The sequence below is a fragment of the Pseudomonas sp. RIT288 genome (assembly GCF_000631985.1).
In the GTDB taxonomy this organism is placed as follows: domain Bacteria; phylum Pseudomonadota; class Gammaproteobacteria; order Pseudomonadales; family Pseudomonadaceae; genus Aquipseudomonas.
Genome location: NZ_JFYN01000008.1, coordinates 55604 through 170946 on the forward strand (window position 1 = coordinate 55604; position 115343 = coordinate 170946).

A 115343-nucleotide genomic window follows, 5' to 3' on the forward strand; every position below is an offset into this window, starting at 1 on the left:
CGACAGCTTCCAGATCGGCGCCGGTATCGCGTTTGCGCTGAACGAAAAGATGAGTATGTCGTTTTCGGTGTCTGACCTGGTGCAACGCAAGAGCAAGCTGAAACAGGACGGCGGCGATTGGGAGTCGGTGGTGTCCAGTGACGCCAACGCCGGTTATTTCAACGTCGGCATGACCATTGCCGCCACGGATAACCTGACCATCGTGCCCAACCTGTCGATCGGCATGACCGACGATGCCCCGGACTTCTCCTTCAGCCTGAAATTCCCGTACTACTTCTAAAGCCCAAGATCGCAGCCTGCGGCAGCTCCTACAGAGGTAATCCCTGTAGAAGCTGCCGCAGACTGCGATCTTTTGAGCGTTGTTCTCTAGCGAATCTGATGTTTATGCAGCAGGCGATAAAACGTCGGCCGCGACACGCCCAGCACTTTCGCCGCCACACTGAGGTTGTCGCTGTGACGGTTCAACACATCGCACAGCGCCTGGCGTTCGGCGCGCGTCTTGTAGTCTTCCAGCGTACCCATCGGCGTAGAAATCGAGTGCTGGCTGATCAGCCCCAGATCCCGTGCCTCGATCTGGCGCCCTTCCGCCAGAACCAGGCCCCGTCGCACGCGGTTGGCCAGCTCCCGCACGTTGCCCGGCCAGTCATGCTTGCCCATGGCGATCAACGCATCCTCACTGAAGCTGCGCGGACGGCGGCCGGTTTCGTGGCTATAGAAGTGGGAGAAATGGTTGGCCAGCATCGACAGATCACCATGGCGCTCGCGCAATGGCGCGGTCACCACTTGCAGCACATTGAGGCGGTAATACAGGTCTTCGCGAAAACGCTTTTTCTCGATCGCCGCCTCGAGGTCGACGTGGGTGGCCGCCAGCACGCGAACATCAACCGGAATCGGCTGACTGCCACCGACGCGCTCGATGTGTTTCTCCTGCAGAAAACGCAGCAGATTGGCCTGCAATTCCAACGGCAGATCGCCGATTTCATCGAGAAACAGCGTGCCACCATTCGCGGCCTCGATGCGCCCGACCTTGCGCTGATGCGCACCGGTAAAGGCGCCTTTCTCGTGGCCGAACAGTTCGGACTGAATCAAGTGTTCGGGAATCGCCCCGCAATTGATCGCCACAAACGGCTTGCTGTGGCGCTGGGACTGGCGGTGCAGCGTGCGCGCCACCAGTTCTTTACCGGTGCCACTTTCACCGCGGATCAGCACCGGGGATTCGGTCGGCGCCAGTTTGCTCAATAACTTGCGCAGCTCGCGGATCGGTTTGCTGTCGCCGAGCAACTCATGTTCCGGCTGGTGGACATGAATCGTGCCTTGCCCGCGCAGACGCGCCATGCCGAATGCGCGCCCCAGGGTCACCTGGACGCGCGAGACATCGAACGGCAAGGTGTGGAAATCGAAAAACCATTCGCAGACGAAGTCACCGACGTTCTGCAACCGCAGGACTTCCTGGTTCAACACCGCGATCCACTCGGTGCCGCTGCGGCTGATCAGTTCCTTGACCGCTTCGGGACGTTCAAGGTGAAAAGGTTGCAGTCGCAGCAGCCCGACATCGCATGTCCGATCGGCGGCATTTTCCAGGGTACAACTGTCGACATCCCAGCCCACCGAGCGCAATCCGGGTAACAGGCGATGGCAGTCGTCACAAGGGTCGACTACCAATAAACGTCGTAACGCTGGCGCTTCGATCATGACTGTTCCTTGGCGCCAAATTTAAGGAAATTATTGTAAAAACAGTCATTTGGCAGACCCGACTGTAACATTAGCAAGAAATTGACAGGGCCTTGTATCGATTGCTTATAGGTGTACAAGCTAACGAGTTATAAGAAGCAAGTTTATTAGTCAGCTATCGAGTTGCTATCTTTCGCCAGGCTTTCAAAAACGTTCGGAATGTTGAGCCTGAGTAATTAAGTTGAAATTTCTTTGTTTCGTGTGTGACCTGCCACGGGGTTGCGTGCATCAGTACAAGTAACCAGCCGAACGGTAAGCCCAACCGACGGCACATCACTTGATTGGGCACGACAGAGAGAAGACCCCAATGACCGCCCCGCTCCGTATCAACGAAGCTCTTTTGATTGCCAACCACGCGTTCAAACCCTTTCAGTGCGTGGCCTGGGCCCCACAAGACGGCAATGGCGAACTGAACCTGACCGTCATCGATCGCACCAACTCGCACATTGGTCGCCAGCAGATTCCGAGCAGCGCCTACTCCGACCCGGCGCAACTGGAACTGCTGTTGCAACAGGCCCGCGCCGAATTGAGCAAAGAAGGTTACCTGCTGCAATCGTGGTCGATGCCACATTGATCAGAGAGTCGTGCGGATGACGTCCAAGTCATCCGCCCACTGTTCTGTTAGTTATTTTCAGCAGTTCATCTCGAGTACGTCTGTACAACTTCCTTTAAAGCATCAGGCGCCACTGCTTGGCATGCTTTCATTTGAGTCAAAAAGACACTGTTATGGCACAGTGCGACCCTCCGCCTGTTAGTTCTGTCAGTTGAACTTGCGTGTATTCAGGGATTGAATGTTCCGCTCATGCAGTTACCCGTCCGATTCGGGCCTGGTCAACTTGCAAGGAGAAGCATGCATGTCCTCCGAGAACGCCTTTGCGCGACCGGCACTACTCAATCGCTGCGGACAACTGGACAGACAATTCGCCAAGACTGGCGTTGCTCTGGTCTATTTCGCTGGCAGTGTTTCCAGCATGACCCAGGGTGTTGCGCTGGATCGAGAGGGGCGCGTGTTGGTCGCCGCCAAGATCGGTACCGCTCAGGGCAGCCGGTTTGGTCTGGCGCGAATACTCGCTGACGGTTCGGCCGACCTCGCTTTCGGCCAGCAAGGCAGCGTCATCGGCGAATTTGAACCCGGTTTCGAAGCCACCGCCGGCAAAATCCAGGTGTTACCCGACGGACGAATCCTGCTGGCCGGTCTGCATTATCAAACCGCCCACCGCACCCTGCCGGCCCTGGCGCTGTTCAGCGCTGACGGAATCCCCGACCCCGGCTTTGGTGATAACGGGCGCAAAGTGGTGCGCCTGCCCGGCGACCTGTCCATCGGCTCCCGCGATCCCTGGCTGCCGCCCGGCGTACCGGGTGCTGAAGCCTGTGACATTGCCGTGCAGGACGACGGGCACATTCTGCTGATCGCCAACCACCACTTCGAACTCGCCGACCATGCCGGAATACTGATTCGCCTGATGCCGGACGGCGAACTCGACGCAAGCTTCAATGGCCGCGGCTTCGTGATGATCCGCCATCTGCTGCTCAACACCTGGCTCAGCAGCCTTTTATTGCAGCAGGACGGGCGGATACTCGTCGCCGGCTCCATCGACTTCCCCCAAGAGGGGCTGGTGGCGCGCTATCTGCCTGACGGGCGTCTGGATGACCGTTTCGCGGTGGATGGCTTCCTCGCTTTCAAGGCCCACGGCCAAAGTGCCCTGGTCAGTCAGGTCATCGAGTCGCAGGAGCATCTGCACTGCTTTGGCAGTAGTCGCGACCCAATCCGCTGTCTGGCACTGAGCCTGCACAACAATGGCCGACCGGAATTGCGCAACAATGCCGGGCATCCGCATCTGCTGGAAATCGGCCCCAGCGGATGCCAATGGAGTGCGGCCCACTGCATGGCCGATGGACGAATCATTGCGGTGGGTGCGACGATTGGCGGGATCGAAGCGGACTTCATCGTCGCGCGCTACCTGCCCGACGGACGACTCGACGCGCAGTTCGGCAGTGGCCACGGCTGGCTCCGCACGCGCTTGGGACACAGCCTGGACACCGCCAACTCCCTCGCCGTGCAGGCAGACGGACGAATCCTGGTTGGCGGCTATTCACTCGACGGCAACTACCGCGCCATGGTCGCGCGCTATCTGAATCAATAATTCCCCCCAGACTTGAACTTGCCAGGCACTTGCGGCAACTTGCGCGCTTCTTAATACAAGGAGCAACTGATGTCCGGTTCACTGGCCCAGGCGTTCGCGCACAATTTTCTCGGGCATTCGCCCCGCTGGTACAAGGCGTGCATCGTCGGGTTCCTGATCCTCAATGCCGCGGTGCTGTTCACTGTCGGCCCGGTCGCCGCCGGCTGGCTGCTGGTGATCGAATTCATTTTCACGCTGGCCATGGCCCTCAAGTGCTATCCGTTGATGCCCGGCGGCTTGCTGCTCATCGAGGCTTTACTGCTGAAGATGACCACGCCGCAAGCGCTGTACGACGAACTGGTGCACAACTTCCCGGTGATCCTGCTGCTGATGTTCATGGTCGCAGGCATCTACTTCATGAAGGATCTGCTGCTGTTTCTGTTCTCACGGTTGCTGCTGGGCGTGCGCTCCAAGGCGCTGCTGGCGCTGATGTTCTGCTTTCTCTCGGCTTTTCTGTCGGCGTTTCTCGATGCCTTGACCGTCACTGCGGTGATCATCAGCGCGGCGGTCGGCTTCTATTCCGTCTACCACCGTGTGGCCTCGGGCAATGATCCGCGTCAGGACAGCGAATTCAGCGACGACCGCCACCTGCCGGCCCTGCACCATGAAGACCTGGAGCAATTTCGCGCATTCCTGCGCAGCTTGCTGATGCACGGCGCGGTCGGTACTGCACTCGGCGGGGTCTGCACCCTGGTGGGCGAGCCGCAGAACCTGCTGATCGGTCATGAAATGGGCTGGCATTTCGCGGAGTTTTTCCAGAAAGTCGCGCCGGTCTCGCTGCCGGTACTGGTGGCCGGCCTGGTGACCTGCGTGCTGCTGGAAAAACTGCGCTGGTTTGGCTATGGCACCCTGCTGCCGGACAACGTCCGCGCCGTGCTGGCCAATTACGCCGCCGAAGACAACGCCGAACGCACCCCGCGCCAGCGTGCTGCCCTGCTGGTGCAAGGCACTGCCGCGTTGATCCTGATTGGTTGCCTGGCATTTCACGTTGCCGAAGTCGGCTTGATCGGTTTGATGGTGATCGTGTTGATCACCGCGTTCACCGGCATCACCGACGAACATCGTCTGGGCAGCGCGTTCAAGGACGCCATGCCGTTCACCGCGTTGCTGGTGGTGTTCTTTGCCGTGGTCGCGGTGATTCACGATCAACAACTGTTCGCCCCGCTGATCCAGTGGGTGCTGGCGCTGCCGGCGGAGCAACAGCCGGGCATGCTGTTCATCGCCAACGGCCTGCTCTCGGCGATCAGCGACAACGTGTTCGTCGCCACGATCTACATCACCGAAGTGAAACAGGCCTTCCTGTCCGGGCACATGAGTCGCGAGCATTTCGAGACACTGGCGATCGCGATCAACACCGGTACCAATCTGCCAAGCGTGGCGACACCTAATGGCCAGGCGGCGTTCCTGTTCCTGCTGACCTCGGCGATTGCGCCACTGGTGCGCCTGTCGTACGGGCGGATGGTGTGGATGGCGTTGCCGTACACCTTCGTGATGGGCCTGCTGGGCTGGTACGCCGTCAGCTACTGGCTCTGACAACAACCTCATGTAGGAGCTGCCGAAGGCTGCGATCGTTTGATCTTGCTGCATAAAAACAAGATCAAAAGATCGCAGCCTGCGGCAGCTCCTACAGGTGTTACTGGAGGATGTACTTCTCGATCGCCTGCGCCACGCCGTCGTCGGTGTTCGGCGCAGTCACCACATCGGCCTGGCGCTTCACCGCCTCTTCCGCCTGCCCCATGGCAATCGACAATCCCGCGCAATGGAACATCGCCGGGTCGTTGCCGCCATCGCCAATCGCTGCGGTCTGCGCCAGCGGGATATCAAGGTGCGCGGCAATCGTCGCCAGTGCGGTGCCCTTGTTGGCCTCCAGCGCTGTCACGTCCAGATACACCGGTTGCGAACGAGAAACCTGAGCCATGCCGCTGACCTTGGCCAACAGGCGCGCCTCAAGCTCGATCAGCAGATCGGTGTTGTTACTGGTGGCGACGATCTTGTCGATGCGCTCCAGGTACGGCTCGAAACTCTCGACCACCACCGGCGGATAACCGAGGCCGTGTTGTTCGCGCGGCACCATCGGCCCGTGCGGATCCTTGAGCAACCAGTCGCCACCGCTGAACACCCAGATCTCCACATCCGGCTGGTCAGCGAACAACGCCAGGGCAATCAGTGCGGTCGGCACCGGCAGGTAATGCGCCACCAACAGGCTGCCATCCGGATTGACGATGGTGCCGCCATTGAAGGCGGCGGTCGGCAGATCGACGCCCAAGGCTTCGATCTGCTGCAACATGGCTTTGGGTGGGCGCCCGGTGGCCAGGCTGAACAACACGCCGGCCTCACGCAGCGAACGAACGGCATCGATGGTGCGCTGGCTCAGGCTGTGATCGGGCAGCAACAGCGTGCCGTCCATGTCACTCAGTAAAAAGCGGATCGAGTCACTCATCCCAGACCATGCCAGACGCGACCATCGCGAGTCAGCAGATCATTGGCGGCTTGCGGGCCGTCTTCCCCGGCAGCGTAAGTCTGCACACTCGCATCCTGTTGCCAGGCATCGAGGAACGGTTGCACCGCGCGCCAGCCGTTCTCGATGTTGTCGGCGCGCTGGAACAGCGTCTGGTCGCCGGTCAGGCAGTCGTAGATCAGCGTTTCGTAGCCGGTGGACGGCTGCATCTCGAAGAAGTCCTTGTAGGCAAACCCCAGCTCGATGTTGGCCATGTTCAACGCCGGCCCCGGCCGCTTGGCCAGCAGGTCGAACCACATGCCTTCGTTGGGCTGGATCTGGATGCGCAGATAGGTCGGCTGCAACTCGTCGACTTCGGTATCCCGGAACTGCGCGTACGGCGCCGGTTTGAAGCAGATGACGATCTCGGTGTCGCGCACGCTCATACGCTTGCCGGTGCGCAAGTAGAACGGCACCCCGACCCAGCGCCAGTTGTCGATCATCACCTTCAGCGCGACGTAGGTTTCAGTGTTGCTGTCAGGCGCTACGTTGGCTTCCTGCCGATAGCCATTCAACGCTTTGCCATCGACCTCGCCGGCGCGGTACTGACCACGTACCGAATTGGCTCGTGCCTCTTCAACGCTCCATGGGCGGATCGCGCCAACCACCTTGGCCTTCTCGCCGCGCACGGCGTCAGCGCCGAACGCGGCCGGCGGCTCCATGGCGACCATCGCCAGCAACTGGAACAGGTGATTGGGCACCATGTCACGCAGCGCACCGGTGTGCTCGTAAAAACTGCCACGGGTTTCGACGCCGACGGTTTCGGCGGCAGTGATTTGCACGTGGTCGATGTAATGGTTGTTCCAGAATGCTTCGAACAGGCTGTTGGAGAACCGGCTGACCAGAATGTTCTGCACGGTTTCCTTGCCCAGATAATGGTCGATCCGATAGATCTGTTTCTCGGACATCACCTTGAGCAGACAGGCGTTCAACGCTTCGGCGGTTTGCAGGTCGGAGCCGAACGGCTTCTCGATCACCACCCTTCTGAATGCTTCGGGGGTTTCCTCCAGCAACTTGGCCGCGCCGAGACGGCGTACCACTTCACTGAAGAAACGTGGCGCGGTGGCCAGGTAGAACACCGCATTGCCAGTGCCGCTGTCGGCAATTTTTGCCGCCAGCGCGGAATAAGTGCTGTCGTCCAGGAAGTCGCCCTGGACGTAGCTGATACCTTTGGCAAGCTTGGCCCACAAGGCCGGATCAAGCATCTGATCGCCCTTGCCGACTTTCGCCGCCACTTCGGTACGGATGAAGTCTTCGAGTTTTTGCGCGAAGGCCTCATCGGTAATGGCGTTGTGATCAACGCCGACGATCCGCAGATTCTCGTCAAGCAAGCCGTCGCGACTGAGGTTGTACAGCGCCGGCATCAGCAAGCGCTTGACCAGGTCGCCGTGGGCACCGAACAAAAACAGCGTGGTCGGTGGTGCGGGTTCTGCCTTGGATTTTCTGCGGATCGTATGGGTCATTTCTTCGGTGTCTCCACGTGGCCGCCGAAGCCGAAGCGCTGGGCCGAGAGAATCTTGTCGCCAAAAGTGCCTTGACCGCGCGAGCGGTAGCGCGAGAACAGCGAGTTGGACAGCACCGGAACCGGCACCGCCTGCTCCATGGCCGCTTCGATGGTCCATTGACCTTCGCCGCTGTCAGCCACCGAACCGGAGAAGCCGTCGAGTTTCGGGTCGCTGGCCAGTGCGTCGGCGGTCAGGTCGAGCAGCCATGAGGACACCACGCTGCCACGGCGCCAGACTTCGGCGATGTCGGCAACGTTCAGGTCGAAACGCTGATCTTCCGGCAGACGCTCGCTGGACTTGGTCTTGAGGATGTCGAAGCCTTCGGCGAACGCGGCCATCATGCCGTACTCGATGCCGTTGTGAATCATCTTCACGAAGTGCCCGGCACCGGCAGGACCGGCGTGAATGTAGCCGTGCTCGGCACGGGAATCCTCGGACTTGCGATCCTTGGTGCGCGGAATGTTGCCCATGCCCGGTGCCAGCGCAGCGAACAGCGGGTCCAGACGGTTCACGGTCTCGGCGTCACCGCCGATCATCATGCAGTAGCCGCGCTCCAGGCCCCAGACGCCGCCGGAGGTGCCGACGTCGATGTAGTGCAGGCCCTTCTCCGACAGAGTCTTGGCGCGGCGGATGTCATCCTTATAGTTGGTGTTGCCGCCGTCGATGATGGTGTCACCGGCTTCCAGCAAGTCGCTCAGAGTGTTGATGGTGTCTTCGGTCGGCGCGCCGGCCGGCAGCATGACCCATACGGCACGTGGCTTGGCCAGGCCTGCCACCAGAGCGGGCAGGTCAGCAACGCCGGTGGAGCCCTCGGCGACCAGGTTATCGATGAAAGCGGTATTGCGGTCGTAAACAACGGTGGTATGACCGTTGAGCATCAGACGTCGCGCAATATTGCCGCCCATGCGGCCCAGTCCAATAATCCCGAGTTGCATGTGCTGATGCTCCTTACTACAAATAAATGTGTGTCATTGGTTATAGCCCAACGCGACTGATGGAGGTTAGTCCAGAGCGTTGCGATGAAGTTTCCGGGCATTGTGCCCGATCCAGAGTGATAACGCCCCGAATCCTGCCGAAGACACACCGACCATGAAAAATAAAAAAGTTCCATTCATGGGCAAAAGAAATCAAAATTGGCGCCGATAGCAAGTCAGTAGCCCCGACGCGGGGACGATTTGCAGTTGAGACACGCCATTTGCGAGGTGAGCAATGGGCACAGTACACACAGCAATGCCGCCACAAACCCTGTACGTCACGATCCGTCGCGATGAATTGCGCCAGTTGAAAGACGAGCGCGACCAGTTGAAGCAGGAGCTGGCGCAGCTGCGCTCGCTGACTCAGGGCGCTCAGCCCAAACCTCTGCCGGTTGTCCAGCGCAATCCGCACGCCTGACCTGCCCCGCCTGCTTCGGGAACGGCGCCTGTCGTTCCCGACATGATGCTTCCCTGCCCCTGATCAGCAACTAACGAAGTTTTCACATTGCCTTGGTGATACTCCGGCCCATTCTGGCCGTGCGTTTGCGCGCGGCTTCCGTTCGTCGGTTTCATGTAGTGTTCCGGCGGTGGTTAGTGACGATGAGCTGGAGTGCTGAATGGCATTGTTCAAACGCAGCAAAACGACTGCGACAGGTTTCGACTGGGCCGGGGTTCTCTGGCTGTTCGCTTTCTTCTGGTATTTCTCGGGCATCACCCAACTGTTGATTCAGCTGACCGGCACTTCCGGTTTCAGCGGTTTCCGTCAGGCCTTCGTGATGAGTGCGCTGTGGCTCGCCCCGATGCTGGCGTTCCCCAAGCGCACCAAACTGCTGGCCGCGCTGATCGGCGTAGTCCTGTGGGCTTGCTCGATGGCCAGCCTGGGCTATTTCTTCATCTATCAGCAGGAATTCTCGCAAAGCGTCATCTTCATCATGTTCGAGTCGAACATCTCTGAAGCCGGCGAATACATGACGCAGTACTTCGCCTGGTGGATGGTTCCGGCATTCCTCGCTCACACCGCTTTCGCCTACTTCCTGTGGACACGCCTGCGCCCGGTGTACATGCCCCGAGGCCGCGCATTCGTGGCCGCTCTGGCGATTCTGGTTGCCGTGGTCGGCTACCCGCTGATCAAGCAGACCCAACGCACCGGCAGTTTCGCCGGCGGTTTCGAGAAGTTCGAAGACCGTATCGAGCCAGCCGTGCCTTGGCAGATGGCGGTGGCCTACCACCGTTACCTCGACACCCTGGCCGGCATGCAAGACATGCTGCACAGCGCGAGCAAGGTTCCGCCGCTGCATAACCTGAAAGTTGCCGACGCCGATAAACCGTCGACCCTGGTGCTGGTGATCGGCGAGTCGACCAACCGTCAGCGCATGAGCCTGTACGGCTATGGACGCAAGACCACACCTGAGCTGGACAAGCTCAAGGATCAGCTCGCGGTGTTCGACAACGTCATCACCCCGCGCCCTTACACCATTGAAGCGCTGCAGCAGGTCCTGACCTTCGCCGACGAAGAAAACCCTGATCTGTACCTGTCCACGCCGTCGCTGGTCAGCATGATGAAACAGGCCGGTTACAAGACCTTCTGGATCACCAACCAGCAGACCATGACCAAGCGCAACACCATGCTCACGACCTTCTCCGAACAGGCCGACGAGCAGGTGTACCTGAACAACAACCGCAACCAGAACGCCGCGCAGTACGACGGCGACGTGATCGAGCCGTTCAACAAGGCGCTGACCGACCCGGCGCAGCGCAAGCTGATCGTCGTGCACCTGCTCGGTACTCACATGAGCTACCAGTACCGCTATCCGCCGACCTTCGACAAGTTCCAGGACCGTACCGGAGTGCCGGCCGGTGTGCGTGACGATCAGGTGCCGACCTACAACAGCTACGACAACGCCGTGCTGTACAACGATTTCGTGGTGTCGAGCCTGATCAAGGACTACGCCAAGTCCGATCCGAACGGTTTCCTGCTGTACCTCTCCGACCACGGTGAAGACGTGTTCGACTCCGCCGGCCACAACACTTTGGGCCGTAACGAGAACAAACCGACCGCGCCGATGTACACCATTCCGTTCATGGCCTGGGCTTCGCCGAAATGGCGCGAGAACCATGACTGGAACTTCGCCGCCGACCTGGGCCGGCCGTACAGCAGCTCACACCTGATCCACACCTGGGCGGACATGGCCGGTTTGAGTTTCGATGAACTGGACCGCAGCAAGAGCCTGGTCAGCGACAGCTTCAAACCGCGCCCGCTGATGATCGGCAACCCGTACGAACGCGACCAGCGCGCCTTGATCGACTTCAGCCTGATGAAGCCGAAAAAGGTCGACCCCACCGCTGCGAATGTCGTGCAACAGTAACCACTTGGAAGACGCCGGCTTCGAGAGATTGCAACCGGTGTAACGCCTGAAGAAAAAGCTCCGTATCGCAAGATGCGGAGCTTTTTTCGTTCTGGGCGGACAGGTTGCCCGCTTTTAAGGGGCTCTGCTGTGCCGCCTGCGGGAAATCGGAGCGGCCAGCATGCTCGCACGCCCCCTCCTCCTTGAAAAAGCAGCCAGCGCGCTCAGAGCGCGTCAGCGAATCGCGCCGCCGGGCTCAAGGATTTTTCCAGCACAAAAACAAACGCCCCGAACAAGTCGGGGCGTTTGTGGGGGCATTCGCTTGGGTGCTTTCACACCCTTCACGTTGCAGAACCGGCGTTATCAGTAAGCCTTGCCGGTCTTGTAGAAGTTCTCGAAGCAGAAGTTGGTCGCTTCGATGTAGCCTTCAGCGCCACCGCAGTCAAAACGCTTGCCCTTGAACTTGTAGGCCATGACGCAGCCGTTCTGGGCCTGCTTCATCAGGGCGTCGGTGATCTGGATTTCACCGCCCTTGCCTGGTTCGGTCTGTTCGATCAGGTCGAAGATGTCCGGAGTCAGAATGTAACGACCGATGATCGCCAGGTTCGACGGCGCGTCTTCCGGCTTTGGCTTCTCGACCATGCTGTGTACGCGGTAGATGTCGTCGCGGATCATCTCGCCGGCGATCACGCCGTACTTGCTGGTTTCCTGCGGATCGACTTCCTGAATGGCGATGATCGAGCAGCGGAACTGCTTGTACAGCTTGACCATCTGGGTCAGTACGCCGTCGCCTTCGAGGTTGACGCACAGGTCGTCCGCCAGCACCACGGCGAACGGCTCGTCACCGATCAGCGGGCGACCGGTGAGAATCGCGTGGCCCAGGCCTTTCATTTCGGTCTGACGGGTGTAGGAGAACGAGCACTCGTCCAGCAGCTTGCGGATGCCGACCAGGTATTTCTCCTTGTCGGTGCCTTTGATCTGGTTTTCCAGCTCGTAGCTGATGTCGAAGTGGTCTTCCAGAGCGCGCTTGCCACGACCGGTCACGATCGAGATTTCAGTCAGGCCAGCGTCCAGAGCTTCTTCAACGCCGTACTGGATCAGTGGCTTGTTTACCACCGGCAGCATTTCTTTGGGCATGGCTTTAGTCGCTGGCAGGAAGCGAGTACCGTAACCGGCTGCTGGGAACAAGCATTTCTTGATCATATAAGTCCTTGAAAGGGCTGTGTGTACGAGTTTCGGCGCAGTCTAATCAGGCGGCGTGCACCTTACAATGCCCCGCACTGGCTAACCGATGCCAACATAGAGAAATATTCTCGCCGATAGTTCCGTTGGCGACTTCGACCCGCGAAAACAGAGTAGCTCAAACACGCAAATGCGCTGCATCACCATACGCTCATCATCCCCCAATGTGAGGATTTGTCGGTATCATGGCGCCTTTGAACCAGCGAACGAGACAGATAGATGGCCGCGGTAAAAATCATCAACGGGTATGTGATCGACAAGAAAGACGGCAAGTGGAACCTGACCACGACCAATGGCGAACACATCGCCGGTCCGTTCGACAGCGAGCAGCTGGCGACTGATGTAGCGTCGGTGTTCACTGACACCCCTGCGTCGTCCAAACGCCGTGGCAAAGATCAGGACTGATCGGTTGCGACACACGCCGAGCCCTGCCCTTGTGCAGGGCTTTTTTGTCGCCGCTCGCAGCCCGATGAAAACAAGTGGCCAATCGCTATAACCATTTCATGCTGGCGCTGTCAGAGCGTTTAGCCCCTCCCTCGCTGAAGACGACACACTTATGAACATGAACAGAATGCTGCCGCTGATCGCGGTATTGGCCCTTGGTGGCTGTGCCACCTCGGAAACCACCTACCTGAACAACGGCGAACAGGGCTTGAGCATCGACTGCTCCGGGGAAGCCAACTCCTGGGCCACTTGCTACGAAAAGGCTGACGCCTCCTGCGCCGGCACCGGTTATCGCATCGTCGGTACCGACGGCACGCCGGCGCCCAAGGAAAGCGACAAGACCCTGGGGGTCGATGTCGGCAACTACAAGAATCGCAGTGTGGTGGTGGTCTGCAAATAGACCCTACATGTGGATCTCGGCGAACTTGATCCCGAGCCCGCGCACGATCTCGATCAGGTCGTCGAGCCGGGCGAAGGATTCGACTTCGTCGTTATCGTCCACCAGAAAATAGCTGCGACCGGCGCTCTTCTTGAAAAACACGATCCACTCACCCGAGTTCGCCGGATTTTGAATCACATGCGTGGCAGAGATAAGGCCCTCTGCATGCCGTTCCCGTACTTGCTCTCGCTTCATGCGCGACTCCAGAAATGAAAATGCCGTCACAGCATGACTGTGACGGCATCGGTGCTGATGAGCGCTATTCTATCAGCCGGAAATACACGCATTGGCGGCGTTTTGCACGTCACGGGGACGAACCGGCACATTGGACATCCGCTCATGCAGCTTGATGCTGCTGCCGCCGGAGCGGTCTTCGATATCAAACACCGCAGCCGCGCCGGTGGAAAATTTCCCGGGAACAATCACTCGCACGCCATCCTTGTGCGGCTGCATCTGCAGCGCGCCTCGGCTGTTGGCAAGCTTGTCGGCCAGGCACTGAGCATACTCATGGGGTTTCTTGCCGGAAATCACGCTCATGGTGGGCAACGTTTCGTTGATTTCGGAAACACTCGCGCAACCACCCACGACCAACATCAACGGCAGACACACCACACCCCACTTCATACAAATACCTCCCATAAAGACCCTCGGACAGCAGTAATGCCATTTTTCTCCGAGGCTTACTCCATTAAACCCGCATGGAATCGCGAATAACTGTTTTTAATTGTCAAAGCAGCGCCCGACGGCGGGATAATAACCCGTTCGGGCTGATAAACTGCGCCAATCGCACATGCTATCGTTTTGATTTAGTAGAAAAAGCCCTTCTGGAGGCGCCCATGAAATTCATTCACCAGCGCGAGCACCTCAACGAAGACGACATCGTCGTCATCCAATGCTCGCAAACCTGCAACATCCGCTTGATGAACGACGCCAACTTCCGTGCGTTCAAGAACGGCGGCCGCCACACCTACCACGGCGGCGCCTTCGACACGTTTCCCGCGCGCATCACCGCACCGAGCACCGGTTTCTGGAACATCACCATCGATACCGTCAACCGCCGCGCCATCAGCGTCACGCGCAAACCGACCCTGACTCACTCGATCAAGATCATCCGCCGCTCCAGCTCCAAACTGAGCTGAGTCGCCCCTAACGCAAAGGTAAGCACGACCGTGGCCCAAACGACCAAATACGTCATCAAATACAAGCTCAATGGCGAACGCCGCTTCGAATTCGCACAGCTGGAAAACGGCACCGTCGAAGAGGCCAAGGCCGCACTGGACGCCATTCACGGCCAGACCCAAGACGAGATCAGCGATATCGCCGTCAGCAAAGCGCTCTAAGTGCCAACCGGGGAGAAACGGCATACCCTTGGCACTGTCTGTCACGAGGTTCAATGACCGCCATGCACCCGACCACCCTCGATCTGTTTGCCGACGACGCCCTCGAACAACAGCCCCGCGATGAACAGATCGGCGAGCAATCCTGGGTGTTGCGCGGCTTCGCCCTGCCGGTGATCGATAAACTGTTGCCAGCGCTGGATGGCATTCTCGCCGCAGCGCCGTTACGCCACATGATGACCCCGGGTGGCTTCAGCATGTCGGTGGGCACCAGCAGTTGCGGCGCGCTGGGCTGGATCACCGACCGCAGCGGTTATCGCTATAGCGCTGTGGATCCGCTGACCGGAAAACCTTGGCCAGCCATGCCTGAGATGCTGTCCGAGCTGGCGCAGGCAGCGGCGCAACGCGCAGGGTTTGCCGACTTCCACGCCGACTCCTGCCTGATCAACCAATATGTCCCCGGCGCGAAGATGTCTTTGCATCAGGACAAAGACGAAAATGCCTACGCCGCGCCGATCGTCTCGCTGTCTCTGGGCCTGCCGGCGATGTTCCTGTTCGGTGGGTTTTCCCGCAGCGACAAGAGCCAGCGCATTCCTCTGCTGCACGGCGACATGGTGGTCTGGGGCGGGGTCGATCGCTTGCGTTTTCACGGGGTGCTGCCGATCAAGCCAGGCCAACATCCGCGCCTGGGCGAACGTCGGATCAACCTGACCTTGCGTGTCGCCGGGTGATCAGAAAAATTTGACCGCAAGGCCCGGAGTGTTGCCAGGATCGTCGCTGGTTAACCTGAATCAAACAGGTCAACGGACTACTTGCCATGAAAAAGCTGTCGCCCATCCACAATGTCGAAACCGATCCACGCTGGGCTGCCGTCGTTGCGCGCGATCCACAGGCCGACGGGCAGTTTGTCTATGCGGTGAAAACCACCGGCATCTATTGCCGCCCCAGCAGTCTTTCGCGATTGCCCAAGCCGCAGAACGTCGAGTTTTTCGATAGCGCGGAAGCTGCCGAAGCTGCCGGGTATCGGCCGAGCAAACGTACAAGCAAGGATCAGACGGCCGTTGCCAGCCAGCACGCTGCGACCGTGGCAAACGCCTGTCGGCAGATCGAGTCTTGCGAAACTGCGCCCACGCTCAATGAACTCGCCGAATCCGCCGGCCTCAGTCCTTTCCATTTTCACCGCATATTCAAGGCCGCAACCGGCCTGACGCCCAAGGGTTACGCGGCGGCGCAGCGCTCGCGCCGGGTGCGGGAACGGCTCGCGGATGGCGGCTCGGTGACCGATGCGCTGTACGACGCGGGCTTCAATTCCAACAGCCGTTTTTACGAGTCGGCCGACCAGGTGCTGGGGATGAAACCCGGTGACTACCGAGCTGCCGGTCGCAACAACGACATTCATTTTGCCGTTGGCCAATGCTCGCTCGGGGCGATTCTGGTGGCGCAAAGCGAACGCGGAGTGTGCGCGATTCTGATGGGTGACGATCCGCATCAACTGGTCTGCGACCTGCAGGATCAGTTCCGCAACGCAAACCTGATTGGTGCCGACGCCGGATTCGAGCAACTGATTGCCAAGGTGGTAGGTTTCATCGAAGCCCCGGCGCTGGGCCTGGATTTACCACTGGATGTGCGCGGTACCGCGTTTCAGGAACGGGTGTGGCAGGCACTGCGGGAAATCCCGGCGGGCCGCACCGCCAGTTACGCCGAAATCGCCCAACGCATTGGCGCACCGACCTCCATGCGCGCCGTGGCGCAGGCCTGCGGCGCCAACCGTCTGGCCGTGGCAATCCCTTGCCATCGCGTGGTGCGCAGCGATGGCAATCTCTCGGGGTATCGTTGGGGTGTGGAGCGCAAGCGCCAGTTGCTGGAGCGCGAAACCCAGCCTTAGCGAATCTTGCCGGGAATGCTCTCGGCTTGCCATTCGCTGAAACCAGCTCCACACCGGGTCGCAATGGTGCTTGCGCTGTCAGCGATTGACGTCGACCACAACCCTGCCGCGCAGCTGTCCGGCAAGCAGTTTCGGCGCCGCGTCGATGGCTTCGCTCAGCGCGATTTCATGGCTGATCAAGGGCAACAGGGCGAAGTCCAGATCCTTGGCCAGACGCGTCCAGGCCTCAATCCGCCGCGCCTTGGGCTGGGTCACGCTGTTGATCCCGGCCAACGTCACGCCGCGTAGAATGAACGGCGCCACCGACGCCGGAAAATCCATGCCCTGGGCCAGACCGCAGGCCGCCACCGTGCCTTCGGCGCGGGTGCTGGCACAGGCGTTGGCCAAGGTGTGACTGCCGACCGAATCGATCACTGCAGCCCAGCGTTCCTTGGCCAGCGGTTTGCCCGGTTCCGACAAGGTTGCGCGGTCGATGATCTCGCTGGCGCCCAGTTGCTTGAGGTACTCATGCTCGGACACCCGGCCGGTGGACGCCACCACGCGATAACCGAGCTGGCTGAGCAAGGCGATGGCGAAACTGCCCACTCCGCCATTGGCCCCGGTCACCAGCACTTCGCCCTGATCCGGAGTCACGCCGTTACGCTCCAGCGCCAGAATGCACAGCATCGCCGTGTAGCCGGCGGTGCCAATGGCCATGGCTTGCGCCGCAGTGAAGGCTTTGGGCAACGGAATCAGCCAGTCGCCATTGAGCCGCGCCTTTTGCGCCAAACCGCCCCAGTGACTCTCGCCCACACCCCAGCCGTTGAGCAGCACCTGGTCACCGGCCTGGTAGTTGGGATGCGAACTGACTTCGACCGTGCCGGCCAGATCAATCCCCGGCACCATCGGAAACTTGCGCACCACCGGGCTGCTGCCGGTAATCGCCAGACCGTCCTTGAAGTTCAGTGTGCTGTAGGCGACCTTCACCGTCACGTCGCCTTCGGGTAGCTGCGCTTCGCTGATCTGCTGCAGGCTGGCGCGATATCCGCTGTCGTCTTTGTCGATCAAAATGCCGTTGAACATGGCTGCCTCTCAATCAATGGGTTCAAATCCTCGTGCCCTGAAATAACACAAAGCAACACATTGCCCCACTCGACTTTGCGCCAATGCGCAAATCCGCCCAGTAATTATGAAACGGGCGGCTATGCTTTTTCGACGGTCGAACTTTCGCTGCCATCCTGCTGAAAGCGGCCCTGTCGATGGAGCTGACAATGTCTTACCCGCGCTCGTTGCTTGCGATACTGATGCTGTGCCTGCTGACCGTTGGCCATGCCTGGGCAGCATCCACCCCGGGGACCAAAGCCACTGCGGCCGACACCGCCCCCAGCGCGCCGACGTGGCCGCAAGTGATCAGCAGCGGCAAGGCCAAACTGACCGTGTACCAGCCGCAACTCGACAGCTGGGATGGCTACACCCTCAATGCCCGGGCTGCCGTCGAAGCCACCGGCGCCGACGGCAAACCCACCTTCGGCATCGTCCAGTTCAGCGCACACACACTGGTCGACAAGGCCACGCGCTGGGTCGCGCTGGATCAATACAAAATCATCAAGGCCGATTTCCCTGCCGATGCCAGCCAGGCCGACGTCTGGCTCGGCGCGCTGCAGAAAGATGCCGAAAGTCGCAAGAAAACCATTCCCCTCGATCAACTCGAAGCCGCCGTCGGCGTGCTGTCGGCCGAGCAGAAAGCCGACAGCGCCCCACTGGAAAACACCCCGCCGACGATCATCAGTTCAGACGTCCCGGCCCTGCTCGTCTACATCGATGGCGACGCCGTGTACCGTGCGGTCGATGGCACCGCGTTGCAGCGGGTGATCAACACCCGTCCGCTATTGCTCAAGGACGCCGAGGGCAAGCACTACCTGCACGTGTTCGATGGCTGGATGGCCGCTGACAGCCTCGGCGGCGAATACACCCGCCTGATCACTCCGCCGGCCGATCTGGAGAAGGCCAAACAGGCGGCGATTCAAAGCCGTCAAGTCGATCTGCTGACCGGGCAAAGTGATCCGAAAGACAAGGTCCCAAATCTGGCCAAACCGCCGCAGCCGAAAATCTTCATCGCCACCATGCCCACCGAACTGATCGTCACCGACGGCGCAGCGCAGTGGCTGCCAATTCAAGGCACCAGCCTGCTTTACGTGAGCAACACCACCGGGCACATCTTCAAGGAAATCGGTGACCAGAACAGTTACGTGCTGATCTCCGGCCGCTGGTTTCGCGCCGCCGACATGCGCGGGCCATGGACGTTTACCCCGGCGGACAAACTGCCGGCAGATTTCGCCAACATCCCCGACGACAGTCCGAAAGAGAACGTCAAGGCCTCGGTCGCCGGCACGCCACAGGCCAAGGAAGCCGCGATCGCGGCGACCATCCCGCAAACCTCGGCGATCAAGAAAAGCGCAGTGAAAATGACCGCACCGCAGTTCGATGGCGAACCGCAGTTGAAGGCAATCAACAGCACGTCGCTGCAATACGTGGTCAACAGTGCCACCCCGATCATCCGGGTCGACAACGACAGTTGGTATGCGGTGGAAAACGGTATCTGGTTCAGCGCTACCTCGGTGAACGGGCCATGGGCCGTGGCCAGTTCGGTGCCGGCGGTGATCTATTCGATCCCGCCGAGTTCACCGATGCATTACCTCACCTACGTCAAAGTCTATGAATCCAGCGGCGACACCGTGGTGGTCGGCTACACCCCGGGTTATCAGGGGTCGAATCTGGATCCGGCCACCGGTGTGGTGGTCTACGGCACCGGTTATCCGTACACGCCGTGGGTCGGCAGCGTCTGGTACGGGCCGCCGGTGACCTATGGTTTCGGCGTCGCCATGCGCTACACGCCGTGGACTGGCTGGACCTTCGGTTTCGGCTTCGGCTGGAGCTGGGGCGGCAACACCGTGGCGATGGGCTGGGGCTGGGGCGCTTATCCATGGTGGGGCAATTATGGCTGGGGTTACGCCTGGGGGCCCCGCCTGTATCCGGCGCCACTGGCCTGGGGTGGCGCCGCTTATGGTTATCGCGGCGGTGCCGTGGCGTGGGGGGCCGGTGGTTGGGCTGGCACCACCGGCAACATTTATCGTCAGTGGGGCGATCGCGCGACGGTGAGTCGTTATGGCGCCGGATACAACGCCTGGACCGGCAATCGCTGGGCCGGTCAGGTCGGTTCTTCCTACAACTCGCGCACCGGCATTGCGGCGGCAGGCCAGCGTGGTGCCGTACACAATGTCTACAACGGCAATTACGCGGCCGGGCGCAGCGGTGAGGTGGTCGGCCCAAACGGTGGCGCCATCGCCGGTGGACGGGTCACCGCGGGCAACGCTCGCAATGGCACCCAGGTCACCGCCAATCGTGGCGCGGTGTACAACCCCAACACCGACAAGACCACGCAATACGCCGGCGTGAAAGGCCGCAACGGCGGCGCCGCCCGGGTCGGCGACAACGTCTATGCCGGGCGCGACGGCAACGTCTACAAGAAAACCGACAACGGCTGGCAATCGATGGTCAAAGGCAGCCCGGCCCGCACGGCGCCGGTCAACAACAATGCGCAACTGCAGAACCTCAATCGCGAGTCTGCCGCGCGCAACTTCGGAAACCAGCGCACCAACAACTTTCACAACTCCTCGCAAGTCATGAACCGTTCATTTGGCGGCGGTGGCGGCGGTTTTCATCGACGCTGACGGCGCACGACTGTCGGTGCGCGGAAAATTCGGGCTGGCCCCGAGTCCGGTTTTGCTGTTAAAAAACCGGCTCTGCCGTCCCTGCCCCGCTTCATCGTTCGGAGAAACGCTTCCATGAGCCAATGGCCTGACACTCGCATTCTTGACCTGCTCGGCATCGAGTTACCGATCATCCAGGCCCCGATGGCCGGTGCCACGAACTCGTCCATGGTGATCGCCGTGTGCAACGCCGGCGGCTTGGGTTCGATGCCTGCGGCGATGCTGAGCATCGAGCAACTGCGCGAAGAGCTGAAGACCATTCGCGAGCACACCCGCAAACCGTTCAACGTCAATTTCTTCTGCCACCAGCCACCGGTCGCCGATGAACAGCGCGCGCAAGAATGGAAGAATCTGCTGGAGCCGTACTACCGCGAACTGGGCGTCGATTTCGACGCACCGACACCGGTTTCCAACCGGGCGCCATTCGATGCCGCAGCGTGCGCCGTGCTCGAAGAGTTTCGTCCTGAAGTAGTGAGTTTTCACTTTGGCCTGCCGGAAAAATCCCTGCTGGATCGGGTCAAGGCCACGGGTGCGAAAATCCTCTCTTCTGCCACTACTGTCGATGAAGCGGTGTGGCTTGAACAACACGGTTGCGACGCGATCATCGCCATGGGTTACGAGGCGGGTGGTCATCGCGGGATGTTTCTCAGCGACGACCTGAGCAGTCAGGTCGGTACATTTGCCTTGGTGCCGCAGATCGTCGATGCGGTGAAGGTGCCGGTGATCGCTGCCGGCGCCATTGCCGATGCCCGCGGTGTGGCCGCAGCATTGGTGCTCGGTGCGTCAGCGGTGCAAGTCGGCACCGCGTATCTGTTTACCCCGGAAGCGAAAGTCAGCGCCGCGCATCACCAGGCGCTGCGCACCGCCAAGGAAAGCGAAACCGCGATTACCAACCTGTTCACCGGCCGCCCGGCCCGCGGCATTCTCAATCGGGTGATGCGCGAAGTCGGCCCGATGTCAGCGAAAGCCCCGGCCTTCCCGCTGGCCGGCGGGGCGCTGATGCCGTTGCGTGCCAAAAGTGAAGCGCAGTTCAGCAACCTCTGGGCCGGTCAGGCCTTCCCATTGGGTGAAGAAGTCAGCTGCGCCGAGTTGACCCGGCAACTGGCGGATGGCGCTATGGCAAAACTGCTCGGCCGCTGATCCGGCGCAGGGTGAGGCATGGCACACCTCACCCTGTCTTCACCAGCACTTCCTGTTTAACGGCATTTCGCTATATATTTCGCTATATAGCGTTTCACCCTTCGCATCGGTGCAGTCCACCGCCAACAATAAACTGCCCTCTGCACTCGCCCTTCACGGAGCCGTTACATGACCATTCGTGCCTCACGTTTTGCCCCGACATGCCTGGCCACCCTGCTTTCGATATTCGCCTTCGGTTCCGCTCAGGCTGATGAAGTGCAGGTGGCGGTTGCCGCCAACTTCACCGCGCCGATCCAGGCGATTGCTGCCGATTTCGAAAAAGACACCGGGCACAAACTGGTCGCCGCCTACGGTGCCACCGGCCAGTTCTACACCCAGATCAAAAACGGCGCGCCGTTCGAAGTGTTCCTCTCGGCGGACGACACCACGCCGGAAAAACTGGAAAGAGAAGGCGACACCGTCAAGGGTTCGCGCTTCACCTACGCCATCGGCACCCTGGCCCTGTGGTCGGCGAAAGAAGGTTATGTCGACGCCAAAGGTGAAGTCCTGAAGAAGAACGAATACCAGCACCTGTCCATCGCCAACCCGAAAGCCGCGCCATACGGCCTGGCCGCCACTCAGGTGTTGGAAAAACTCAAGCTGACTGAGGCGACCAAAGCCAAGATCGTCGAAGGCCAGAACATCACCCAGGCCTACCAGTTCGTGTCCACCGGCAACGCCGAACTGGGCTTCGTCGCGCTGTCGCAGATCTACAAGGACGGCAAGGTCACCAGCGGTTCGGCGTGGATCGTTCCAGCGAGCATGCACGACCCGATCAAACAGGACGCGGTGATTCTCAACAAAGGCAAGGACAGCGCCGCCGCCAAAGCGCTGGTTGAATACCTCAAAGGCCCGAAAGCCGCTGCGGTGATCAAGTCTTACGGTTATCAGCTCTAAATGTCGCTGACGAGTGCCGACTTCGCGGCGATCTGGCTGACCCTGAAACTGGCGTCCCTGACCACCGCTATCCTGCTGGTCGTCGGCACGCCGATTGCCCTGTGGTTGTCGCGCAGCCGTTCCTGGCTGCGCGGCCCCATCGGCGCAATCGTCGCCCTGCCCCTCGTGCTGCCGCCGACCGTGATCGGCTTCTATCTGTTGCTGGCGATGGGGCCCAACGGCTTTCTCGGCCACTTCACGCAATGGCTTGGCCTGGGCACGCTGACCTTCAGCTTTACCGGGCTGGTGATCGGTTCGGTGATTTACTCCATGCCGTTTGTGGTGCAACCGTTGCAGAACGCGTTCTCGGCCATCGGCACCCGCCCACTGGAGGTGGCCGCAACCTTGCGCGCCAATCCCTGGGACACTTTTTTCAGCGTGATCCTGCCGTTGGCCCGCCCCGGCTTCGTGACGGCGGCGATCCTCGGTTTCGCGCATACCGTCGGTGAGTTCGGCGTGGTGCTGATGATCGGCGGCAACATTCCCGACAAGACCCGGGTGGTCTCGGTGCAGATCTACGACCATGTCGAGGCGATGGAATATGCCCAGGCCCATTGGCTGGCCGGGGCGATGCTGGTGTTTTCGTTTCTGGTGTTGCTGGTGCTCTACTCCAGCCGCAAAACCCGCGCGGGCTGGAGCTGATCGATGATTGATGCACGTCTGAAAATCACTTATCCGGGTTTCCGCCTGGATGTCGATCTGCAGTTGCCGGGGCGTGGCGTGACCGCGCTGTATGGCCATTCCGGATCGGGCAAAACCACTTGCCTGCGCTGTATCGCCGGGCTTGAGCGGGCTGAACAGGGCTTTATCAAAATCAACGACGAAGTCTGGCAGGACAGCGAACGGCGGATCTTTGTCCCGCCGCACAAACGTGCGCTGGGTTATGTGTTTCAGGAAGCCAGTCTGTTCCCGCATCTGTCGGTGCTGGCCAACCTGCAGTTCGGCCTCAAGCGCATCACCAAGGCCCAGCGCCGGGTCGACATGGCGCAAGCCACCGAACTGCTGGGCATCGGCCATCTGCTGGAGCGCCATCCGCAGCACCTGTCCGGCGGCGAACGCCAGCGTGTCGGCATCGCCCGCGCGCTGTTGACCAGCCCGAAACTGCTGCTGATGGATGAGCCATTGGCTGCTCTCGACAGCCAGCGCAAAAACGAAATCCTGCCGTACCTGCAACGTCTGCACGACGAACTGGACATCCCGGTGCTTTACGTCAGCCACGCGCAGGATGAGGTGGCCCGACTGGCCGATCATCTGGTGTTGCTCAGCGACGGCAAGGCCCTGGCCAGTGGCCCGATTGGCGAGACTCTCGCCCGGCTGGACCTGCCAATGGCGTTGGGCGATGACGCCGGGGTGATCATCGAAGGCCAGGTCAGCGCCTACGATGCCGAGTACCAGTTGCTGAGTCTGCAATTGCCCGCCACCGCCATGAACATCCGTGTGACTCACGCGCCGATGGCAGTCGGTCAGGCCCTGCGCTGCAAGGTGCACGCCCGGGACATCAGCCTGGCTCTGCACAACAGCGAAGCCAGCAGCATCCTCAATCGCTTGCCGGTGACCGTGGTCAGCGAGCTGGCGGCGGACAATGCGGCGCATGTGCTGATTCGTCTGGATGCCGGCGGCACACCGCTGCTGGCGCGGATCACGCGATTTTCCCGGGATCAACTCGGCATCCACCCGGGCCAGCATTTGTGGGCGCAAATCAAGGCCGTCGCCGTGCTGGCCTGAATTGGTTGGCACGACGGCCACGGCGCGCGGTCAATCGCTGTAACAGCGCGATTCGCCAAGGACACCGCCATGCCCGACACCGTAATAGCCGACGTCTTACCGCCCGACCTGCACTACGTCGACGATACCCAACCCGGCCTCACCCGTAAAAAACTGCGCGGCAAGTTCGCCTATTTCGATTCGGCCGGGCAGCGCATCACCGACCCCGATGAGATCAAACGGATCAATTCACTGGCAGTGCCGCCGGCCTACACCGACGTGTGGATCTGCGCCGATCCGCGCGGCCATTTGCAGGCCACCGGGCGCGACGCCCGGGGCCGCAAGCAGTATCGCTATCACCCGCGCTGGCGCGAGGTGCGCGATGCCGACAAATACTCGCGCCTGCGTGAGTTCGGCCTGGCACTGCCGAAGTTGCGCAAACAGCTCGAAACCCTGCTGGACGCACCTGGCTTCAACCGCGACAAGGTCATGGCCACGGTCATCACGCTGCTCGACGCCACATTGATTCGTGTCGGCAACACCCAATACGCGCGAGACAACCGCTCCTATGGCCTGACCACCCTGCGCAGCCGGCATGTCGAGGTCAACGGCAGCGCGATTTTGTTCCAGTTTCGCGGCAAGAGCGGCATCGAACACCAGATCACCGTCAAGGATCGACGCCTGGCGCGCATCATCAAGCGCTGCCTGGAAATCCCCGGGCAGAATCTGTTTCAGTATCTGGACGAAAACGGTGAGCGGCACACCGTCAGTTCGCACGACGTCAACAGCTATCTGCAAACCCTCACCGGCGCCGATTTCACCGCCAAGGATTACCGCACCTGGGCCGGCAGCGCACTGGCCCTGGCGGTATTGCGCGAACTGCAATGGGAGTCGGAAGCCGAGGCGAAACGGCACGTGGTGGAGATGGTCAAGAGCGTGTCCAGACAGCTGGGCAACACCCCGGCGGTGTGCCGCAAGTGCTACATCCATCCGGCGGTGGTCGAGCGCTTCCTGCTCGGTGCGCTGGCTGAACTGCCTCGTCCGCGCGTGCGCAAGGGTTTGCGCTCCGAGGAGGTGGCGCTGGCGATGTTTCTCGAGCAAATGATGGACGCGCCTTGATCGCGGCGGATGGGTGATCTAGGCTAGCCACCTTTCCCCCTTCAGGACGACCGCAGACAGTGAACAATCAAGCCTTCTGAAAATGTAATCGCGATAAGCGCTGAATAGCGCCTGTCAGTCTTCACGACATTTTTCGGAGGTGCCGATGACTCACGTCTCGCGTACGCCTGCCCTCGTCTCCCTGAATCAAACGACTTTTCAGTTCGCCAATGGCGAGACGATTTTCAACGACCTGAATCTGCAATTCGATCACACCCACACAGCCATCGTCGGGCGCAATGGCGTCGGTAAAAGCGTGCTGGCCAAGCTGATTGCCGGATACTTGCAACCAACCGCCGGCAGCGTCACCTGCTCGGTTCCATTGGCCTATGTGGCGCAAGCATTCTCCGCCGATGCGGGGCAGACCGTGGCCGATGCCACGGGCACCGCTGCTGCCCTTTGCGCATTGCAACGGCTGCAGTGTGGCGAGGCGATGGTGGAAGATTTCGACATCCTTGGCGAGCGCTGGGATCTGCTCGAACGTCTGCGCCAATCGCTGGATAACGCCGGTCTGCCGGACATTGCCGCCACGGATCTGACCCAACCGCTGAGCGGCGGTCAGCAGGCGCGACTGGCGTTGATCAGGGCGTTTCTGAGTCCGGCGCGCCTGTTGGTGCTGGATGAACCGACCAATCACCTCGACGGCCCTGGCCGCGACTGGCTGATGAAAGAACTGGAACGCTGGCGCGGCGGATTGATCGTCGTCAGTCACGACCGGCAATTGCTTGAGCGCATGCAACGTATCGTCGAACTGACGCCGCTGGGTGTCACGGTGTACGGCGGCAATTTTTCCGCTTATCAGCAGCAACGACAGATCCATCAGGCGGCGGCGCAAGCGTCGCTGGATCAAAGCCGAACGGAGCGCCGGCGCGAGCAGCAGCGCTTGCAAAACGAGCACGACACCATCCAGCGGCATGCCGCCCGCTCACTGCGCAATGCCAAAACCGCCAACGTCTCGGGCTTCGAACGCGCCGGCCTCAAAGGTGCTGCGAGGCAGATCATGGGCCAGGTGCGTCATGGTCATCAGCAGCGCAAATCGGCGCTCGATACACGGGTGCGCGATGCCTGCGCCAAAGTGCTCGCGGATGATGCGGTGCTGATGAACCTGCCCGGCAGCGCAGTGCCTGCTGCGCGCAGAGTCTGCTCGTTGATTGATACGTGCCTGCCATGGCTGCCGGCGCAACCGTTCAATCTCACGCTGAGCGGTCCTGTGCGTGTCGCCGTCAATGGTCCGAATGGCTGCGGCAAATCGACGTTGCTCAGAGTGCTCGCAGGTCAACTGCATCCCGCCAGCGGCGAATGCATCACCCATGTTCCTGCGGCTTATCTAGACCAGCATCTGAAGCTGCTGGATGACCGTCTCAGCGTCATCGAGCAACTGCTCGCTCTGCAGAGTCCGTTGAGTGAAAGTGCATTGCGCGGGCATTTGGCTCATCTGCAACTGGACTCGCAACGGGTCACCCGACCGAGCGCTTCACTGAGCGGTGGAGAACGTTTGAAAGCCGCGCTGGCGGTGGCCTTGTGGGGCAAGACACCTGCGCAATTGTTGCTGCTCGATGAGCCGAGCAATCACCTGGATCTGGCATCGGTTCAGGCTTTCGAGCAGGCATTGCAGACATTTCCCGGAGCAATTGTCGCGGTTTCCCACGACTCTGAGTTTCTACAAGCGTTGAAACCGACGCATCATCTGGATTGGCATGCCACAGAATGGCGGCTGCAACCGACGAACTGACTGGCTATTTTTTGCACGATTGGCCAAGGCTTCTATAGTTGATCTGACACCCATTTGCTGTGGTGACGCCATGGAAGACATCTTTGTCGTGAAGCGCTGCAACAAGATCATCATTCACGGCCGCCGCGCCGGGGAAAGTCAGCATGAACCCGCCGAAGCCAGCAGTTGGTTTCGAATCAACGACACGCGCACCGGCGGTTTCATCGGCGATGGCTACGATCTTGAGGAAGATGCCCGACGCGAATGCCGAAGGCTCAATGCGGCCAGCTCGCCGCTGTCGGCGCGACAATCGGCCGGCTGATGCAATGACAGGCGGGGTCTATACTCAAAGCAGCTGACGGACCAGCGCCCCAACGGTAGAGAGCTCGCAGCCCGCGGGCTTTTTGCTGCCTCTCAACGGTTTGTCTGAACGGAGGTGTTCCATGTCCGAAAAAGAGTCCATCACCACCCTCCTCACCCTGCTCGACTCCCGTCAGGCTCGCCTGGCTGCGGCCTGCAAGGAAATCGCCGACTGGGTCGATCATCAAGGCGGCCATCCGACTGCCCTGCGCATCCGCGATCGACTGAACGACATCGAAAAAGACACACCGCTGATCCGCAGCACCCTGTCGTCGCTACAACCGGTCGAGCGGCCACTGCCACGTTTCAGATGACTGCCTAGAGGTAATCGACAGTTTCCGGGCGTACCAATGGGCCGATCCGGCGAACGCCTGTGGTCGTGGGAGGTCAAAACCTGTACACGTCACCCAGGAGACGGTTCATGGTTATCCATTTCAAAACAGACGGACATCTGGCTTGTGGTCACAAGGGCAACAACCTTGCCTCAAGCCTGGAACTCAATCGCGTCAAATGCCGCAGCTGCCGCAACACCGACGCCTACAAAGAAGCACGCAAGACCCAGCGCAATGCCGCACGCCGCGCAGCGCGCCACACCAAGGCTGATCACGGTGCGTCGAACTGGCGTTCGGAGTGGATCGAACGCCTGACCGCGCTGGCCGGGCCGCAGCGCCTGCCACGGGGCTTTTTCGGGCAAGCGTTTGTATAACCGCTTGATGTCGTGTTTTTAGTACATCACTCGACGCGAAATGTCCCGAATTCACAGCTCGAACCCATCAATGCCCTGACCTTATCGTCGGGGCTTTTTGTTGAAGAAACAGTTCGAGCAACCTGTAACCCTTAGTCAAGCTTGCAAATAGCCAACGTGCCCTCATAAACAGAACCGTATCCACAGTCACCGAGAGGCTAAAAAGATCATGACCGGACAAACCGAAACCGCGATTCTCGCCGGCGGCTGCTTCTGGGGCATGCAGGACCTGCTGCGGCGTTATCCCGGCGTGCTGAAAACCCGCGTCGGTTACACCGGCGGCGAGGTACCGAATGCCACCTACCGCCACCACGGCAACCACGCCGAAGCCATCGAGATCGTTTTCGACCCGGCGGTGATCAGCTACCGGCAGCTCCTCGAGTTCTTCTTCCAGATCCACGACCCCAGCACGACTAACCGCCAAGGCAACGATCTCGGCCCCAGCTATCGTTCGGCGATTTATTACCTCAGCGACGAGCAACGCGACATTGCCGAGGATACCGCCGCCGACGTTGACGCCTCCGGTCTTTGGCCGGGCCGAGTAGTCACCGAAATCGAACCTGCCGGGCCGTTCTGGGAAGCGGAACCGGAGCATCAGGACTATCTGGAACGGATCCCGAATGGCTACACCTGCCATTTCATCCGCCCAAACTGGAAGCTGCCGAAGCGCAGTTGAAAACACACCTGCGTAATCACTCCACGCACGGCGTTGGCCTCAACTGAAGGCCGGCGCTTGCGCACCTCTGGAATCGATCATTTCGGTGAGTCCTCCGTAGCACAGTTCAAGCGCCCAAGAATGAACATACGTTCATCGCAAGCAAGGTTCAAAGCGTCTAGCCTGCGGGTTCCAACATAGTGCCTACAGGAGTACCCCACCATGTTCTCGCACGAAAGCCTCCCGCTGATTGCCATTTTCATCATCTTGCTGCTGTGCGTACTTGCGGCGTTTTTACACCCGGTACATGCATTCTTCAGCTGGCTGCGCAGGCGCAGGGAAAAAGCGTCGGCCCGGACTCAGGAAGAAGTAAATTCGCGCTGAGGTTTGCTCTGAGAGGCCCGGATACGTCCGGGCTTTTTGTTGTCCGCCAATTAGCACAAAATTATTCACAAAGGTGGAGCTGCCTTGTTCACGTGACCACTTCGATCTGAGTAATTCCCATCACTTCCGCTTGCTGGAGAATCTCTTCAGCGGTCGAGTCCGCAGTCGGCATGACCAAGCTGTTCTCACCATCGCCAAAATGTAGCTCCACCAGATGCATCGCAGCATCAGCGACCGATAGCTCCGACTGATTCAACTGAAGCTGATGCGTGCGAGGCGCGTCGTTGAACAAATATTGGATCGTGTAGTTGCGCATAGATGACCTCAGTATGAAGGGACGACTCATCATCCCGACTTACCGGTCAGCTTTTAGTTCAAGGTATCGGTGTCTTGCGGAAGATGTGCGCTTGGTCGGATGGCGGGCACAAAAAAACCCGGAGCTGAGCCGGGCTTTCAGTTTGTGTGCGTTTCGCGTTATCCATGTTCTCACTCTGATGCGCCATGCACCTTCCCTTGAAGATCGTTCCGACCCAGTGAGTTGCACAGAGCGCTCAACAATTGCAGGGTACAAATGGTAAGGGCCTGCATGAGAAATCTCATACAAGCCCTTGATATTCATGGTGCCCGAAGCCGGAATCGAACCGGCACGCCCTTACGAGCGGGGGATTTTAAGTCCCATGCGTCTACCAGTTTCGCCATTCGGGCGGTAGCGCTGTGTAGTGCTCAAATCAGCCGACCATAGAATCTGTCTGTGTTGAGCCTTTGAAGCAGAGCGGGAAATATATACATCACGTCCCGGTGAAGCAAGTTCACAGTGGCTGATTTCAAGACTAAATCTTGTAGCGCACTGAAAATAAAAAAGCTCCGTAAATCATGGATCTACGGAGCTTGTTTATAGTGGATCCCGAGGTCGGAATCGAACCGGCACAGGTAGATTGCAATCCACCTATAAGTCTCTGTAGATCAATAGGTTAGCACTATATGCGTTGCGCAAGCTACTGATTTTTATCAGGCTACAGGCCACGTAATGCAAGGGTCGCGTTTTGGGATGCGGAACTCATTTGACTGGCTCGGCTGTCCGGCGCCGCTCGAACATGCCGGCACCAGCTTGACCTCTACGAGTACGAGTTTGAGAAACTGACTCTGCAGTTGCGTCAAGCGCGAACGTATTTTCAAGCTATTCGAGATGCACGCCGAAGCAGTCCGTCAGCGTGATGAGGCAATGACAACAGTTAGTGAGAAAGCAGCGGAGACGGCAAAGATCCGCCGGAAACTGTACGACTTGCGAACCTCAGGGAATGCATACAGGAGCGACGCTGAGAACCGTCAGTCGGGCTCGTACGGCAGCATGATTCACGCCGCCGGCGCCGACGGTGGTTGGCACCCCACAGCCTTTAGCAGCGTCGGTTGCGTCGAGGAGGACTGACAGCCGTAGATCAGAAGTGGCAAGGCGATCGCGCAGGCGATCTTGTTCACGTTGGGCATCGGTCATTTTCCTGAAGTGGGTTTGTTCACCGGCAGCCAGTCGTTGCTCGAGCGCCAACCGGTCATCCAAACCATTCAATCCGCCATTGATGCGGCGAGTGATCGTATTGAACTGATCCCGATCAGCGAGATCGTTCAGGTCCCTCCTGTTTCCAGAACCAAGCCGCCGACATTGACGCATCCTATGGCAGCTCCAGCAGTTCAGGGTGATTGATCAGATCGAGACCCTGCGCCTCGCCGCATTTAGCGTAGTTCGCGCGTCCGGTGATCTGGATCAGGCCGCGCCGGCAATACTTCCCCCCACCGCCCGGCTCAGTATTGCCCAAATCTTCGCGACCTTCGTATCCACGCTAAGCAGCGATGGGCCCTTAAATCTCACGCACATAGTGAAGCTGGCCAGACTCATGACCGATCTTTGCAATGAACGCGGCAGCGCGCTTCGGGCCTACTATCTGGTAATGCTGCGTGGCGGTGTTCATGGCGGAAACAAAAACGCCCGCTTGGGTGCGGGCGTTGGGGAGGATCTGCAGCAACTGCTGCTGGGTGATGGACATTGCTTTTCTCCTGGCAAAAAAAAACCTGCTCACGGCAGGCTTTTTTCAGCGAAATGAATCAACAAACATTCATTAGGACAATTTCAGGCCAGACCTTAACCATCCCTTTAGTAAACTCTCAGTTCTTGAAGCACACTATAAAATCAGCCACTCCAATAAACATTAACTAGAAGTGACTTTTACAGGCTCAGAGCTTACGGATGAGTTACTCAGCTTAATTCGACTAGCCACGCGCTTACCATAATCTCTAAATGGAGTTTCCACAAACCTGAACATCAGCTCTACCAATACCATAAAGGTGATCAAGCTGAGACCTGCCAACAAAACTGCCAATGTATTATTTTCTTGCCCGGTGGCAAGTAATACGCGACCCATGGCAAAAAAGAAAGTCAGATGCAGCAAGTATACCGTATAGGAGCGCGACCCCAGATAAGCCAAAGCCCTGCCAATCAATGGAAAATTGAATACATCACTATCCATAACCGCGAAAATAACGAGAATCACGCAGCACGCCAACGGGATCGTCTGAGCACCAAAGAAACCGGCTACCGGAAACAGATACCCCAACGCGACCGGAATAAAGAAAGCCAATAATGCGAGCCCTACTACCTTCCCAAAAACTTTTGGAAGGCGTATTTTTTTTATATAAGGAGATGCGCATGCCAGCAGCACGCCACAGCAAAGCCCGTCAAATCGGATAAACCAAAATAGGTTAGGAATCACGGAAAATGCCAGCTCAATCCCTATTACGCCAGCAATCGCGATCATTGCAAGTCGTCGTTTTGTCGAAACGACCAACACCAGAAGAGGGAATATTACATAGAACTGTTCTTCGAGCGAAAGACTCCAGTACGGCTCCAACATCCCAACGCTCACACCATTAACTAGCGCATGAAGAAGATAGAAATTAAATACATTAAAGAGCGCAGCGAATGCTGCCTTTAACATTACAAATAGATTCTCCCCGTAGACCAAGTGTGAAAGCGCGGTGGACACAGCGATACAAACAATAGCTGCCGGTAACAATCTAAACGCTCGGCGAACCCAAAACCTATACAGAAAAAATCTCGTCGGTTCATTTGCATCACGATTATCGAGCTCGCGAAAAATTGACATCGCGATTACATATCCGCTGATCACAAAGAACAAATCAACGCCAATTTGGAAATGATAACCAGTGATTAGTTGCTGAAACTTTAGCCAAGAAAAAAGCACTTGTCCATGCGACACTAGAACAAGAAGCACAGCAACAGCTCTTAACCTTTCAATGTCTTGATTCACGCGCCCGCCATCTGGTCGCCCCCCAAATTTACTAGCTAAACGCTCCGCGCTAAAAAAATCACGCATGATTCCCCCCTCCCAAAAATGGGGGAAATCTACGCGATAGTTTTCAAAATTGAAACAATTTGATTGATAAAACGTACAATCTGATAAATAAAAACGTCCCTCTGCATAGGCGCCACCACCGCGGTGGCTACCGGTGGACACTTGATCGGCACCAGCCGCGTTCTCCCCACCTCGACCTCGACCTCCACCGATACACTCAACAATGAACGAGGTAGTCCGGAAGTCGGGTATAGGTGCAAGAAGAAGTAACAACCTGAACGCCGAGTAGCCGCCCAGTCACCTGACCAAGTAGAAGCGCATGCTGCGATTTTGTCGCGGGGGAACGAACAGGCTGGGGAGGATCTCAGGGACGCAATGGACTTGGCATACCTGACCGGGCAACGCCAGGCCGACTTGCTGAAGGCTTAGATTACCGATCTGAATAATGGCTTTCTGATGGTTGGTCAAGGTAAGGCGGAAAAGCGCCTGAGGATCCGCCTCTATGACGGTGACAGGGAGACAGACCTTTGCGTCTTCATCAATCGCCTGCTTGATAGCCGCGTACAGGCTGGAACCAGGACATCGATCCTGATCACCAACCAGACAGGGCTACGCATGAGCTACAACATGTTGCGCGATCGCTGGGACGAGGCCCGAGATAAGGCTGCTACGAAGGCGGCAACCAAAGGTGACAGTGAACTGGCCACCACAATTCGGAAGTTTCAATTCAGGGATATACGACCGAAGGCTAGCAGCGAAATCGAAGACATCGGCGAAGCTAGCCGCATGCTTGGACACTCTACTGAAGAGATGACAAAGAAGTTTATCGTCGAGTCGGGGAAATAGTGAAACCTACAAGGTAACGTTTTATTAATTAGTCAATACGTGTCGCGAACAATTGCAGAAGCAACAGGTGGCGCCACATGATTCATTAACAAGACATTAACTTTAACTTCCAGCCCCTGAACATGATCTTCTATATCCTGAATCACGGCTAACAAAATCGAGTGATAGTCCCTAAGCGAGCTTATCGAATCATTTCCCCGCTTAGACCCATGTTCAAAAGCCATAAATCGGGAGCTAACTTTAAGGTCTCGCTCAACTCCAACTTGATGCATCCTTAACGCCATATCAGGATAACTCAAATAGGAGTGCCCTAACAAATCACTTAAACGCTTCAATATTTCTACAGGGAGCGCAAAAGAAAATTTTGTAATATAACCATCCAGGGCAGTCTTGAAATTACTATTATCTTCGTTTAGAACCGCAGCCAAAAGACGATTATCACCATAGCGATTATTTCTTGAATACATATCCAGAAAGGATATTTGATCAAAATAATCATCCGTAAACAGATCCCTTGGTCGTATCTCGTAAGCAGCCCTTTCCGCTGAACTAGTAACTTTATAAATTTCAGCTATAGACCTTAAATTTATATTTAAAATTGGCTGCAAAATAACCATTAAGCTTGCAACGCGTGACCTGCGCTCTGCCTCCTGCGCTAATAATGTTTGAGCATCTTTATGATCACTTAATTTTTGAGATAACGAATTAAGAAACAGCCCGACCAATATCACACCACTCAACACCTGAGAAGTGATAGCTAAAATCAATCCAGTACTAGTCAGGCACGGTATGATATCACCAAAACCAAGAGTCGTCACTGTTACGACGCTAAAGTAAAAAGAAGCAATTACACCTATCTTCTCCTTGAAGTCCGCTGAAAAAACAAATGCGTACATCAAAGCAAAGCAAACTATATTAATCAAATAAATTGCCGCATAAAAAGCCGGCTTTCTATGCACAACCCAAAATAACGCATCGCCAAGTGGCTTGAATAACTTCATCCTTAAAGCTCCTACCAAGTACTAAGCAAAATTTAAAAAGGTCAACTTCCGCAAGCTTTATGATCCGAGCATAAACTCTAGACTCATACTCGATTAAGTCCTAATCACTGTAGCTCCGCTTGCTAGAAAGCCAGACTGAAAACCACCTGCTTGGAGTCATTTCGTCATCGCGTGCAACAGGCTATGGCCTAGCTGCGGAACACAACGAAAAAATTGCGGAACGCCTCCATTATACGGAAGCAAAAAAACCCCGTAGATCATTGATCTACGGGGTTTTTAATAGTGGAGGCCGAGGTCGGAATCGAACCGGCGTAGGTGGATTTGCAATCCACTGCATAACCATTTTGCTACTCGGCCTCAAACGATCGCTGTTGAGTAGCACAACAACAACCGCGTACAAACTGGAGCGGGAAACGAGACTCGAACTCGCGACCCCGACCTTGGCAAGGTCGTGCTCTACCAACTGAGCTATTCCCGCTTGGTGTGGCGCATTCTATAGATTTCAGATGCCCCGTCAACCCTTTGATTCAAAAAAGTTTTATTTCTTTTCAACGTCGGTTTTCAGATGCGGCCAGGCGGCCCGCAGGTATTGAACCATCGACCACAATGTCAGGCCTGCCGAGATCATCAGCAAGGAGTAGCCCAGCAAGACCCAGAAGCTGAAGTCGCGGGGATTGGCCAGCAGGATCACCAGCGCCAGCATCTGCGCTGCGGTTTTCCACTTGCCGAGATTGGACACTGCCACATGAGCGCGGGCACCGAGTTCGGCCATCCATTCACGCAAGGCCGACACGACAATCTCGCGGCCGATGATGACGGCTGCGGGAAGTGTCAGCCACAAATTGCCATGTTCCTGAACCAGCAATACCAAAGCGACAGCCACCATCAGCTTGTCGGCAACCGGATCGAGAAACGCACCGAACGGCGTGCTTTGTTCCAGGCGGCGGGCAAGATAGCCATCCAGCCAGTCAGTTGCCGCCGCGAAGGCGAATACCGAGGCGGAGGCCATGTAGCTCCACTGGTAAGGCAGGTAAAACAACAAAATGAAGATCGGGATGAGCAGGACGCGGAGAACGGTAATCAGATTAGGGATATTCATCGGCACAACTGGCTACGAGGTGAGTTGGCATTCTACTCGCTATGCAGGTTTGCATAAATCGACTCTGCGAGCTTTTTACTGATCCCCGGTGCTTTGGCGATCTCTTCGATGCTTGCACGAGACAGCTCCTGCAATCCACCAAAATGTTTCAACAAGTCCCGACGTCGGGTCGGCCCGACACCCGCAACGCCTTCCAGCGTGGAGGTACGGCGGGTCTTGCCGCGCCGCGCACGGTGGCCGGTAATTGCGAAGCGGTGAGCTTCGTCACGAATCTGCTGAATCAGGTGCAGTGCCGGTGAGTCACCGCGCAAGGTGAACTCATGGGCGGCATCATTAAGATACAAAGTTTCGAAGCCGGCCTTGCGTGTTGCGCCCTTGGCCACACCCAGCAGGATCAGATCCGGCACCGCCAATTCATTGAGCACGTCACGGGCCATCGACAATTGTCCCTTGCCACCGTCCACCAGCAGAATGTCCGGCAGCTTGCCCTCCCCGTCCTTCAGTTTGCTGAAGCGCCGAGTCAACGCCTGGTGCATGGCCGCATAGTCATCGCCCGCCGTGACGCCTTCAATGTTGTAGCGACGATAGTCGGATTTGATTGCGCCTTCCGGGCCGAACACGACACAGGAAGCGACGGTGGCCTCGCCACTGGAATGACTGATGTCATAGCATTCAAGCCGCTGCGGCGGCTCATCCAGGTTCAGCACTTCAGCCAGTGCATCGAAGCGCGCAGCCGTGTGTTGACGGTTGGCCAGGCGTGCGCCCAGCGCTTGCTCGGCATTGGTGACCGCCAACTGCTGCCAGCGCGCCCGTGTGCCACGCACCCGATGGCTGATGGTCAGTTCACGACCGCGCAACTCGTGGATGGCTTCGATCAGGGCCGTGGCATCTTCCGGCACCACGTTGACGATCAGTTCGCTCGGCAGGTCGCGCTCCGGACTGCTGATGTAGTACTGACCGAGGAACGCCGCCATGACTTCGGCAACTTCCTCCTCGATACCCACTTGCGGAAAAAAGTTCTTGCTGCCCAGCACACGACCGCCGCGCACGCTGATCAGATGAACGCAGGCGCCGCCCGGGTTGACGAAGGCTGCAATGACATCGATGTCGCCCGTGCCGCCTTCCATGCTTTGCTGATCCTGGACCCGGCGCAGCAAGGCAATCTGGTCACGCAACTCGGCGGCACGCTCGAACTCCAGATTGATCGCCGCCTCTTCCATCGCGGTTGACAGCTCATTGGTCAGGGCGTGACTGCGCCCCTCGAGAAACATCACCGAATGGCGTACATCCTCGGCGTAGATCTCAGGTTCGACCAGGCCGACACAAGGCGCCTTGCAACGTTTGATCTGATATTGAAGACACGGGCGCGTGCGATTCTTGTAGTAGCTGTCTTCGCACTGACGGACGAAAAAGGTCTTTTGCAAGAGGCTGAGGCTTTCGCGAATGGCCCCGGCGCTCGGGTACGGGCCGAAATACTTGCCCTTGGCCTTCTTCGCGCCACGGTGGATGCTCAGACGTGGGAATTGACCGTCAGACAAGAAGACATAGGGATAGGACTTATCGTCGCGCAACAGAATGTTGTACGGCGGCCGCCACTCCTTGATCAGCGTCTGTTCAAGCAGCAACGCCTCGGTTTCGTTGGCGGTGATGGTTGTTTCGACCTGCGCGATACGCCCGACCAGCGCAGCGGTTTTCGGCGCCAGCCCGGTCTTGCGAAAATAGCTGGCAAGGCGCTTCTTGAGGTTCTTGGCCTTGCCGACATACAGCAGGCGCGCCTCGCTGTCGAACATGCGATAGACGCCGGGACGCCCACTGACTGTCGCCAGAAAGGCGCCGGAATCGAATGTTTCAGTCATGATCAGGCGCTGGCATCAACCATGCCGTGGCGCACAGCCAACAGCGTCAGCTCTACGTCGCTGCTGATCGACAGCTTTTCGAAGATCCGGTAGCGGTAAGTGTTCACCGTTTTCGGCGACAGGCAGAGTTTGTCGGAGATGATCTGCACCTTCTGGCAGCCGACAATCATCAAGGCTATCTGGATTTCCCGCTCGGACAAGGCATCGAAAGGTGAATCGTTGGTAGGCTGGAACGATTTGATCGCCAGTTGCTGGGCAATCTGCGGGCTGATGTAACGCTGCCCGGCAAATACCAGGCGAATCGCCTGAACCATTTCCGGCAACCCTGCACCCTTGGTCAGGTAGCCGGCGGCGCCTGCCTGCAACAGACGTGTAGGAAACGGATCCTCCTCACACACCGTGACAGCGACAACCTTGATGTCCGGATGACTGCGCAACAGCTTGCGCGTGGCCTCGAGACCACCGATACCGGGCATCTTGACGTCCATCAGGACCACATCGGGTTTCAACTCACGAGCCTTGATCAGGGATTCTTCCCCGGACTCGGCCTGTCCAACCACCTGCAAGCCATCGATATCGGCCAGCATACGTGTAATGCCTGTACGAACGAGATCATGGTCATCGACCACTAGCACCCTAATCAAGCAGACACCTCGCGATATGGTCTTATTGGGATGCCGGACACCTTAGCAAAAAGTGCCGGACAGACCTAGCGGCAAGCGTCATTTAAAAAGTTTCAATTCATCATCGAGGGCTTGCCGGCCGTGGGTTTCAGAGCACATGTGTACCGAAATCGAGCTGCATCCTCAGGAAACACTCGTCCTCGCCACACACCTTGAAGCCTTTTCTCTTATACAGACTTTGTGCCGGATTATTTTTGAATACTGTCAAACGCAGTGCCGGGAGTTTTTCGCTGCGAGCCAGGGCGACAACCTGATCAATCGCCCAGGATCCTGCGCCCTGCCTGCGAGAGGCCTCGGCTATTTGCAGCTCGCGCATATACAAGGCCCGGCGATCGCGACTGAGGCTGAAAAAACCCACAGGAATTTCACCGAGAAGGATCAGCCAGTTGTCTCGGCCATCCCAGGCAACGTCGAACGCTTCGTCCTGCCACAGCAGATCGTGGTCAATGTAATAGCGCAGCATGTTCTGACACGTCAGCTCTCGGGCAAATACCCGATCAGACGGTTCGGCGCGACGCAACCGGTAAGTCATTGCCCCGCCGCCACGGGTACTACCCGCCCCTGCCATTTGCCGGCATCACGTCGCGCGACGACCAACAGTTCACCAGGGCTTGGCGCCGCGGCGACCAGCGTGCCATTTTCAGACCAGACTGCACTGCGACCCGCCGATTGCCATCCGCCCGTGAGTCCGGCGTGATTGGCCATCAGCACCGCCATTGAGTGGTTTTGGGCATAGCCCTGAAGTATCGCGCTATCCACGCCATAGCCTTTCTCGCCAATCAGCACGCCTGCTGCGTACAGGTCGGCGCCAGCAACCGCGGCCGCTGCCGCGTGACTGGCGTGGGAAAAATCAGCGCAGACCGCCAGCGCGACGGTATCGCTGCCTATACACAGCGTCGAACCACCAGCCCCAGGGGCATAAAAGAGCTCTTCGCCACTGTGCAAATGTTGTTTGCTGTAAACCTTTAGAGAACCGTCCCTGCCTAACGTCAGCGCGCCGATCAATACCTGCGCGCTGTCCTCGTGGCGAATCGGCATGCCGACGACAGCGGTGAGGCCAAGCTCGCGAGCGCAATCGCGCAAGGGTTGCAGCACAGCATCCTGCGGATCGATTGCCAGGTCTGCGGCCATCTGGCCTTCGTAGCCTGTCAGGGACAACTCCGGGAACACCAGCAGCTCGACGCCCTGCTCCGCCGCCACGGCCATGAAGCGCAAATGACGGGTGATGTTCGCCGCCAGATCCCCGGCAACGGAAAACGATTGGGCTGCTGCGATGGTGAACGTCGACATTATTCATCCTTGGGGTTGCGCAAAATCTCAGTGTGTCACAACGCCCGAGGCACTAGAACGATAGGTAACGCCTTGAATGAGCGATAGCAATTTCTGATTGCTCAGGCGTACGGGCCTCTAGTAAGCTCGGCGCATTCATCGGAGACAAACCATGTTCAACGCCCTCTCACAGCTTCGTTCCGACAGCGCTCTGCGCTCGGTTGCGGCTGTCCGGGCGAATGACGTTTGCGCTCCAGCGAGCTTTTATTTTGGGTATTGGTTTAGCCACTGGCGCGCCTGATACCCAAACGGCGCCCATGAAAACGGGTCGCCTACCAGAGAATTCTCAACCCCCGGTCGGCCTCCCGACCGGGGGTTTTGTTTTTTCAGGCCCGAAATTTTTCAGCAACTCACCAGACACTTTGAGGAATCACCACATGAACTACGCCACTTATTACCGTTACGACACTTTTACCGCCTGGCGATTTAGCAGCCTCCGCTCGGGACAGCCTGCCGCCTCCGATCGGTCACCCATAGGTGGCAAGCACACACACGCAGCCAATACGGCCAATTGTCGAACACCCCAGTAGGGCCGAGTGAGCGGGAAGCACCCGCCGCCAGCCCAGGAATCCCGAATATGAACTCGTCTGTTTCTGCTTTGCCACTGACCACCCTGAACTCTGCCAACGAAGCACTGACCCTGCGTCTGCCCAGCTCGTTGCAGCTCAAACAGCAATTGCCCCTGAGCAATGCCCTCGCCCAGCAAGTCGCAGCCCACCGCCAGGCGGTCCGCGCGATTCTCAATGGCGAAGACCATCGCCTGCTGGTCGTCGTCGGCCCTTGCTCGATTCATGATCCGCGCTCCGCACTCGAATACGCCGAAAAACTTTCCCGCCTGGCCCATGAAGTCAGCGACGAGATGCTGCTGGTGATGCGCGCCTACATCGAAAAACCACGCACCACCGTCGGCTGGAAAGGCCTGGCGTACGACCCGCACCTCGATGGCAGCGATGACATGGCCACCGGCCTGACCCTGTCGCGTGAATTGATGCTTGAGATGATCCGCCTGGGACTGCCCATCGCTACCGAACTGCTGCAACCAATGGCTGCCGGCTACTTCGACGACCTGCTCAGCTGGGTTGCCATCGGTGCCCGCACCACCGAGTCACAGATCCATCGGGAAATGGCCAGCGGCCTGAGCATGCCCGTTGGCTTCAAGAATGGCACCGACGGTGGCGTAACCGTGGCTGTCGATGCCATGCGTTCGGCAGCCCACCCGCATCGACACTTCGGCGTCGACAGCCAAGGGCACCCGGCGATCATTCAGACACCGGGCAACCCCGACACTCACCTGGTACTGCGCGGCGGTCATCAAGGCCCGAACTACGATCGCGAAAGCGTCGCCCGGATACATGCCGACCTTAACCGCCTGAAGATTCCGAGCCGCATCATGGTCGACTGCAGCCACGCGAACAGCGGCAAGGATCCACTGCGCCAGCCTGATGTGTTCAACGAGGTACTCGAACAACGCCTGCAAGGTGATCGCGCCTTGATCGGCATGATGATTGAATCCCATCTGTTCGAGGGCTGTCAGCCTTTGAGCCCTGCCCTGCGCTATGGCGTATCGGTCACCGATGGTTGCCTGGGGTTCAGCGCAACGGAGCAGTTGTTGTCGAACGCAGCCATACGGCTTAGAACCTGACGGTCAGAACCACCTTTGCGGGTCGAATCAAAACCCGCAAAGGTCGAACCATCGCCAATCCAGGGTTACGCCCGCACCCGAATGCGGGCAATACCGGAAGCCTGACTGGCATCATCCAGTCGCTCCACCGAATACGATACCTGCACTACGGTTTCCCGATGCTCGCGCCAGAAGCGGTACGGCACGATGAATACCAGGGGTTGCCCGGCGTTTTCCCGAGTGATGTCCCGGTCATCGCGATGACTGAAGTACTCGCCATCGCATTTCAGGTACACCAACTCTCCTTCCTCGGCCTGGGCATCGCCGATCACCACGGTAACCCCGTCCACGGTGTCTGCTGCCTCCAGCTCACCGTCTTGCGCTTCCAGCACCTGTGGCGCCGCAAGATCTCCTCGAATCAACGGTGCGATCAAAACTCGTGAGTTCACAGAGTTCCTCACCTGCGCCGCTGCTGATTCGACCCGGTAACTGACGTTCACCTCTTGTGTGGAATGAGCCGAGATGCAATCGGCGGTTATCCAGAAAGACAGCGCTTGGCCAACGGCAAACGGTTCTACGATCAACACATCATTGAACTCCGGCGTCCCCTCGGCGCCCTGCCAGGACAGGCTGATGCGGTCACCGGCGGCCATCCGGGCATAGGGCCGGACGATGACACTTGTCCCCTGCGGAACACGGGATGGATCGAGCGTTCCACCGACTGTTTCTTCAATGATTGGCGCAAGCAGCCCAGGCTCGGGATCGCCCACATCCAGTTGCAGGCGACGGGATGACACCGGTTGGGACAGTGCAACGCTGTGCAGCGTCCAGTAAACCTCCAGTGAGCCACGCTCCAGCGCCGCAACGTGCTGACCTTTTATGACAAAAACGATTTCCGCGCCCACCTGACCTTCGCTTACCGAGCGAGTGGCTTCATGGCTATAAGCCAATCCTTCGTCGTCGAGCCCTTGCCAGCTCAGCACCAGTTTGTCGCCGCATAGCATGTTCGTATAAGGCGCAATCCTGACGAATGCGTTGCTCAGAGAAGGATCAAGCATCCCGCCCTCCAGCACTTCGATCACCGGGGCAGACAGGTACAGGGCTGGCGATGACGCCAGTGCAGGTATCGGCCGATAGCTGAATTCGAGATTCTCACCGTCCACCTTCAAGCGCAGATGGCCAGCCCCTTCGGTGGCAACCGACAAGGGGAAGGTATTTGCTGCCGGCATTGCACAAGACTCGCTAGTGACTTCATAGATAGACATTCGCAGCTCCATTCCTTGGATAGAACGCCACCGTCGAGGCAGCGTCGAACGAATTCCATTGAACATCATCCAGTGAATGGGCGAAGTCAGCCCGAAGCCCCGCAACCCCGAGGTAAACACACCGCATGACGTAGGCAGACGGCAGCAAATCTGTCGATACGCGGCAAAAGATTGCCAAATGTTCCGACTAGCCCCTCAAGCAGAAACGAAAATTCGCACCATTTTTAGTCCAGATTCCCCTTCACTCCGAGGATTTTTCAGACATCGCCAACCCGCAGGCCTGTTTTACAGTGGCACGCACCAACCACTGACAAGCATCAGCAAAAGAGGCAGGAACATGCAACGGAATGCGACAACCCGCTACCCCATCCTTTTGGTCCATGGCCTGTTCGGGTTTGACCGTATTGGCCGTTTCGAGCTTTTTCATGATGTCAAGCAAGCGCTGAGAGAGGCAGGCGGACAAGTGTTTGTGCCGCAGCTGTCTGCGGCACATGACAACGAAGTACGCGGCCAGCAATTGATGTCGCAGATCGAACGCGTTCTGCAAGGAACAGGTGCCGGCAAGGTCAACCTGATCGGACATAGCCAGGGCGCGTTGGCCTGTCGTTACGCCGCTGCGCTGGCGCCGGAAAAAATCGCTTCGGTCACCTCGGTCAGCGGCCCCAACCACGGCTCGGAACTCGCTGACGCATTGCGCCGCGCATTGATTCCAGGGAGTCTGCCGGAGCAGGTGGCGGAACAACTGGCAAGCCGATTCGCGGATCTCCTGTCGCTGCTCAGTGGTCAACATGCCCTGCCACAGAAAGCCGTCGCGGCACTCAACGCTCTGACGACCACAGGCGTCGGCCAATTCAACAGAAAGTACCCGCAAGGCCTGCCCGCGACCTGGGGCGGTCAGGGTGCGGAGCGGGTCAACGGCGTTCATTACTACTCCTGGAGCGGCACGCTGCAAGACGATTTGCTACAGACACTCGATCCGGTACATGCCGTCTGCCGGGCATTGGCGGGCCATTTTGTCATCGAGACCGGGCAGAACGATGGTTTCGTCGGCCGCTACAGCTCACATCTGGGCCGGGTCATCCGCTCCGACTATCCCCTCAATCACCTCGCCAGCCTGCGTCGACCAGACGGCTTGCGTAAACCCGGTATTGATTCCATCGGACTCTATGTTGAGCACGCAATCCGCCTGAAGGCCGCGCAACTGTAGGTATACGTCAATGTACCGAGTGGAACTTTGCCGAGAAATCGCTTACTGAATCCGGTAGGCTCCACACTTTACTGAAATAGATTGGAGAATTTCCCCATGGCTAAAGCCACTGCCCGCCACATCCTGGTTTCCAGCGAAGACAAGTGCAACGAACTCAAGGCCCAGATCGAAGGCGGTGCTGATTTCGCCGAAGTCGCCAAGGCCAACTCCAGCTGCCCATCCAGCCGTCAGGGCGGTGATCTGGGTTCGTTCGGTCCAGGCCAGATGGTCAAGGAATTCGATACCGTGGTATTCAGCGCGCCGATCAACGTCGTGCAAGGCCCGGTGAAGACCCAGTTCGGTTATCACCTGCTCGAAGTCACCAGCCGCCAGGACTGATCCCGCGTCCGGTCTGCTGTGCAACGGCCCGCCTTTTGGTGGGCCGTTGTGTTTTGGTTACAGGATACGGCTGGCGACTGACGCGCCGCTCGCGTACAAATTGCGCTTATCGATCACCCGGCTTTAAGGCTGACAATGCGACTGGCTTTCCCGACTTTGCTGTTCACTGCCGTGGCCCTGCTGTTGGGTGCCGCTGGTGTGAACGCCACCCCGCAACATGCGTTGACCGTCTATGGCGAACCTGCCAAATACCCGGCCGGCTTCAGCCACTTCGACTACACCAATCCGCAGGCGCCCAAGGGGGGCACCATGCGCCGTTCGGCGATAGAAATCGGGCATTTCGATCACATCCTGCCTTATATAGACAAAGGCATCGGCGTCACCCAGATCGACGGCATGCTGTACTCGCCGCTGGCCCAGCGTTCGATGGACGAGCCTTACACCGTCTACGGCCTGGTGGCGCAAAAGATGGAGCGCTCGGAGGATGGCCTGTCGCTGCGCTTCTTCATAAATCCCAAGGCGCGTTTCGCCGACGGCAAGCCGATCACTGCCGAGGACGTGCGCTACACCTATGACCTGTTGATGACCCAGGGCAGCCTGCGCTATCGAACGCAGTTCGCCGACGTCAAAGGCGTGGAAGTGGAAGCGCCGCTGACCGTCCGATTCGATTTCAAGAGCAACGAGAACCGCACCTTGCCGCTGGACATCGCCACCCTGCCGGTATTCCCCGAGCACTGGTGGAAAACCCGCGACTTCGCCGGCGGTGGTGGCTATGAACCACCACTGGGCAGTGGCCCATATCGGGTCGGCAAGGTCGACTCCGGGCGCAGCATCACCTTTGAGCGCAACCCCGACTGGTGGGGCAAGGATCTGCCGGTCAGTCGCGGCCTGTACAACTTCGATCACTTCAGCATCGAGTATTTCGGCGACACCGATGTCGCACGCCAGGTGTTGCGCGGCGGTGCCTATGACTACAACCGCGAGTTTTCCGCCACCGGCTATTCGATCGGTTACGACAGCCCTGCGCTGAGTGACGGTCGTTTGCAGAAAGCCCACCTGGCCACCGAGGCGCCGCAATCGGCTCAGGGTTTCGTGTTCAATCTGCAGAAACCGATGTTTCAGGATCGTCGGGTGCGCCAGGCGCTGGCGATGCTCTGGGATTTCGAGTGGAGCAACCGGCAGATGATGCGCAACATGTACATCCGCCAGCAGAGCTATTTCTCCAATACCGCACTGGCCGCCCGCGAGTTGCCGGATGCCGCCGAACTGAAAATCCTCGAGCCGTTGCGCGGGCAGGTTCCCGGCGAGGTCTTCACTCAGGTTTTCGAGGCGCCGAAAACCGATGGCAGCGGACTGATCCGCGACAAGCAACTGCAAGCCCTGCAACTGCTCGAACAGGCTGGCTGGAAACCCGAGGGCGACCAACTGGTCAATGCCGAGGGCGAACCGTTGAGTTTCACCTTTCTGGTCAGCCAGAACGGTATGGATCGCCTGCTCCTGCCTTACAAACGCACGCTGAAACAGATCGGCATCGACCTGAATATCCGCCGCATCGACTCTTCGCAATACGTCAATCGCCTGATGAGCCGCGACTACGACATGATCGTCACCGGCTACCCGGTCAGCACGTCTCCGGGTGGCGAGTTGCTCAACTACTTCGGTTCGATTTCGGCCAACGACCCCGGCGCCAACAACTACATGGTGCTGAAAAATCCGGCAGTCGACACATTGATCAATGGCCTGATCCGCGCCTCGACCCAGAGCGACATGCTGCACTACGCACACGCGCTGGATCGGGTGTTGCAATGGAACTACTACTGGATTCCCAACTATTACCCGCCGGGCACCTCCACCGTCTGGTGGAACCGTTTCGGCATGCCGGCGATCCAGGCCAGCAATGACGAAGCCATCGAGAGCTGGTGGGAAATCAGCAGCACGCCATTGACCAACCAGCAGATGACCGCCGAAAAAATCGGGCGTGGCAGACCCGGAGGACCGCACTGATGTGGGCATACATTCTGCGGCGCCTGCTGCTGATCATTCCGACGCTGGTGATTATCCTGCTGGTCAATTTCGTGATCATCCAGGCGGCACCCGGCGGCCCGGTCGAACAGGCTATCGCCCACCTGCAAGGGATCGGCGGAGCGAGTGTCGGCGGCAGTTCCAGCGAGACCATGAGCAACACTTCGCGTGCCAGCCGTGGCCTCGATCCGCAACTGATCAAGGACATCGAAAAGCAATACGGTTTCGACAAACCGGCGCATGAACGCCTGTGGCTGATGCTCAAGAACTACGCGCAGCTGGACTTCGGCAAAAGCTTTTTCCGCGGCGCGACGGTCACCGATCTGATTCTGGAAAAAATGCCGGTGACCATTTCCCTGGGCTTATGGGCGACGCTGATCACCTATCTGGTGTCGATCCCGCTGGGCATCCGCAAGGCCGTGCATCACGGCAGCCATTTCGACATCTGGAGCAGCACCGCGATCATCATCGGCTATGCGATGCCGGCGTTTCTGTTTGCGATGTTTCTGATCGTGGTGTTTGCCGGTGGCACGTCATTGAACTGGTTTCCGGTGCGCGGACTGGTCTCGGACAACTTCGAATCGCTGTCGACCCTGGGCAAGATTGCCGATTACTTCTGGCACCTGGTGTTGCCGGTGACGGCCCTGGTGATCGGCGGCTTCGCCACGTTGACGATCCTCACCAAGAACTCGTTCCTCAATGAAATCACCCGCCAGTACGTGGTCACCGCTCGCGCCAAAGGCCTGAGCGAACGCCGCGTGCTTTATGGTCATGTGTTCCGCAACGCGATGCTGCTGGTGGTCTCGGGGATTCCGCAGGCGTTCATCAGTGTGTTCTTTGCCGGTTCGCTGCTGATCGAAGTGATCTTCTCTCTCGACGGCCTCGGCCGCATGAGTTACGAAGCGGCGGTTTCCCGGGACTATCCGGTGGTGTTCGGCTCGCTGTTCATCTTCACCCTCTTCGGCCTCCTGATAAAACTGATCGGCGACTTGTGCTACACCCTGGTCGACCCCCGTATCGACTTCGCCGCGAGGAATGCCTGATGTTCAAGCTCTCGCCTCTGGGCCGTCGCCGTTTTGCGCGATTCAAGAAAAACCGCCGTGGCTGGTGGTCGCTGTGGCTGTTTATCGGACTGTTCGTGGTGACGCTGGGCGGTGAACTCATCGCCAATGACAAACCGCTGATGGTCAGCTATCAGAACCAACTCTACTTCCCGGTCTTCAAGCGCTACACCGAGCAGGAGTTTGGCGGGCAACTGCCATTCCAGGCCGATTACCGCAGTGACTATGTGCAGAATCTGATCCGCAAGGACGGTGGCTGGCTGCTGTTCCCGCCAATCCCGTTCAGCGACGACACACCCAATTACGACCTCAATCAGCCAGCACCGAGCCCGCCCTCCAAGGTCAACTGGCTCGGCACTGACGATCAGGCGCGTGATGTGTTGGCGCGGGTGATTTTCGGTGCCCGGGTATCGATCCTGTTTGCTCTGATGCTGACCGCCGTCAGCGCGCTGATCGGCATTGCCGCCGGCGCCCTGCAAGGCTATTACGGCGGTTGGGTCGATCTGCTCGGGCAGCGTTTGCTGGAGGTCTGGAGCGGATTGCCGGTGCTGTACCTGCTGATCATCCTGTCCGGTTTCGTCGAGCCGAATTTCTGGTGGCTGCTGGGGATCATGGCGCTGTTTTCATGGCTGGCACTGGTGGATGTGGTGCGCGCCGAGTTCCTGCGCGGGCGTAATCTGGAATACGTCAAAGCGGCGCGCGCTTTGGGCCTGAGCGACCGCAAGGTGATTTTCCGCCACATCCTGCCGAATGCGATGAACGCGACGCTGAGTTACCTGCCGTTCATTCTGACCGGCGCGATTTCCACCCTCACCGCTCTCGACTTCCTCGGTTTCGGCATGCCCGCCGGCAGCGCTTCGCTGGGCGAACTGATTGGTCAGGGCAAGCAGAACCTGCAAGCGCCGTGGCTCGGGCTGACGGCGTTCTTCACCCTGGCGCTGATTCTTTCTTTACTGGTGTTCATCGGCGAAGCGTTACGTGACGCGTTCGACCCTCGATCCTGAAGTGTGACCATGACTGATAACCTGATCGAAATCCGTGACCTGAACGTCGCCTTCCATGGCCAGCCGGCAGTGCGCAACCTGTGCCTGGACATCCGCCCCGGCGAGTGCCTGGCGCTGGTCGGCGAGTCGGGCTCGGGCAAATCGGTGACCGCGCATTCGATCCTGCAGTTGCTCCCCGAAGGCGATGCGCAAACCAGTGGCAGCATTCGCTATCGCGGTCAGGAGCTGATCGGTACCGATCCGAAGGTGCTGCGTGAACTGCGCGGCAACCGGATCGCGATGATCTTCCAGGAACCGATGACCTCGCTCAATCCGCTGCACACCATTGAAAAACAGATCGGCGAGACGCTTCTCGTGCATCGCGGCCTGGGCGGTAAAGCGGCGCAGCAGCGCATTCTTGAACTGCTGGAACTGGTGGGCATCCAGAAGCCCAAAGAGCGCCTCAAGGCCTATCCGCATCAACTGTCCGGCGGCCAGCGGCAACGGGTGATGATTGCCATGGCGCTGGCTTGCGAGCCGGAACTGCTGATCGCTGACGAGCCGACCACGGCACTGGATGTGACGGTGCAGCGCAAGATCCTGCTGCTGCTCAAATCCTTGCAACAACGCTTGGGCATGTCGCTGCTGCTGATCAGTCACGACCTCAATCTGGTGCGCAGCATTGCGCAACGGGTGTGCGTGATGAAGGCTGGCGAAATCGTCGAGCAAGCCCCGTGCGAAATCCTCTTTACCGAACCGAAACACCCTTACAGCTGCGTGCTGCTCAACGCCGAGCCGGAAGGCGAAGCCCTGCCCCGGGACGAACGCGAGAACGTGCTGGAGGTGGATGATCTGCGGGTCGAGTTCGTCGTCGGCGGCGGGCTGTTCCAGCGCAAAGAATATTTGCGCGCGGTGGACGGCATCAGCCTGAATATCCAGCGCGGCAAAACCCTGGGCATTGTCGGTGAGTCCGGTTCGGGCAAGTCGACCCTGGGCCAGGCGATTCTGCGGTTGCTCGACTCCGAGGGCAGTATCCGTTTCCAGGGCACCGCCCTCGACGGCCTTGATCAGAAGCAATTGCGACCGTGGCGTCGGCAAATGCAGGTGGTGTTTCAGGACCCGTTCGGCAGCCTCAGTCCACGGATGTCGGTGGCGCAGATCATCAGCGAAGGGCTGGAGGTGCATTGCCAGTCCAGCGCCGAAGAGTGCGATGCACAGGTGATCCGCGTGCTCAAGGAAGTCGGTCTCGACCCGCAAAGCCGTCATCGCTACCCGCACGAATTTTCCGGCGGCCAGCGCCAGCGCATCGCCATCGCCCGGGCACTGGTGCTGAAACCGGCGCTGATCCTGCTCGACGAACCGACGTCGGCCCTCGACCGTACCGTGCAGAAACAAGTGGTCGCCCTGCTCCGCGACCTTCAGGAAAGACATGGCCTGACCTACCTGTTCATCAGCCACGACCTGGCGGTGGTGCGGGCGCTGGCGCATGACATGATCGTGATCAAGGACGGCAAAGTGGTTGAGCGCGGTGCCAGCCATGAAGTGTTCGACTCGCCGCAGCATCCTTACACCAAAGAGCTGTTGGCGGCGGCGCATCCGGGGTAGGCATAATCTGGCGCATGCCTTGATACCGAGTAGCATCTATCGCGAGCAGGCTCACTCCTACATTTGAAATGCGTTCCATTGTAGGAGTGAGCCTGCTCGCGATGGCGTCGCCAAAGCCGAAAGATATTCAGGATCTGTCAGATGAACACCACCGAAAGCCTCAAGGACTACCAACGCGTTCGCACGCTGGCGATCCGCTCGCTGTTCGAGATTATCGAGCAGTCCAGCGAGGGCACGGTGATTGTCGATCGTGATGCAAACATCGTCTGGATGAACGAGCGCTATGCCCGGCGTTTTGGGCTGGAGTCGGCGAAAAAAGCCATCGGCAAACCTTGCGAAAGCGTGATTCCCGGCAGCCTGCTGCGTGAAGTGGTGCGCACCGGCCGGCCGATCCTGCTGGACATGCAGGACACGCCGAAAGAGCCGCTGGTGGTGATGCGCCTGCCGATCCACGACGATGCCGGCGCGGTGATCGGCGCCATCGGGTTTGCCCTGTTCGATGAATTGCGCAGCCTGTCGCCGATGCTCAAGCGCTACCTGAGCATGCAGGAAGAGCTGGCCTCGACCCGCTCGCTGCTGCGAGCCCGGCAGACCAAATACAACTTCGCCCATTTCATCGGCACCAGCAGCGCCAGCCTCGAAGTCAAACGCCGCGCCCGCCGCAGTGCGAGCGCCGAATCTCCCGTGTTGCTGCTCGGCGAAACCGGCACCGGCAAGGAGTTGCTAGCCCAGGCGATTCACAGCGCCTCGCCACGGGCGCACAAGGCGTTCGTCAGCATCAACAGCGCGGCAATTCCCGAAGCGCTGCTGGAAGCCGAATTCTTCGGTACTGCCCCCGGTGCGTTTACCGGCGCCGACCGCAAGGGCCGCACCGGCAAGTTGCAGATTGCTCAGGGCGGCACGCTGTTTCTCGATGAGATCGGCGACATGCCGTTGCCGCTGCAAAGCAAACTGCTGCGGGTGCTGCAGGAAAAGGAGTTCGAACCGGTCGGCTCCAACGACGTGATCCAGAGCGATGTGCGAGTGATCGCCGCGACTTCGACTGATCTGCAGGCCGCGATCAAGCGCGGTGAGTTCCGCGCCGATCTGTATTACCGTCTCAACGTGCTGCCGATCCAGGTGCCGCCGCTGCGCGAACGTCTCGACGATCTGCCGGCGCTCAGCGAAGCAATCCTTGAAGAGTTGCGCAGCCAGCATGAGCTGAGTCGCGCAGCGCTGGAATTGCTTGGACAACATGCGTGGCCGGGCAACATCCGTGAGTTGCGCAACGTGCTGGAACGCGCGGCGCTGCTCAGCGATGACCTGATCCTTACCGAAGAGGATATTCGCGCGGCCATCGGCACCTTTACCCCGGTTGAGCGCCCGTCGGTGTCGACACTGGAACCGTTGACGAACGAGACTTTCGCCCAGGCGCGTCAGCGGTTTGACCGGCAGCTGATCGAATCTGCTCTCGCGCAATGTGCGGGCAATGTGCCGAAGGCGGCGGCTCGTCTGGGGTTGGGGCGGTCGACGTTGTACAAGAAGATGTTGGTCTTGGGCATCGCCGAGTCTCAATAATGAGACGCTGTCTTGCTAACGAGATTTTAATGTCAAGAGCAAAAGATCGCAGCCTTCGGCAGCTCCTACAGGGTTGATCTGGAAATTCCATGCAGTAGCTGCCGAAGGCTGCGATCTTTTCGCCCCAAAGAAGTCTCTCTATCGAGACAGTCCATCGAACAGCTGACTGCAAATACCAATAAACCCCTTAATTTTCAATGCGTTACAAAACTGGCACGCATCTCGCTATCGCTACCTCCTACCTAGCAACACCCACAAAAATAACAATCCCTGGAGACACTCCATGAGTGTGATCATTGCCTTGGCAGCCCTCGCGCTGCTGATGCTCGCCGCCTACCGTGGCTACAGCGTCATCCTCTTCGCCCCGATTGCCGCCCTCGGCGCTGTCCTGCTCACTGACCCCTCTGCCGTCGCCCCTGCTTTCACCGGGGTGTTCATGGAGAAAATGGTCGGTTTCATCAAACTGTATTTTCCGGTGTTCCTGCTCGGCGCCGTGTTCGGCAAGTTGATCGAATTGTCGGGGTTCTCCCGTTCGATCGTGGCCGCAGCGATTCGCTTGCTCGGCACCCGTCAGGCGATGCTGGTGATCGTGCTGGTCTGCGCCCTGCTCACCTACGGCGGCGTGTCGTTGTTCGTGGTGGTGTTTGCGGTGTATCCGTTTGCCGCCGAGATGTTCCGCCAGAGCAATATCCCCAAGCGCCTGATCCCGGCGACCATCGCCCTTGGTGCGTTCTCGTTCACCATGGACGCCCTGCCCGGCACGCCGCAGATTCAAAACATCATCCCCAGCACCTTCTTCAACACCACCGCGTGGGCGGCGCCGTGGCTGGGGGTGATCGGCACGATTTTCGTGTTCTGCGCCGGCATGCTGTTCCTGCAGCGCCAACGCAACAAGGCCCAGCGCGCCGGCGAAGGTTATGGCACCGAGTTGCGTAACGAGCCGGAAACGGCCGAAGACCTGAAACTACCGAACCCATGGCTCGCCCTGTCGCCGCTGCTGGCGGTGGGCATCATGAACCTGCTGTTCACCCAGTGGATTCCGCAGTGGTACGGCAAGACCCACACCCTTTCATTGCCGGGAATGGCCACGCCGGTGACCACGGAAATCGCCAAGCTCACGGCGATCTGGGCGGTGCAGGCGGCATTGCTGATCGGCATCCTGATGGTGCTGGTGTTCGGCTTCAAGGCGATTCGCAGCAAACTCGCCGAAGGCAGCAAAAGCGCGGTCAGCGGCGCACTGCTGGCGGCGATGAACACCGCCTCGGAATACGGTTTCGGTGCGGTAATCGCTTCGTTGCCGGGCTTTCTGGTGCTGGCCGACTGGCTCAAGCAAATCCCCAATCCGCTGGTCAACGAAGCGATCACCGTGACCCTGCTGGCGGGTATCACCGGCTCGGCGTCGGGCGGCATGAGCATCGCGCTGGCGGCGATGTCCGAGCAGTTCATCGCGGCGGCGCACGCGGCAAACATTCCGCTGGAAGTGCTGCACCGCGTGGCAGCGATGGCCAGCGGCGGCATGGACACGCTGCCGCACAATGGCGCGGTAATCACCCTGCTGGCAGTGACCGGCCTGACCCACCGCGAAGCCTATAAAGACATTTTCTGTATTACGCTGATCAAGACCCTGGCGGTCTTTGTAGTGATCGGCACTTTCTACGCCACTGGCATTGTGTGAGGTATTCATGACGACTCTTTCGGGCAAGACCGCACTGGTTACCGGTTCCACCAGCGGCATCGGTCTGGGCATCGCCCTGAGCCTGGCCAAGGCCGGCGCCAATCTGATTCTCAACGGTTTCGGTGATGCCTCGAGGGTGATCGCCGAAGTCGGCCAGTTCGGCGGCAAGGTCGGTCATCATCCGGCGGACGTCAGCGATCCGGCGCAGATTGCCGAGATGATCGCTTACGCCGAACGCGAATTCGGTGGCGTCGACATTCTGGTCAACAACGCCGGGATTCAGCATGTGGCGGCCGTGGAGGAGTTTCCGGTGGAGCGCTGGGACTCGATCATCGCGATCAACCTATCATCGGTGTTCCACAGCACCCGCCTGAGCCTGCCGGGCATGCGCGCCAAGGGTTGGGGACGAATCGTCAATATTGCCTCGGTGCATGGTCAGGTGGGATCGACCGGTAAAGCCGCGTATGTCGCGGCCAAGCATGGGGTGATCGGCTTGACCAAAGTGGTTGGCCTGGAAACGGCTACCAGCAATGTCACTTGCAACGCGATCTGCCCGGGCTGGGTATTGACGCCGCTGGTGCAGAAACAGATCGATGATCGCGCCGCCAAAGGCGTCGATCCGCAGCAGGCGCAGCATGATTTGCTGGCGGAGAAGCAGCCGTCACTGGAGTTCGTCACGCCGCAGCATCTGGGGGAATTGGTGTTGTTTTTGTGCAGCGAGGCTGGCAACCAGGTGCGCGGGGCGGCGTGGAATATTGATGGGGGCTGGTTGGCGCAATAATGCTGCGCCCTTGTGGGAGCGAGCCTGCTCGCGAAAGCGGTGTATCAGCCAACATCAATGTTGAATGCAATTCCGCTATCGCGAGCAGGCTCACTCCTACAAGTGATGTGTCATGAACAACACAACAAGAGGCAAACCAATGTCCGACCTCCTCTGGCAACCCGATGCCGAGCGTATCGCCCAATCGCGGATGGATCAGTTCCGCCGCGATATCAATCAGCGTCATGGCCTGGCGCTGAGCAGCTACACCGACCTGCACCGCTGGAGCGTGGATCAGCGCGAAGCGTTCTGGCAGGCGATCGTCGACTTCTTCGATATCCGCTTTCACACCCAGCCCGACGCCGTCCTGCGAGAAGGCGCGCAAATGCCCAGTGCCGAATGGTTTCCCGGCGCTACCCTGAATTTTGCCGAACACCTGCTGCGCCGTCGTGACGATGCTGTTGCAGTGATCGCCGTGGCGGAAAACGGTCAGCGCGAACAGCTGACCTGGGCCGAACTGGCCGAGCACGTCGCCGGTTTTCAGGCCAGCCTGCAAGCCGCCGGTGTCGGCCTCGGCGACCGCGTGGCCGCGTGCATGCCCAACACCTGGCAGACCCTGGTGGCGATGCTCGCGACCACCAGCCTCGGCGCGATCTGGTCGTGCTCGTCGCCGGACTTCGGCACCCACGGCGTGATCGACCGTTTCGGCCAGATCGAACCCAAAGTGTTGATCACCTGCGCCGGTTACCGTTACGCCGGCAAAGACATCGACCAGACCACCAAGGTCAACGAAATCCTCGCGCAACTGCCATCGCTGCAGCAGTTGATCATAGTGCCCTACGCTCGTGCGCAGGCTCGTGCCGAGGATTACCAAACCCACGCCAACGTGACGTTGTGGGACGATTTCTACCAACCCGGCGGCGAACCGCGTTTTGTCCCGGTGCCGTTCAATCACCCGTTGTACGTGTTGTATTCCAGCGGCACCACCGGCGTGCCGAAATGCATCGTGCACAGCACCGGCGGCGTGCTGCTGCAGCATGCCAAGGAGCACGGACTGCACGTCGATCTCGGCCCCGGTGATCGGTTGTTCTACTACACCACCTGCGGCTGGATGATGTGGAACTGGCTGGTCTCGGCCCTCACGGTCGGCAGCGCGGTGGTGCTGTATGACGGCTCGCCGTTTCACCCCGGCCATGAGCGACTGCTGGATCTGATCGACGACGAGCGCATCAGCGTCTTCGGCACCAGCCCCAAGTTTCTCGCGACACTGGAAAGCAGCGGTTTGAAGCCTGCGCACAGCCATGATCTGAGTAGCCTGAAGACCTTGCTCTGCACCGGTTCCGCGCTGTCGCCGCAGAGCTTTGACTTCGTCTACCGCGACTTCAAGCGCGATGTGTGCCTGGCGTCGATGTCCGGCGGCACCGATGTGGTGTCGTGCTTCGTCAATGGCAACCCGATGTCGCCCGTGCGCCGAGGCGAGATCATGGGCAAGAGTCTGGGCATGGCGGTTGAAGTGTGGAACGACGCCGGCGTTGCCGTGATCGGCGAAAAAGGCGAACTGGTCTGCACCCGGCACTTCCCTGCCATGCCCGTCGGTCTGTGGCACGACGCTGACGGCGAAAAGCTGCGCAAATCCTATTTCAGCCTGTTCCCCGGTGTCTGGGCCCAGGGCGACTATGCCGAGCAATTGCCCCACGGCGGGATGCTGATCCACGGCCGCTCCGACGCCGTGCTCAACCCCGGCGGCGTGCGTATTGGCACGGCAGAAATCTATCGTCAGGTCGAGAAAGTCCCGCAGGTGCTGGACAGCGTGGCGATCGGGCAGCAATGGCAGGGCGATGTGCGGGTGGTGCTGTTTGTCCGTCTGCAGGATGGCGTGACGCTGGATGACGCCCTGCAACAGCAGATCCGCCAAGTGATCCGCGCCAACACCACGCCGCGCCACGTGCCGGCGAAGATCGTCGCTGTGACCGATATTCCGCGCACCATCAGCGGCAAGGTGGTGGAACTCGCGGTGCGCAATGTGGTGCATGGCGAGCCAGTGAAAAATACCGATGCGTTGGCCAATCCTAAGACATTGGAGCAGTTCCGCAATCGCCCGGAACTGTCGGATTAACCTTGATCCCCTGTAGGAGCCAGCCTGCTGGCGATGGCGGCGCATCTGTTGATATTTGCATGGATGACACTCCGCTATCGCCAGCAGGCTGGCTCCTACAGGGAACCGGTGTTCAGTCCATCAGGCCCCAATCGCCTGATGTTGTGGGTGCGGGCGCCGGCCCCGCCTCGGCGTGCAGCTTCAAACGCAGGCGCAGATTGTTCTGCGAATCGGCATGTTTGAGCGCTTCGTCTTCACTGATCACGCCCTCCACCACCAGCCCGTAAAGCGCCGCGTCGAAGGTCTGCATGCCGACCTCGCCGGACTTCTCCATGATGCCTTTGAGTTCGCCCAACTCGTTGCGCCGGATCAGGTCGGCGATGGTCGGGGTGCCGAGCATCACTTCGACCGCCGCCCGGCGCTGACCGTCCACAGTGCGCACCAGCCGTTGCGAGACGAACGCCTTGAGATTGTTGCCCAGCGCATGCAGCAACTGCGGGCGGCGCTCTTCGGGGAACAGATTGACGATACGGTCCAGCGCCTGATTGGCGTTGTGTGCATGCAACGTCGACAGCACCAGGTGCCCGGTGTCGGCGAACGTCAGCGCATGTTCCATGGTTTCGCGGTCACGGATCTCGCCGATCAGCACCACGTCAGGAGCCTGGCGCAGGGTGTTTTTCAGCGCCGCATGGAAACTGCGGGTATCGACGCCGACTTCGCGTTGATTGATGATCGAGCGCTGGTGTCGATGGATATACTCCACCGGGTCTTCGATGGTGATGATGTGCCCGCTGCTATGGCGATTGCGGTGATCGATCAGCGCGGCCAGCGAGGTGGATTTACCGGAGTCGGTGGCGCCAACGAACAGGATCAGACCCTGTTTGAGCATCACTGTTTCCAGCAGCACCGGCGGCAGTTTGAGGTCTTCGAAGCGCGGGATATCGAGTTTGACGTTGCGGATCACGATCGATACGTCATTGCGTTGTTTGAAGACGTTCACCCGAAAACGCCCGATGCCCGTACGGGAAATCGCCAGGTTCATTTCCAGATCCCGATCGAACTCGCGCCGCTGCTCGGCGTCCATCAAGGTGTTGGCGATGGCCTCGACTTCACCGGGCTTGAACGGCCGCTCGCTGAACGGCGTCAGCACGCCATCGATGCGCGCACTGGGTGGCGCTCCCGTGGACAGGAACAGGTCAGAGCCGTGCTGGCTCGACAGACGGAGCAACAGTGCATCGATTTCCATGGCAAAAAGCACCCGCGAAGCATTCAATGAATAGAAATGACCCGCTGTCGTGACGTAACGGGTCATACAGCGTCTACCGCAAGTGCAAGAATAGTAGATGCCAACGCACTGACCGACGCTCAGGATACATGTGATGAACGCAACACCCTCCCCCGATGACGCCCAAGCCCTGATCGCCCGTACCGACTGGAGTCGCACTCCGCTGGGCGCTGCCGGCACCTGGCCACAAAGCCTGCGCACCGCGGTGGACATCGTAATTCACTCGCCGATGCCGATGCTGCTGTTGTGGGGGCCGCAGCTCACGCAGATCTACAACAATGGCTTTGCGATGCTCGCCGGGAGCAAGCATCCGCACGCTTTCGGACAGCCGGCGCACCTTATATGGCCAGAACTTCAGGACTTTACCGACCCGATTTATCGAGCCGTCCTACAAGGCCAGGTGCGAACCTACAGCGAACGGCGATTTACCCTGCAACGCGAAGGCATAGAGTCCGACTTCTGGCTGGACCTGACCTACAGCCCCATCCGTGATGAAAACACGCAGGTGGCGGGGATTCTGGTAACGGCCATCGAAACCAACGAACGCCGACGCATCGCCCTCGAATTGCAACGCCGTTCCGAAGAAAGCCTCAAAGCCCAGCGCGATACCGAAGAACGCCTGCAACTGGCGCTGGCCGCCACCGATGCGGTCGGCACCTGGGACTGGGACATCGGCGAAGACCGCTTCATCGCCGACGCCCATTTCGCGCAATTGCACGGCATCGATCCGGCACAGGCCGGCCAGTTGCCGATCAGCGACTACCTGCAAGGCGTGCACCCCGAAGACCGCGCGCTGATCGCCCGCAGCATCAAGCACTGCATCACCCACGGCACCGAATACGCCGAGGAATATCGCCTGCTGAAAGCCGACGGCGAACTGCGCTGGGTGTTTGCCCGGGGCCGCTGTTACAAGGATCACCACGGGCGACCGGTGCGCTTCCTCGGCGCCGCGCTGGACCTGACCGAGCGCAAGCACACCGAGCAGGCGCTGCGTCAGAGCCAGACGGAATTGCAGCTGATCATCAATGCAATGCCGATCCTCATCAGTTACGTCGACCACGAAGAGCGCTTCCGCCTGAACAACGCCGCGTATCTGGACTGGTACGGCCTGACGCCACAGGAACTGTATGGCCGCACCATTCGCGAAGTGATTGGCGAAGAAGCCTACTTTCTGCGCGCGCCCTATATTGCCGAGGCGCTGGCCGGGCGGCCCTGCTCGTTCAGCCTGTACACCCCGCATCGCGACGGCAGCAGCCGGCATGCGCTGATGAATTACCTGCCGCGCCACGGTGCCGACGGCTCAGTCAATGGCTTCTATATTTTCGTGATCGACGAATCCGAACGGAAGAAGACCGAAGAAGCGCTGCGCAATCTCAATGAAACCCTGGAGGAACGGGTCAGCGCCCGTACCGAACAACTGGCCCAGGCCAATCAACGTCTGCAGAACGAGATGTTCGAACGCGAGCGCGCCGAAGACGCGTTGCGCCATGCGCAGAAGATGGAAGCGGTCGGCCAGCTCACCGGCGGTATCGCCCACGACTTCAACAACATGCTCACCGGAATCATCGGCAGCCTCGATCTGATGCAACGCTACATCGCCGACGGCCGTGCCGATGAAATCGGCCGTTTCACCGAAGCGGCGGTGTCGTCGGCCAACCGAGCGGCCGCGCTGACCCATCGCTTGCTGGCGTTCTCGCGTCGGCAGTCGCTGGACCGCAAGACTCTCAACGTCAACGAGCTGATTCATTCGCTGGAGGATTTGATCCGCCGCACCAAGGGCGACCCGATCGAACTCACGCTGCGCCTGGCCGACAATGTCTGGCCGATCAGTACCGACGTCAGCCAACTGGAAAATGCCCTGCTCAACCTGGTGATCAACGCCCGCGACGCCATGCCCGAAGGCGGCGAGCTGCTGATCGAGACCGCCAACGTCTACCTCGACGGCAACGACATCACCACCCTCGAACCGGTCAAGGCCGGCGACTACCTGATGCTCGCGGTCAGCGATAACGGCACCGGCATGACGCCATCGGTGCGCGCCAAGGCGTTCGATCCATTCTTCACCACCAAACCGATCGGCCAGGGCACCGGGCTGGGGCTGTCGATGATTTATGGCTTCGCCCAGCAGTCGGGCGGCCATGTCAGCCTCGACAGCCTGCCGAATCAGGGCACCTGTGTGCGCTTGTATCTGCCGCGCCTGAACCTGCTGGAGCCCGAACGGCCGGTCGTCGAAACCCTCAGTGCCGCGCCGACGGCCACTTGCGGGGAAACCGTGGTGGTGGTTGAGGATGACCCGGCGGTGCGCATGCTGGTGCTCGATCTGCTCAAGGAGCTGGGTTACCTCGCCCACGAAGCCGCCGACGCCAGCGCCGCCCTGCCGCTGCTGGAATCGGAGCTGCGTGTGGATCTGCTGGTGACCGATGTCGGCCTGCCGGGGATGAACGGCCGGCAACTGGCGGAAATTGCCCGCCAGCATCGTCCGGGCCTGAAAGTGCTGTTCATGACCGGTTACGCGCAGAAAGCCGCCGAGCGTCAGGGCTTTCTGGAGGATGGCATGGACATGGTGGCCAAGCCGTTTTCGATTGAAGTGCTGGCCAACAAGATCCGCGAGATGATCAACCAAACGCCGTCACTTGAGGCATAATCCCGCGCCCCGCCGTCACCCCGTTACAGGTATCGCACGATGAAAGCCCAAGCCCGCCATATTCTGGTGAAAACCGCCGAAGAGGCCGAACAGCTCAAACAACGCATTGCCAAGGGCGAAGCGTTCGATGTGCTGGCGAAGAAATACTCGACCTGCCCGTCCGGCAAGCGCGGCGGTGATCTGGGTGAAGTGCGGCCGGGGCAGATGGTCGGCGCGATTGATGCGGTGATCTTCAAGAAGCCGCTGCGTACGGTACATGGGCCGATCAAGAGCAAGTTCGGCTATCACCTGGTGCAGGTGTTTTTCCGCGATTGACCTGTTTCCACTGTTTCGCTGTAGGAGCTGCCGAAGGCTGCGATCTTTTGATCTTGAAAAAGCAAAATCAAAAGATCGCAGCCTGCGGCAGCTCCTACAGGGATAGTCGTCAGCCCTTAGGGATCAACGCCCCCGGGAACTGGATGACCCGACTCGCCAGCCAATGCCCCGCCTGCGCCGCCTCGACCGGACTGCCCCCCAGCAAACGCCTGGCCAGATACGCCGCACTGAACGAATCCCCCGCCGCCGTCGTATCCACCACCTTCTCGACCTGCTGCGCAGGCACTTCGAACGCCTCGCCATCACAACGAATCAGACACGCCTCGGCGCCGCGCTTGAGCACCACTTCTGGCGTGCCGATCTGCGCGTACGCCTCGAACACTGCGTCGCAATCGGCAAAATGGAACAGCGCCTGTTCGTCATCCACGGTCAGCAACGCCAGATCGACATGCGGCAGCACGCTGCGATACGCCGCCCGCGCCTCTTCCGGTGAGGCCCAGAGGCGTGGTCGATAGTTGTTGTCGAAGACGATCCGCGCATCGCGCTGGCGGGCTTCGATCAGGGTCTGGATCAAGCGTTCGCGGCCCTTGGCCCCCAGCACCGCGAGGGTGATGCCGCTGAAATACAACACGTCGTAGTCCGGTAGCGCCGCCAGAATCGGCTCGGCCGCTGGGGTGGTAAAACAATCGCGCACCGCCGCTTCATTGCGCCAGTAGAGGAACCGCCGTTCACCGTTGGCGTCGGTCTGGATGCAGTACAGGCCCGGCAAACGACCGGGCAGACGCTGCACGAGATCCAGGCCAATGCCTTCATCGGCCCAGCTCTGGCACATGGCGTCGCTGAAGCTGTCGTCGCCGAGCGCGGTGACGTAATCGACCCGGGCCTTGTCGCCGAGCGCGCGGGACAGGTACACCGCGGTGTTCAAGGTATCGCCGCCGAAGCTTTGCTGCAGGCTGCCATCGGCGCGGTGCTGGAGTTCGATCATGCATTCGCCGATCAGGGCGATGCGTGGGGTGTTCGGGCCTAGGGGGCTGAGGCTGGTCATCGGGTGTGTCTCTGGTTGATCGTTGGTGTCTGGACTGGCGCCTTCGCGAGCAGGCTCACTCCCACAATTTGGAAGGCGTTCCCCTGTGGGAGCGAGCCTGCTCGCGAATGGCCGCGACTCGGTCTCAAGCCCTAGAAACAGGTCTCCATGCTCTCGACCACCATCAACTCCTCATCCACCAGCAAACCCACCCGCCATTTGTCGAAGGTCAGGCACGGGTGCGAAGTACCAAAGGAAATGATGTCGCCCACCCGCAACTCAACCCCAGGCGCCACGCTCATGAACGCATGCTGGTCCATCACCGCCGTCACCTTGCACGCGCCGACATCGTCGCCCTCCGCCGGCAACACACCGGCCTTGTAGCGCAGTAACGGCACCGGCAGGCCGGCATCGAACGCCACGTCGCGCTTGCCGAGGGCGATCACCGCAAAACCCGGCTCCGGCAGTGACTGCACGTGGGCCCAGACTTCCAGCGCCGGACGCAGGCCTTCGTGCAGATCGCTGCGACGATCCAGCACGCAGCACTGCGCTTCCTTGTAGATGCCATGGTCGTGGGCGACATAACTGCCTGGACGCAGCACGCTGAGGAAGCGTCCGCTCGCGCTCTGCGCTTCGAACGACTCGGCGATCAGGTCGTACCACGCCGAACCCGATGCGGTGATGATCGGCTTGGCAATGGCAAACGCGCCGCTGTCCTGCAACTGCACCGCCAGGCGCACCAGCGACGCGGCAAACTCACGAATGCCGCTGACCGCGTGATCGCCGTGGATCACCCCTTCGTAACCCTCGATACCGGTCAGGGCCAGCGCCGGTTGCGCGTTGATCGTCTGGGCCAGCGCGATGACTTCCTGCTCGCTGCGGCAACCGCAGCGGCCACCGACCACGCCGTACTCGATCATCACGTTCAACTTCACGCCGCGCGAGGCGAAGTAGGCACCGAGATCGGCGACGTTGTCCGGGTGATCGACCATGCAGTAGAAATCGAAATCGGCATCGGCCAGCAGATCGGCAATCAGTGCCATGTTCGGCGTGCCGACCAGTTGGTTGGCCATCAACACCCGGCGCACGCCGTGGGCATACGCGGCGCGGGTCTGGGTGGCGCTGGCAAGGGTGATGCCCCACGCCCCGGCATCGAGCTGACGCTGGAACAGCGCCGGGGTCATGCTGGTCTTGCCGTGGGGCGCGAGCTCGGCGCCGCTGTCGCTGACGAATTTCTGCATCCAGCGAATGTTGTGCTCCAGCGCCTCGCGGTGCAGCACCAGCGCCGGCAGGCTGACGTCACGCACAAGGTGTGCGCCAATGGCAGCATCGCCCTTTTCCACAGCGGTATTGATGGCAGTCGTCATGGTCAAACTCCTCGCATTCAGTCGCGGCCGCAGGCAGCCGCCGTTATTCGTTGATGCGCCGGGCGAGGCTGTTGGCGCTCTCGATCAACACCCGGCGATAGTCGTCATAATTGTTCTTCGCGTCGGCCCGTGGGGCGACGATGCACAAGGTGCAGATGGCCACGCCGCCGGGGTCTTTCACCGGAGCGGCAAAGCAATGGGTGAAGGTGTCGGCCACGCTGTCGAACGAGAAGAAACCGTCGATGCCGGCCTGGCGGATCTCCGCCAGAAAGCGCTCCAGCGGCAGGCGCTCGCCGTCGGGCAGGATGTAGTCGTCTTCGTCGATCAGGTCGATGATTTGTTGATCACTCAGGTGCGCCAGCAGCAGGCGTCCGGACGCGGTCCACGGGATCGGCGCGTTTTCGCCGATGTCGGACGAAATGCGGAAATGCCGCTCGCCCTCCTTCATCAGCGCCACCGTGTATTTGCGCCCGTTGAGCAGACACATCTGCGCGGTTTCCCGGGTCTGGCTGACGATTTCCTGCAAGGCGTGATCGGCCTCGCGACTGAGGTCGAAATGGCGCAAGTGCGCCTGCCCGAGGAAATACAACTGACGCCCGAGATAGACGTGACCGTCCTTGCCCACCGGCTCCAGAATCCGTCGTTCCAGCAGCGACGCCACCAGTTCGTAGACCGTGGATTTCGGGCTGCCGATACCGTTGGCGATGTCGTTCGGACGCAGCGGCTGGCCGATCTCCTTGAGGAAATCGAGGATATCGAACGCCCGGTCCAGACCGCGGGCCCGGCGTTTGATGGTGTCTTCGGTCATGTCAGTACTCACTCAAAATTCCTGTGCAGGAGCTGCCGCAGACTGCGATCTTTTGATCTCAGCGTTGTGGCGTATCTGAAATTGCCAAAAGATCGCAGCCTTCGGCAGCTCCTACAAGAGCCAGCGAGAATCAGGCTTTTTTCTTGTAGGCGATGCAATCGATCTCGACCTTGCAATCGACCATCATGCTCGCCTGCACACAGGCCCGTGCCGGAGCGTGCTCAGGCTTGAAGTACTCACCGAAAACCTTGTTGAAACTGCTGAAATCCCGCGGGTCGTCCAGCCATACCCCGGCACGCACCACATCCTCCAGACCATAACCGGCCTCTTCGAGAATCGCGATCAGGTTCTTCATGGTCTGGTGGGTCTGTTCGACGATGCCGCCAACGATGATCTCGCCATCCACCGCCGGCACCTGGCCGGACACGTGCAGCCAGCCATCCGCTTCAACGGCGCGCGCGAAAGGACGTGGCTGACCGCCAGCGGCCGTGCTGCCGGTGCCGTATCGAGTAATGCTCATGGGTACTTCTCCTGATTACAAAGCAAAAATTAGAACCGCGTGCTCTTGAGAAACTCAGCCAGACGCGGCGATTGCGGGCGTTCGAACAGTTCCTTGGGAGGCCCCTGTTCTTCGATACGCCCCTGATTCATGAAAACGATCTTGTCCGAAACCTCGAAGGCAAAACGCATTTCGTGGGTCACCAGCAACATGGTCATGCCGTCTTCGGCCAGGCCCTTGATCACGCTCAACACCTCGCCGACCAGTTCCGGGTCGAGGGCCGAAGTGACTTCGTCGAACAGCATCAGGCTGGGGTTCATCGCAATCGCCCGGGCAATCGCCACACGCTGTTGCTGCCCGCCGGACAACTGCCCGGGAAAGTGATTGCGCCGCTCCAGCAGGCCGACCCGCTCCAGCCATTTCTCGGCCAGCACCACGGCTTCGTCCTTGTGCATTTTCTTTACCTTGAGCAGACCGAGGGTGACGTTCTGCAAGGCGGTCAGATGCGGGAACAGGTTGAATTGCTGGAAGGCCATGCCGGTCATCGCGCGATGGCGGGCGATGACTTTTTCGGCGTGACGCACACGTTTACCGCCGACCTCGTCATAGCCGATGGACTCGCCGTCGAGCAGGATCTGCCCGCCCTGAAACTCTTCGAGCATGTTCACGCAGCGCAGCAAGGTGGTCTTGCCCGAACCGCTGGAGCCGATCAGCGTCACGACGTTGCCGCGCTGCATGCTCAGGTCGACGCCCTTGAGCACTTCGACTGCGCCGTACTGCTTGTGCAGGCCACGGATGTCCAGCAGCGGCTGACCGTGCTGAACGTTGGAAACTTGAGCTTGAGTCATGGCAGGGCCACCCGTTTTTCAATGTGCCGGCCGAGTAATTCGATGCCGTAGTTGATGACGAAGAACAGAAAACCGGCGAACAGGTAAAACTCCAGGGTCATGAAGGTTCGGGCGATGATCTGTTGGGTGCTGAGCAGCAATTCGGCAACGCCGATCACCGAGAGCAAGGTCGAAGCCTTGACGATTTCGGTGGACGAGTTGACCCAGGTCGGCAGGATTTGCCGCAACGCCTGGGGCAACAGCACGTAACCGAGTGATTGATAAAACGTCAGGCCGATCGCCTTGCTCGCTTCCATCTGCCCGCGCGGCAATGCCTGCAAGGCACCGCGCACAATCTCGGCGACGTGCGAGCCGCAAAACAGCGTCAGGCCCAGCGCACCAGCCTGAAACGCGCTGATCTGCCAGCCCAGCGCAGGCGCCATATAGAAGCAGGCCAGCACCAATACAAACACCGGCGTGCCGCGAATAATGTCGACATAAAAGCGGAACGGCGCGCGCATCCAGAACTTGCCGTAAGTCAGCACCAGCCCGGTGACGACGCCGAGCAGCGTGCCGAACAGAATCGCCAGCGCCGATACCTGGACACTGGTCAGGAAACCTTGCAGCAACGTCTCGCGCGCCACCCACAATTCATGCAACCAACTGGAAGATTCGTACATGGCAGCCTCCTATCGGCGGATCGCCAGACGCTGCTCGAGGTAACGCAGCAGCATGGCAATGAGGTAACAGGCCGCGACATACAACGCCGTGGTCACCAGCCAGGTTTCGATCACCCGGTAGCTCTCGACGTTGATCTTGCGCGCGTAATAAGTCAGCTCCGGCACCGCAATCGCGGCGGCCAGCGAGGTGTCCTTAAACAGCGAGATGAAGTTGTTCGACAGCGCCGGCAACACATTGCGCAGCATTACCGGCACGGTGACGTAGGCCTTGACCTGCCACTCACCGAGACCGATCGCCAGCCCGGCTTCGCGCTGGCCTTTGGGAATGCTCAGCAAGCCGCCACGGAACACTTCGGTCAGATAGGCACCGGCATACAGCGACAAAGTGATGATGAACGACGGGATCTTGTCCAGACGGATCCCCAGGCCCGGCAAGGCAAAGTAGATCAACAGAATCAACACCAGAATCGGCGTATTACGCACCACCGTGACGTACACCGAGGCCAGCACCCGCAAGGCGCGATGCTTCGAGAGCAAGGCAAACGCCATCAGCAGGCCGATCACGCAGCCGATGGCGATCGACACCAGCGCCAGTTCAAGGCCCAGACCGAGCCCCGCCAGCAAGGTGTCGAAGTCGCGCCACACGGCAGCAAAGTTCAACTGATAGTTCATGGTCAGCAGTACCTTGAGCGGGGCGCGCGCAGGCGCCCCACTCTCACGGGATCATTTGAATTCGACAGGGAAACCGATCGCCGGCGACGGCAGGTCGACACCGAACCACTGCTTGAACGACGCCGCGTAAGTCGGGAACTCAACGCCGGTCATGGCTTCATGCAGGGCGGTGTTGACGAAATTCAGCCAGTCCTGATCGCCGCGTTTGACTGCGCAGGCGTAGGTCTGCGGACTCCAGGCGTAGGTCGGGCTGCGGTAGCGGCCAGGGTTCTGCACCATCAGGTATTTGACCGACGACTGATCGGTCGCAGCGGCATCGGCGCGGCCGGAGTTCACCGCCTGATACATCAGGTCAACACTGTCGTACTGGTCGACCTTGGCCTTGGGCAGCGCCTGATGCACCAGTTCTTCGGCGTAGACGTTTTGCAGCACGGCCACGGTAACGCTGTCACCAGCTGCCTGCAGGTCTTCGATTTCCTTGTATTTGCTGTTGGCCGGCAGCAGCAGGCCGACGCCTTCGCGGTAGTACGGCAGCGTGAACGCTACTTGCTGCGCACGGCTGGCAGTGACGGTGATGAACTGGCAACTCATATCGACCTTGTCAGTCAGCAGGTTGGGAATCCGCGCGTCGGAGGACTGCACGACGAATTCGACCTTGCTCGGGTCATTGAACAACCCCTTGGCCACCATCCTGGCGATGTCGATATCAAAGCCCTGCAACTTGCCGTCCGCACCCTGAAAGTGCCACGGCGCATTGGTGCTGCCGGTGCCGACAATCAGCTTGCCCCGGGCCAGAACACTGTCGAGCTTACTGTCGGCTGCCTGGGCCAGGCCCATCACAGCGGACGAAGCCGCAAGAACAAAAATACACGCTTTGAACAACGAAGGACGGCGATGCATGGCAAGCACTCCAGGATGATGTTTATTCCGCTATACCGGAACACGGTTTGTTACTACGGAATAGACAGCAGAAAGTGTGCCACAGGAATCAAAGGGAATCTGTAGCGGAGTGAAATGTTTTTAGAATCAATGGGATGCGAATAGCCTCAGGGAGGTGTTACTCGCTATGGATTTCTCAGACGCTACCGTGGGCCACATCGCTCGGGTACTCGGGCCACATTTGAGTGCGCACTCACCGAAAACGCGCACGGTCTAGTGTCAACTCTGACAGTAGAGGAAAGCTGCCCATGGGATTAGCGTCAGCAACGTTGAGAATGCGTCTTCAAGGAGGTTCCCATGAGTTCGACGACTCGCTTTCCAGACCTGCCTGCTACCTACCGCAAAGCCCTGAAAACCTGGCGCCCGGTGATCCTGTACTTCGCCAACGAACACTGTCCTGCCTGCGAATGGGCCGGGCCGGTGTTTCGTGAGGTGGCCGAGCCGTACCGGCATCGCGCCAATATCTACATGCTTAACACCCGTGAGTCGCCACGCCATCCGTTGGTCACCGGCACGCCTACCGTGCTGTTCTACAAGAACGGCAAGTTGCTGAAGAAGCTCAAAGGGATTGGCACGGAGGAAACACTGACGGCGGACTTTGCCCGGCATATTGGCAGGACCAGGGCAACGGTGGTGCAGCAGAAACCACGGCATGACCTGGGCTGGCTGCGTCGCACTTTGCGAAACCTTTGCACCATCCCGCGTGCGCAGTCACGTCGACAGCACGCGACATCCCTGTAGGAGCTGCGGCACGCTGCGATCTTTTGATCTTAAAAAACAAAATCAAAAGATCGCAGCGTGCCGAAGCTCCTACAGGGGGAGATCGGTATTCAAGCGGTATCGCGCACCAGCAACACTCGCGTCACCCGTCGTTCCTCAACGGCTTTGACGGTCATCTGCCAGCCTTCGTACTGCAACTGATCGCCAATCATCGGCAAGCGGTCCAGCAGGCTCATCACCAGTCCGGCCAAGGTCTGATAGTCCTCGGTCGGCTCAGCGCCAAACCCGGTGCGCTGGCGAACACGGGTCAGGTTCAATGCGCCGCTGACGATGAACCCGCTCTGCTCCTCGATCACGTCCGGACCTTCGATTTCGCTGGCATCGGGCAGTTCGCCGGCAATCGATTCGAGGATGTCGGTCATGGTCAACACACCGACGAAGTCACCAAATTCGTTGACCACGAAGGCGATGTGGGTCGACGCCGAGCGCATCTGTTCCAGCGCATTGAGGATCGAATAGTTGTCGAGCAGGTTGATGGTCTTGCGCGCCAGGTGCTCCAGATTCGGCTCGGTACCGGCCAGGTATTCCTTGAGCAATTCCTTCTTGTGCACGAAGCCCAGCGGCTCATCCACCGCGCCGTCGCGAATCAGCGGCAGACGCGAATACGACGAGTGCATCAATTTTGTGCGAATCGTCTCGGCGTCGTCGGCCAGATCGATGGCGTCGACGTCGGCACGCACGGTCATCAGGTTCCGAATCGGCCGCTCGGCCAGTTGCAGCACACCGCTGATCATCACTCGCTCACGACGGTCGAACAGCTCCGCACTTGGGGCTTCACCGTCATCCAGCAGGTCGGAGATCTCCTCGCCAACCTCTTCCGCCTCCAGCTTGCGCCCGCCCAGCAGACGCATCACCGCGTGGGCCGTGCGTTCACGTATGGGACGCAGGCCTTGCATCGAACGTTTGCGTCGGGCTCGAGCGATCTGGTTGAACACCTCGATCAGGATCGAGAAACCAATCGCCGCGTACAGATAGCCTTTCGGGATGTGGAAGCCCAGACCTTCGGCTGTCAGGGCAAAACCGATCATCATCAGGAAGCCCAGACACAGCATGATCACCGTCGGGTGCGCATTGACGAAACGGGTCAGCGGCTTGCTGGCGACGATCATCAGGCCGATGGAAATGATCACCGCGATCATCATCACCGCCAGTTCATCGACCATGCCGACGGCGGTGATTACCGCGTCCAGCGAGAACACCGCGTCGAGCACCACGATCTGCGCCACGATCGGCCAGAACAGCGCGTAAGCAGCGTTGGTCGAGCGCTGGCCGACGTGGCCTTCGAGTCGTTCGTGCAGCTCCATGGTGGCCTTGAACAACAGGAATACACCACCGAACAGCATGATCAGGTCACGACCGGAGAAGCTCTTGTCGAACACCTCGAACAACGGCTGCGTGAGGGTCACCAGCCAGGAAATACTCGCCAACAGGCCCAGGCGCATGATCAGCGCCAGCGACAGGCCGATGATCCGCGCACGATCGCGCTGATGCGGCGGCAGCTTGTCCGCCAGGATCGCGATAAACACCAGGTTGTCGATACCCAGCACCAGTTCCAGCACGATCAGAGTCAACAAGCCTAACCAGGCCGTGGGATCCGCTAACCATTCCATAAAATGTCTCGATCTCTCTTCAGTGAATTCAGGCTGCCGGACACGGCAAAGTGCAACGCGAAGGCTCTGAAGCCGCGTTGTCAACGATAGACGGAAGTCGGAAAACCGGATGCTGCGAGTACGTCAAGACCGCGCCATGGCGCGAGGAGAAGGTACGACTGGGAGGCTCCAAGAGGGTGTTCATGCAAATCCTGAATGAAAAATGGCCTTGGAGCGTACAGGCTCTGACGACAATTCCTACAGCGCGAAATCATTTCAAAATCTGTATCAACTGGCCACTGTCCCCCGTAGGAGCTGCCGCAGGCTGCGATCTTTTGATCTTGACCTTAAAAAAACAAAGTCAAAAGATCGCAGTCTGCGGCAGCTCCTACAGTGGCTGTCATCGTCCGGCAAAGCGCAATCGTGACAACTGGCGTAAGTCGCCCTCTACGTAATAATCGTTGGTCCAGCTGTCATCCACCGCCAACGGACTCACCTGCTTCAATTCAAGCTTCTTCGCGAAATAGCGAAAGCGGTAATGCTCGTAGAAGCGCAGCAGTTCCAGGCCGTAACGATCGGCCAGATCGGTGTCGCCGCGAATGATCAGGAAGTTCTCGTCATTGCCGTTACTGGCCGAGGTGCTGAAGTTGTGGCTGCCACTGATAATCGTCGGGGTATCGCTGGTGAAATCGGTGACGACCGCTTTGGTGTGCACCAGCAGATTGCCCTTCTGGCCTTTCATGTTTTCCTTCAGCCAGCCTTCCAGACCGGTGTTCAGCAATGCCGTAGCGGCGAATTCGGCGGAGCGATCGGCGTGAAATCCGGTTATACGGCTCGCGGTATTTTGCAGGCCGTAACGCAAGATATCGTCATGCGGTTTGCCGAGCAGCGCGTTGAGAATCGCGTCCGGCAAGATGAACGCCGTGACAAACAGCACGTCCTTCCTGGCCGCCTCAATGATCTCGACAAACTCACGCAAATCGCCGCCACCGCTGCGTGGCGAGAACCCGGCGAACAGCGGTTGCGTGGGGTCCATCGGATTGTGCCCGGTGATCCAGTTGCGCGTCGCGCCGACGTCGGCGGGGTTGGCCCAGACCTCTTCGAACACTTGCAAATACCGCGCGGCAATCATCACGTCGTCGAGCGTATGCACCACGTTGGCCTGGCGATAAACACCGTTGGCGGTGAAATTGGTGCTGCCGCACAGCACGGCTTGCGGTTGCCGCTGACCCGCGCCATCGACGCGGCTGAGAACAATGAATTTGTCGTGAAAGATGTTATGGGTGACCCGGCCGCGCTTGTTCACCGCCGGCAATTTGGCAAGGTTCGTTTCGTTCAGGGTCGTATCGGGATCATCAGGCTGGGCGTGATACAGCACGCGCACCTGAACCCCACGGGCAAATGCCGCATTCACTGCGTCGATGATCGCCTGCAACTGATACTCGTAGATCGCGATGTCCAGCGCCCACTGCGCGTCCACCGCACGTTCGATAAAGCCCAGCAATCGCTCCAACAGCCCGTTCTCCAGCCACAGGCGCGCCGCGTCGGGCCAGGCTTCGATGGGCAGGCTCTTGTTGGCGCTGATCTGCGCGTCGAGGTCGGGAAACTTGCGCTGGAAAGCCTGACTGGCGGCCACGGCACGGTTGAAGATCACGCTCTGGTTGGCCGGATGACCGTCGTCACTGGTGATGCTCAGCGCCAGTGATTCGCCCAGTTGCGGCGCGTCCGCCGTGCCGTAGGCCAGGTGCACGCGATAGTGCATCGTCGTGCCCGGATTGACCGCGTAATCGGCCCAGCGGAATTTCTGCAGCGGCGCTTTATCGCTGGGCGTGGCGTGGTATTGCGCGAAGGTGTGAGCCTTGCCGGGGAACGTCAGGCTGTTGAACAGGAACAACCACGGTTTGTCGCCCTGCTGCTTTTCGATGGCAAACCCGAGCAAACCTTTGCGCCGGGGTTCGGCCAGGTCCATGGCGAGCAACACGCCGTTGGTGCCAGCATAGGCTTTGACGCGAAAATCGTCCTGAGGATTGGCGACCAATACCCGCATGGTTCACTCCTTGTGATTGGGCTGGGCTGGAGCATAGAGCAGCGCTGCGGTTTTTGGTGATCCTGCATGATCCGAGGCGATGCCATCGCGAGCAGGCTCGCTCCCACAGAGTAAGCGGTGTTCACCAACCTTGTGGGAGAGCAGCGCTGCGGTTTTTGGTGATCCTGCATGATCCGAGGCGATGCCATCGCGAGCAGGCTCGCTCCCACAGAGTAAGCGGTGTTCACCAACCTTGTGGGAGAGCAGCGCTGCGGTTTTTGGTGATCCTGCATGATCCGAGGCGATGCCATCGCGAGCAGGCTCGCTCCCACAGAGTAAGCGGTGTTCACCAACCTTGTGGGAGAGCAGCGCTGCGGTTTTTGGTGATCCTGCATGATCCGAGGCGATGCCATCGCGAGCAGGCTCGCTCCCACAGAGTAAGCGGTGTTCACCAATCTTGTGGGAGCGAGCCTGCTCGCGAAGAGACCCGCTCAGACTTCACATATCATCAATATGCCGATAATCCGCATTCAGCGCCGCCGCCAAGTCCCGCGCCCGTGCCAGGCGGATCGGTCCACGCTCGATGTCGATCAACAATCCCGGACACTCCAGCGGCGACAACCCGGACAGCTCCTTCAAACGCCCATCCGTCACCACCAGCATGCGCTGCTGTTCGGCCGGGAAGCGCTTTTTTCGCTGCATCAGCCATTGCTGCGCCTGCGCCAACGCCGCCACCAATGGCGTGCCACCGCCCGCCCCCAACGCCTCCAACCAGACGCGCAGGCCACTCGACGCCTTCAACCCTTGCACCTGCCATTTCGGTGCACTGCCGCTGGCGGTCAGCAATGCCAGCCGTGCCCGCTGCCGATACGCGTCATCGAACAATTGCGCGAGCAGGCCTTTGGCATCACTCAGCGCCTGATGCCGACGCGTGGAAGCCGAAGCATCGACGATCACCAGCCACAATTCATGGGCAGTACGTGTGCGCAGTTGGAACTGCAGATCTTCATGAGCCTGCGGCCGACCGTTGAGCAGCGTCGCCGGCCAGTTCACCAGGCCGCTGCGCGCAGCGTGACGCTTGCCCTGGCGTCCGTGGTCGAGGCGTCCGGCGTGGGGTCTGGCATTCGCCCCCGCGTCGGATCGGGGACGAATGCCGGTTACTTTTTTGGCCAGCTCGGTACTTCGCGGCGAGCCCCCGTGGCCAGTGCCGGGGCGGGCATATCGCCCCACTGCCCCTGCCCCTCGCTCGGGTCGATTTGGGTATTGGCCGAGGTTTGCGCGGGTGGCTGCGGACTGGAAGAAGAGGACTCTTTACGGCGATGACGCAGGGCGAATTCCGCCACGGCATCGATGTCCTGCTCGGCAATCGCTTCGGCGCCGCGCCATGCCGCGTGCGCACGGGCCGCCCGCAGCCAGACCAGATCGGCACGCAAGCCATCGACACCCGCCGCAAAGCAACGCTCGGTGATGCTCGCCAACGCGTCGTCATCCAGCGCAATGCTCGCCAACAGGATGCGCGCCTGTTCACAGCGTTCGCGCAGCGCTTGCTGCTGAGCTTCCCACTGCGCGCAGAACGCCTGGGGATCGCTGTCGAAGTCCAGTCGGCGGCGAATGATCTGCCCGCGCTCGATTGGTGCGGTGTGGCCGCTGAGGGCGACGTTCAGGCCGAACCGGTCGAGCAGTTGCGGACGCAGTTCGCCCTCTTCCGGGTTCATCGTGCCAATCAATACAAATCGCGCCGAATGTCGATGGGAGATGCCGTCGCGCTCGATCAAGTTAGTGCCGCTGGCCGCCACATCAAGCAGCAGATCCACCAGATGATCGGGCAACAGGTTGACTTCATCGACGTACAGCACGCCGCCGTCAGCCTTGGCCAAAACACCGGGAGAAAACTGCGCACGGCCCTCGCTCAGCGCGGCGTCGAGATCGAGGGTGCCGACCAGACGTTCTTCGGTGGCGCCCAGCGGCAGCGTGACGAACTGACCGCTCGCCAGCAGATCGGCCAAGCCACGGGCCAGGGTCGATTTGGCCATGCCGCGCGGGCCTTCGATCAGCACGCCGCCGATTTTCGGGTCGATGGCGGTGAGGCACAGCGCGAGTTTCAGGTCATCGGCGCCGACCACGGCGGAGAGCGGGAAATGCGGGGTGTCGGTCATCTTCGGTACTCGGTCATGGTCGGTGATCTTTCGAAAATCGTTGGGAGCCACGTTGATCCCTGTGGGAGCGAGCCTGCTCGCGAAAGCGGTGTGCCAGCTACAAAAATACTGTCTGACACGACGCCTTCGCGAGCAGGCTCGCTCCCACAGAGTGAGGCGGTGTGTCAGGTGTCTTCTTCTATATCCAGCAGCAGGTTTTCGAGGGCTTCTTTATAGGCCCCGGGTTCCTGCCACATCCCGCGCTGCTGCGCTTCGAGCATGCGCTCGGTCATATCACGCAGCGCATGCGGATTGTGCTCGCGGACAAAGTCGCGGGTCGCCGGGTCGAGCAAGTAGGCGTCGGCCAGCAACGCGTACTGATGATCGTCGATCAGTTGCGTGGTGGCATCGAAAGCGAACAGGTTATCAACCGTCGCCGCCAGTTCGAACGCGCCTTTATAGCCGTGACGCTTGACCCCGTCGATCCATTTCGGATTGGCCGCTCGCGAGCGGATCACCCGATTGAGTTCTTCTTTCAGGGTGCGGATTTTCGGCAGGTCCGGCTGGCTGTGATCGCCGTGATAACTGGCTGCCGCTTCGCCGCGCAGGGTTTCCACCGCCGCGAGCATACCGCCCTGAAACTGGTAATAGTCGTTGGAATCGAGCAAGTCGTGCTCGCGATTGTCCTGGTTCTGCAGCACGGCCTGCACCTGACTCAGGCGCTGGACGAACTGTTCGCGGGCGGCGGTGCCTTCGTCAGAACCACCGTACGCGTAGGCGCCCCAGTTCAGGTAGACCTCGGCCAGATCTTCGCGGCTCTGCCACAGACGCCCATCGATGGCGCCCTGTACGCCCGCGCCATAGGCTCCGGGTTTGGCGCCGAAAATCCGCCAGCCGGCCTGGCGCCGCGCCGCATCGGCATCCAGCCCCGATTGCAAAAGCGCCTCGCGCTCGGCACGCACTTTCGCCGCCAGCGGGTTGAGGTCATCCGGTTCGTCCAGCGCCGCCACCGCTTGCACAGCCGCGTCGAACAGGCGAATCAGATTGGCAAAAGCATCGCGGAAGAAGCCCGAGACCCGCAGCGTGACATCGACCCGTGGCCGGTCGAGCAGACTCAGCGGCAGAATCTCGAAATCGTCGACGCGCTGACTGCCGGTGGCCCACACAGGACGCACGCCCATCAACGCCATGGCCTGCGCGATGTCGTCACCGCCGGTGCGCATCGTCGCGGTGCCCCACACCGACAGGCCGAGCTGGCGCAGGTGATCGCCGTGATCCTGCAAATGCCGTTCGAGAATCAGCGTGGCGGACTGGAAACCGATGCGCCACGCGGTGGTGGTCGGCAGGTTACGCACGTCCACCGAGTAGAAATTACGTCCGGTGGGCAGCACGTCGAGACGGCCACGACTGGGCGCGCCGCTTGGCCCGGCGGGGACGAAGCGGCCGTTCAGGGCGTCAAGCAGACCGCGCATTTCAGCGGGGCCGCAGGCGTCGAGGCGTGGGGCGACGACTTCGCTCAGGTTTTCGAGGATTGCGCTCACTTCAGTCCACCGCGGTCCCTGTAGGAGTGAGCCTGCTCGCGAAGGCGGTGTATCAGTGAAAGATGCGTTGGCTGACACGCCGCCTTCGCGAGCAGGCTCGCTCCCACAGGGGATTTGTAGTACTTGGGAGATCAGGTGGGTGGCGAACAGTTCGAGGCGTTCGCGGGTGTCGCCGGCGGTGCGCCAGGTTTCGTCGCTGACGCTTTGCAGCTCCGCCGGGCGCGGGCCGTTCCACGGATCGGCAAGCGCACAATCCAGTGGATCAAAACCCAACTCGAACGCCTTGGCCAACGCCCGCAGCAGACTCGACTGCGCCCCCTTGCCGTCGCCACGCGGGATGCGCAGTAACGCCAGTAGCGTGTCGATGCGCAAACGTCCGGTCGGCGACTCGCCGAAAATGTGCAGGCCATCGCGGATCTGCGATTCCTTCAGGTCACACAGGTAGGTGTCCAGACGCGGCAGCCAGATCGCTGCGTCGGCGTCGCTGTCCAGACCGGCGTCGAGTTGCAGCTCACGGTCGATCTGCGTCTCGCGCACCAGTTGCAGAATGTCGCGCTGCAGCTCCCGCGCACGACGCGGATCGAGCAACTGAGCCTCGTAATATTCGTCGGCCAACAGTTCCAGATTGCGCAGCGGGCCATAGGTTTCGGCGCGGGTCAGCGGCGGCATCAGGTGGTCGATGATCACCGCTTGCGTGCGCCGTTTGGCCTGGGCGCCCTCGCCCGGGTCGTTGACGATAAACGGATAGATGTTCGGCAGCGGCCCGAGCAGTGCGTCCGGCCAGCAATTCTCCGAAAGGCCGACGCCCTTGCCCGGCAACCATTCGAGGTTGCCGTGCTTGCCGACGTGAATCACTGCGTGCGCACCGTAGGTGTTGCGCAGCCAGAAATAGAACGCCAGATAGCCGTGCGGCGGCACCAGATCCGGGTCGTGATACACCGCGCTCGGATCGACCTGATAACCGCGCGCCGGTTGAACGCCGACGAAGGTCAGGCCAAAACGCAGCCCGGCGATCATCATCCGCCCGTCGCGGCACATCGGATCGTTTAGCGGCGCGCCCCAGCGTTCCAGCACTGCCGCGCGATTGGCTTCCGGCAGCGCATTGAACATCGCCAGATAGGCGTCCATCGCCAGGCTTTGCTGGCACGGACGCAAGTCGATGCTGTCGAGGTCGTTGCTGACGCCGCCGAGCAATTGCTGAATCAGCTCGGTGCCGCTGTCCGGCAACTCCGCCGTCAACGGGAAGCCTACCGCCTGTAACGCGCGCAGGATATTCAACGCCGCCGCTGGCGTGTCCAGGCCGACGCCGTTGCCGATCCGACCATCGCGGGTCGGGTAGTTGGCGAGGATCAGCGCGATGCGTTTTTCCGCGTTCGGCAGTCGCGCCAGATCGCTCCAGCGCCGGGCCAGTTCGGCGACAAAATCCATGCGCTCGGGTTGCGCCCGGTAGCAGACCACGTCGGACTGGCTGCGCTCGCTGCGCCAGGCCAGATCCTTGAAGCTGATCGGCCGGCTGATGATGCGCCCGTCGAGTTCCGGCAAGGCGATGTGCATCGCCAGATCCCGTGGCCCCAGGCCCTGCTCGCTGTCACGCCAGCCCGGCTCGTTGTCCTGGGCGCAGATCGCCTGAATCACCGGAATATTGCGCCGGAACGGGCGCAGATGCGGCGCTTCCGGACTGGATTGCGCGAAACCGGTGGTGTTGAGAATCACCGCTGCTTCGACCTCGTCCAGCCAGTCCTCGACCACACTCAGACAGCCTGGTTCTTTCAAGCTGGCAACCGCGATCGGCAACGGATTGAGCCCCGCCACCTGCAAGCGCTGGCAGAACTCGTCGATGAACGCGGTGTTCGCCGCTTGCAAATGCGAGCGATAAAACAACACCGCCGCGACCGGTTGACCGGGCAGCCATTCGGCTTGCCAGTCGCTCAGTGCGGCGGTGTTTTTCTGTGGCTGGTAAATCGCCGTGCGCGGCAGCGCTTGCGGCTCGCCCCAGGCGTAGTCGCGCGCCAGCCAGCGGTTGGCCAGGCAATGGAAGAAGTCCAACGCATTGCCCATGCCACCCTGACGCAGGAACTGCCAGAGGCGGTCGCGATCTTCGGCGGGTACGGTGCTCAGGTCGCTGAGTTCCGGGTCCGGACGATCATCGCCCGGCACCAGAATCACCTGCACCCCGCGCTCGGACAACTCCACCAGTCGCTCGACGCCATAACGCCAATAAGCGATGCCGCCATGCAGCGAAATCAGAATGACCTTGGCGTGACGCAGCACTTCATCGACATACAGATCGACCGAGGCGTGATTCTGCACCTGCATCGGATTGGCCAGGCGCAGGCTCGGGTAATCCTCGGGCAATTGCTGCGCGGCTTCGGCGAGCAGCGCCAGGCTGGAGTCGCCGCTGCACAGGATCACCAGCTCGGCGGGGGTTTGTCCAAGGTCGGCAATGTTGTCATCCGACACGAAACCGCCGGGCTGGGTCCTGAGCAGGTGCATGGCTTAAACGCTGAGCGCGGCGCGCAGTTGCGCTTCGAGTTGCGCGGCGTCGAGTTCCTGACCGATCAGCACCAGACGGGTGACGCGCGCTTCGTCAGCGCCCCACTGGCGGTCGAAGTGCTTGTCGAAACGCGTGCCCACGCCCTGGATCAACAGGCGCATCGGTTTGTTCGGAATCGCCGCAAAGCCCTTCACACGCAGGATGCCGTGCTTGACCACCAATTGCGTCAGCGCGTCGAGCAGCAGGCTTTCATCGGCTTGCGGCAGTTCGATGGAGATCGAATCGAAGGCGTCGTGATCGTGGTCATCGTGGTCGTCATCGCCGTCATGGTGGTGATCGTGATGACTGTGGCGGCTGTCGATGTGCTCTTCGGAACCGGCACCGAGACCGATCAGCACGTCCAGCGGCAAGCGACCGTTGCTGGCTTCGATGATCTTCACTGCTGGCGGCAGTTCTTCGGCGACTTCAGCGCGCACGCGAGCCAGGTCTTCCGGGCTGGTCTGATCGGCTTTGTTGAGGATCACCAGGTCGGCGCTGGCCAATTGGTCGGCGAACAGTTCGTGCAGCGGCGACTCGTGATCCAGGTTCGGATCGAGTTTGCGCTGGGCATCGACCTGATCCGGGAACGCGGCAAACGTGCCAGCGGCCACGGCCGGGCTGTCGACCACGGTGATCACCGCATCAACGGTGCAGGCGCTACGGATTTCCGGCCATTGGAACGCCTGCACCAGCGGTTTTGGCAGGGCCAGACCGGATGTCTCGATCAGGATGTGATCGAGGTCGCCGCGACGGGCAACCAGTTCACGCATCACCGGGAAGAACTCTTCCTGCACCGTGCAGCACAGGCAACCGTTGGCCAGTTCGTAGACGCGGCCGGTGGCTTCTTCTTCAGTGCAGCCGATGGTGCATTGCTTGAGGATCTCACCGTCGATACCCAACTCGCCGAACTCGTTGACGATCACCGCGATGCGGCGGCCCTGAGCGTTGTCGAGCATGTGCCGCAGCAAGGTGGTTTTGCCCGAGCCGAGGAAACCGGTGACGATGGTGACGGGGAGTTTGGCCAGTGTTTTCATCGGATGCCCTTTGGCAAGGTGGCGGGCATACGGGACGAGATCCGCTGCGAGCGTGCGCGCGGAAGAATTCGCCACCGGATCACCCCGCCCGGTTGTAGTGAGAAATCTGTGACGAGGCAGGTCTCCTGGCTGACGGTGTTCGGGCCTTGGGCCCGGCATTCGCTGCGCCTTCCCGCGGGCTCTGTGGATTGAGCTGGCAGTGGCGTGGCAACGAACTTCACCGTTCACAGTTGCGGGGGCAGCCGCGGCTTTGACCGCGTTCCCTTCTTAGCTTCGGCGTGGGCCGAAGAACCTCGAAGGCGCAAGGCTACGCATCGGGTGGTGACCGGTCAATGGTTGGATTGGGGACATATCCGTTGCTGCGGGTGTTGCTGCTGGCGGTTTCGCTCTTACAGCGAGTCACCTTTTCCAGACGCCGAGTTATAGGTTTTGGGTGGATTGGGGGCTTATCCGTTGCTGCGGGTGTTGCCGCTGGCGGTTTCGCTCTTACAGCGAGTCACCTTTTCCAGACGCCGAGTTATAGGTTTTGGGTGGATTGGGGGCTTATCCGTTGCTGCGGGTGTTGCCGCTGGCGGTTTCGCTCTTACAGCGACTCACTTTTCCAGACGCCGAAAAGTAAGCAAAAGGCTTTGCCCCCGGCGTACGGCACTTCGCTTAGGCTCAGTGTTCCCTCGCTACGGTGTCCATCCGGGGGCATCGCCTACGGTTTGCTTCGCTGCACCTCCTCTCGATGTATGCGGCTACGCCGCATGGCGCTGCGCGCCTAACCCCCGGATGGACACCTTCGCTCGGCCTGCCGAAGGGGCTGAAGATCAAAAGCCACATCAAGAGCCAAAGCCAAAGCAGATCAAAAGATCGCAGCCTTCGGCAGCTCCTACATGGGATTGGGTGTGTTCAGTTGGAGTTTGGTCGGCTGTCAGGCCGCCTTCGCGAGCAAGCCCGCACACAGTTGGAATGGGTGTGTTCAGTTGGAAATTGGTCGGCTGTCAGGCCGCCATCGCCAGCAGGCTGGCTCCTACAGTTCAGATTGCGTGCTGCCCCTGCGGCGGAGCCGCCCCACTCAATGGCCGAGTGTCAGCTCGCCGAAAGCTTTTGATCTGAGGGCCCGTCGGCAGGCTGAGTGGAGGGATTTATCCGGGGGTGGGAGCGTAGCGACCGTTTGGCGCAGCCAAACACAGCGAGAGGAGGTGCAGCGAAGCAAACCGTAGGCGCTGCCCCCCGGATGAATCCCGGAGCGAAGGAACCCGAGCCCAGGCGAGGGCCGAACGTCAGGGCACAGACTTTTTGGTTACTTTTGGGGCGTTTGCCAAAAGTGACCCGCCGTAAGGGCGGAACCCTAAGTGGCCGTTACCGCAGCAATGGATATCCCCCCATACCCATCCGATTGACTCAAATCCCCAACCCATGCTCTCCTACACAACTTGTTACGGGTGCCCTTCACAGGGTGAAACGGGAAACCGGTGAATCATGTGCTTTACTCAAAGCCATGTCAGTCCGGTGCTGCCCCCGCAACGGTAAGCGAGCGAAGCGTCAGATCCACTGTGCCCATGCGGCATGGGAAGGTGACGCTTGCAGGTCGGCCAGACGCCAACCCCTCGTGAGCCCGGAGACCGGCCCGCAACACACAGTGCGCATTTTGCGTCGCTGAACATAACAAACCCGCGGTGGGCGGGCGCTGTTCGAAGCTCTGCGTGCCCGACTCGCAGGGGTTTTCTTGCGCTCCATACACCCGCTGACACTCCAGAGGGAAGCGCCATGTCGATCATCAGCAGCACCGGCAGCAACACCGACAAAATCTCCAGCACCGCCACCTTGAGCCAACGCCTGACCGCCGCGATTTTCGCGTCGATCCTCGGTGCCGGCCTCGTCTACTTCGCCGGTTTCTCGCACATCGAAGCGGTGCATAACGCCGCCCACGATACCCGCCACAGCGCTGCGTTCCCGTGCCACTGAGACCTGCCGACATGATCAAGCGTATCGCGCAAACCGCAGGTTTCACCGGCCTGCTGGCCGCACTGCTGCTGACCTTGCTGCAAAGTTTCTGGGTCTCGCCGCTGATTCTGCAGGCCGAAACCTTCGAGAAATCCGAACCTGTGGCCGTTCACGAACACGCCGCCGGCACGGCCGCACACACCCATGACACCGAAGCCTGGGAGCCGGAAGACGGCTGGCAACGCGTGGTCTCGACCACCGGCGGCAATCTGGTGGTGGCAGTCGGTTTCGCCCTGATGCTGGCCGGCCTGTACACCCTGCGTGCACCGACCAAAACCTCGCAAGGCCTGCTCTGGGGCCTGGCCGGTTACGCGACCTTCGTGCTCGCGCCGACCCTGGGCCTGCCGCCCGAACTGCCGGGCACCGCTGCAGCCGACCTGGCTTCGCGGCAAACCTGGTGGATCGGCACCGCCGCTTCCACTGCTGTCGGCCTGGCGTTGATCGTGTTCAGCCGCCACTGGTTGATGAAGCTGCTGGGCGTGGCGATCCTGGCCGTGCCGCACGTGATCGGCGCACCTCAACCGGAAGTGCATTCGATGCTTGCCCCTGAAGCACTGGAAGCCCAGTTCAAAATCGCTTCGCAGTTGACCAACGTGGCGTTCTGGCTGGCCCTGGGCCTGATCAGCGCCTGGTTGTTCCGCCGCAAAAGCGATGGTCAATACCACGCATGACCGATGACCGCGCAGCACCGACCTTCGTGGTCGGCCTGGGCTGCCAGCGCGGCTGCCCAGCCAGTACGCTGCGCGCGTTACTCGATCAGGCGTTGCAGGCGCATCGTATAGAACTTGAAGCGGTCAAGGCCTTGGCCAGCATCGATCTTAAACGCGATGAACCCGGCCTGCAGGAACTGGCCAGCCAATTGGCGCTGCCGCTGTTGTATTTCAGCAGCGACGAACTGGCCAGTTACCAGCAGCGACTCAGCCACCATTCTCAGATTGCCTACGAGCGCACCGGTTGCTACGGCGTGGCGGAAAGTGCCGCTCTGGCCCTTGCCGAGCAGTTGATTCAGGCACCGGCAAAATTGCTGATTTCCCGGCAAAAATACGCTCAGGCAACCTTGGCATTGGCCGGCGCTGCGTAAATTCCCGATAATCCCCCTGTTTGATCATGAGCAATCTTCATCTGAAGCGTTGCCCTGCCCCGTTTTTCACAGGATTTCTTCATGACCGTCTACTTCATCGGCGCCGGCCCCGGCGACCCGGAATTGATCACTGTCAAAGGCCAGCGGCTGATCCGCAGCTGCCCGGTGATCATCTACGCAGGCTCGCTGGTACCGGCTGCTGTGCTGGAGGGGCATCAGGCCGAAACCGTGGTCAACAGCGCCGAATTGCATCTGGAGCAGATCATTGAATTGATCAAATCCGCGCATGCCAATGGCCAGGACGTGGCGCGGGTGCACTCGGGTGATCCGAGTCTGTATGGCGCGATTGGAGAGCAGATTCGTTATCTGCGTGAGCTGAATATTCCGTTTGAGATCATTCCCGGCGTGACCGCGACCGCAGCGTGTGCGGCGTTGCTTGGCGCGGAACTGACACTGCCGGACGTGTCGCAGAGCGTGATTCTGACCCGCTACGCCGATAAAACCGCCATGCCGGCCGGTGAGGAATTGGGCAGCCTGGCGCAGCACGGCGCAACCATGGCGATTCATCTGGGGGTCAACCATCTGCAGAAAATTATCACTGAATTGCTCCCGCATTACGGCTCGGATTGCCCGATTGCGGTGATTCACCGGGCGACGTGGCCGGATCAGGATTGGGTAGTGGGGACGCTGGCGGATATTGCCGGGAAGGTTGCGGCCAAGGGGTTTCGGCGTACAGCGTTGATTCTGGTGGGGCGGGTGTTGGGCAGTGAGGTGTTTAGCGAATCGTCGCTATATCGCGCGGGGCATGCACACCTCTACAGGCCCTGAAAGCAATTGTGGCGAGGGAGCTTGCTCCCGCCGGATCGCGGAGCGATCCCAAAACCAGACAATCCATTCATCACGGGTAAATGCATTGTCCGGTTTGTGACTGCTCTGCAGTCAAGCGGGAGCAAGCTCCCTCGCCACAGCGCCGTTTTTCATGTTCGCAGCGAACACCTTAGTAGTAGGCGTTTTCTTTCTGCGTGTGGTCGGTCACGTCGCGAACGCCCTTGAGCTCAGGAATACGCTCGAGCAAGGTGCGCTCGATGCCTTCCTTCAGGGTCACGTCGGCCTGGCCGCAGCCTTGGCAACCGCCGCCGAACTGCAGCACGGCAATGCCGTCTTCGACCACATCGATCAGGCTGACCTGACCGCCGTGGCTGGCCAGCCCCGGGTTGATTTCGGTTTGCAGGTAGTAGTTGATGCGCTCATTGACCGGGCTGTCGGCGTTGACCATCGGGACTTTGGCGTTTGGCGCCTTGATGGTCAGCTGGCCGCCCATACGGTCGGTGGCGTAGTCGACAACGGCATCGTCGAGGAACGCTTCGCTGAACGAGTCGATATAGGCAGTGAAGCTTTTCAGCCCCAGCGCCGTGTCTTCAGGTTTCTCTTCGCCCGGCTTGCAGTAGGCAATGCAGGTTTCGGCGTACTGGGTGCCAGGCTGGGTGATGAAAACGCGGATGCCGATGCCCGGGGTGTTCTGCTTGGAGAGCAGATCGGCCAGGTAATCGTGGGCGGCGTCGGTAATGGTAATAGCGGTCATGGAAACTCCTCGCAGGCTTGGGCGCAGTTTACGCCAATCATTGCGCCGGACAAAGTCCTAGTATTTTTGTCGGGAAAGATTCTCGACAGATGCACGCACCGGTTCGCCATCGATCCGCGCTTTAAGCCACTGATAGCTGCGTTTTTCCACCCATTCGTAGCTCAACCATGACCCCACGCCGATCGCCAGAACGCAGATGATGAACATCAGATACGGGTTGATCCCGAAGCGCCGCGCGATAAAACCACCGGCCGACAGCACCAACACGTGCATCAGATACACCGAATAAGAACAGTCACCTAGCAGCTTCATCACCCGGTTACGCTCGACGTAGCGCTCCAGCGCCATGCAGGCCATCACCAGCACCGCGCTCGGCACGCCCCAATTCAATAGCCTTGGCGCCGGCGCCAGGTGATAGATCGCCATCACGGCGGCCCCCATCGCCAACAGCGGCAACCACAGGCCGGCGCTTATCCAGCCCCGGCGATACAGCACGCCAATGCCGATCCCCAGCAAAAACTCGTAGACGATGTCCGAACGGTAAAACTCGTTGAGCCAGCCGAACGCCTGACACGCCGAAAACAGCAATGCGGCGACCACCAGTAAACGCACCTGCCAGCGGAACACCAGCGCGCATGCAAACAACACATAAAAAAGCATTTCGTAGTTGAGCGTCCAGCCGACATTCAGCGTCGGATAGATCCCGTAGCCGCCGGGGTTTTGCGCAGGAATGAATAACAGCGACGCGAGGAAATGCACCCAATCCACGGTCTGATCCGGCAGCATCGGCCGCGCGAACAGCACCAGCAACGCCATCAACAGCGTGTACAGCCAGTACGCCGGGACAATGCGAAACAGCCGATACAGCAGAAACCGCGCCGGGGGCAGCGCTTTGCTTTCGGTGGACAGGAAAATCACCAGGCCACTGATGACGAAAAAGACATCGACGCCGACTGCGCCTTTGTCGATAAAGAACTGTCCGACCGGGCCGCGCGCCTTGAAGTCGAAAAAAATCTGCATGAAGTGGTGGCAGACCACCGTCCACGCGGCAAGCGCCCGCAGGGCCTGCACTGAAATCAACATTGAAGGCTCCCGTCCACAATTCCTGAAACACCAACGGCCCCCTGTAGGAGCTGCGGCACGCTGCGATCTTTTGATCTTGAGGTTAAAAGATCAAAAGATCGCAGCCTCGCTGCACTCGACAGCTCCTACAGGGGCTTTGCGGTGTTGCCTGGAGTTGGGACAGCAGGTTGCTCTCAAATGATCAAAGATTCTGGTAGCGGTTCATGTCCAGCACGCCCTCTTCCACCGGATCGGTTTCGTGCAGGTATTGGCTCAGGTCGTGGAAATAGAACCAGAATTGCGGATGACTGCGACGTATCCCCCAGCGTTCGACGATTTTCTCGAAACGATCGGCATCCTTGGCATTCTCCATGGCATCGACAAACTCCGGCACTTGTTCGGCTGGAATGTTGAAGATGAAATTCGGATAGCTGCTCAGTACGCCCGGGTAGATGGTCAAGGTGTCCAGCCCTGGCTGATAGCGCAGCGACTCGCCCAACAGAAACGCCACGTTACTGTGCGCACGGTTGCGCAGCAGGCTGTACATCTCGCGTTTGCCGCTACGGGTTTCGATGCGCAGCATGGTTGCTTCCGGCAATTGATCGATGACCTTCAAACCGGCGGCCGGACGCGATGTCAGGCGACTCAGCGCCTGCTCGGCATTCTGCAGCGCCGGGTCGATATTCGGCCGCGAGCAGTACGCGCCGTCACAGCGGTTGATCGGATCCGGTCGCGCATTCAGATCGCCGTAACGCGCCAGCAACTGCATGGCGAAGTCGTATTTCGGGTCCTTCGGATCGAGTTTCAGCGCGGTCGGCTTGTCGTCGTCGATAGCCTCATAGTCGAGCCACATCTTGAACTGGCCGCCGCTTTGGTACCAATCGTCGAGGTAGTCCTCGCGGGAATCGGCCGGCATCAGGCGCAGGAAGTTCTGTTCGGCGCCGTTGCGGATCAGGTCGAAATACAAACGGGTCTGCGCCTGATGGGAGACGTTGCCGAACACATCGAAGTTGACCGCCAACTGATAATAGGTGCGCTCCAGCAGCGGATAGTCGAACAGCCACATGGTCTGCGGCACCTCGCCGATCAGGCCTTTGGTCACCGAAGCACTGTCGAAGTGGCGGAAAATGCTCAGCAGCGCGTTGTCGTTACCGGCCCACAAGGTTGACCAGCTCGGTGCCGGCAGTTCGGCGTAGCTGTCACGGCGCAGGGCTTCGTATTCGTTGCGCTTGTTGCGGTAGTTGTGCCACAGGCTCAGCACACTGCCGACGTCGTCGTTCTGCCCGGGCATTGCCAGCAACGGCGTGGCCTGGCCACGATAGTTGGGATCGGTGATGTACAGATCATGTTCCGGAGCCTGGAACAGCGCCCAGAAGTTATCGCGGATCACATCCGTCGCAATCTGCCCACGACACACTGGCCCGCGAATAAAGGTGCGCACGAAGTATTCGGCGTTATCGAGCATGAACTGATAACGCGCCTGCGCCGGAATCGCCTCGAAGGTGGCGAACGGGTTGGCCCGGCTCTGCGGGCCGTATCCCGGCAACGCATTGACCTGCCAGTTGCCGCTGTAGAACAGGCTCTTGATCCGCGCCATCTTCGCCGCACTCAGCGGATAGGTGATGTGGGTCTTGTGCACGATCACCCCTTGTACCGGCCACAAGCGGTAATACACCTGAGTGCCCGGGTCGTCATTCGGACGACGAGTGGCGATCAGGTCGATCGGCTGCCCTGTCGGCGTGCGCGAACGCACCCACTGGAAGTAGTGCCCCGGTTCGCCGTCCTTGAAATAAAGGTGCGCGAGGAACCAGTGTTCGAACAGCCAGCGCCCGACCAGACTCTGCCGCGCCCCCGGCGCATTGAGCAGGTTTTCCCACTGGACGATTTGCAGCGCTTCTTTGGCGCTCGGCGCCAGCCCCTGCTCGTCGATCGGAGCACCGGACGCCAGCCAGCGTTGCAGGGTCTGGTATTGCTGATCGGTCAGCCCGGTCACCGCCAGCGGCATGCCTTCTTTCGGGTGGGCGCCGGCATAGCCGTCAAACTCGGCGGGCATCGCGCACATGTTTTCCCGTTGCAGGCCGAGGACGATATCTTCCGGCAGCTTGGCATTCGGGGTCAGCGGGGTTTTGTGGCCCAGTTCCAGCATCCGCGCCATCAGCGCCGCCTGGCTGCCCTGGGCATCGAGTACCGAATAAAAGCCCTTCTGCTGCCAGGCACGTTTGCCGAAGGCGTCGTAGAACAGCCGAGTGGTCGGCGCTGCCTGAGTGCGTTCGCCATCGTAGACTGGCATCTTGCTCGCGCCCCGCCCTGCGCCTTCGCCGCTGCCCAGATTGAGCTGGCACGCCGAGTCGTAACAGGCGTGGCAGGCCACGCATTTCTCGGTGAAGATCGGCTGGATGTCACGCGTATATGAAATCGCGGATGAGATCGCGGGTTCCTGCGCAATGGCGCCCCAGCTTAAAAACAGCATGAAAATGCTGATGACGCGGTACGACATGCCCTTGATCCCGATCCTGAAAAAAACGCCCGCGATTCTACAGTATGACGCCCGTACCAACATGAACGATATTCATGCAAAAGGAGCATGTGCTCCAAAAGCGCACAGGTTTGTTATGATCCCGGCCCTTCGTCATGGTCTTTTCGAGTAGTCCCAATGTCCGATCGCAGCGTCCGCCTTCAAGCTCTCAAGCAAGCCCTCAAAGAGCGCATCCTGATTCTCGACGGCGGTATGGGCACGATGATCCAGAGCTACAAGCTCGAAGAGCAGGATTATCGCGGCAAACGCTTTGCTGACTGGCCGAGCGACGTCAAGGGCAACAACGACCTGCTGGTGATCACTCGTCCCGACGTGATCGGCGGCATCGAAAAGGCCTATCTGGATGCCGGCGCCGACATTCTGGAAACCAATACCTTCAACGCCACGCGCATTTCCATGGCCGACTACGGCATGGAAGAGCTGGCGTACGAATTAAACGTAGAAGGCGCGCGACTGGCGCGCAAGGTGGCCGACGCCAAGACCGCCGAGAACCCGGACAAGCCGCGTTTCGTCGCCGGCGTGCTCGGCCCGACCAGCCGCACCTGCTCGCTGTCGCCTGATGTGAACAACCCCGGCTACCGCAACGTCACCTTCGACGAACTGGTCGAAAACTACACCGAGGCCACCAAGGGCCTGATCGAAGGCGGCGTGGATCTGATCCTGATCGAAACCATCTTCGACACGCTCAACGCCAAAGCCGCGATCTTCGCCGTGCAAGGCGTGTTCGAAGAGCTGCACATCGAACTGCCGATCATGATTTCCGGGACCATCACCGATGCGTCCGGCCGTACCCTGTCGGGCCAGACCACCGAAGCATTCTGGAACTCGGTGGCCCACGCCAAGCCGATCTCGGTCGGCCTCAACTGCGCGCTCGGCGCCAGTGAACTGCGTCCGTACCTGGAAGAACTGTCGAACAAGGCCAGCACCCACGTGTCGGCGCACCCGAACGCCGGCCTGCCGAACGAGTTCGGCGAGTACGACGAGTTGCCGGTGGACACCGCCAAGGTCATCGAAGAGTTCGCCCAGAGCGGTTTCCTCAACATCGTCGGCGGTTGCTGCGGCACCACCCCGGGCCACATCGAAGCCATCGCCAAAGCCGTGGCCGGTTACGCGCCACGGCAGATTCCGGACATTCCCAAGGCCTGCCGCCTGTCGGGTCTGGAGCCGTTCACCATCGATCGCAGCTCGCTGTTCGTCAACGTCGGCGAGCGCACCAACATCACCGGTTCCGCCAAGTTCGCCCGTCTGATCCGTGAAGACAACTACACCGAAGCCCTGGAAGTCGCCCTGCAGCAGGTCGAGGCCGGCGCGCAGGTGATCGACATCAACATGGACGAAGGCATGCTCGATTCGAAGAAGGCCATGGTGACCTTCCTCAATCTGATCGCCGGTGAGCCGGACATTTCTCGCGTGCCGATCATGATCGACTCCTCGAAATGGGAAGTGATCGAAGCCGGTCTGAAGTGCATTCAGGGCAAGGGCATCGTCAACTCGATCAGCATGAAAGAAGGCGTCGAGCAGTTCATCCATCACGCCAAACTGTGCAAACGCTACGGCGCTGCGGTGGTGGTGATGGCGTTCGACGAAGCCGGCCAGGCCGACACCGAGGCGCGCAAGAAAGAAATCTGCAAACGCTCCTACGACATTCTGGTCAACGAAGTCGGCTTTCCGCCGGAAGACATCATCTTCGACCCGAACATCTTCGCCGTGGCCACCGGCATCGAAGAACACAACAACTACGCTGTGGACTTCATCAACGCCTGTGCCTACATCCGCGACGAGCTGCCGTATGCGCTGAGTTCCGGCGGCGTGTCCAACGTGTCGTTCTCGTTCCGTGGCAACAACCCGGTGCGTGAAGCGATTCACTCGGTGTTCCTGCTGTACGCGATCCGCGCCGGCCTGACCATGGGTATCGTCAACGCCGGTCAGCTGGAGATCTACGACCAGATCCCGCAGGAGCTGCGCGACGCCGTCGAAGACGTGATCCTCAACCGCACGCCGGAAGGCACCGACGCCCTCCTCGCCATCGCCGACAAGTACAAGGGCGACGGCAGCGTCAAGGAAGCCGAGACCGAAGAGTGGCGCAGCTGGGACGTCAACAAGCGTCTGGAGCATGCGCTGGTCAAGGGCATCACCACGCACATCGTCGAAGACACCGAAGAGTCGCGCCAGTCGTTCGCGCGCCCGATCGAAGTCATCGAAGGCCCGCTGATGTCCGGCATGAACATCGTCGGCGACCTGTTCGGCGCCGGCAAAATGTTCCTGCCGCAGGTGGTGAAATCCGCCCGCGTGATGAAACAGGCCGTGGCGCATCTGATCCCGTTCATCGAACTGGAAAAAGGCGACAAGCCGGAAGCCAAGGGCAAGATCCTGATGGCCACGGTAAAAGGCGACGTGCACGACATCGGCAAGAACATCGTCGGCGTGGTGCTGGGTTGCAACGGCTACGACATCGTCGACCTCGGCGTGATGGTTCCGGCGGAGAAGATCCTCCAGGTCGCCAAGGAAGAAAAGTGCGACATCATCGGCCTGTCCGGCCTGATCACCCCGTCGCTGGACGAGATGGTCCACGTTGCCCGCGAAATGCAGCGTCAGGATTTCCATCTGCCGTTGATGATCGGTGGCGCGACCACGTCCAAGGCGCACACCGCCGTGAAGATCGAGCCGAAGTACAGCAACGATGCGGTGGTCTACGTGACCGACGCCTCGCGTGCGGTGGGCGTGGCGACGCAGTTGCTGTCCAAGGAACTCAAGGCCGGTTTCGTCGAGAAGACTCGCCTGGAATACGTCGATGTGCGTGAGCGCACCGCCAACCGCAGCGCCCGTACCGAGCGCCTGAGCTACGCGGCGGCGATTGCCAAGAAGCCGCAGTTCGACTGGGCGAACTACGCGCCGGTCAAACCGACCTTCACCGGCACCCGCGTGCTGGACAACATCGACCTCAACGTTCTGGCCGAGTACATCGACTGGACGCCGTTCTTCATCTCCTGGGACCTGGCCGGCAAATTCCCGCGCATCCTCGAAGACGAAGTGGTCGGTGAAGCCGCCACCGCGCTGTACAAGGATGCGCGCGAGATGCTCACCAAGCTGATCGACGAGAAGCTGATCAGCGCCCGTGCGGTGTTCGGTTTCTGGCCGGCCAATCAGGTGCATGACGACGACATCGAACTGTACGGCGATGACGGCCAGCCAATGGCGCGCCTGCATCACCTGCGTCAGCAGATCATCAAGACCGACGGCAAACCGAACTTCTCGCTGGCCGACTTTGTCGCGCCGAAAGACAGCGAAGTGACCGACTACGTGGGTGGTTTCATCACCACCGCCGGCATCGGCGCCGAAGAAGTCGCCAAGGCCTACCAGGACGCTGGCGACGACTACAACTCGATCATGGTCAAGGCACTGGCCGACCGTCTGGCCGAGGCCTGCGCCGAATGGCTGCACCAGCAAGTGCGCAAAGAGCACTGGGGTTACGCCAAGGATGAGGCGCTGGACAACGACGCGCTGATCAAAGAGCAGTACTCCGGTATCCGTCCGGCACCGGGATATCCGGCCTGCCCGGATCACACCGAGAAAGCCACGTTGTTCACCCTGCTCGATCCTGAAGCCAGCGAAATGCGCGCTGGCCGCAGCGGCGTGTTCCTCACCGAGCACTACGCGATGTTCCCGGCAGCGGCGGTCAGTGGTTGGTACTTCGCCCATCCGCAGGCGCAATACTTTGCCGTGGGCAAGGTCGACAAGGATCAGGTGCAGAGCTACACCTCGCGCAAAGGTCAGGAGCTGAGCGTGACCGAGCGCTGGCTGGCGCCGAACCTCGGTTACGACGAATGATCGCAGCGGTCAGTCCCCGGACCTGCCGGGGATTGACCGTTCACAGGGTTTTACACACCTGACAATTGCCCGGAGGAACCGGGCATTTGCGCGTTGTCGGCAGACAAGCCGATCTGTTCAATTTCCTCTCGCGACAATTCGATGAGCCTGGCATTTCGCGCGGCCGCCTGATCGAACAGCCTGCTCAGATAGAGCGGATCGTCAGCACTCAGGCCTTCATCCTCGCCCTCCTCCATCAACTGCAGTTCATCCATTTGCCTGAACGCTTCGGGCTGCTGCTCCTTGAGATAGTCCAGCCAGTAATCGCGCTGGATCAGGTCCTCCAGAAATCTCTCGGAGCGCTCCGCGTTGACCACCTCGGCCCGCGCATTGACCAACTGCTGCGGGGTGACACCGGAGACAAATTTCATGTTTTTCGGCTGCCCCGGCAACTCCAGTCCATCGTCCCAGCCCCCGGTCAGACCGATCCGGTAACCGAGGCGGACTTCCGCTTCGTCGAAACCACTGCGCGCAGCCGCCGCTTTTGCCAGTTCATCGACCTTGTCCAGCCGGAACAGCTGCCGTGACAGGGACAACAAGGCCTCGCCGCGGATTCCCGGGCGACCGGCCGGTAAATTGAGCAGGGCGTTGTAGGTGAAGACCTTGCTCTCCAGACCACTGAACGTAAGGATGCGCCCGTCCACGCAAGTACCGTGTGTGGCCGAGCCGGCGAAAATCACCTCGCGCAGCTCAGTGTTGGCGGCCGCCGCCTCCATGACCATCCACACCCGTCGGGTCAGATCGGCATTGGCCACGCGAAACTCCTGGGTGTCCTGCAATCGATCGAGTAGATGGAAGAATGCCGCGCTATCCGGTTCGGCAGCGAGTTGATCCCAGAGCCTGTCTCTTGCCGACGCCTGCTCCGCCGGCAGATTCGCCAGCCACGGCGCCTTCTGTTGCGCATGGGCCTGTTCGCCCGGGAGGGTTTCGTCGGACTCGATGCTGTCGGTGGTTTCACTGAGCCCGCCGGCAACGTCGTCAGCCATTTCCTCCAGATCGGAACTGGAGAAACCGAGCACTCGCGGGCGGTTACCCGCAGCCTGATAGGTTCTGAGCCTTTCAAGCGACGCCTCCGACAGGTTGTAGTTATCAGTCAGGTCGGTGCCGTCCATCAGCTCATCGTGCTGACCGTCCAGCGCCTGATCGGGGATGGCGGTGATGTCGTTGCGACTGAGGTTGAGTGTCCGCAGGTGCTGCGCATCCAGCGTCCCGGCCGGCCATTCGGTGAGGTTGTTGTTGCGCAGATCCAGACTTTGCAAATGCTCGAAATAGCTGACGTCGAACGCATCGAGAGGGTTGTAGCCCAGGTCCAGTGCCTGCAGATATGGCAGACCGGATAGCGCCGCATACAGGTGCTCGGTGTCACTCAAGTTGTTGCTGGCAAGCTCGAGTCGCTCGAGCTCCGGCATTTGCCGGACGGCATCAGGCAGCGCTGTGAGTTCATTGCCACTGAGGGTCAGACTGCGCAGGTGAGTGAAAGCCTTGAGAAAGCCGTTGCTGCCCTCGGCCGTCACTCGAGTGCCTGTCAGATTCAAGCTGCCGACATGCCCGAAATCCTCGGGCAGCGGCGGTAGATCGCCCAATTGCAGGCCGTTGAGATCCAGAACCGCATCGACCCCGGCAACCGATAACCGTGCGCGCCAGCAGGTGAGGATGCGCCACGCCGCCAGGCTGCGTGATTGCGAGGAGATGACCCAATCGACGCCACGGGTTTCCCGGGTATACAGCCAGCCATTGAGCCGGCGAACGAGGGTTTCAAAGGTCTGGCTCCAGCCCGCGATCCGCTCGCCGATCTGCACATCGGTCGCGCCATCATTACGCAGCACCTCGATCACCTGCATGGCTTGTTCATCGGTAAAGGCCGGCTGCATTCGCTGCAGGTTCTGGCGCATCAGTGTCAGCCCGGTACTGACCGGAGCCTGTGTCAGCGGCAGCAACTGGCGGGCCACTGACAAACCGTTCTCCGCCGGCGGAAAAGTCGCCGGCACCGGTTGCCGGGCAAACGCATCCAGCGCGCCGGCAGGCAGGCCGAGGGTGTGTTCCAGCCGCCGGTGCGCCAGACGCAGTTCTGTGGCCGCCGCGGCGGTCAAAGGCGCACCGGTCAGGTTGGCATTGAGCAATGCGGTGCTCTCGAGCACGGCAGGCGGCAGCGTGCTGATACGCGTGTCGCGCAGGTCCAGCCACGCCAGTTGCGGCAGACCTTCGGCCCCTGTCGGCCACTGTTGCAGGTGCGTTCCCTGCAGGTCGAGGGCCTTCAAACGTTGCAGGCTGTCGACGTTCAGCGCGCTCAGCGGGTTGTTCCGCAGATTCAACTGTTCGAGCGCGAACAATTCACTCAATCCGCTCTGCAGGCGTGAAGCGTCGGTCAACAGGTTGTCGGCGAGGTCCAGGTGCATCAGGCGCGAAAGACTCTGCGACTCGATCGGCCATTCGTGCAAGGCATTGTCACTCAGATCAAGGGTTCGCACTTCGCTGAACGCACTGAGAAAACCGCGCATCTGCGCGGCTGCAACGCGCTGGCCACTGAGCAGCAGCGTGCGTACATGCGCAAATGCGTTTGCCGGTAACGTCGGAAGTTCGCTGAGCATCAGCCCGGACAAATCCAGGGTCAAGGCGCTGATCGTCGCGCCATAGCGCTTGAACATTCCCTTGCGCCAACTGGTTTTGAGGACGTGGGCCAGGTTTGATCGCGCGACAAGTTCGCGCAGCGATTCTGCCGACACCACCACCCGCTGCTGCCACTGATTGAGCTGGCTATCCAGCGCAGCATATTGATCGCTCAAGGTATTGATGGCGGCGAAACGCTGCTGCTCATCCGGCCAATGCTCGAAGAAACGATTGAACACCCCCTCGGGTGATTGATTCACGCCCTCGCCCAGACGCCGTAACTCGCCGCGGCAATAATCCCTGACCATCGTCTCACGGTCGATCAGGTGTTCTGGATGGGTCTTGACGTACTCGTACACGCCCGTGAAGTTTTCCCGGGAGAATCTTGACCAGTCCAGCGACAGCCCCGACCAGAGTTTTTCATGCCCCTGCAACAGTGCTGCCGGCACGGCGCTGATTCCGGTGTCCCTGAGGTTCAGACGCTCCAGGGCCGCCAACTCCAGCGCACCCGCAGGCCATTCGAACAATGAATAGGCAACGATTTCCAGTGTGCGCAGATTACGCATGCCGCTGACGTCGAAGGCCAGCGGCTGATAGCTCGCGGTGCTGACACTCAATGCTTCAAGACGGGTCAGTTGAGCCAGGCGTACCGGCATGTCAGCGGCAAAGGGCATTGCGCTGTAGAGCGTCAGATCAGTGAATTCCGGCATGCTCTGCAACACCGCCGGCACGTTGGTGAACGCTTCTGCGGTGGCGTTGATGCGCAGCGCCTTGAGCCTGGGGAAACTGCCCAACAGTTCATCGACGTTGGCATCGGTGATGCACCGCCCCCTGACTCGCAGATCGCGCACATGCGAGAAATCCGCCGTCAGCACCGGCAACGGGTCGTCGCACGTCAGATCGAGGCGTGCGGCAGTCGCGTGGCTATCGGCCAGCGGCGAATTGCGCCAACTCTGCTTGAGGCTGCGCACCACGCTGGATCGGCCGCCGATCATCGATTGCAGCGTCGGCTCCGGGGGCGGCACACCTTCCCATTGCGCCAGCGTCGATTCGAGTTCCTGCCATTCACGCATGCGCCTTTGCAACAGCTCGTAGATCTGCGCGTCAGTCCGCCCCGCGGCCAACTGTTTGAGGATGAACCCGCCCGCCTGCTGATCCGTTAGCGCCGGATACACGTCCTGCACGCGCGTCACCAGCAGCGGGTTGACGCCTTCGCCACGACCGCTGGCGTAATAACCCAGCCCGTGCTGGCGTACCCGCACCGGCGCCTTGAAGCGCTTCTTGTGCCCATGGCGTCTGCTCGCCAGTCGAGCCAGTTCGGCACGGTGTCGGGCCACATACCGGATCAGTGCCCGGCGCAGTCCGGCGCTACGCGTAACCTGGGTAAAGCCCAGGGCCTGTCGCGCCTGATCGGGCAACGCATGGAGGATTGAGGCAAGGAAGTTGTCGCCGTGACGCGGAACACTGTTCAGCTCTTCCCCGCGCTCGTTGTACGCCTGACAGACCGGCCCGCGCTTGACCAGATATTTGGTTTGGCCGGCACTTTCGCTGCCGACACTGTCGATCAACAGACCTTCCAGGCTGCCTTCGCGCACTTCCAGACGCACTTCGTCCGACCAGCCCGGCAGCCGTTCCAGCGCGCGCAAGGCCAGCCATTGGCTTTCGCTGCCGCTCGAATTCTCCATATGCAGGCCGGCGACCGCGTGGTTGAAGCGGCGCTGCCGGGCATATTCACGGGAGACCTCCAGCAGGCGCAACGGTACCCGCTCACCGCTTTGCAGGCGCGCCAGTTCCTCGGCGTTCGCCTCCAGCAGCACGCGGATTGCCGCCGAGCTGCCCAACCCCGGTGTGGCGGCTTGTAGTCTGGCGATTTGCGGGTTGTTCAACGCGGGCTCGTCATAGAGCCTGTCGAACATCGCCGGCTGCCGGGTTCGCAGGTAATCGGCAATCTGTTTGCGCAGTTCCAGCGGCCGGGATTCGATCACACGCGCCGGCTCGGCGCCCAGCAACCAACGTGTTTGCGGCTCATCCAGCGCTGCCAGAATGCGCTCAGGCAATTGGCCGTCGAGCACTTCGGCGCGGGTCACCTGGATCGGCGTGCGCATCTGGCCCTCGATTGAGCCAGACTCCGCGCCGAACAGCCGGCTGGGACCGGACAACTGTGCTCCGTCGAAGACTTCCAGAATCTGTCCGCTCGGCCAGCGCGGCATTTGCGTGAGCATCGGCAGCGTCAGCAGATACGAATCATCCAGGCTGGTTCCTCGTTCGACCTGATCAATCAGCCGCCCGACCTGCTGATCCGCCTCATACAGACGCAGCGTGTCGGCCAGGGCCAGTGGCGTCGGCTGATGATCGAGGTGCATCTGACGCAGGGCATCATCACTGACACCACTGACATCAGCGATTTCGAGCAGTTGCGCGTCCGAAAACGCCTCAGTCGAGTGACCGATGCGCCGCAGCAGGGTCAGTCGATCCCAGCTCAGCGGTCGCTCCAGATTGTGACGCCAGGCACCCAGTCGATTGTGCTCAAGGATCGGTTGATACACCGCAGGATCATGCGGGTGGCGGATGCGCCAGCTTTTCAAGGCCTCGTCGTAGTGCGTCTGGTAGACCTTGCCCTGCTGGCGAATGAAGGTCTTGCCGTCGATTCGATACACGCCCTGCGCATCGGGCACGGCACTCGCAGGCAGGACACTATCGCTGACGTAAGCATCAAGGTCAGGCTTCCACAAGCGAACCGAGCCGTCTGGCCGTTCGACCGGGTGCAGATGCTCGATCACGGGCTCGGCGGAGGCCGCCTGGAGTCGGCCTGCGCCCTTGCCGACCGCGCCCATCACGCCAATCAGCGCCAGGTTCTGCGCGACATCGACCAGATGCGCCTTGGCAGCCTGGCGATCACCTTCCGACCATTCGATGGCGCCTTCGAACGACTCATAGAGCAGTTGCCCCGCCATCACGGTCATCATGATTTCGCCCAGTACCGGGACGAACATCGACACCATGTTCAACGCCATCATGCCGAGTTCGAGCAGATGACTGAGTTTTTCTGACCGTACCCGGGCGTCGACATCCGCAGTGGGGACGGCATGGGCCCGCGCGTCGGCGATGAACCTGGCCCGGTGCTGTTCGTAGAGGTACTCCCAAAGATCGGTGTTATCGGCCCAGATCCCGGCTACGCCTTTGCGCGTGGTCGGCAACGGGTCGAGATACGGGTCAGGCTGCGGCTCGCGTTTGCCGGGGGCTTCGGGTGGCAGCTCCTTGATCCGTGCGATGGTGGACAGTGGCGGTATCAGCTGTGCGACCTTGACCCAGATCGAATGCAGCGGGTCACTCGGGGAGTCCGCAGCCTTTTGGGTGAACTGACTGAAATAGTAAGGACGGTCGGCATAGGCCACGAACTGACTGAAAAACTGCTGGTAAGCGGTCGGGCCTGGCCCGGAAGCCGTAGGGTCAGAAGCGGTGAACTTGCGTTTGAACACCTCACGCATCTGCGCCATGGTGTAACGCTTGAGCGGGTGTTGCGGGTCATGGGGAATGTAGACGATGAACTCGTTGGTGTAGCGGTAGCGCTCGCTGATGCTGAACACCACGCAACCGGTCATCCGCCGCTTCATCAGGCTCAGATCACGAAACCACACGGCCTTGCCGCCGAGCTGCGGGTGGATCTGGCCGTCCACCACCGACAGAATCATCCGGTAGTCGGCGGGCTCGATGTCCTTTTTCAGCAGCGCCCATTCAGCGGCGGCATGCAACGCGGTTTTCTGGCTGGCAATGAAGTGCCGGCGCAAGGTGTCGGTTTTCTCGAAAAACGCTTTGATTCGTACCTGATAACGGGCACCGACGTCCAGCGAACGACACAGCGTCAGAAACTGCCTGACCGTGATGCCGATTTCTGCTGCCTGAAACTCGCCCGGGGTCGCCGTCTCGACCACGAAACCGGATCGGGAGTGATAGGCATCCGCCTCACATTCCGACGCCTCGAAGTTGTGCAATACCGCTTGCAGCAATGGCAGTTTCAACACTTCGAACGTGGAAACTTCAACTTCCAGCACCCCGAGTTCGAGGGGGCGTCTGAGACACAGCAAGGTCTTGTCGAGATCGACCGTCACGTTGAACTGATCCTTGAGTGCCTTGCCGAGCAGCGCTTGGGCAAATGCATCGATGCCTTCAAGGCCGGCCATGGTCTTGTCGAGTCGGGTCTGGGCGACAAAGGCTGCCATGACCCGGTCTTTCAAGGCTTGCTGCTGATCATTCGGGAATTCGTGATCGCCGTGCGCTGGCCGGGTATTGACTGCTTTCATCGCGGCTTGCCGTGCGGGCGAGGCGGCAATCAGCCAATCGGGGATCATCTGCTCCAGCAGCTTGCCGTGAAGGCTGGCGCTGACCGGCGCGCGGGGCAATGTCGGGGGATGAATGGACATCCTGTCTCTCCTGAAAAATGGGAGGACAGGACACCATGTCCGCCGCGGTGATCTGCGGTACATAGTTATCGTATTGGCGTGGACGTGTTACCGGACAAGTCTGGAACCGGCGTGCGACCACAGCACAACCCGCTGGATTGACTATGCTGTCGGGACAGCCTTTCGGACGGGGGATTTATGGACGATCCAGTCGACAACAAGCCACCGAGCTTCTGGCAGATGCTGCACAGCGTCATGGCGGCGGCATTCGGCGTGCAAAGCGGGAAAAACCGGGCAAGGGACTTCTCCCATGGCAAGCCCAGCCATTTCGTGATCCTGGGGATCGGTTTCACCGCCGTGTTCGCCTTGACGCTGTTTGCCATCGTCAAGCTGGTACTGCATTTCGCCGGGGTCTGACGGGGTTCAGTGCATCAGGATCTGCAGGCTGAACGGGTAGCGATACGACGTGGGGTGGCCCTTGGCCGACAACTTGCGAAAACTCACGCCGTAATCCGGCGACGCGCCCATCGCCAGCATTTGCTGTGCCTGATGCTTGTCGATCAGTTGCAGCAGCGACAATTGCCGGTCACGTCCGCCATAACGATCCAGATCGACGCCCTGCTCATAATCGTGCAACTCCACCAGCGCCCAGCCGCCAAGGGTGAAGTGACCGCCCACCAGCGCGCTCAAGCGCCCATCGACCACCGCCTGCAACGCCTCGGGTGAGGTATTGACCGCGCTGAACAGCACATCCTTGCCAGGGACTTTGCCGGCTTCGGCAAACGCATGCATGGCGCCGAACGCCATTTCATCATTGGCTGCCCACACCAGCGACACCTTCGGATAACGGCTGACCAGTTGCCGCGCCTGCTCGTAGGCACGCTGCCGGGTCCAGCCGCTGTACACCAGTTGCCGCAGTCGCACCTGCGGATGCTCGGCCAGAGCACGTTGCATGCCCTGCTCGCGCAATTGCGCTGACGGGGTGATCTTCAGGCCGGAAAACGCCAGCACCTCAATCTGTTCGCCCCGCGCAACGGGAGGATGCAGGCGAATCAGCTCTTTCATCATCAGGTAGCCGCCCTCCTCGTCATTCGGCACCAGGCTGCCGATGCGATCGGCACGCTCGCCGACCAGCGCCTGCTGATCAGGGGTCAGCACCGCATTGACCATGAACAGCTTGACCCCGCTGCCCTGCGCCATACGCAGGATCTGTGGTGCAACATATTGCTCGTTGACGAACATCAGATAGTCGGGACGATTCGGCCCCTGCAAGGCAATTCTGGCCTGGGCCAGGGTGAATTCGGGCTGGCGCCGGGAATAGAGAATCTGCAAATCGACGCCCAGGTCACGGGCGGCCGCCTGCATGAATTGCGAATAGCTGACCCAGAAGGCTTCCTGAGTCGACCCGGGATTGAGGAACAACACCGACTCGGCCCGGGCCGCAGAGCCGAAAACCGCACCGAACAGCAGAAGGCTGAGGTGGAAAAACTTCAACATGAATGATCCGGGCCCAAGGAAAAAAGGCCGCGCATTATAGCCCCCTAATCAGCGGCTATTGACGCCTGATCCCGTTTTTTGTCCGACAATCGTCGGAAGCAGGCCCGAATCGGTCGTTTACTGATGACTGACCCAGAATACCGCTGTCCCAACGACCAGAATGATCAGGAACAGAATGGCCCACGCATCGACACTGCTATCGCTTTTTCTCGCCTTGGTCGGATTGCTCATTGCATCGCCTCTTGTCGGTTTTATCGGTGATTGCAGAAAGACTCGATCACAGTTAAGACGATGATTGTCCCCGCGACAAATGTGGGTTAATCAACAACTATTCTCGTTAGGCGATTTGGTTCTTTACATATACTCAAACATCACTTTTGCGCATAACTGCAAACGGGTATATTGCCCCGGCTCCATTAGGGAGTGCGCGGCCGTGCGCGCGTAATTGCCGAGGCACCATCGGACTCCAGCAAGCGAAAACGCAGCGTTTTCCGAGTAGCCCAAAGCCTGAGAACAGGACTTATATGTACGTATACGACGAGTACGATCAGCGGATCATCGAGGACCGCGTCAAGCAGTTCCGTGATCAGACCCGACGCTATCTGGCAGGCGAGCTGAGCGAAGAAGAATTCCGCCCCCTGCGCCTGCAAAATGGCCTCTACATCCAGCGTTTTGCGCCGATGTTGCGCGTGGCGGTGCCTTACGGCCAGCTGACTTCCCGTCAGGTGCGCATGATGGCCAGGATTGCCCGCGACTACGACAAGGGCTACGCCCACATCAGTACCCGGCAGAATGTGCAGTTCAACTGGCCGGCGGTGGAAGACATCCCGGACATCCTCGCGGAACTGGCCACCGTGCAGATGCACGCGATCCAGACCAGCGGCAACTGCCTGCGCAACGTCACCACCGACCAGTTCGCCGGTGTCGCCGCCGATGAAGTGATCGACCCACGCCCATGGTGCGAAATCGTCCGTCAGTGGACTACCTTCCACCCGGAATTCGCCTACCTGCCGCGCAAATTCAAGATCGCCGTCAACGGTTCGACCGCTGACCGTGCGGCCATTGAAGTCCACGACATCGGCCTTGAGCCGGTACACAACGCCGCCGGCGAGCTGGGTTTCCGTGTACTGGTCGGCGGTGGTCTGGGCCGTACCCCGGTGGTCGGCGCATTCATCAACGAGTTCCTGCCATGGCAGGACCTGTTGAGCTACCTCGACGCCATCCTGCGGGTGTACAACCGCTATGGCCGTCGCGACAACAAATACAAGGCGCGGATCAAGATCCTCGTCAAGGCGCTGACCCCTGAAGTGTTCGCACAGAAAGTCGATGCCGAGATGGAGCACCTGCGCGGTGGCCAGACCACGCTGACCGAAGCCGAGCTGCATCGCGTCGCCAAACACTTCGTCGATCCGGACTACAAGGCGCTGGAGAACCAGACCGCCGCCCTGGCCGAACTCGACAAAGAACATCCGGGTTTCGCCCGCTGGCGCTCGCGCAACACCCTGGCGCACAAGAAGCCGGGCTATGTGGCCGTGACCCTGTCGCTGAAACCGACCGGCGTTGCTCCGGGCGACATCACCGACAAGCAGCTCGACGCCGTCGCCGATCTGGCCGAGCGCTACAGTTTCGGTCAGCTGCGCACCTCCCACGAGCAGAACATCATTCTGGCCGACGTCGAGCAGAGCCAGTTGTTCACCCTGTGGGGCGAACTGCGTGAAGGCGGTTTCGCCACGCCGAACATCGGCCTGCTGACCGACATCATCTGCTGCCCGGGCGGTGATTTCTGCTCGCTGGCCAACGCCAAGTCGATCCCGATCGCCGAATCGATCCAGCGCCGTTTCGACGATCTGGACTATCTGTTCGACATCGGTGAGCTGGACCTGAACATCTCTGGTTGCATGAATGCCTGCGGTCACCACCACGTCGGCCACATCGGCATCCTCGGGGTGGACAAGAAAGGTGAAGAGTTCTACCAGGTGTCCCTCGGCGGCAGCGCCAGCCGTGACGCAAGCCTGGGCAAGATCCTCGGCCCATCCTTCGCCCAGGACGACATGCCGGACGTGATCTCGAAGCTGATCGACGTGTACGTTGAGCAACGTACCGAAGACGAGCGCTTCATCGACACCTACCAGCGTATTGGCATCGACCTCTTCAAGGAACGCGTCTATGCAGCGAATCATTAAGAACAACGAGGTTGTCGACGAAACCTGGCACTTGCTGCCCAAGGACGCGACCCTCGACGGCATCTCCAACTGCGACGACCTGATCGTGCCGCTGGCCCTGTGGCGTGATCATGCTCACGCGCTCAAGGCCCGCGACGGCGGGCTGGGTGTGTGGCTGGACGCCGATGAAGAAGCCGAGGAAATCGGTGACGACGTCGCGCAGTTCCAGGTGATCGCGCTGAACTTTCCGGCCTTCACCGATGGCCGCAACTACTCCAACGCCCGTCTGCTGCGTGACCGTTACGGTTTCAAAGGTGAACTGCGGGCGATTGGCGACGTGCTGCGCGACCAACTGTTCTACATGCGCCGTTGCGGTTTCGATGCGTTCGCCCTGCGCGCCGACAAGGACCCGTACGATGCGCTGGAAAGCCTGAAAGACTTCTCGGTGACCTACCAGGCCGCCACTGACGAACCGCTGCCGCTGTTCCGTCGCCGCTGATCGAATACGCCTTGAGCACCTGCTCAAGGCGTACTCCCCTCCTCCTCTGTATCCGACCTGGCCAGCTCATTGGCCGGATGGCGCACCAGTGCCTGATCGGTGAGCTGGCGAATCAGCGCCTGACGCTCATTTCTGAAATTGTCGTGAATCGCATTCATCTGCACCGCCGCCTGATTGCGCGTCAATTCCGCCTCCTCCAGACGCGCCAATGCCTGCGAGGTTCGAACATAGACAAGAGCGAAAGCGTCGGGATAGGCCGACTCGAGAAACTCGACCCAAAATCGCTGGCCGATACACCAGTCGGGAAACGCCGAAGAGCCTTCAATACGCATGACGGCCTGATAGGCCTGATCCAGTTCTACCTGCGATACCTCGACATTCAACGGGCTGCTCATCGCCCTTGGCTGCCCAGGCAAATTCAGGCGCTCCGCCAGCCCCACCCGATAGGCCAGACTGAATTCGAGTGCATGCTCGTAGACTCTCGGCTGGGCGCGGGTGTTGATCTGCGCCAGCGTCCGTTCTTCCAGCGTTTGCAGGCGAAACAAGCCCCTGAGCAAATGCGTCAATTGCCGCTCCAGCGGCGCGCCACCGACCCCAGCCGCGACTGTGGCTCGATAACACAGAACCTGGACTTCCATCTCACTGAACACCGCAGAATAACCATCGACACTGGTGGCGACGCGCGCCGTGCGGAACAATTCGCTGCGCAACCGCGTGTCTTCAGCGGCCGCCTCGACCACATTCCACACACGCTGGCTGAAATACGGGTACAAGCGGGTGTAATCGGCCGTGTGGATCAATTGTGAAAGTACATTGAAGAAATCCCGCGAGCCGGGCGCTGCCCTTACCGCCTCCCAGGTAACGCTACGCGGTATCGCTTCGACGGCAGGCCTGCCGGTCAGCCAGCGCGCACTCTGGCCTTCATACGACGCGCTGGGTAGCGGCTGATGTCGATAGACCCGGGCCATTACACCGAAACTGACGCTGTTCGCCTGCTGATACGTCGCAATCTGTCGCAAGGTGTCAGGCGACAAGGGGTTTCCCATCAGGCGAACGGCGCGGGTGACCATCAGCGGAGCCCTGAGTACCGCCTCCGGTACCGTGCTTATCTGGTTATCGCGCAGATCGATCAGTTGCGGTCGTTGCAAACCGGTGGTTCCCTCGGGCCAATGATCGATTGCGCAACCGCGCAAGCGCAGTCTTTCCAGATCCGGCAGCGCGCTGACATCCGGGGCATGCGCAAGGTCAACATTGAAGTCCAGGCTCAGCACCCGCAGCTTTTTCAATTGCGCCAGTGGCGGCACCGATGCAGAAGATAGACGAATACGGTTCTCGCTCAGATCCAGATGCGTCAACCAGGGCATGCGTTCCAATGCCACCGGTAACTGGGTCAATTGGTTCCCTCTCAGGGAAAGGCTGCGCAAATTTCTGAAATGACGCAAAAATGCTGTCAGCCCCAGCGGCGTAGTGCCGTCCATGACCAGATGCGTGACGTGGCTGAAATCCCCGACCAGCACTGGCAACTCTCCCAAAGGCTCCGGGGCGAAGATCAAAGTGTCGGGTGGCGCGTCGCCCGAGGCCCCCGGCTCTCTGCGCCAGCAGCGGATGATCGCGCGCATGGCACGGGCCTTCGCCGACTGTGGAACATCAAGCAATGAGCCATCGATCCCGTTGTACTGCGTTTGCCGCGTCACCCAACGATTCAAGACTTCGCGAATACCGAGAAACTCCAGGCGCAGTAATTCCAGCTTCATCAGCACCAGAATCTCATTGCGACCCAAGACGTTGAGTAGCGCATGGATCTGTGCAGGGGAATGGGCCGGATAGAGCTCCTGAATACGGCGCACCATCACTGAAACGCTCACACCTGAGTTCGCCCAGGGCCCTGCCGGTGGCCGGTCAGCCAGGGCCATGGGCGAATAATCGCCGGGACGTTCGCCCATGGTTCTGGCAAACGTTGTTCGCCGTTTCATGGCAAGTTCGGTGATTTTCTCCCGCAGCCCGTTCGCCCCGGTCTCGAACGACAGGCCCAACAGAACCTTGCGTTGCGCCGACAACCCATGCCAGAGGGCCTGGAAATAATGTTCGCGGGTGCGCCCGGAAAATGTTTTCAGCGCAGCATCAGTACCCTGCAGAACGCTGATGCGATCCGCCAACACATTGATGATCACCCGCTCACTGGATGAGCTTGACGCCGTCGTCGCAACACTGTCGTGGCTGCCCGACCACTCCTGTATCTCGATCGCTGAAGCCCCTGACCAGCCCGGCAAATGCTCAAGGGTATCGAGCACCAGGCGATTGGTACTGTGACCACCGCCACTATCCAGGTACAGGCCTTCATAGGCTCGACACACAGCAATCGCCTGTTGATAGCGGCGCACCTCTTGCGCCAGCCGCAATGGTACGCGGGCAGCGTCCAGCTCCTGCGCTTCGCCATCCAGGGCACTGTCCGCCAACTCCTCGGCAACACGGGCAGGCAGATCGGCAAAGGTCTTCATCAGCAACGCCACCCGCCCATTGCTCGGCGCTTCGTGGCGTCGATAGATTCGCTGGAACAACGGCTGCCGTCGACCTTGTGCCTGTTCGCCGACGATATGCACCAGCTTGCGCGTCTGAACCGCCGAATCCTGGCTTGTCAAACCGAGCAAGGTCTTGCACCGCTGGCTGCCGAGTGCAGCCAGCAGAGAACGGTACAGTTTCCCCCGATGCACATCCTGCTGAGTTATCTTGAGGGTCGTGGTGGCGGTGGGTGCGCCATAACGATTGATTGGCGTGCCCGCTGCATCGACCACACTGATGACGCAGTCTGCCGGCCAACTGGCCGATGTCGTCAGCAGGTGCAATTGCAGGTCAGCATCCGCCATGGGTGCCGACAACGGAATCTGCAGTTGCTCGATAAACTCCGTCACCGCTGCATCGGCGCGAAATCGCAACACCGTGTCGAGCAGCAAGGCCGGCGGATGACCGCGATCTACATGGATCTGACGCAACACGCTGTCTTCGATACCGCTGACAGCCAGAGCCTGCAGCGCACTGGCATCCGACAGCTCCTCGCGGGGATAGCCGAAGCGGCGCAGCAGCGTCAGTCGATCCCAGTCCTGAACCAGCTCGCTGTCATGACGCCAGGCACCCCGATCGTTGGTCTCGAGCAGCGGTGAATAGCGGCTCGCCGATTCCGGCGGTGCCTGCACTTCCCACAGCCCGGTCTGAGGCTCGGGGCGCACCGCATAGTGCAGGGCATCGAGCGTCAGGTACGCCTGGCCACCGACCCAACGCAAGCCGCGGCCATCGCGACGCACTCCGGCTGGCAAAGCCCGACGCTGTTGATACATGTGCAGGTCAGGCTTCCAGAGGCGAGACTGCCCCGAAGCCAGTTTGACCATGCGAAGGCGCTCGATAAAAGCCGATGACCTGACGACTTTGAACGCTGCGCCCACCGCCCTGGTACTCGCAGCGAAAGCCGCCATCAGAATCAGGTTTTCGACGACATCGAAAAAGTAATCCGTCGCCTGCTCCTGCTCGCCTCGGGACCAACTGGCAATCCCTTCATAGACCTGTGAGAGCAACTGCACCGCAGTAACCGCCAACAACGCCTCTCCTGCTACAGGTATGAACGATACAGCGATCAACAGCAGGTCAATCCCGATGGCCTTATAGGTGTCCAGTCGGGCCAGCCGGGTTTTCTCGTCTTCATCGTCCGTTGGGACCACTACGAGCCGAGCGTCGGCCATGGTCTGTTCGGCGTGCTGGCGATACATCAGGGTGAACGGGTCACCCGCAAAATCGATGCCGGACAACGTCACGTAGAACGCGGCACGAGGCAGGATTGAATGACTGTGCGGATACAAACGCCCATCGAGTTCGGTCACCCACGCTGCGCGCTCACTGATCTTGATGTAGCGCATGAAGAATTGGCGAAACGCTGCGCCTTTCAACCGCTGGCTCAACTGTTTCTCGAAATCGCTGAAGGATGAATACTCCTTGAGCGGGTGCAACGGATCACCTGGCAGGTAAACAACGCATCTATAGTCGTCATCGGCGTGCTCACTCACCGGGCCGATAAACAGCACACCGTCAAGTGTGACACCCAGCATCTGCAAGGCCTGATAACCCAAGGTATTGTTGCCCAGTTTGATCGTGTCCTGGTTATCCTTGACTGCCTGCAACATCTCATGCACTTCGACACTGATGTGTTTCTTCAGCAATGCGACGTGCCGATCCACCTCGAACCGACACCGCAAGTTCGCAGTAAACTTGTTGCGCAACGGATTGGCCTCGGCATCCACATTGAAGATTGCACGAAGATGAGTCTGATAGTGCTTGCCCAAGTCGAGGGTTCGACACAACAGCGCAAACTCGTGGGGCTGGACCGATAATATATTCGCCTCTCGACCGGTTACTTTTTCGGGAATATAGATCAAGGAGGTATCGTTATAATTTGTGGCCTGAGTCTCGCTGAGTTCGAAGTTTTCGCAGGCGGCCGTGAGCAGATCGCGATCGATTGGCAATACCAGCTTCCTGCGCAACCCCAGCAGACTGGAAGTGGAGCGCACGTGCTGAAAAATCACCCCGCTGATATCCAGCGAGTTGCCGAGCTTTTGCGACATGGCGCTGGTCAGTAACGGGGCGCAAAACGCTTCGGGCGACTTGAGCGTCTTCAGAAACGGGTCCACTTCACTCTGGGCGCGGTGGCTGGCCATTATGCTTTGATAAAGTGTTTGACGCAGTTCATCCGATGCTGACAGCAGCCAGCCGGGAGCATTGTTCTTGATCAACTCAAAGAACATGCCTTTTTGTTCGGGTATTAATACAGGCGTGACAGCCTGGACAGGTAAAGAAGACATACTGAATATCTCGAAAGCTGAAAGTAACAACAGCTTATCGAGCAGGCCTTTTTATAAAAGCGCGAATTACCGATTAAAAACCCTGAATTCAAATCAACTATTCAAACTCAAACTATACATATATACCGCCACCATAAAAAAAACCCTTTCACCGTTACAGTAAAAGGGGTTTTTCCTTGGCCTTTTCTTACCAGAAGCGTTGCTGGGTCAAGCGACTCCACCAGCTCAGCAGCACGCGATCCACTGAGCCGCTGGCGGCCATGCCGATGCGCTCCTGCAGACTTTTGCGCTCGGCGTAATGCAGGTGATAAACCTCGGCTTTCTTCGCCCGGTCTGCCAGGTATTCATCACTGGTCTTGAGCTCGTCGACCAGTTGCTTGTCCAGCGCTGCAACACCAAGCCAGACCTCACCGGTGGCCACTTCATCAATGGCCAGTTGCGGGCGATAGCGCGAAACGAAGTTCTTGAACAGCTGATGGGTGATGTCCAGGTCTTCCTGGAACTTCTCCCGACCTTTCTCGGTGTTTTCGCCGAACACGGTCAGGGTGCGTTTGTACTCACCGGCGGTCAGCACTTCGAAATCAATGTCGTGCTTTTTCAGCAGACGGTTGACGTTGGGCAACTGCGCCACCACACCAATCGAGCCGAGAATCGCGAACGGCGCGCTGATGATCTTCTCGCCAATGCACGCCATCATGTAACCGCCGCTGGCCGCGACCTTGTCGATGCACACGGTCAACGGCACGCCGGCCTCGCGAATACGTGCCAGTTGCGAAGACGCCAGGCCGTAGCTGTGCACCATGCCGCCACCGCTTTCCAGACGCAGTACCACTTCGTCCTTTGGCGTGGCGAGGGTCAGCAGTGCGGTGATTTCGTGACGCAGGCTCTCGGTGGCCGAGGCCTTGATGTCACCGTCGAAATCCAGCACGAACACCCGGGATTTGCTCTCGGGTTTGTTCTTCTGCCTCTTCTCGGATTTTTCCGATTTGGCCTGGCCCTTGCGCAAGGCCTTGAGCTGATCCTTGTCGAGCAGCGTCTGCTCCAGACGTTCGCGCAAGCCTTTATAGAAATCGTTGAGCTTGCTGACCTGCAACTGCCCCGCCGATTTGCGCCGGCCCTTGCTGCGCAATGCAGCAAAACTGGCGAGCACCACCAGGATGGCGACCACCAGCGTTACGGTCTTGGCCAGGAAGCTGGCGTATTCGGTGAAAAACTCCACAGAGACTCCTTAAAACAATGCGCGGATGCAAAACACGCGCGGGATGGTTGCAGCATACCCATGCCTCGCCCCGTCGGCCAGCCGTGAAACCTCTGGCAACAGGCCTGTAACGAGCATTTCAAACAAGCGTATGTTTTTTCATTGACAGCACTCCGTCATCCTCATAACCTCGCCAAACCTTCAACGTACCGGGATGACGCGGACGTGGGCAGCATCTATCTGATTCGACATGGCCAGGCCTCCTTTGGTGCAGACGACTATGACGTCTTGTCGCCGATCGGTGTGCGCCAGGCAGAAGTCCTCGGCCAGCACCTCGCCGAGCTGGGAATCTGCTTTGATCGCTGCCTGGCGGGCGACCTGCGTCGTCAGCAACACACGGCCAGCAGCGCGCTGGAGCAATTCAGCGCCAAGGGCCTGTCGGTACCGACGCTGGAGACCGATTCCGCGTTCAACGAGTTCGACGCCGACGCGATCATCCGCGCTCTGATCCCGGCCATGCTGGAGGACGAACCGGAAGCCATCGACATCCTGCGCAACGCGGCGCAGAACCGCGCCGAATTCCAGCGCATCTTCGCCCTGGTCATCGAGCGCTGGCTGGCGGGCACCTACGACACCCCCGGGCTGGAGAGCTGGCTGGGTTTCGTCGAGCGAGTACAAGGCGGATTGCAGCGCATTCTCGAACAGGCCGACGGCAACCAGAAAATCGCCGTGTTTACCTCCGGCGGTACCATCACCGCCCTGCTCCACCTGATTACCCAAATACCTGCCCGGCAGGCGTTTGAACTGAATTGGCAAATCGTCAACACCTCGCTCAACCAGCTGAAGTTCCGCGGTCGCGAGGTGGCTTTGGCCTCCTTCAACAGTCACGCACATCTGCAACTGCTGAAGGCTCCGGAACTCATCACTTTCCGCTGAGTCCGGATAACTGTGACCCTTGCTGTAATCAACCAGCGCCTATTACCCAAGAAAGGATCGAACCATGACCTCCGTAGCTGATGCCGTACAAGCAATGAAAGCCAAGTTCAACCCAGCCGCTGCTGCCGGTCTGGATCTGGTCTTCGGTTTCCGCATCGACGAGACCAAAAACTTCTCGCTGATCGTCAAGGACAGCACCTGCGAGCTGAAAGAAGGCGAGAACCCGGACGCGCAGGTCACTCTGGTGATGGACGGCGAAACCCTGGAAGGCATCGTTGACGGTTCGACCGACGGCATGCAAGCGTTCATGGGTGGCAAACTGCGCGCTGAAGGCGACATGATGCTGGCCATGAAACTGTCCGAGCTGTTCCCGTCGTAAGACGTGCGTTCGGTTTGAAGAAAATCCCGCCCCGGTGGCGGGATTTTTGCGTCTGGCCCCTGTAGGAGCTGCGGCACGCTGCGATCTTTTGCTTATGAAAATCAAAGTCAAAAGATCGCAGCCTCGTTTCACTCGACAGCTCCTACAGGATTTACGCCAGCCTCGCCTCCACATTGGATGCCGCCAGCAACTCCTGCGTGTAGGGATGTTGCGCCGCACTGAACAGCGCACTGGTCTCGCCACGCTCCAACACTTCGCCATCCTTCATCACAATCAGGTCATGGGCCAACGCCCGCACCACCGCCAGGTCATGACTGATGAACAGGTAAGTCAGCCCGTGCTCTTCCTGCAGGCGCCGCAATAAAGCAACGATCTGCTTCTGCACCGTGCGATCCAGCGCCGACGTCGGCTCATCGAGCAAGATCAGGTCCGGCTTGAGCACCAGCGCCCGAGCGATGGCAATCCGTTGCCGCTGGCCTCCGGAGAACTCGTGCGGATAGCGATGTCGGGTGGCCGGATCCAGACCGACCTCACGCAGCGCATCGATCACCGCCTGCTCGCGCTCGGCAGCATTCAAATCGCTGTGCACCTGCAAGCCCTCGGCAATGATCTGCTCCACACAAAGGCGCGGGCTGAGGCTGCCGAACGGATCCTGAAACACCACTTGCAGGCGTTTGCGCAGTGGCCGCAGCTGCTTGCCGCTCAACTGCTCCAGCGCCTCACCGGCAAAGCGAATGCTGCCCTCGGCGTCGATCAGGCGCAAAATCGCCTGACCCAAGGTCGACTTGCCCGAGCCCGACTCGCCGACAATCCCCAGCGTCTTGCCACGCTGCAGATTCAGATCGATACCCTTGACCGCCGCCAACCAAGTCTTCGGCCGCAGCCAACCACCCCCGAGACGAAAACGCACATTCAGATCGCGCACCTGCAACAAATCCTGCGCGACATCCCGACGCAGCGCTTCGCCCCCCGGCTCGGCGTTGAGTAACTCGATGCTGTAGGGATGCTGCGGCGCACGGAACAGTTGCTCGCACGCCGCCTGCTCGACGATCCGTCCACCGCGCATCACCGCCACCCGCTGCGCAATGGTGCGCACCAGATTCAGGTCATGGCTGATGATCAGCAGCGCCATGCCGAGCCGCTGCTGCAAGTCCTTGAGCAACAGCAGAATCCTGCGCTGCACGGTCACATCCAGCGCGGTGGTCGGCTCGTCGGCGATCAATAACTGCGGCTCGCAGGCCAGCGCCATGGCAATCATCACCCGCTGGCGCTGGCCGCCGGAGAGTTGATGCGGATAGGCCTTGAGCCGTTCGCGCGGTTTCTGAATGCCAACCAGTTCGAGCAGTTCAAGAATCCGTTCCCGGGCTTGCGCGCCTGCCAGGCCTTTGTGCAGCGCCAGGCTCTCACCGAGTTGCCGCTCGATCGTATGCAGTGGATTCAGCGAACTCATCGGTTCCTGAAAAATCATCGCGATACGGTTGCCCCGTAACTGGCGCAGATAGCGCTCGTGCACGCCGAGCAACTCTTCCCCGGCATAACGAATGCTGCCGTCGATCCGCGTGATGTTCGGGTCAAGCAATTGCAGGATGCTGTGAGCAGTCACCGATTTGCCCGAGCCGGACTCGCCGACCAGCGCCAGGCATTCGCCGGGACGAATATCGAGGTCGATGCCATGCACTACTGGCTGGCCGTTGAACGCCACACGCAGGTCGCGGATTTCGATCAGGTTATCGCTCATCTCAAGCCCTCGGATCATAAGCATCTCGGCAGGCCTCACCGATGAACACCAACAAAGAAAGAATCAGCGCCAGAGCAAAAAACGCCGTCAGCCCCAACCACGGCGCTTGCAGATTGCTCTTGCCCTGGCCAATCAGTTCGCCCAGCGAAGCGCTGCCGGCGGGCATGCCGAAACCGAGAAAATCCAGCGCCGACAAGGTCGCGATCGCCCCGGTGAGAATGAACGGCAGATAGGTCAGGGTCGCGCTCATGGCGTTGGGCAGGATGTGCCGGCAGATCACCTGCACATCGCCAACCCCCAGCGCCCGCGCAGCTTTCACGTATTCCAGGCCGCGGCTGCGCAGGAACTCGGCGCGCACTACATCGACAAGACTCAGCCAGGAAAACAGCGCCATGATCCCCAGCAACCACCAGAAATTGGGCTCGACGAACCCGGACAGAATGATCAGCAGATACAACACCGGCAGCCCCGACCACACCTCCAGCAACCGCTGCCCGAGCAGATCGACCCAGCCTCCGTAAAAGCCTTGCAAGGCACCGGCCGCAATGCCTATCAGCGCACTGGCGGCGGTCAGTGCCAAGGCAAACAGCAGCGACACCCGCGTACCGAAGATCACCCGCGCCAGCACATCCCGCGCCTGATCGTCGGTGCCCAGCCAGTTCTCGCCGCTCGGCGCACTCGGCGCCGGTTCAGTCAGGTCATAGTTGACCGTATCGAAACCGAACGGGATCGGCGCAAACCACATCCGCCCGCCCTGCCCCTCGATCAGTTGCCGCACCTGCGCGCTGCGATAGTCCGGCTGGAACGGCAATTCGCCGGCGAAATCCTGCTCGGTGTAGCGCTTGAACGCCGGGAAATACCACTGGCCCTGATACTCGACCAGCAGCGGTTTGTCATTGGCGATCAACTCGCCGCCCAGGCTCAGGCCGAACAACAGCAAGAACAGCCACAACGACCACCAGCCACGCCGGTGCGCCTTGAACCGCGCCCAGCGCCGCTGGCCGATGGGAGATAGAGTCAGCATCAGGCAGTCCTCGCGGTGAAGTCGATGCGCGGGTCAACCAGCGTGTAACACAGGTCGCCGAGCAGTTTTATCAGCAGGCCGAACAGGGTGAAGATGAACAACGAGCCAAACACCACCGGATAGTCGCGCGACACCGCTGCCTCGTAGCTGAGACGGCCGAGGCCATCGAGGGAGAAGATCACTTCGATCAGCAACGAGCCGCCGAAAAATACCGTCACCAGCGCCTGCGGCAATCCGGCGACCACCAGCAGCATCGCGTTGCGAAACACGTGACCGTATAAAACCTGGCGCTGGCTGAGGCCCTTGGCCCGTGCCGTCACCACGTACAGGCGCGAGATTTCGTTGAGAAAGCTGTTTTTGGTGAGGATCGTCAGCGTGGCGAATCCGCCGATCACCAGCGCGGTGACCGGCAGCACCAGATGCCAGAAGTAATCGGCAACCTTGCCCCACGGCGACAGCTCGGCGAAGTTGTCCGAGACCAGCCCGCGCACCGGAAACCAGTCCAGTGCGCTGCCGCCCGCGAACACGATGATCAGCAGCAGCGCAAACAGGAACCCCGGCATCGCGTAGCCGATGATGATCGCCACGCTGCTCCAGACATCGAACGTCGAGCCGTTGTGTACGGCCTTGCGGATGCCCAGCGGAATCGACACCAGGTAAGTGATCAACGTGGCCCACAAGCCCAGTGACAAGGTGACCGGCAGCTTCTGCCAGATCAGCTCGGTGACGCTGGCGCCACGGAAAAAGCTCTGGCCGAAATCCAGTTGCGCGTAGCTTTTGAGCATCAGCCACAGGCGCTCGCCGGCGGGTTTGTCGAAGCCGTACTGGCGTTCGATATCTGCCACCAGTTTCGGGTCGAGCCCCCGGGTCGCGCGGGATTCACCGCCGATGGTTTCGACATGACCGCCGCCCACCGCCGCGCCGACACCAATGCCCTGCAAGCGCGCGATCGCCTGCTCGACCGGTCCGCCGGGGGCCGCCTGCACGATGATGAAATTGACCAGCAAAATGGCGAACAAAGTCGGCACGATCAGCACCAGACGCCGCAGGCTATAACCCCACATGGGCGAACTCCTTTTGCTGTTGCTGCATCTGTGTGGCGGTCAACGCGGTCGGGCTGATTTCCCACCAGGTATCGAGCCCGGCGTCATACAGCGGCGCCGTCGCCGGACGGCCGAAACGGTTCCACCACACCGTGGAAATCCCCGGCGGGTAATAGTTGGGAATCCAGTAATAACCCCACTGTAATACCCGATCCAAAGCGTGAGCATGGCGCAGCAGGCTTTCGCGGTTGTCGGCCTGCACCAGCCCTTCAAGCAAGGCATCGACGGCCGGATCGCGCAGCACCATGTAGTTGTTCGAACCGGGATCGTCGGCGCCGTCGGAGCCGAAGTAATTGAACATCTCGCGCCCCGGCGCCTGACTCACCGGGTAGCCGACCACGATCATGTCGTAGTCGCGATTGCGCACGCGGTTGGTGTATTGCGCGGTGTCGACCTGGCGAATATCGAAGCCGATACCGATCTGCGCCAGGTTGCGCTTGAACGGCAGCAGCAGCCGTTCAAAGCCCTTCTGACCGTTGAGAAAGGTGAACTGCAGCGGCTCGCCGTTGGCATTCACCAACTGATCACCACGGGGTTTCCAGCCGGCGGCTTCCAGCAGTTTCAAGGCCTGCAACTGCTCGGCGCGGATGTTGCCGCTGCCGTCGGTTTTCGGCGCTTCGAAGACCTCGGTGAACACCTCATCGGGGATCTTGCCGCGCCACGGTTCGAGGATTTTCAGTTCCTCGGCGTCCGGCAACTCGGTGGCCGACAACGCACTGTGCGAGAAGTAACTGCGCTGGCGCAGGTACATGCTGCGCATCATCTGCCGATTGCTCCACTCGAAATCCCAGAGCATGGCGATCGCCTGCCGCACCCGGCGATCCTGAAACATGGGTTTTTGCAGGTTGAACACGAAACCCTGCGAACCTTGCGCAGCACCCGGCGCCAGATGTTCGCGAAGCAATTTACCCTGCTCCAGCGCCGTCCCGGCATAGCCGATGGTGTAACTGGTCGCGGAAAAGTCGCGGTTGTAATCAAAACCGCCAGCCTTGAGCACTTGCCGGGAAACATCGGTGTCGGCGAAGAACTCGACACTCAAGTGATCGAAGTTATAGAGGCCGCGCGTGATCGGCAGGTCCTTGGCCCACCAGTCGGCGACGCGCTGAAATTTCACGCTGCGCCCGGCATCCACCGCGCTGATCCGGTACGGGCCGCTGCCCGGCGGGATCTCGAAACCGGCGCCGTCGGCGAAGTTTCGTGTGCGCCACCAATGTTCCGGAAACACCGGCAGCGTCGCCAGATCCAGTGGCAAGGTGCGGCTGTCGTTGTTCTTGAAGTTGAAGCGCACTTGCGTCGGCGACTCCACCACTACGTCGGCAACGTCACGAAACTGTTGGCGGTATTTGAGGCTGCCCTGAGTGGTTAACAGTTCGAAGGTGTAACGCACGTCTTCGGCTGTGATTGGCGTGCCGTCGTCGAACCGCGCCTTGGGATTGAGGTAGAAACGCAGCCAGCGGCGATCCGCATCCAGTTCCATCTGCTGCGCCACCAGGCCGTAGACGCTGTAGGGTTCGTCCTTGCTGCGACAGGCCAGCGGCGCGTAGAGCCAACCGTCGATGTCGGCGACGCCGGTGCCTTTGTCGATGTACGGAATCAGGTGATCGAACGGGCCGCTTTCCAGTGAGGAGCGCCGCAGCGTCCCGCCCTTGGGCGCGTTGGGGTTGGCGTAGGCCAGGTGGTGAAAGTCCGCGGCGTATTTGGGGGCTTCGCCGTAGACCGTGAGTGCGGGTTGTGGAGCGGCCCAAATGAAGGGGCATGGCAGCGCAAAAACGCTGAACAGAATGAGCCTGGAGAGCATTGGCAGATCCTTTTTTGCACGGTGCGGCTACTGGCCTCTTCGCTAGCAGGCTAGCTCCCGCAGGCTCTTGCGCTGGACACAGAACCCCGTGGTAGTCAGCCTGCTGGCGATAGCGACGCAACAGTCACCTATCATCCTGCCTACCTGTGATGTGCAACAGGCCGGCGATTTTTATAGGGCAGGCTTAGATCAATAAGTGACTAAAACCCGCCCCTTCCATGAAATCCGATCCTTGTAGGAGCTGCCGCAGGCTCGGGCCGCGATCGGACGATCTGTTGATCTTTAACGTCAAAAGATCGTCCGATCGCGGCCCGAGCCTTCGGCAGCTCCTACACAGAGCGGGTCAGTACACAGAGCGGGTCAGAATTTGTAATTGACCCGCGTGTATAGCGTCCGCCCGAACGGGTCGCCGTATTTCGGGTCGTAGCCGCTCTGGAAGGTGTAGGTCTGGTTACTGAATGGTGGCTCGCGGTCGAACAGGTTCTTCGCACCGAGGGTCACGCTCAGGGTTTTGCGCCAGGTGTAGGTGCCTGCCAGATCCCAGACGTTGTACGAGCCGACGTAATCGTGGGTCTCGCGGTCGGAGTCGTGGTAACCGCTGGTGTAGCGGTTGGTCAGGGCCACGCCGTAGGGGCCGTAGTTCCAGCTGCCGGTCAGGCTGTGACGCCAACGGGCCACGGCGCCGGCCGAGGAAAAGTCGCCGCCACGAAAATCGCCGAGCTTGTCGATGTAGTCGCCCTTGAGCTGCTGCTGGTACTCGTAGCGGCTG

The 115343-nt window shown here is 60.0% G+C and carries 93 protein-coding genes, 3 tRNA genes, 2 pseudogenes and 2 riboswitches (2 of these 100 running past the window's edge); of the genes and pseudogenes, 49 read left to right on the forward strand and 49 right to left on the reverse strand.

The genetic code is table 11. The features are described 5' to 3' along the window. A protein-coding gene (locus tag BW33_RS09295; protein WP_047598523.1) for a transporter crosses the window boundary here: on the forward strand, positions 1-280 show its end. The gene continues 1043 nt to the left of window position 1, outside the view; the window shows 280 of its 1323 coding nt (coding positions 1044-1323); its start codon lies off the left edge, out of view; it ends in the stop codon at positions 278-280. A gap of 86 nt (positions 281-366) precedes the next feature. On the opposite strand, the gene BW33_RS09300 is transcribed toward BW33_RS09295, so the two are convergent. Continuing rightward, positions 367-1692, reverse strand: coding sequence for a sigma-54 dependent transcriptional regulator (locus BW33_RS09300; RefSeq protein ID WP_047598525.1), 1326 nt, complete (start codon positions 1690-1692; stop codon positions 367-369). 346 nt (positions 1693-2038) lie between these two features. On the opposite strand from BW33_RS09300, the gene BW33_RS09305 reads away from it, so the two are divergent. The 3 genes from BW33_RS09305 (at position 2039) to nhaB (ending at position 5447) form a co-directional block, all read left to right on the forward strand. Next, entirely contained in the window at positions 2039-2305 is a 267-nt protein-coding gene (locus BW33_RS09305) for a hypothetical protein (protein WP_003225374.1), read from the forward strand. A gap of 280 nt (positions 2306-2585) precedes the next feature. Beyond that, positions 2586-3875 carry a hypothetical protein gene (locus tag BW33_RS09310; RefSeq protein WP_047598526.1) on the forward strand — a complete coding sequence of 430 codons (1290 nt, stop codon included), beginning with the start codon at positions 2586-2588 and terminating at the stop codon, positions 3873-3875. 69 nt (positions 3876-3944) lie between these two features. Then, positions 3945-5447 carry a sodium/proton antiporter NhaB gene (gene nhaB, locus BW33_RS09315; protein ID WP_047598527.1) on the forward strand — a complete coding sequence of 501 codons (1503 nt, stop codon included), beginning with the start codon at positions 3945-3947 and terminating at the stop codon, positions 5445-5447. A gap of 100 nt (positions 5448-5547) precedes the next feature. Here the strand turns inward: nhaB and BW33_RS09320 are convergent, their stop codons facing one another. From BW33_RS09320 to gnd, 3 genes are read right to left on the reverse strand one after another with little or no spacing between them, the layout of a single operon-like run. After that, positions 5548-6354: a Cof-type HAD-IIB family hydrolase gene (locus BW33_RS09320; protein WP_047598528.1), complete on the reverse strand. Its 807-nt coding sequence runs from the start codon at positions 6352-6354 to the stop codon at positions 5548-5550. Further along, entirely contained in the window at positions 6351-7874 is a 1524-nt protein-coding gene (gene zwf, locus BW33_RS09325) for a glucose-6-phosphate dehydrogenase (protein ID WP_047598529.1), read from the reverse strand. The genes BW33_RS09320 and zwf overlap by 4 nt, the downstream gene beginning before the upstream one ends. After that, positions 7871-8851 (reverse strand): phosphogluconate dehydrogenase (NAD(+)-dependent, decarboxylating), encoded by a 981-nt coding sequence (gene gnd / locus BW33_RS09330; protein ID WP_047598530.1) that lies wholly within the window; start codon positions 8849-8851, stop codon positions 7871-7873. Before gnd ends, zwf begins: the two co-directional genes overlap by 4 nt. 274 nt (positions 8852-9125) lie before the next feature. On the opposite strand from gnd, the gene BW33_RS09335 reads away from it, so the two are divergent. Continuing rightward, on the forward strand, positions 9126-9308 hold the full coding sequence (locus BW33_RS09335) for a DUF6026 family protein (RefSeq protein WP_003225385.1): 183 nt from the start codon (positions 9126-9128) through the stop codon (positions 9306-9308). A gap of 199 nt (positions 9309-9507) precedes the next feature. After that, positions 9508-11256 (forward strand): phosphoethanolamine transferase CptA, encoded by a 1749-nt coding sequence (locus BW33_RS09340; protein ID WP_047598532.1) that lies wholly within the window; start codon positions 9508-9510, stop codon positions 11254-11256. A gap of 342 nt (positions 11257-11598) precedes the next feature. Here BW33_RS09340 and galU read toward each other — a convergent pair whose 3' ends face one another. Next, a complete protein-coding gene (gene galU, locus BW33_RS09345; RefSeq protein ID WP_007912230.1) occupies positions 11599-12438 on the reverse strand; it encodes a UTP--glucose-1-phosphate uridylyltransferase GalU in 840 nt (279 codons plus the stop codon). Positions 12439-12696: 258 nt separating this feature from the next. On the opposite strand from galU, the gene BW33_RS09350 reads away from it, so the two are divergent. Together BW33_RS09350 and BW33_RS09355 are read left to right on the forward strand one after the other, a co-directional pair. Further along, positions 12697-12882, forward strand: coding sequence for a hypothetical protein (locus BW33_RS09350; RefSeq protein WP_007964653.1), 186 nt, complete (start codon positions 12697-12699; stop codon positions 12880-12882). A gap of 151 nt (positions 12883-13033) precedes the next feature. Continuing rightward, positions 13034-13321 (forward strand): hypothetical protein, encoded by a 288-nt coding sequence (locus BW33_RS09355; RefSeq protein WP_007964655.1) that lies wholly within the window; start codon positions 13034-13036, stop codon positions 13319-13321. Between the two features lie 3 nt (positions 13322-13324). On the opposite strand, the gene BW33_RS09360 is transcribed toward BW33_RS09355, so the two are convergent. Together BW33_RS09360 and BW33_RS09365 are read right to left on the reverse strand one after the other, a co-directional pair. Beyond that, positions 13325-13555 (reverse strand): hypothetical protein, encoded by a 231-nt coding sequence (locus BW33_RS09360; RefSeq protein ID WP_027612691.1) that lies wholly within the window; start codon positions 13553-13555, stop codon positions 13325-13327. A gap of 72 nt (positions 13556-13627) precedes the next feature. Further along, on the reverse strand, positions 13628-13984 hold the full coding sequence (locus tag BW33_RS09365; protein ID WP_027612690.1) for a hypothetical protein: 357 nt from the start codon (positions 13982-13984) through the stop codon (positions 13628-13630). Positions 13985-14196: 212 nt separating this feature from the next. Here BW33_RS09365 and BW33_RS09370 point away from each other — a divergent pair, with 212 nt between their 5' ends. The 4 genes from BW33_RS09370 to ada all read left to right on the forward strand — a co-directional run bounded on the left by BW33_RS09370 (position 14197) and on the right by ada (position 16582). Then, positions 14197-14499 (forward strand): DUF1883 domain-containing protein, encoded by a 303-nt coding sequence (locus BW33_RS09370; protein ID WP_024164475.1) that lies wholly within the window; start codon positions 14197-14199, stop codon positions 14497-14499. Positions 14500-14529: 30 nt separating this feature from the next. Next, the gene (locus tag BW33_RS29950; RefSeq protein WP_177327471.1) at positions 14530-14700 is read left to right on the forward strand and encodes a hypothetical protein; all 171 of its coding nucleotides are present in this window, start codon (positions 14530-14532) and stop codon (positions 14698-14700) included. A 62-nt stretch (positions 14701-14762) separates the two neighbouring features. Then, positions 14763-15428, forward strand: a complete 666-nt coding sequence (gene alkB / locus BW33_RS09375) for a DNA oxidative demethylase AlkB (protein WP_047598644.1) — start codon at positions 14763-14765, stop codon at positions 15426-15428. A gap of 86 nt (positions 15429-15514) precedes the next feature. Next, positions 15515-16582, forward strand: a complete 1068-nt coding sequence (ada, locus tag BW33_RS09380; protein ID WP_047598533.1) for a bifunctional DNA-binding transcriptional regulator/O6-methylguanine-DNA methyltransferase Ada — start codon at positions 15515-15517, stop codon at positions 16580-16582. 78 nt (positions 16583-16660) lie between these two features. Here the strand turns inward: ada and acuI are convergent, their stop codons facing one another. Beyond that, a complete protein-coding gene (gene acuI / locus BW33_RS09385) occupies positions 16661-17644 on the reverse strand; it encodes an acrylyl-CoA reductase (NADPH) (RefSeq protein WP_047598535.1) in 984 nt (327 codons plus the stop codon). 188 nt (positions 17645-17832) lie between these two features. Here acuI and BW33_RS09390 point away from each other — a divergent pair, with 188 nt between their 5' ends. The 12 genes from BW33_RS09390 (at position 17833) to BW33_RS29955 (ending at position 29163) form a co-directional block, all read left to right on the forward strand. Beyond that, the gene (locus BW33_RS09390) at positions 17833-20292 is read left to right on the forward strand and encodes a hypothetical protein (protein ID WP_047598536.1); all 2460 of its coding nucleotides are present in this window, start codon (positions 17833-17835) and stop codon (positions 20290-20292) included. A gap of 114 nt (positions 20293-20406) precedes the next feature. Then, positions 20407-21471 (forward strand): NAD(P)H-dependent flavin oxidoreductase, encoded by a 1065-nt coding sequence (locus BW33_RS09395; RefSeq protein WP_047598537.1) that lies wholly within the window; start codon positions 20407-20409, stop codon positions 21469-21471. A 168-nt stretch (positions 21472-21639) separates the two neighbouring features. Then, a complete protein-coding gene (gene modA, locus BW33_RS09400) occupies positions 21640-22407 on the forward strand; it encodes a molybdate ABC transporter substrate-binding protein (RefSeq protein ID WP_047598538.1) in 768 nt (255 codons plus the stop codon). Continuing rightward, a complete protein-coding gene (gene modB / locus BW33_RS09405; RefSeq protein ID WP_047598540.1) occupies positions 22408-23088 on the forward strand; it encodes a molybdate ABC transporter permease subunit in 681 nt (226 codons plus the stop codon). 3 nt (positions 23089-23091) lie between these two features. Next, positions 23092-24171 (forward strand): molybdenum ABC transporter ATP-binding protein, encoded by a 1080-nt coding sequence (gene modC, locus BW33_RS09410; RefSeq protein WP_047598541.1) that lies wholly within the window; start codon positions 23092-23094, stop codon positions 24169-24171. A 69-nt stretch (positions 24172-24240) separates the two neighbouring features. Further along, complete coding sequence (locus BW33_RS09415) at positions 24241-25269, forward strand: DNA topoisomerase IB (protein ID WP_047598543.1); 1029 nt, start codon at positions 24241-24243, stop codon at positions 25267-25269. A 145-nt stretch (positions 25270-25414) separates the two neighbouring features. Next, entirely contained in the window at positions 25415-27040 is a 1626-nt protein-coding gene (locus BW33_RS09420) for an ABC-F family ATP-binding cassette domain-containing protein (protein ID WP_047598545.1), read from the forward strand. Positions 27041-27110: 70 nt separating this feature from the next. Further along, a complete protein-coding gene (locus BW33_RS09425) occupies positions 27111-27341 on the forward strand; it encodes a hypothetical protein (RefSeq protein ID WP_047598547.1) in 231 nt (76 codons plus the stop codon). Between the two features lie 121 nt (positions 27342-27462). After that, positions 27463-27693 carry a hypothetical protein gene (locus tag BW33_RS09430; protein ID WP_007964939.1) on the forward strand — a complete coding sequence of 77 codons (231 nt, stop codon included), beginning with the start codon at positions 27463-27465 and terminating at the stop codon, positions 27691-27693. A gap of 107 nt (positions 27694-27800) precedes the next feature. Next, complete coding sequence (locus BW33_RS09435; RefSeq protein ID WP_047598549.1) at positions 27801-28085, forward strand: hypothetical protein; 285 nt, start codon at positions 27801-27803, stop codon at positions 28083-28085. 208 nt (positions 28086-28293) lie between these two features. Beyond that, positions 28294-28800 carry a peptide-methionine (S)-S-oxide reductase MsrA gene (msrA, locus tag BW33_RS09440; protein ID WP_047598550.1) on the forward strand — a complete coding sequence of 169 codons (507 nt, stop codon included), beginning with the start codon at positions 28294-28296 and terminating at the stop codon, positions 28798-28800. Between the two features lie 201 nt (positions 28801-29001). After that, on the forward strand, positions 29002-29163 hold the full coding sequence (locus BW33_RS29955) for a hypothetical protein (RefSeq protein ID WP_177327472.1): 162 nt from the start codon (positions 29002-29004) through the stop codon (positions 29161-29163). 88 nt (positions 29164-29251) lie between these two features. Here BW33_RS29955 and BW33_RS09445 read toward each other — a convergent pair whose 3' ends face one another. The 5 genes and pseudogenes from BW33_RS09445 to BW33_RS09465 form a co-directional block, all read right to left on the reverse strand. Beyond that, positions 29252-29479: a hypothetical protein gene (locus BW33_RS09445; protein ID WP_047598551.1), complete on the reverse strand. Its 228-nt coding sequence runs from the start codon at positions 29477-29479 to the stop codon at positions 29252-29254. Positions 29480-29781: 302 nt separating this feature from the next. After that, a tRNA-Leu gene (locus BW33_RS09450) sits at positions 29782-29868 on the reverse strand. 622 nt (positions 29869-30490) lie between these two features. Beyond that, positions 30491-30715 (reverse strand): annotated as a pseudogene (locus tag BW33_RS30415) (lysis system i-spanin subunit Rz); the annotation flags it as partial. After that, positions 30689-31202: pseudogene (locus BW33_RS30145) on the reverse strand (glycoside hydrolase family 19 protein); the annotation flags it as partial. The pseudogenes BW33_RS30145 and BW33_RS30415, both read right to left, overlap by 27 nt. A gap of 162 nt (positions 31203-31364) precedes the next feature. Further along, positions 31365-32690 carry an acyltransferase family protein gene (locus BW33_RS09465; protein ID WP_152546110.1) on the reverse strand — a complete coding sequence of 442 codons (1326 nt, stop codon included), beginning with the start codon at positions 32688-32690 and terminating at the stop codon, positions 31365-31367. Positions 32691-32984: 294 nt separating this feature from the next. Here BW33_RS09465 and BW33_RS09470 point away from each other — a divergent pair, with 294 nt between their 5' ends. Continuing rightward, complete coding sequence (locus BW33_RS09470) at positions 32985-33374, forward strand: hypothetical protein (protein ID WP_052032699.1); 390 nt, start codon at positions 32985-32987, stop codon at positions 33372-33374. Positions 33375-33406: 32 nt separating this feature from the next. On the opposite strand, the gene BW33_RS09475 is transcribed toward BW33_RS09470, so the two are convergent. From BW33_RS09475 to BW33_RS09510, 8 genes are all read right to left on the reverse strand, one after another. After that, positions 33407-34375, reverse strand: coding sequence for a potassium channel family protein (locus BW33_RS09475; protein ID WP_047598555.1), 969 nt, complete (start codon positions 34373-34375; stop codon positions 33407-33409). 283 nt (positions 34376-34658) lie between these two features. Then, a tRNA-Cys gene (locus tag BW33_RS09480) sits at positions 34659-34732 on the reverse strand. Positions 34733-34777: 45 nt separating this feature from the next. Beyond that, a tRNA-Gly gene (locus BW33_RS09485) sits at positions 34778-34853 on the reverse strand. Between the two features lie 60 nt (positions 34854-34913). Next, positions 34914-35474 carry a CDP-diacylglycerol--glycerol-3-phosphate 3-phosphatidyltransferase gene (pgsA, locus tag BW33_RS09490; protein ID WP_007965084.1) on the reverse strand — a complete coding sequence of 187 codons (561 nt, stop codon included), beginning with the start codon at positions 35472-35474 and terminating at the stop codon, positions 34914-34916. Between the two features lie 32 nt (positions 35475-35506). Continuing rightward, positions 35507-37330, reverse strand: a complete 1824-nt coding sequence (gene uvrC, locus BW33_RS09495) for an excinuclease ABC subunit UvrC (protein WP_047598556.1) — start codon at positions 37328-37330, stop codon at positions 35507-35509. Between the two features lie 2 nt (positions 37331-37332). Then, positions 37333-37974 (reverse strand): response regulator transcription factor GacA, encoded by a 642-nt coding sequence (gene gacA / locus BW33_RS09500; RefSeq protein ID WP_024012761.1) that lies wholly within the window; start codon positions 37972-37974, stop codon positions 37333-37335. 127 nt (positions 37975-38101) lie between these two features. Then, on the reverse strand, positions 38102-38545 hold the full coding sequence (locus BW33_RS09505) for a GNAT family N-acetyltransferase (RefSeq protein ID WP_047598559.1): 444 nt from the start codon (positions 38543-38545) through the stop codon (positions 38102-38104). Beyond that, positions 38542-39303 (reverse strand): carbon-nitrogen hydrolase family protein, encoded by a 762-nt coding sequence (locus BW33_RS09510; RefSeq protein ID WP_047598560.1) that lies wholly within the window; start codon positions 39301-39303, stop codon positions 38542-38544. Before BW33_RS09510 ends, BW33_RS09505 begins: the two co-directional genes overlap by 4 nt. A 616-nt stretch (positions 39304-39919) precedes the next feature. On the opposite strand from BW33_RS09510, the gene BW33_RS09515 reads away from it, so the two are divergent. Continuing rightward, positions 39920-40984: a 3-deoxy-7-phosphoheptulonate synthase gene (locus BW33_RS09515; protein ID WP_047598561.1), complete on the forward strand. Its 1065-nt coding sequence runs from the start codon at positions 39920-39922 to the stop codon at positions 40982-40984. A gap of 65 nt (positions 40985-41049) precedes the next feature. On the opposite strand, the gene BW33_RS09520 is transcribed toward BW33_RS09515, so the two are convergent. After that, positions 41050-42228 (reverse strand): hypothetical protein, encoded by a 1179-nt coding sequence (locus tag BW33_RS09520; protein WP_177327473.1) that lies wholly within the window; start codon positions 42226-42228, stop codon positions 41050-41052. Between the two features lie 337 nt (positions 42229-42565). Between BW33_RS09520 and BW33_RS09525 the strand changes: the two genes are divergently transcribed. The 10 genes from BW33_RS09525 (at position 42566) to BW33_RS09570 (ending at position 55592) form a co-directional block, all read left to right on the forward strand. Further along, entirely contained in the window at positions 42566-43435 is an 870-nt protein-coding gene (locus BW33_RS09525) for an esterase/lipase family protein (protein WP_047598562.1), read from the forward strand. 96 nt (positions 43436-43531) lie between these two features. Further along, the gene (locus tag BW33_RS09530; RefSeq protein ID WP_039758565.1) at positions 43532-43813 is read left to right on the forward strand and encodes a peptidylprolyl isomerase; all 282 of its coding nucleotides are present in this window, start codon (positions 43532-43534) and stop codon (positions 43811-43813) included. Between the two features lie 135 nt (positions 43814-43948). Then, positions 43949-45817: an extracellular solute-binding protein gene (locus BW33_RS09535; RefSeq protein WP_047598564.1), complete on the forward strand. Its 1869-nt coding sequence runs from the start codon at positions 43949-43951 to the stop codon at positions 45815-45817. Next, positions 45817-46878: a microcin C ABC transporter permease YejB gene (locus BW33_RS09540; RefSeq protein ID WP_027612667.1), complete on the forward strand. Its 1062-nt coding sequence runs from the start codon at positions 45817-45819 to the stop codon at positions 46876-46878. The genes BW33_RS09535 and BW33_RS09540 overlap by 1 nt, the downstream gene beginning before the upstream one ends. Further along, on the forward strand, positions 46878-47900 hold the full coding sequence (locus tag BW33_RS09545) for an ABC transporter permease (protein WP_047598566.1): 1023 nt from the start codon (positions 46878-46880) through the stop codon (positions 47898-47900). Before BW33_RS09540 ends, BW33_RS09545 begins: the two co-directional genes overlap by 1 nt. A gap of 9 nt (positions 47901-47909) precedes the next feature. Next, the gene (locus BW33_RS09550; protein ID WP_047598567.1) at positions 47910-49484 is read left to right on the forward strand and encodes an ABC transporter ATP-binding protein; all 1575 of its coding nucleotides are present in this window, start codon (positions 47910-47912) and stop codon (positions 49482-49484) included. A gap of 141 nt (positions 49485-49625) precedes the next feature. Beyond that, a complete protein-coding gene (locus BW33_RS09555; RefSeq protein WP_047598568.1) occupies positions 49626-51041 on the forward strand; it encodes a sigma-54 interaction domain-containing protein in 1416 nt (471 codons plus the stop codon). A 283-nt stretch (positions 51042-51324) separates the two neighbouring features. Further along, a complete protein-coding gene (locus BW33_RS09560) occupies positions 51325-52716 on the forward strand; it encodes a GntP family permease (protein ID WP_047598569.1) in 1392 nt (463 codons plus the stop codon). A gap of 7 nt (positions 52717-52723) precedes the next feature. Then, entirely contained in the window at positions 52724-53497 is a 774-nt protein-coding gene (gene hbdH, locus BW33_RS09565; RefSeq protein WP_047598571.1) for a 3-hydroxybutyrate dehydrogenase, read from the forward strand. 139 nt (positions 53498-53636) lie between these two features. Beyond that, complete coding sequence (locus BW33_RS09570; RefSeq protein WP_047598572.1) at positions 53637-55592, forward strand: acetoacetate--CoA ligase; 1956 nt, start codon at positions 53637-53639, stop codon at positions 55590-55592. Positions 55593-55704: 112 nt separating this feature from the next. Here the strand turns inward: BW33_RS09570 and BW33_RS09575 are convergent, their stop codons facing one another. Further along, a complete protein-coding gene (locus BW33_RS09575) occupies positions 55705-56817 on the reverse strand; it encodes a PilT/PilU family type 4a pilus ATPase (protein ID WP_047598573.1) in 1113 nt (370 codons plus the stop codon). 133 nt (positions 56818-56950) lie between these two features. Between BW33_RS09575 and BW33_RS09580 the strand changes: the two genes are divergently transcribed. Further along, entirely contained in the window at positions 56951-59500 is a 2550-nt protein-coding gene (locus BW33_RS09580) for a PAS domain-containing hybrid sensor histidine kinase/response regulator (protein ID WP_047598574.1), read from the forward strand. A gap of 39 nt (positions 59501-59539) precedes the next feature. After that, on the forward strand, positions 59540-59815 hold the full coding sequence (locus BW33_RS09585) for a peptidylprolyl isomerase (RefSeq protein ID WP_003225447.1): 276 nt from the start codon (positions 59540-59542) through the stop codon (positions 59813-59815). A 109-nt stretch (positions 59816-59924) separates the two neighbouring features. Here BW33_RS09585 and BW33_RS09590 read toward each other — a convergent pair whose 3' ends face one another. The 8 genes from BW33_RS09590 to BW33_RS09625 form a co-directional block, all read right to left on the reverse strand. Continuing rightward, positions 59925-60860 (reverse strand): sugar kinase, encoded by a 936-nt coding sequence (locus tag BW33_RS09590; RefSeq protein ID WP_047598575.1) that lies wholly within the window; start codon positions 60858-60860, stop codon positions 59925-59927. A 131-nt stretch (positions 60861-60991) separates the two neighbouring features. Then, the gene (locus BW33_RS09595; protein ID WP_047598576.1) at positions 60992-62206 is read right to left on the reverse strand and encodes an amino acid deaminase; all 1215 of its coding nucleotides are present in this window, start codon (positions 62204-62206) and stop codon (positions 60992-60994) included. A 43-nt stretch (positions 62207-62249) separates the two neighbouring features. Then, a complete protein-coding gene (locus BW33_RS09600) occupies positions 62250-63014 on the reverse strand; it encodes an IclR family transcriptional regulator (RefSeq protein WP_047598577.1) in 765 nt (254 codons plus the stop codon). A 130-nt stretch (positions 63015-63144) separates the two neighbouring features. Further along, positions 63145-63534, reverse strand: a complete 390-nt coding sequence (locus BW33_RS09605) for a RidA family protein (protein ID WP_007912330.1) — start codon at positions 63532-63534, stop codon at positions 63145-63147. Between the two features lie 29 nt (positions 63535-63563). Beyond that, complete coding sequence (locus tag BW33_RS09610) at positions 63564-64361, reverse strand: amino acid ABC transporter ATP-binding protein (RefSeq protein ID WP_047598578.1); 798 nt, start codon at positions 64359-64361, stop codon at positions 63564-63566. Continuing rightward, the gene (locus BW33_RS09615) at positions 64358-65020 is read right to left on the reverse strand and encodes an amino acid ABC transporter permease (protein WP_047598579.1); all 663 of its coding nucleotides are present in this window, start codon (positions 65018-65020) and stop codon (positions 64358-64360) included. Before BW33_RS09615 ends, BW33_RS09610 begins: the two co-directional genes overlap by 4 nt. Positions 65021-65029: 9 nt before the next feature. Then, positions 65030-65692 (reverse strand): amino acid ABC transporter permease, encoded by a 663-nt coding sequence (locus tag BW33_RS09620; protein WP_047598580.1) that lies wholly within the window; start codon positions 65690-65692, stop codon positions 65030-65032. 51 nt (positions 65693-65743) lie between these two features. Beyond that, positions 65744-66592 carry a transporter substrate-binding domain-containing protein gene (locus BW33_RS09625; protein WP_047598581.1) on the reverse strand — a complete coding sequence of 283 codons (849 nt, stop codon included), beginning with the start codon at positions 66590-66592 and terminating at the stop codon, positions 65744-65746. Between the two features lie 336 nt (positions 66593-66928). On the opposite strand from BW33_RS09625, the gene BW33_RS09630 reads away from it, so the two are divergent. Then, positions 66929-67372 carry a thioredoxin family protein gene (locus BW33_RS09630; protein WP_047598583.1) on the forward strand — a complete coding sequence of 148 codons (444 nt, stop codon included), beginning with the start codon at positions 66929-66931 and terminating at the stop codon, positions 67370-67372. A gap of 89 nt (positions 67373-67461) precedes the next feature. On the opposite strand, the gene BW33_RS09635 is transcribed toward BW33_RS09630, so the two are convergent. The 6 genes from BW33_RS09635 to cobW all read right to left on the reverse strand — a co-directional run bounded on the left by BW33_RS09635 (position 67462) and on the right by cobW (position 78269). Beyond that, the gene (locus BW33_RS09635; RefSeq protein WP_047598585.1) at positions 67462-69021 is read right to left on the reverse strand and encodes a TerC family protein; all 1560 of its coding nucleotides are present in this window, start codon (positions 69019-69021) and stop codon (positions 67462-67464) included. A gap of 379 nt (positions 69022-69400) precedes the next feature. After that, positions 69401-71047: a phospholipase D-like domain-containing protein gene (locus BW33_RS09640; protein WP_047598587.1), complete on the reverse strand. Its 1647-nt coding sequence runs from the start codon at positions 71045-71047 to the stop codon at positions 69401-69403. 477 nt (positions 71048-71524) lie between these two features. Then, on the reverse strand, positions 71525-72256 hold the full coding sequence (locus tag BW33_RS09645) for a vWA domain-containing protein (protein WP_081794197.1): 732 nt from the start codon (positions 72254-72256) through the stop codon (positions 71525-71527). Then, on the reverse strand, positions 72184-73182 hold the full coding sequence (locus tag BW33_RS09650) for an ATP-binding protein (protein WP_047598589.1): 999 nt from the start codon (positions 73180-73182) through the stop codon (positions 72184-72186). The genes BW33_RS09645 and BW33_RS09650 overlap by 73 nt, the downstream gene beginning before the upstream one ends. Positions 73183-73346: 164 nt before the next feature. Further along, entirely contained in the window at positions 73347-77195 is a 3849-nt protein-coding gene (gene cobN, locus BW33_RS09655; protein WP_047598590.1) for a cobaltochelatase subunit CobN, read from the reverse strand. 3 nt (positions 77196-77198) lie between these two features. Next, on the reverse strand, positions 77199-78269 hold the full coding sequence (gene cobW, locus BW33_RS09660; protein WP_047598592.1) for a cobalamin biosynthesis protein CobW: 1071 nt from the start codon (positions 78267-78269) through the stop codon (positions 77199-77201). A 98-nt stretch (positions 78270-78367) separates the two neighbouring features. After that, positions 78368-78580, reverse strand: a riboswitch (cobalamin riboswitch). A gap of 1100 nt (positions 78581-79680) precedes the next feature. Next, positions 79681-79902: riboswitch (cobalamin riboswitch) on the forward strand. Between the two features lie 122 nt (positions 79903-80024). Between cobW and BW33_RS09665 the strand changes: the two genes are divergently transcribed. From BW33_RS09665 to cobM, 4 genes are all read left to right on the forward strand, one after another. Further along, positions 80025-80222, forward strand: coding sequence for a CbtB domain-containing protein (locus BW33_RS09665; RefSeq protein ID WP_047598594.1), 198 nt, complete (start codon positions 80025-80027; stop codon positions 80220-80222). Positions 80223-80233: 11 nt separating this feature from the next. Then, positions 80234-80932, forward strand: a complete 699-nt coding sequence (locus BW33_RS09670; protein ID WP_047598595.1) for a CbtA family protein — start codon at positions 80234-80236, stop codon at positions 80930-80932. Next, positions 80929-81342: a cobalamin biosynthesis protein gene (locus tag BW33_RS09675; protein ID WP_047598597.1), complete on the forward strand. Its 414-nt coding sequence runs from the start codon at positions 80929-80931 to the stop codon at positions 81340-81342. The genes BW33_RS09670 and BW33_RS09675 overlap by 4 nt, the downstream gene beginning before the upstream one ends. A gap of 81 nt (positions 81343-81423) precedes the next feature. Then, complete coding sequence (gene cobM / locus BW33_RS09680; protein ID WP_047598599.1) at positions 81424-82170, forward strand: precorrin-4 C(11)-methyltransferase; 747 nt, start codon at positions 81424-81426, stop codon at positions 82168-82170. A 169-nt stretch (positions 82171-82339) separates the two neighbouring features. On the opposite strand, the gene nfuA is transcribed toward cobM, so the two are convergent. From nfuA to BW33_RS09695, 3 genes are all read right to left on the reverse strand, one after another. Then, entirely contained in the window at positions 82340-82924 is a 585-nt protein-coding gene (gene nfuA / locus BW33_RS09685) for a Fe-S biogenesis protein NfuA (protein WP_003225494.1), read from the reverse strand. A gap of 57 nt (positions 82925-82981) precedes the next feature. Further along, positions 82982-84007, reverse strand: a complete 1026-nt coding sequence (locus tag BW33_RS09690) for an acyltransferase family protein (RefSeq protein WP_047598601.1) — start codon at positions 84005-84007, stop codon at positions 82982-82984. A 181-nt stretch (positions 84008-84188) separates the two neighbouring features. Next, positions 84189-86483 (reverse strand): fatty acid cis/trans isomerase, encoded by a 2295-nt coding sequence (locus BW33_RS09695; protein WP_047598602.1) that lies wholly within the window; start codon positions 86481-86483, stop codon positions 84189-84191. A gap of 156 nt (positions 86484-86639) precedes the next feature. Between BW33_RS09695 and metH the strand changes: the two genes are divergently transcribed. Then, positions 86640-90350, forward strand: coding sequence for a methionine synthase (gene metH, locus BW33_RS09700; protein WP_047598604.1), 3711 nt, complete (start codon positions 86640-86642; stop codon positions 90348-90350). 50 nt (positions 90351-90400) lie between these two features. On the opposite strand, the gene BW33_RS09705 is transcribed toward metH, so the two are convergent. Further along, positions 90401-97417 (reverse strand): NEL-type E3 ubiquitin ligase domain-containing protein, encoded by a 7017-nt coding sequence (locus BW33_RS09705; protein ID WP_052032700.1) that lies wholly within the window; start codon positions 97415-97417, stop codon positions 90401-90403. Positions 97418-97594: 177 nt separating this feature from the next. Between BW33_RS09705 and BW33_RS09710 the strand changes: the two genes are divergently transcribed. Next, the gene (locus tag BW33_RS09710; RefSeq protein WP_047598606.1) at positions 97595-97813 is read left to right on the forward strand and encodes a DUF2970 domain-containing protein; all 219 of its coding nucleotides are present in this window, start codon (positions 97595-97597) and stop codon (positions 97811-97813) included. A 6-nt stretch (positions 97814-97819) separates the two neighbouring features. Here the strand turns inward: BW33_RS09710 and BW33_RS09715 are convergent, their stop codons facing one another. Continuing rightward, entirely contained in the window at positions 97820-98893 is a 1074-nt protein-coding gene (locus BW33_RS09715; RefSeq protein ID WP_047598607.1) for an ABC transporter substrate-binding protein, read from the reverse strand. Positions 98894-99417: 524 nt separating this feature from the next. Between BW33_RS09715 and BW33_RS09720 the strand changes: the two genes are divergently transcribed. Both BW33_RS09720 and BW33_RS09725 read left to right on the forward strand, forming a co-directional pair. Beyond that, the gene (locus BW33_RS09720) at positions 99418-101076 is read left to right on the forward strand and encodes a nitrite/sulfite reductase (RefSeq protein WP_047598608.1); all 1659 of its coding nucleotides are present in this window, start codon (positions 99418-99420) and stop codon (positions 101074-101076) included. After that, positions 101060-101554: a DUF934 domain-containing protein gene (locus BW33_RS09725; RefSeq protein ID WP_047598609.1), complete on the forward strand. Its 495-nt coding sequence runs from the start codon at positions 101060-101062 to the stop codon at positions 101552-101554. Before BW33_RS09720 ends, BW33_RS09725 begins: the two co-directional genes overlap by 17 nt. Positions 101555-101577: 23 nt before the next feature. Here the strand turns inward: BW33_RS09725 and BW33_RS09730 are convergent, their stop codons facing one another. Together BW33_RS09730 and sohB are read right to left on the reverse strand one after the other, a co-directional pair. Further along, the gene (locus tag BW33_RS09730) at positions 101578-106254 is read right to left on the reverse strand and encodes a dermonecrotic toxin domain-containing protein (RefSeq protein ID WP_236645207.1); all 4677 of its coding nucleotides are present in this window, start codon (positions 106252-106254) and stop codon (positions 101578-101580) included. Positions 106255-106585: 331 nt separating this feature from the next. Further along, complete coding sequence (gene sohB, locus BW33_RS09735; protein ID WP_047598611.1) at positions 106586-107617, reverse strand: protease SohB; 1032 nt, start codon at positions 107615-107617, stop codon at positions 106586-106588. Between the two features lie 204 nt (positions 107618-107821). Here sohB and BW33_RS09740 point away from each other — a divergent pair, with 204 nt between their 5' ends. Beyond that, positions 107822-108532, forward strand: a complete 711-nt coding sequence (locus BW33_RS09740) for a histidine phosphatase family protein (RefSeq protein WP_047598613.1) — start codon at positions 107822-107824, stop codon at positions 108530-108532. A 64-nt stretch (positions 108533-108596) separates the two neighbouring features. Next, positions 108597-108911, forward strand: coding sequence for an SCP2 sterol-binding domain-containing protein (locus BW33_RS09745; protein ID WP_047598615.1), 315 nt, complete (start codon positions 108597-108599; stop codon positions 108909-108911). Positions 108912-109062: 151 nt separating this feature from the next. Here BW33_RS09745 and BW33_RS09750 read toward each other — a convergent pair whose 3' ends face one another. From BW33_RS09750 to BW33_RS09770, 5 genes are all read right to left on the reverse strand, one after another. Continuing rightward, the gene (locus BW33_RS09750) at positions 109063-110649 is read right to left on the reverse strand and encodes an ABC transporter ATP-binding protein (RefSeq protein WP_047598616.1); all 1587 of its coding nucleotides are present in this window, start codon (positions 110647-110649) and stop codon (positions 109063-109065) included. A gap of 1 nt (position 110650) precedes the next feature. Then, the gene (locus tag BW33_RS09755) at positions 110651-111673 is read right to left on the reverse strand and encodes an ABC transporter permease (protein ID WP_047598618.1); all 1023 of its coding nucleotides are present in this window, start codon (positions 111671-111673) and stop codon (positions 110651-110653) included. Then, positions 111673-112737 carry a microcin C ABC transporter permease YejB gene (locus BW33_RS09760; protein ID WP_047598620.1) on the reverse strand — a complete coding sequence of 355 codons (1065 nt, stop codon included), beginning with the start codon at positions 112735-112737 and terminating at the stop codon, positions 111673-111675. Before BW33_RS09760 ends, BW33_RS09755 begins: the two co-directional genes overlap by 1 nt. Then, positions 112724-114574 carry an extracellular solute-binding protein gene (locus BW33_RS09765; protein WP_047598622.1) on the reverse strand — a complete coding sequence of 617 codons (1851 nt, stop codon included), beginning with the start codon at positions 114572-114574 and terminating at the stop codon, positions 112724-112726. The genes BW33_RS09760 and BW33_RS09765 overlap by 14 nt, the downstream gene beginning before the upstream one ends. A 360-nt stretch (positions 114575-114934) precedes the next feature. Beyond that, positions 114935-115343, reverse strand: the 3' end of a protein-coding gene (locus BW33_RS09770; protein WP_047598624.1) for a TonB-dependent receptor. The gene runs 2234 nt beyond the window's last position; the window shows 409 of its 2643 coding nt (coding positions 2235-2643); its start codon lies beyond the right edge, outside the window — the gene reads right to left on this strand; it ends in the stop codon at positions 114935-114937.

Bases quoted from the DNA above. Each gene is read 5' to 3' on its own strand.
- BW33_RS09300 (WP_047598525.1), bottom strand. From the start codon at position 1,692: ATGATCGAAGCGCCAGCGTTACGACGTTTATTGGTAGTCGACCCTTGT.
- BW33_RS09305 (WP_003225374.1), top strand. From the start codon at position 2,039: ATGACCGCCCCGCTCCGTATCAACGAAGCTCTTTTGATTGCCAACCAC.
- BW33_RS09310 (WP_047598526.1), top strand. From the start codon at position 2,586: ATGTCCTCCGAGAACGCCTTTGCGCGACCGGCACTACTCAATCGCTGC.
- nhaB (WP_047598527.1), top strand. From the start codon at position 3,945: ATGTCCGGTTCACTGGCCCAGGCGTTCGCGCACAATTTTCTCGGGCAT.
- BW33_RS09320 (WP_047598528.1), bottom strand. From the start codon at position 6,354: ATGAGTGACTCGATCCGCTTTTTACTGAGTGACATGGACGGCACGCTG.
- zwf (WP_047598529.1), bottom strand. From the start codon at position 7,874: ATGACCCATACGATCCGCAGAAAATCCAAGGCAGAACCCGCACCACCG.
- gnd (WP_047598530.1), bottom strand. From the start codon at position 8,851: ATGCAACTCGGGATTATTGGACTGGGCCGCATGGGCGGCAATATTGCG.
- BW33_RS09335 (WP_003225385.1), top strand. From the start codon at position 9,126: ATGGGCACAGTACACACAGCAATGCCGCCACAAACCCTGTACGTCACG.
- BW33_RS09340 (WP_047598532.1), top strand. From the start codon at position 9,508: ATGGCATTGTTCAAACGCAGCAAAACGACTGCGACAGGTTTCGACTGG.
- galU (WP_007912230.1), bottom strand. From the start codon at position 12,438: ATGATCAAGAAATGCTTGTTCCCAGCAGCCGGTTACGGTACTCGCTTC.
- BW33_RS09350 (WP_007964653.1), top strand. From the start codon at position 12,697: ATGGCCGCGGTAAAAATCATCAACGGGTATGTGATCGACAAGAAAGAC.
- BW33_RS09355 (WP_007964655.1), top strand. From the start codon at position 13,034: ATGAACATGAACAGAATGCTGCCGCTGATCGCGGTATTGGCCCTTGGT.
- BW33_RS09360 (WP_027612691.1), bottom strand. From the start codon at position 13,555: ATGAAGCGAGAGCAAGTACGGGAACGGCATGCAGAGGGCCTTATCTCT.
- BW33_RS09365 (WP_027612690.1), bottom strand. From the start codon at position 13,984: ATGAAGTGGGGTGTGGTGTGTCTGCCGTTGATGTTGGTCGTGGGTGGT.
- BW33_RS09370 (WP_024164475.1), top strand. From the start codon at position 14,197: ATGAAATTCATTCACCAGCGCGAGCACCTCAACGAAGACGACATCGTC.
- alkB (WP_047598644.1), top strand. From the start codon at position 14,763: ATGCACCCGACCACCCTCGATCTGTTTGCCGACGACGCCCTCGAACAA.
- ada (WP_047598533.1), top strand. From the start codon at position 15,515: ATGAAAAAGCTGTCGCCCATCCACAATGTCGAAACCGATCCACGCTGG.
- acuI (WP_047598535.1), bottom strand. From the start codon at position 17,644: ATGTTCAACGGCATTTTGATCGACAAAGACGACAGCGGATATCGCGCC.
- BW33_RS09390 (WP_047598536.1), top strand. From the start codon at position 17,833: ATGTCTTACCCGCGCTCGTTGCTTGCGATACTGATGCTGTGCCTGCTG.
- BW33_RS09395 (WP_047598537.1), top strand. From the start codon at position 20,407: ATGAGCCAATGGCCTGACACTCGCATTCTTGACCTGCTCGGCATCGAG.
- modA (WP_047598538.1), top strand. From the start codon at position 21,640: ATGACCATTCGTGCCTCACGTTTTGCCCCGACATGCCTGGCCACCCTG.
- modB (WP_047598540.1), top strand. From the start codon at position 22,408: ATGTCGCTGACGAGTGCCGACTTCGCGGCGATCTGGCTGACCCTGAAA.
- modC (WP_047598541.1), top strand. From the start codon at position 23,092: ATGATTGATGCACGTCTGAAAATCACTTATCCGGGTTTCCGCCTGGAT.
- BW33_RS09415 (WP_047598543.1), top strand. From the start codon at position 24,241: ATGCCCGACACCGTAATAGCCGACGTCTTACCGCCCGACCTGCACTAC.
- BW33_RS09420 (WP_047598545.1), top strand. From the start codon at position 25,415: ATGACTCACGTCTCGCGTACGCCTGCCCTCGTCTCCCTGAATCAAACG.
- BW33_RS09425 (WP_047598547.1), top strand. From the start codon at position 27,111: ATGGAAGACATCTTTGTCGTGAAGCGCTGCAACAAGATCATCATTCAC.
- BW33_RS09430 (WP_007964939.1), top strand. From the start codon at position 27,463: ATGTCCGAAAAAGAGTCCATCACCACCCTCCTCACCCTGCTCGACTCC.
- BW33_RS09435 (WP_047598549.1), top strand. From the start codon at position 27,801: ATGGTTATCCATTTCAAAACAGACGGACATCTGGCTTGTGGTCACAAG.
- msrA (WP_047598550.1), top strand. From the start codon at position 28,294: ATGACCGGACAAACCGAAACCGCGATTCTCGCCGGCGGCTGCTTCTGG.
- BW33_RS29955 (WP_177327472.1), top strand. From the start codon at position 29,002: ATGTTCTCGCACGAAAGCCTCCCGCTGATTGCCATTTTCATCATCTTG.
- BW33_RS09445 (WP_047598551.1), bottom strand. From the start codon at position 29,479: ATGCGCAACTACACGATCCAATATTTGTTCAACGACGCGCCTCGCACG.
- BW33_RS09470 (WP_052032699.1), top strand. From the start codon at position 32,985: ATGGTTGGTCAAGGTAAGGCGGAAAAGCGCCTGAGGATCCGCCTCTAT.
- BW33_RS09475 (WP_047598555.1), bottom strand. From the start codon at position 34,375: ATGAAGTTATTCAAGCCACTTGGCGATGCGTTATTTTGGGTTGTGCAT.
- pgsA (WP_007965084.1), bottom strand. From the start codon at position 35,474: ATGAATATCCCTAATCTGATTACCGTTCTCCGCGTCCTGCTCATCCCG.
- uvrC (WP_047598556.1), bottom strand. From the start codon at position 37,330: ATGACTGAAACATTCGATTCCGGCGCCTTTCTGGCGACAGTCAGTGGG.
- BW33_RS09505 (WP_047598559.1), bottom strand. From the start codon at position 38,545: ATGACTTACCGGTTGCGTCGCGCCGAACCGTCTGATCGGGTATTTGCC.
- BW33_RS09510 (WP_047598560.1), bottom strand. From the start codon at position 39,303: ATGTCGACGTTCACCATCGCAGCAGCCCAATCGTTTTCCGTTGCCGGG.
- BW33_RS09515 (WP_047598561.1), top strand. From the start codon at position 39,920: ATGAACTCGTCTGTTTCTGCTTTGCCACTGACCACCCTGAACTCTGCC.
- BW33_RS09520 (WP_177327473.1), bottom strand. From the start codon at position 42,228: ATGTCTATCTATGAAGTCACTAGCGAGTCTTGTGCAATGCCGGCAGCA.
- BW33_RS09525 (WP_047598562.1), top strand. From the start codon at position 42,566: ATGCAACGGAATGCGACAACCCGCTACCCCATCCTTTTGGTCCATGGC.
- BW33_RS09530 (WP_039758565.1), top strand. From the start codon at position 43,532: ATGGCTAAAGCCACTGCCCGCCACATCCTGGTTTCCAGCGAAGACAAG.
- BW33_RS09535 (WP_047598564.1), top strand. From the start codon at position 43,949: ATGCGACTGGCTTTCCCGACTTTGCTGTTCACTGCCGTGGCCCTGCTG.
- BW33_RS09540 (WP_027612667.1), top strand. From the start codon at position 45,817: ATGTGGGCATACATTCTGCGGCGCCTGCTGCTGATCATTCCGACGCTG.
- BW33_RS09545 (WP_047598566.1), top strand. From the start codon at position 46,878: ATGTTCAAGCTCTCGCCTCTGGGCCGTCGCCGTTTTGCGCGATTCAAG.
- BW33_RS09550 (WP_047598567.1), top strand. From the start codon at position 47,910: ATGACTGATAACCTGATCGAAATCCGTGACCTGAACGTCGCCTTCCAT.
- BW33_RS09555 (WP_047598568.1), top strand. From the start codon at position 49,626: ATGAACACCACCGAAAGCCTCAAGGACTACCAACGCGTTCGCACGCTG.
- BW33_RS09560 (WP_047598569.1), top strand. From the start codon at position 51,325: ATGAGTGTGATCATTGCCTTGGCAGCCCTCGCGCTGCTGATGCTCGCC.
- hbdH (WP_047598571.1), top strand. From the start codon at position 52,724: ATGACGACTCTTTCGGGCAAGACCGCACTGGTTACCGGTTCCACCAGC.
- BW33_RS09570 (WP_047598572.1), top strand. From the start codon at position 53,637: ATGTCCGACCTCCTCTGGCAACCCGATGCCGAGCGTATCGCCCAATCG.
- BW33_RS09575 (WP_047598573.1), bottom strand. From the start codon at position 56,817: ATGGAAATCGATGCACTGTTGCTCCGTCTGTCGAGCCAGCACGGCTCT.
- BW33_RS09580 (WP_047598574.1), top strand. From the start codon at position 56,951: ATGAACGCAACACCCTCCCCCGATGACGCCCAAGCCCTGATCGCCCGT.
- BW33_RS09585 (WP_003225447.1), top strand. From the start codon at position 59,540: ATGAAAGCCCAAGCCCGCCATATTCTGGTGAAAACCGCCGAAGAGGCC.
- BW33_RS09590 (WP_047598575.1), bottom strand. From the start codon at position 60,860: ATGACCAGCCTCAGCCCCCTAGGCCCGAACACCCCACGCATCGCCCTG.
- BW33_RS09595 (WP_047598576.1), bottom strand. From the start codon at position 62,206: ATGACGACTGCCATCAATACCGCTGTGGAAAAGGGCGATGCTGCCATT.
- BW33_RS09600 (WP_047598577.1), bottom strand. From the start codon at position 63,014: ATGACCGAAGACACCATCAAACGCCGGGCCCGCGGTCTGGACCGGGCG.
- BW33_RS09605 (WP_007912330.1), bottom strand. From the start codon at position 63,534: ATGAGCATTACTCGATACGGCACCGGCAGCACGGCCGCTGGCGGTCAG.
- BW33_RS09610 (WP_047598578.1), bottom strand. From the start codon at position 64,361: ATGACTCAAGCTCAAGTTTCCAACGTTCAGCACGGTCAGCCGCTGCTG.
- BW33_RS09615 (WP_047598579.1), bottom strand. From the start codon at position 65,020: ATGTACGAATCTTCCAGTTGGTTGCATGAATTGTGGGTGGCGCGCGAG.
- BW33_RS09620 (WP_047598580.1), bottom strand. From the start codon at position 65,692: ATGAACTATCAGTTGAACTTTGCTGCCGTGTGGCGCGACTTCGACACC.
- BW33_RS09625 (WP_047598581.1), bottom strand. From the start codon at position 66,592: ATGCATCGCCGTCCTTCGTTGTTCAAAGCGTGTATTTTTGTTCTTGCG.
- BW33_RS09630 (WP_047598583.1), top strand. From the start codon at position 66,929: ATGAGTTCGACGACTCGCTTTCCAGACCTGCCTGCTACCTACCGCAAA.
- BW33_RS09635 (WP_047598585.1), bottom strand. From the start codon at position 69,021: ATGGAATGGTTAGCGGATCCCACGGCCTGGTTAGGCTTGTTGACTCTG.
- BW33_RS09640 (WP_047598587.1), bottom strand. From the start codon at position 71,047: ATGCGGGTATTGGTCGCCAATCCTCAGGACGATTTTCGCGTCAAAGCC.
- BW33_RS09650 (WP_047598589.1), bottom strand. From the start codon at position 73,182: ATGACCGACACCCCGCATTTCCCGCTCTCCGCCGTGGTCGGCGCCGAT.
- cobN (WP_047598590.1), bottom strand. From the start codon at position 77,195: ATGCACCTGCTCAGGACCCAGCCCGGCGGTTTCGTGTCGGATGACAAC.
- cobW (WP_047598592.1), bottom strand. From the start codon at position 78,269: ATGAAAACACTGGCCAAACTCCCCGTCACCATCGTCACCGGTTTCCTC.
- BW33_RS09665 (WP_047598594.1), top strand. From the start codon at position 80,025: ATGTCGATCATCAGCAGCACCGGCAGCAACACCGACAAAATCTCCAGC.
- BW33_RS09670 (WP_047598595.1), top strand. From the start codon at position 80,234: ATGATCAAGCGTATCGCGCAAACCGCAGGTTTCACCGGCCTGCTGGCC.
- BW33_RS09675 (WP_047598597.1), top strand. From the start codon at position 80,929: ATGACCGATGACCGCGCAGCACCGACCTTCGTGGTCGGCCTGGGCTGC.
- cobM (WP_047598599.1), top strand. From the start codon at position 81,424: ATGACCGTCTACTTCATCGGCGCCGGCCCCGGCGACCCGGAATTGATC.
- nfuA (WP_003225494.1), bottom strand. From the start codon at position 82,924: ATGACCGCTATTACCATTACCGACGCCGCCCACGATTACCTGGCCGAT.
- BW33_RS09690 (WP_047598601.1), bottom strand. From the start codon at position 84,007: ATGTTGATTTCAGTGCAGGCCCTGCGGGCGCTTGCCGCGTGGACGGTG.
- BW33_RS09695 (WP_047598602.1), bottom strand. From the start codon at position 86,483: ATGTCGTACCGCGTCATCAGCATTTTCATGCTGTTTTTAAGCTGGGGC.
- metH (WP_047598604.1), top strand. From the start codon at position 86,640: ATGTCCGATCGCAGCGTCCGCCTTCAAGCTCTCAAGCAAGCCCTCAAA.
- BW33_RS09705 (WP_052032700.1), bottom strand. From the start codon at position 97,417: ATGTCCATTCATCCCCCGACATTGCCCCGCGCGCCGGTCAGCGCCAGC.
- BW33_RS09710 (WP_047598606.1), top strand. From the start codon at position 97,595: ATGGACGATCCAGTCGACAACAAGCCACCGAGCTTCTGGCAGATGCTG.
- BW33_RS09715 (WP_047598607.1), bottom strand. From the start codon at position 98,893: ATGTTGAAGTTTTTCCACCTCAGCCTTCTGCTGTTCGGTGCGGTTTTC.
- BW33_RS09720 (WP_047598608.1), top strand. From the start codon at position 99,418: ATGTACGTATACGACGAGTACGATCAGCGGATCATCGAGGACCGCGTC.
- BW33_RS09725 (WP_047598609.1), top strand. From the start codon at position 101,060: ATGCAGCGAATCATTAAGAACAACGAGGTTGTCGACGAAACCTGGCAC.
- BW33_RS09730 (WP_236645207.1), bottom strand. From the start codon at position 106,254: ATGGCCAGCCACCGCGCCCAGAGTGAAGTGGACCCGTTTCTGAAGACG.
- BW33_RS09745 (WP_047598615.1), top strand. From the start codon at position 108,597: ATGACCTCCGTAGCTGATGCCGTACAAGCAATGAAAGCCAAGTTCAAC.
- BW33_RS09750 (WP_047598616.1), bottom strand. From the start codon at position 110,649: ATGAGCGATAACCTGATCGAAATCCGCGACCTGCGTGTGGCGTTCAAC.
- BW33_RS09755 (WP_047598618.1), bottom strand. From the start codon at position 111,673: ATGCTGACTCTATCTCCCATCGGCCAGCGGCGCTGGGCGCGGTTCAAG.
- BW33_RS09760 (WP_047598620.1), bottom strand. From the start codon at position 112,737: ATGTGGGGTTATAGCCTGCGGCGTCTGGTGCTGATCGTGCCGACTTTG.
- BW33_RS09765 (WP_047598622.1), bottom strand. From the start codon at position 114,574: ATGCTCTCCAGGCTCATTCTGTTCAGCGTTTTTGCGCTGCCATGCCCC.